At 67.7% G+C, this 113,626-nt stretch carries 97 protein-coding genes and 1 tRNA gene (2 of these 98 running past the window's edge); 52 read left to right on the top strand and 46 right to left on the bottom strand.

Going from position 1 to position 113,626, the window contains the following annotated elements; translation table 11 throughout:
* The 3 genes from I7X39_RS06610 to I7X39_RS06600 form a co-directional block, all read right to left on the bottom strand.
* Positions 1–1,196: the 5' portion of a C39 family peptidase gene (locus I7X39_RS06610; protein WP_198110177.1), read on the bottom strand. It extends 1,084 nt beyond the left edge of the window; the window shows 1,196 of its 2,280 coding nt (coding positions 1–1,196); its start codon is at positions 1,194–1,196; its stop codon lies beyond the left edge, outside the window.
* Between the two features lie 294 nt (positions 1,197–1,490).
* Positions 1,491–2,552, bottom strand: coding sequence for a DegT/DnrJ/EryC1/StrS family aminotransferase (locus tag I7X39_RS06605; RefSeq protein WP_198110250.1), 1,062 nt, complete (start codon positions 2,550–2,552; stop codon positions 1,491–1,493).
* A 49-nt stretch (positions 2,553–2,601) separates the two neighbouring features.
* Positions 2,602–4,176: an O-linked N-acetylglucosamine transferase, SPINDLY family protein gene (locus tag I7X39_RS06600; RefSeq protein ID WP_375140749.1), complete on the bottom strand. Its 1,575-nt coding sequence runs from the start codon at positions 4,174–4,176 to the stop codon at positions 2,602–2,604.
* 328 nt (positions 4,177–4,504) lie between these two features.
* Here I7X39_RS06600 and I7X39_RS06595 point away from each other — a divergent pair, with 328 nt between their 5' ends.
* The 3 genes from I7X39_RS06595 to I7X39_RS06585 are packed head-to-tail and all read left to right on the top strand — an operon-like array spanning position 4,505 to position 8,639.
* The gene (locus tag I7X39_RS06595; protein WP_198110175.1) at positions 4,505–5,710 is read left to right on the top strand and encodes a cytochrome P450; all 1,206 of its coding nucleotides are present in this window, start codon (positions 4,505–4,507) and stop codon (positions 5,708–5,710) included.
* A gap of 11 nt (positions 5,711–5,721) precedes the next feature.
* Positions 5,722–7,974, top strand: coding sequence for an amino acid adenylation domain-containing protein (locus I7X39_RS06590; RefSeq protein ID WP_198110174.1), 2,253 nt, complete (start codon positions 5,722–5,724; stop codon positions 7,972–7,974).
* Entirely contained in the window at positions 7,971–8,639 is a 669-nt protein-coding gene (locus I7X39_RS06585) for an acetyltransferase (RefSeq protein WP_198110173.1), read from the top strand. Before I7X39_RS06590 ends, I7X39_RS06585 begins: the two co-directional genes overlap by 4 nt.
* Here the strand turns inward: I7X39_RS06585 and I7X39_RS06580 are convergent.
* Genes I7X39_RS06580 through murQ form a run of 11 tightly spaced genes read right to left on the bottom strand, consistent with a single transcriptional unit; the run spans position 8,636 to position 20,070 of the window.
* Positions 8,636–9,730: an ATP-grasp domain-containing protein gene (locus tag I7X39_RS06580; protein WP_198110172.1), complete on the bottom strand. Its 1,095-nt coding sequence runs from the start codon at positions 9,728–9,730 to the stop codon at positions 8,636–8,638. The genes I7X39_RS06585 and I7X39_RS06580 overlap by 4 nt on opposite strands.
* Before the next feature lie 45 nt (positions 9,731–9,775).
* The gene (locus I7X39_RS06575; RefSeq protein ID WP_198110171.1) at positions 9,776–10,735 is read right to left on the bottom strand and encodes a dipeptide ABC transporter ATP-binding protein; all 960 of its coding nucleotides are present in this window, start codon (positions 10,733–10,735) and stop codon (positions 9,776–9,778) included.
* A complete protein-coding gene (locus I7X39_RS06570; RefSeq protein ID WP_198110170.1) occupies positions 10,732–11,670 on the bottom strand; it encodes an ABC transporter ATP-binding protein in 939 nt (312 codons plus the stop codon). The genes I7X39_RS06575 and I7X39_RS06570 overlap by 4 nt, the downstream gene beginning before the upstream one ends.
* Positions 11,667–12,533 carry an ABC transporter permease subunit gene (locus I7X39_RS06565; RefSeq protein ID WP_198110169.1) on the bottom strand — a complete coding sequence of 289 codons (867 nt, stop codon included), beginning with the start codon at positions 12,531–12,533 and terminating at the stop codon, positions 11,667–11,669. Before I7X39_RS06565 ends, I7X39_RS06570 begins: the two co-directional genes overlap by 4 nt.
* Positions 12,530–13,540, bottom strand: a complete 1,011-nt coding sequence (locus tag I7X39_RS06560) for an ABC transporter permease subunit (RefSeq protein WP_198110249.1) — start codon at positions 13,538–13,540, stop codon at positions 12,530–12,532. Before I7X39_RS06560 ends, I7X39_RS06565 begins: the two co-directional genes overlap by 4 nt.
* Positions 13,537–14,361, bottom strand: coding sequence for an N-acetylmuramoyl-L-alanine amidase (locus tag I7X39_RS06555; protein ID WP_232351753.1), 825 nt, complete (start codon positions 14,359–14,361; stop codon positions 13,537–13,539). The genes I7X39_RS06560 and I7X39_RS06555 overlap by 4 nt, the downstream gene beginning before the upstream one ends.
* Positions 14,362–14,381: 20 nt before the next feature.
* Positions 14,382–15,299 (bottom strand): N-acetylglucosamine kinase, encoded by a 918-nt coding sequence (locus I7X39_RS06550; RefSeq protein WP_198110167.1) that lies wholly within the window; start codon positions 15,297–15,299, stop codon positions 14,382–14,384.
* The gene (locus I7X39_RS06545; protein WP_198110166.1) at positions 15,296–16,792 is read right to left on the bottom strand and encodes a glycoside hydrolase family 10-like protein; all 1,497 of its coding nucleotides are present in this window, start codon (positions 16,790–16,792) and stop codon (positions 15,296–15,298) included. The genes I7X39_RS06550 and I7X39_RS06545 overlap by 4 nt, the downstream gene beginning before the upstream one ends.
* Positions 16,789–17,931 carry an acyltransferase family protein gene (locus tag I7X39_RS06540; RefSeq protein WP_198110165.1) on the bottom strand — a complete coding sequence of 381 codons (1,143 nt, stop codon included), beginning with the start codon at positions 17,929–17,931 and terminating at the stop codon, positions 16,789–16,791. Before I7X39_RS06540 ends, I7X39_RS06545 begins: the two co-directional genes overlap by 4 nt.
* Complete coding sequence (locus tag I7X39_RS06535; RefSeq protein ID WP_232351752.1) at positions 17,928–19,184, bottom strand: MFS transporter; 1,257 nt, start codon at positions 19,182–19,184, stop codon at positions 17,928–17,930. Before I7X39_RS06535 ends, I7X39_RS06540 begins: the two co-directional genes overlap by 4 nt.
* A gap of 1 nt (position 19,185) precedes the next feature.
* Entirely contained in the window at positions 19,186–20,070 is an 885-nt protein-coding gene (gene murQ, locus I7X39_RS06530; protein WP_198110248.1) for an N-acetylmuramic acid 6-phosphate etherase, read from the bottom strand.
* A gap of 157 nt (positions 20,071–20,227) precedes the next feature.
* Here murQ and I7X39_RS06525 point away from each other — a divergent pair, with 157 nt between their 5' ends.
* Positions 20,228–20,992 carry a hypothetical protein gene (locus tag I7X39_RS06525; protein ID WP_198110163.1) on the top strand — a complete coding sequence of 255 codons (765 nt, stop codon included), beginning with the start codon at positions 20,228–20,230 and terminating at the stop codon, positions 20,990–20,992.
* Here I7X39_RS06525 and I7X39_RS06520 read toward each other — a convergent pair.
* Positions 20,989–23,892, bottom strand: coding sequence for a TonB-dependent receptor domain-containing protein (locus I7X39_RS06520; RefSeq protein WP_198110162.1), 2,904 nt, complete (start codon positions 23,890–23,892; stop codon positions 20,989–20,991). The two genes, I7X39_RS06525 and I7X39_RS06520, sit on opposite strands and share 4 nt — an antisense overlap.
* A 292-nt stretch (positions 23,893–24,184) precedes the next feature.
* Between I7X39_RS06520 and dacB the strand changes: the two genes are divergently transcribed.
* Complete coding sequence (gene dacB / locus I7X39_RS06515) at positions 24,185–25,564, top strand: D-alanyl-D-alanine carboxypeptidase/D-alanyl-D-alanine endopeptidase (RefSeq protein WP_198110161.1); 1,380 nt, start codon at positions 24,185–24,187, stop codon at positions 25,562–25,564.
* Position 25,565: 1 nt separating this feature from the next.
* Here dacB and I7X39_RS06510 read toward each other — a convergent pair whose 3' ends face one another.
* Both I7X39_RS06510 and I7X39_RS06505 read right to left on the bottom strand, forming a co-directional pair.
* A complete protein-coding gene (locus I7X39_RS06510) occupies positions 25,566–25,739 on the bottom strand; it encodes a hypothetical protein (RefSeq protein WP_198110160.1) in 174 nt (57 codons plus the stop codon).
* A 13-nt stretch (positions 25,740–25,752) separates the two neighbouring features.
* On the bottom strand, positions 25,753–27,126 hold the full coding sequence (locus I7X39_RS06505) for an NAD(P)/FAD-dependent oxidoreductase (protein ID WP_198110159.1): 1,374 nt from the start codon (positions 27,124–27,126) through the stop codon (positions 25,753–25,755).
* Positions 27,127–27,301: 175 nt separating this feature from the next.
* On the opposite strand from I7X39_RS06505, the gene I7X39_RS06500 reads away from it, so the two are divergent.
* Positions 27,302–27,682: a hypothetical protein gene (locus I7X39_RS06500; RefSeq protein ID WP_198110158.1), complete on the top strand. Its 381-nt coding sequence runs from the start codon at positions 27,302–27,304 to the stop codon at positions 27,680–27,682.
* A 55-nt stretch (positions 27,683–27,737) separates the two neighbouring features.
* Here I7X39_RS06500 and I7X39_RS06495 read toward each other — a convergent pair.
* From I7X39_RS06495 to I7X39_RS06485, 3 genes are all read right to left on the bottom strand, one after another.
* A tRNA-Ser gene (locus I7X39_RS06495) sits at positions 27,738–27,828 on the bottom strand.
* 26 nt (positions 27,829–27,854) lie between these two features.
* Positions 27,855–28,766 (bottom strand): SPFH domain-containing protein, encoded by a 912-nt coding sequence (locus I7X39_RS06490; RefSeq protein WP_198110157.1) that lies wholly within the window; start codon positions 28,764–28,766, stop codon positions 27,855–27,857.
* A 9-nt stretch (positions 28,767–28,775) separates the two neighbouring features.
* The gene (locus tag I7X39_RS06485; RefSeq protein WP_198110156.1) at positions 28,776–29,204 is read right to left on the bottom strand and encodes an NfeD family protein; all 429 of its coding nucleotides are present in this window, start codon (positions 29,202–29,204) and stop codon (positions 28,776–28,778) included.
* Positions 29,205–29,325: 121 nt separating this feature from the next.
* Here I7X39_RS06485 and I7X39_RS06480 point away from each other — a divergent pair, with 121 nt between their 5' ends.
* Positions 29,326–31,587 carry an arginine/lysine/ornithine decarboxylase gene (locus I7X39_RS06480; RefSeq protein WP_198110155.1) on the top strand — a complete coding sequence of 754 codons (2,262 nt, stop codon included), beginning with the start codon at positions 29,326–29,328 and terminating at the stop codon, positions 31,585–31,587.
* A 54-nt stretch (positions 31,588–31,641) separates the two neighbouring features.
* Here the strand turns inward: I7X39_RS06480 and fabI are convergent, their stop codons facing one another.
* On the bottom strand, positions 31,642–32,424 hold the full coding sequence (fabI, locus tag I7X39_RS06475) for an enoyl-ACP reductase FabI (RefSeq protein ID WP_198110154.1): 783 nt from the start codon (positions 32,422–32,424) through the stop codon (positions 31,642–31,644).
* Positions 32,425–32,604: 180 nt separating this feature from the next.
* On the opposite strand from fabI, the gene rimP reads away from it, so the two are divergent.
* From rimP to I7X39_RS06435, 8 genes are all read left to right on the top strand, one after another.
* Positions 32,605–33,156, top strand: a complete 552-nt coding sequence (gene rimP / locus I7X39_RS06470) for a ribosome maturation factor RimP (RefSeq protein ID WP_198110153.1) — start codon at positions 32,605–32,607, stop codon at positions 33,154–33,156.
* Complete coding sequence (gene nusA, locus I7X39_RS06465) at positions 33,153–34,628, top strand: transcription termination factor NusA (protein ID WP_198110152.1); 1,476 nt, start codon at positions 33,153–33,155, stop codon at positions 34,626–34,628. The genes rimP and nusA overlap by 4 nt, the downstream gene beginning before the upstream one ends.
* 59 nt (positions 34,629–34,687) lie before the next feature.
* Positions 34,688–37,606, top strand: a complete 2,919-nt coding sequence (infB, locus tag I7X39_RS06460) for a translation initiation factor IF-2 (protein ID WP_198110151.1) — start codon at positions 34,688–34,690, stop codon at positions 37,604–37,606.
* A gap of 74 nt (positions 37,607–37,680) precedes the next feature.
* A complete protein-coding gene (gene rbfA, locus I7X39_RS06455) occupies positions 37,681–38,064 on the top strand; it encodes a 30S ribosome-binding factor RbfA (protein ID WP_198110150.1) in 384 nt (127 codons plus the stop codon).
* A complete protein-coding gene (gene truB, locus I7X39_RS06450) occupies positions 38,064–39,014 on the top strand; it encodes a tRNA pseudouridine(55) synthase TruB (protein WP_198110149.1) in 951 nt (316 codons plus the stop codon). The genes rbfA and truB overlap by 1 nt, the downstream gene beginning before the upstream one ends.
* An 8-nt stretch (positions 39,015–39,022) precedes the next feature.
* Positions 39,023–40,861 carry a translational GTPase TypA gene (gene typA, locus I7X39_RS06445; RefSeq protein ID WP_198110148.1) on the top strand — a complete coding sequence of 613 codons (1,839 nt, stop codon included), beginning with the start codon at positions 39,023–39,025 and terminating at the stop codon, positions 40,859–40,861.
* An 11-nt stretch (positions 40,862–40,872) separates the two neighbouring features.
* The gene (locus tag I7X39_RS06440; RefSeq protein ID WP_198110147.1) at positions 40,873–41,742 is read left to right on the top strand and encodes a DMT family transporter; all 870 of its coding nucleotides are present in this window, start codon (positions 40,873–40,875) and stop codon (positions 41,740–41,742) included.
* Positions 41,739–42,866, top strand: coding sequence for an enoyl-CoA hydratase/isomerase family protein (locus tag I7X39_RS06435; RefSeq protein WP_198110146.1), 1,128 nt, complete (start codon positions 41,739–41,741; stop codon positions 42,864–42,866). Before I7X39_RS06440 ends, I7X39_RS06435 begins: the two co-directional genes overlap by 4 nt.
* Before the next feature lie 9 nt (positions 42,867–42,875).
* On the opposite strand, the gene I7X39_RS06430 is transcribed toward I7X39_RS06435, so the two are convergent.
* The 4 genes from I7X39_RS06430 to I7X39_RS06415 form a co-directional block, all read right to left on the bottom strand.
* The gene (locus I7X39_RS06430; protein ID WP_198110145.1) at positions 42,876–43,751 is read right to left on the bottom strand and encodes a ThiF family adenylyltransferase; all 876 of its coding nucleotides are present in this window, start codon (positions 43,749–43,751) and stop codon (positions 42,876–42,878) included.
* A gap of 161 nt (positions 43,752–43,912) precedes the next feature.
* On the bottom strand, positions 43,913–44,797 hold the full coding sequence (locus tag I7X39_RS06425; RefSeq protein ID WP_198110144.1) for a PEP-CTERM sorting domain-containing protein: 885 nt from the start codon (positions 44,795–44,797) through the stop codon (positions 43,913–43,915).
* Positions 44,798–44,961: 164 nt separating this feature from the next.
* Complete coding sequence (prsT, locus tag I7X39_RS06420) at positions 44,962–47,742, bottom strand: XrtA/PEP-CTERM system TPR-repeat protein PrsT (protein WP_198110143.1); 2,781 nt, start codon at positions 47,740–47,742, stop codon at positions 44,962–44,964.
* A gap of 30 nt (positions 47,743–47,772) precedes the next feature.
* Positions 47,773–48,843: a hypothetical protein gene (locus I7X39_RS06415; RefSeq protein ID WP_198110142.1), complete on the bottom strand. Its 1,071-nt coding sequence runs from the start codon at positions 48,841–48,843 to the stop codon at positions 47,773–47,775.
* 274 nt (positions 48,844–49,117) lie between these two features.
* Here I7X39_RS06415 and I7X39_RS06410 point away from each other — a divergent pair, with 274 nt between their 5' ends.
* The 18 genes from I7X39_RS06410 to I7X39_RS06325 all read left to right on the top strand — a co-directional run bounded on the left by I7X39_RS06410 (position 49,118) and on the right by I7X39_RS06325 (position 71,370).
* Positions 49,118–49,741 carry an XrtA/PEP-CTERM system exopolysaccharide export protein gene (locus I7X39_RS06410; protein WP_198110141.1) on the top strand — a complete coding sequence of 208 codons (624 nt, stop codon included), beginning with the start codon at positions 49,118–49,120 and terminating at the stop codon, positions 49,739–49,741.
* Between the two features lie 18 nt (positions 49,742–49,759).
* Complete coding sequence (locus I7X39_RS06405; protein ID WP_198110140.1) at positions 49,760–51,343, top strand: XrtA system polysaccharide chain length determinant; 1,584 nt, start codon at positions 49,760–49,762, stop codon at positions 51,341–51,343.
* Positions 51,344–51,358: 15 nt separating this feature from the next.
* Complete coding sequence (locus I7X39_RS06400) at positions 51,359–52,321, top strand: XrtA-associated tyrosine autokinase (protein WP_198110139.1); 963 nt, start codon at positions 51,359–51,361, stop codon at positions 52,319–52,321.
* Entirely contained in the window at positions 52,293–53,837 is a 1,545-nt protein-coding gene (locus I7X39_RS06395) for a TIGR03016 family PEP-CTERM system-associated outer membrane protein (RefSeq protein WP_198110138.1), read from the top strand. Before I7X39_RS06400 ends, I7X39_RS06395 begins: the two co-directional genes overlap by 29 nt.
* A 77-nt stretch (positions 53,838–53,914) precedes the next feature.
* On the top strand, positions 53,915–55,021 hold the full coding sequence (locus I7X39_RS06390) for an XrtA/PEP-CTERM system-associated ATPase (protein ID WP_198110137.1): 1,107 nt from the start codon (positions 53,915–53,917) through the stop codon (positions 55,019–55,021).
* Between the two features lie 11 nt (positions 55,022–55,032).
* Positions 55,033–55,845 carry an XrtA system polysaccharide deacetylase gene (locus I7X39_RS06385; protein WP_310739881.1) on the top strand — a complete coding sequence of 271 codons (813 nt, stop codon included), beginning with the start codon at positions 55,033–55,035 and terminating at the stop codon, positions 55,843–55,845.
* Positions 55,846–55,847: 2 nt separating this feature from the next.
* Positions 55,848–56,903: a FemAB family XrtA/PEP-CTERM system-associated protein gene (locus I7X39_RS06380; protein WP_198110135.1), complete on the top strand. Its 1,056-nt coding sequence runs from the start codon at positions 55,848–55,850 to the stop codon at positions 56,901–56,903.
* Positions 56,900–58,096 (top strand): TIGR03087 family PEP-CTERM/XrtA system glycosyltransferase, encoded by a 1,197-nt coding sequence (locus I7X39_RS06375; RefSeq protein ID WP_198110134.1) that lies wholly within the window; start codon positions 56,900–56,902, stop codon positions 58,094–58,096. The genes I7X39_RS06380 and I7X39_RS06375 overlap by 4 nt, the downstream gene beginning before the upstream one ends.
* A complete protein-coding gene (xrtA, locus tag I7X39_RS06370; RefSeq protein ID WP_198110133.1) occupies positions 58,093–59,571 on the top strand; it encodes an exosortase A in 1,479 nt (492 codons plus the stop codon). Before I7X39_RS06375 ends, xrtA begins: the two co-directional genes overlap by 4 nt.
* Before the next feature lie 55 nt (positions 59,572–59,626).
* The gene (locus I7X39_RS06365; protein ID WP_198110132.1) at positions 59,627–60,907 is read left to right on the top strand and encodes a nucleotide sugar dehydrogenase; all 1,281 of its coding nucleotides are present in this window, start codon (positions 59,627–59,629) and stop codon (positions 60,905–60,907) included.
* Between the two features lie 70 nt (positions 60,908–60,977).
* Positions 60,978–62,111 carry a TIGR03088 family PEP-CTERM/XrtA system glycosyltransferase gene (locus tag I7X39_RS06360; protein ID WP_198110131.1) on the top strand — a complete coding sequence of 378 codons (1,134 nt, stop codon included), beginning with the start codon at positions 60,978–60,980 and terminating at the stop codon, positions 62,109–62,111.
* 8 nt (positions 62,112–62,119) lie between these two features.
* Entirely contained in the window at positions 62,120–64,066 is a 1,947-nt protein-coding gene (locus tag I7X39_RS06355; protein WP_198110130.1) for an XrtA/PEP-CTERM system amidotransferase, read from the top strand.
* On the top strand, positions 64,063–65,283 hold the full coding sequence (locus I7X39_RS06350) for a TIGR04063 family PEP-CTERM/XrtA system glycosyltransferase (protein ID WP_198110129.1): 1,221 nt from the start codon (positions 64,063–64,065) through the stop codon (positions 65,281–65,283). Before I7X39_RS06355 ends, I7X39_RS06350 begins: the two co-directional genes overlap by 4 nt.
* Entirely contained in the window at positions 65,283–66,356 is a 1,074-nt protein-coding gene (locus tag I7X39_RS06345; protein WP_198110247.1) for a glycosyltransferase family 4 protein, read from the top strand. The genes I7X39_RS06350 and I7X39_RS06345 overlap by 1 nt, the downstream gene beginning before the upstream one ends.
* Before the next feature lie 62 nt (positions 66,357–66,418).
* Positions 66,419–67,765 (top strand): UDP-glucose dehydrogenase family protein, encoded by a 1,347-nt coding sequence (locus I7X39_RS06340; RefSeq protein WP_198110246.1) that lies wholly within the window; start codon positions 66,419–66,421, stop codon positions 67,763–67,765.
* Entirely contained in the window at positions 67,765–69,120 is a 1,356-nt protein-coding gene (locus I7X39_RS06335) for a phenylacetate--CoA ligase family protein (RefSeq protein ID WP_198110128.1), read from the top strand. Before I7X39_RS06340 ends, I7X39_RS06335 begins: the two co-directional genes overlap by 1 nt.
* Positions 69,113–70,405 carry a putative O-glycosylation ligase, exosortase A system-associated gene (locus I7X39_RS06330; protein WP_198110127.1) on the top strand — a complete coding sequence of 431 codons (1,293 nt, stop codon included), beginning with the start codon at positions 69,113–69,115 and terminating at the stop codon, positions 70,403–70,405. Before I7X39_RS06335 ends, I7X39_RS06330 begins: the two co-directional genes overlap by 8 nt.
* An 8-nt stretch (positions 70,406–70,413) precedes the next feature.
* Positions 70,414–71,370, top strand: a complete 957-nt coding sequence (locus I7X39_RS06325) for a polysaccharide deacetylase family protein (RefSeq protein ID WP_232351751.1) — start codon at positions 70,414–70,416, stop codon at positions 71,368–71,370.
* Positions 71,371–71,384: 14 nt separating this feature from the next.
* Here the strand turns inward: I7X39_RS06325 and I7X39_RS06320 are convergent, their stop codons facing one another.
* The 14 genes from I7X39_RS06320 to I7X39_RS06255 form a co-directional block, all read right to left on the bottom strand.
* A complete protein-coding gene (locus tag I7X39_RS06320; protein WP_198110125.1) occupies positions 71,385–72,230 on the bottom strand; it encodes a hypothetical protein in 846 nt (281 codons plus the stop codon).
* 103 nt (positions 72,231–72,333) lie between these two features.
* Entirely contained in the window at positions 72,334–72,657 is a 324-nt protein-coding gene (locus tag I7X39_RS06315; RefSeq protein ID WP_198110124.1) for a hypothetical protein, read from the bottom strand.
* A gap of 72 nt (positions 72,658–72,729) precedes the next feature.
* Entirely contained in the window at positions 72,730–74,391 is a 1,662-nt protein-coding gene (locus tag I7X39_RS06310) for an asparagine synthetase B family protein (protein ID WP_198110123.1), read from the bottom strand.
* Positions 74,388–76,550, bottom strand: a complete 2,163-nt coding sequence (locus I7X39_RS06305) for a GNAT family N-acetyltransferase (RefSeq protein WP_198110122.1) — start codon at positions 76,548–76,550, stop codon at positions 74,388–74,390. The genes I7X39_RS06310 and I7X39_RS06305 overlap by 4 nt, the downstream gene beginning before the upstream one ends.
* On the bottom strand, positions 76,547–77,980 hold the full coding sequence (locus I7X39_RS06300; protein WP_198110121.1) for an oligosaccharide flippase family protein: 1,434 nt from the start codon (positions 77,978–77,980) through the stop codon (positions 76,547–76,549). The genes I7X39_RS06305 and I7X39_RS06300 overlap by 4 nt, the downstream gene beginning before the upstream one ends.
* Positions 77,980–79,224, bottom strand: a complete 1,245-nt coding sequence (locus I7X39_RS06295; RefSeq protein WP_198110120.1) for a glycosyltransferase — start codon at positions 79,222–79,224, stop codon at positions 77,980–77,982. Before I7X39_RS06295 ends, I7X39_RS06300 begins: the two co-directional genes overlap by 1 nt.
* Complete coding sequence (locus I7X39_RS06290; protein ID WP_198110119.1) at positions 79,221–79,889, bottom strand: tetratricopeptide repeat protein; 669 nt, start codon at positions 79,887–79,889, stop codon at positions 79,221–79,223. Before I7X39_RS06290 ends, I7X39_RS06295 begins: the two co-directional genes overlap by 4 nt.
* Positions 79,890–79,923: 34 nt before the next feature.
* A complete protein-coding gene (locus tag I7X39_RS06285; RefSeq protein ID WP_198110118.1) occupies positions 79,924–80,922 on the bottom strand; it encodes a glycosyltransferase in 999 nt (332 codons plus the stop codon).
* Positions 80,922–81,869, bottom strand: coding sequence for a glycosyltransferase family 2 protein (locus I7X39_RS06280; RefSeq protein WP_198110117.1), 948 nt, complete (start codon positions 81,867–81,869; stop codon positions 80,922–80,924). Before I7X39_RS06280 ends, I7X39_RS06285 begins: the two co-directional genes overlap by 1 nt.
* Positions 81,866–82,999, bottom strand: coding sequence for a GNAT family N-acetyltransferase (locus I7X39_RS06275; protein WP_198110116.1), 1,134 nt, complete (start codon positions 82,997–82,999; stop codon positions 81,866–81,868). Before I7X39_RS06275 ends, I7X39_RS06280 begins: the two co-directional genes overlap by 4 nt.
* Entirely contained in the window at positions 82,996–84,165 is a 1,170-nt protein-coding gene (locus I7X39_RS06270; RefSeq protein ID WP_198110115.1) for a DegT/DnrJ/EryC1/StrS family aminotransferase, read from the bottom strand. The genes I7X39_RS06275 and I7X39_RS06270 overlap by 4 nt, the downstream gene beginning before the upstream one ends.
* Before the next feature lie 13 nt (positions 84,166–84,178).
* Positions 84,179–85,054, bottom strand: a complete 876-nt coding sequence (locus I7X39_RS06265) for a hydrolase 1, exosortase A system-associated (protein ID WP_198110114.1) — start codon at positions 85,052–85,054, stop codon at positions 84,179–84,181.
* Positions 85,051–85,848 carry a hydrolase 2, exosortase A system-associated gene (locus tag I7X39_RS06260; protein WP_198110113.1) on the bottom strand — a complete coding sequence of 266 codons (798 nt, stop codon included), beginning with the start codon at positions 85,846–85,848 and terminating at the stop codon, positions 85,051–85,053. Before I7X39_RS06260 ends, I7X39_RS06265 begins: the two co-directional genes overlap by 4 nt.
* A 6-nt stretch (positions 85,849–85,854) precedes the next feature.
* Positions 85,855–86,109, bottom strand: a complete 255-nt coding sequence (locus I7X39_RS06255) for a phosphopantetheine-binding protein (protein WP_198110112.1) — start codon at positions 86,107–86,109, stop codon at positions 85,855–85,857.
* Positions 86,110–86,266: 157 nt separating this feature from the next.
* On the opposite strand from I7X39_RS06255, the gene I7X39_RS06250 reads away from it, so the two are divergent.
* On the top strand, positions 86,267–87,871 hold the full coding sequence (locus I7X39_RS06250; RefSeq protein ID WP_198110111.1) for an acyl-CoA ligase (AMP-forming), exosortase A system-associated: 1,605 nt from the start codon (positions 86,267–86,269) through the stop codon (positions 87,869–87,871).
* Positions 87,868–89,097, top strand: coding sequence for a pyridoxal-dependent decarboxylase, exosortase A system-associated (locus I7X39_RS06245; RefSeq protein ID WP_232351750.1), 1,230 nt, complete (start codon positions 87,868–87,870; stop codon positions 89,095–89,097). The genes I7X39_RS06250 and I7X39_RS06245 overlap by 4 nt, the downstream gene beginning before the upstream one ends.
* Here I7X39_RS06245 and I7X39_RS06240 read toward each other — a convergent pair.
* Positions 89,094–90,893: a putative bifunctional diguanylate cyclase/phosphodiesterase gene (locus tag I7X39_RS06240; protein WP_198110110.1), complete on the bottom strand. Its 1,800-nt coding sequence runs from the start codon at positions 90,891–90,893 to the stop codon at positions 89,094–89,096. The genes I7X39_RS06245 and I7X39_RS06240 overlap by 4 nt on opposite strands.
* Positions 90,890–94,741, bottom strand: a complete 3,852-nt coding sequence (locus I7X39_RS06235; RefSeq protein WP_198110109.1) for an ATP-binding protein — start codon at positions 94,739–94,741, stop codon at positions 90,890–90,892. Before I7X39_RS06235 ends, I7X39_RS06240 begins: the two co-directional genes overlap by 4 nt.
* 173 nt (positions 94,742–94,914) lie before the next feature.
* Between I7X39_RS06235 and I7X39_RS06230 the strand changes: the two genes are divergently transcribed.
* The 13 genes from I7X39_RS06230 to dut are packed head-to-tail and all read left to right on the top strand — an operon-like array spanning position 94,915 to position 106,704.
* A complete protein-coding gene (locus I7X39_RS06230; RefSeq protein WP_375140746.1) occupies positions 94,915–95,892 on the top strand; it encodes a BMP family lipoprotein in 978 nt (325 codons plus the stop codon).
* 12 nt (positions 95,893–95,904) lie between these two features.
* Entirely contained in the window at positions 95,905–97,434 is a 1,530-nt protein-coding gene (locus I7X39_RS06225; protein ID WP_198110108.1) for an ABC transporter ATP-binding protein, read from the top strand.
* A 3-nt stretch (positions 97,435–97,437) separates the two neighbouring features.
* Entirely contained in the window at positions 97,438–98,550 is a 1,113-nt protein-coding gene (locus I7X39_RS06220; protein WP_198110107.1) for an ABC transporter permease, read from the top strand.
* Complete coding sequence (locus I7X39_RS06215; RefSeq protein ID WP_198110106.1) at positions 98,543–99,526, top strand: ABC transporter permease; 984 nt, start codon at positions 98,543–98,545, stop codon at positions 99,524–99,526. The genes I7X39_RS06220 and I7X39_RS06215 overlap by 8 nt, the downstream gene beginning before the upstream one ends.
* A complete protein-coding gene (gene cdd, locus I7X39_RS06210) occupies positions 99,526–99,936 on the top strand; it encodes a cytidine deaminase (protein WP_198110105.1) in 411 nt (136 codons plus the stop codon). The genes I7X39_RS06215 and cdd overlap by 1 nt, the downstream gene beginning before the upstream one ends.
* Before the next feature lie 10 nt (positions 99,937–99,946).
* A complete protein-coding gene (locus I7X39_RS06205) occupies positions 99,947–100,804 on the top strand; it encodes a purine-nucleoside phosphorylase (protein WP_232351749.1) in 858 nt (285 codons plus the stop codon).
* Complete coding sequence (gene deoC, locus I7X39_RS06200; protein WP_198110104.1) at positions 100,801–101,559, top strand: deoxyribose-phosphate aldolase; 759 nt, start codon at positions 100,801–100,803, stop codon at positions 101,557–101,559. Before I7X39_RS06205 ends, deoC begins: the two co-directional genes overlap by 4 nt.
* 1 nt (position 101,560) lies before the next feature.
* Entirely contained in the window at positions 101,561–102,871 is a 1,311-nt protein-coding gene (gene deoA, locus I7X39_RS06195; RefSeq protein WP_198110103.1) for a thymidine phosphorylase, read from the top strand.
* Positions 102,811–103,563 (top strand): tRNA (guanosine(46)-N7)-methyltransferase TrmB, encoded by a 753-nt coding sequence (trmB, locus tag I7X39_RS06190; RefSeq protein ID WP_232351787.1) that lies wholly within the window; start codon positions 102,811–102,813, stop codon positions 103,561–103,563. Before deoA ends, trmB begins: the two co-directional genes overlap by 61 nt.
* 30 nt (positions 103,564–103,593) lie before the next feature.
* Positions 103,594–104,643 carry a histone deacetylase family protein gene (locus tag I7X39_RS06185; protein ID WP_198110101.1) on the top strand — a complete coding sequence of 350 codons (1,050 nt, stop codon included), beginning with the start codon at positions 103,594–103,596 and terminating at the stop codon, positions 104,641–104,643.
* Positions 104,644–104,645: 2 nt separating this feature from the next.
* Positions 104,646–105,044, top strand: coding sequence for a hypothetical protein (locus I7X39_RS06180; protein WP_198110100.1), 399 nt, complete (start codon positions 104,646–104,648; stop codon positions 105,042–105,044).
* Entirely contained in the window at positions 105,041–106,255 is a 1,215-nt protein-coding gene (gene coaBC / locus I7X39_RS06175) for a bifunctional phosphopantothenoylcysteine decarboxylase/phosphopantothenate--cysteine ligase CoaBC (protein WP_198110099.1), read from the top strand. The genes I7X39_RS06180 and coaBC overlap by 4 nt, the downstream gene beginning before the upstream one ends.
* Entirely contained in the window at positions 106,255–106,704 is a 450-nt protein-coding gene (dut, locus tag I7X39_RS06170) for a dUTP diphosphatase (protein WP_198110098.1), read from the top strand. The genes coaBC and dut overlap by 1 nt, the downstream gene beginning before the upstream one ends.
* On the opposite strand, the gene I7X39_RS06165 is transcribed toward dut, so the two are convergent.
* Positions 106,701–107,267 (bottom strand): FKBP-type peptidyl-prolyl cis-trans isomerase, encoded by a 567-nt coding sequence (locus tag I7X39_RS06165; protein WP_375140744.1) that lies wholly within the window; start codon positions 107,265–107,267, stop codon positions 106,701–106,703. The two genes, dut and I7X39_RS06165, sit on opposite strands and share 4 nt — an antisense overlap.
* Here I7X39_RS06165 and I7X39_RS06160 point away from each other — a divergent pair.
* From I7X39_RS06160 to I7X39_RS23130, 3 genes are all read left to right on the top strand, one after another.
* Entirely contained in the window at positions 107,262–108,395 is a 1,134-nt protein-coding gene (locus I7X39_RS06160) for a JmjC domain-containing protein (protein ID WP_198110097.1), read from the top strand. The genes I7X39_RS06165 and I7X39_RS06160 overlap by 6 nt on opposite strands.
* On the top strand, positions 108,395–108,904 hold the full coding sequence (locus tag I7X39_RS06155) for a hypothetical protein (RefSeq protein ID WP_198110096.1): 510 nt from the start codon (positions 108,395–108,397) through the stop codon (positions 108,902–108,904). The genes I7X39_RS06160 and I7X39_RS06155 overlap by 1 nt, the downstream gene beginning before the upstream one ends.
* Before the next feature lie 177 nt (positions 108,905–109,081).
* A complete protein-coding gene (locus I7X39_RS23130; protein ID WP_232351748.1) occupies positions 109,082–109,288 on the top strand; it encodes a hypothetical protein in 207 nt (68 codons plus the stop codon).
* A 139-nt stretch (positions 109,289–109,427) separates the two neighbouring features.
* Here the strand turns inward: I7X39_RS23130 and bamC are convergent, their stop codons facing one another.
* The 4 genes from bamC to I7X39_RS06135 all read right to left on the bottom strand — a co-directional run bounded on the left by bamC (position 109,428) and on the right by I7X39_RS06135 (position 113,326).
* Positions 109,428–110,552: an NlpB/DapX family lipoprotein gene (bamC, locus tag I7X39_RS06150; protein ID WP_198110095.1), complete on the bottom strand. Its 1,125-nt coding sequence runs from the start codon at positions 110,550–110,552 to the stop codon at positions 109,428–109,430.
* A gap of 33 nt (positions 110,553–110,585) precedes the next feature.
* Complete coding sequence (gene dapA, locus I7X39_RS06145; protein WP_198110094.1) at positions 110,586–111,467, bottom strand: 4-hydroxy-tetrahydrodipicolinate synthase; 882 nt, start codon at positions 111,465–111,467, stop codon at positions 110,586–110,588.
* On the bottom strand, positions 111,464–111,967 hold the full coding sequence (locus tag I7X39_RS06140) for a class I SAM-dependent methyltransferase (protein ID WP_198110093.1): 504 nt from the start codon (positions 111,965–111,967) through the stop codon (positions 111,464–111,466). The genes dapA and I7X39_RS06140 overlap by 4 nt, the downstream gene beginning before the upstream one ends.
* Before the next feature lie 156 nt (positions 111,968–112,123).
* Positions 112,124–113,326 carry an MFS transporter gene (locus I7X39_RS06135; RefSeq protein ID WP_198110092.1) on the bottom strand — a complete coding sequence of 401 codons (1,203 nt, stop codon included), beginning with the start codon at positions 113,324–113,326 and terminating at the stop codon, positions 112,124–112,126.
* Between the two features lie 53 nt (positions 113,327–113,379).
* Here I7X39_RS06135 and I7X39_RS06130 point away from each other — a divergent pair, with 53 nt between their 5' ends.
* On the top strand, positions 113,380–113,626 hold the 5' portion of the coding sequence (locus tag I7X39_RS06130) for a DNA topoisomerase IV subunit B (protein WP_198110091.1). The gene runs 1,709 nt beyond the window's last position; the window shows 247 of its 1,956 coding nt (coding positions 1–247); the start codon lies at positions 113,380–113,382; its stop codon lies off the right edge, out of view.

Below are 113,626 nucleotides of genomic sequence, written 5' to 3'. Positions count from 1 at the left end.
GAGAGCGGCACTTCGCCCCCAGGCACCACCCAGAGCGAGGCGTGCGGCCCGGCGATCTTGAAGAACTCGTTCTGCTGCGCGGCGGTGGTGAAGGCCTTTTCGTTCGAGGCGATGTGCCAGATCGGCTTCTTCGCGCCCAGCGCCCGGTACTCGCAGTTGCCGGTCTCGATCCAGCGCTTGGTCTCGGCCACATAGCTCGGGCCCCAGACGTCCAGGTAGGTCTGCGGCATGTGGGCGTCGACGTATTTGTCGATGATGTCCACGCGCATGCCGCGGTCCTTGGGGTTGCCCCAGGTGGTGGCGGTCAGGTACCAGTCGCCCTTGATCGTGCCGGCGGCGCGCGCCTCGGCCTGGGCGCTGCTGAAGGCCTTCAGCAGGTTCTCCAGCGGCGTCGTGGTGCCGTCGAACTCCTTCTCCAGGTCCAGCACATAGCCCTGGTAGCCGAAGCTGGCGGCCTGCTTCAGCGCATTGGCCTGCGCGGCCTCGTTGCCCGGGTAGTTGTAGGACCAGGCCCAGGGCTCGATGCCGCGCGCTTTGTAGATGTCGGTGGTGGTGCGCGAGCAGGCATCCGGGAACCAGTTGCAGCTGTTGGCGCCGTCGGCAAGCTTGATGAAGATGCGCTTCACGCCCACGCTCTTGAGCTTGTCGGCCAGCTGCGCATGCGTCATGCCGGTGTTGCCGATGAGGAAGAGCCAGGCGCCGAACTTGTTCTTGGGCGTGCCGGCGCTGGCCAGGCCGGCGTAGAAGCCGGCGTTCCAGCGGTTCGTGTAGCAGGCCGGGCCGCCCGAAGCCGCCACGCATTGCGCGATCAGGCTGTCCGCAAACGGGCCGTAGACGCTCTTCACCCCGCCCACGGTTTCGCTGCAGCGGTTGCCGTACGCCGGGTCGGGCACGCTGCCGTTCGGGCAGGCGCCGGTGCCGCGCAGGCCCTGGGTGAAGGCCTTGCTCCAGCGCGGCAGCTGCACCGTGGTGCTGCCCACCAGGTAGGGCTTCGTATCCGTGCAGGCCGGGCCACCGCCCAGCGCGCTGCACTGGCTCGTCATGGCCTGGGTGAAGGGGCCGTAGGCGTTGGCGCTGTCGGCGCAAAAGCCCAGGTTGCTGTCAAAGCTGCTGCCATTGGGGCAGGCCGCTTGCGCGCCCGCGGCGCCGGCCAGCCAGGCCAGCAAGGTGGCGGCAGGCCACTGTCGGAAATTCATCGCGTCTCCTTGGTGTGAGGGGCCGCTGAACGGCCCGCCCGAAGAGACGCTGCCTGTCAGCGGGGGCGCACGTTAGGAGGGGGCGGGCGGTGCGAACAGGGGGCGGCGCCGCGGGCGCCATCACCGCCGGGCATGAGCTTGCGCAGGCGCATCAGGACTTGCCCGTAGCGCGGTTGCAGTTGCATGCATCGGCCCAGGAGGGCCGGTCGATGGATGTAACGGCAGGCCGCCGCGGCGGACAGGCCAGATTGCCGATATGGCAAGGTGGATCTGTCGCTTTTTCAGCGCAATTGCTCAGCCTGAGCGGGTCACTGCTTGGATGGCGTCGATCACCCGCGCGCTGTCCGCCACGCTCATGCCCGCAAACAGCGGCAAGCACAGCACCTCCTGCGCCGCCTGGGTGGCCATCGGCAGATGGTCCGGCTGGGCGCTGGGCAGCTCGGCATACATCGGGAAGCGGCTGATCAGCGGGTGGAAGTAGCGCCGCGTCAGGATGCCCTGCAGCTTGAGTCGCTCGTACAGCGCATCGCGGCTGCAGGCGAAGCCGGCCTGGATGCGTACCGGGAAGTAGCTGTGGTTGTGGCTGAGCGGGTCGGTGCCGGGCGGCAGGGCCAGGCCGGGCAGAGCCGCCAGGCCGGCGCGGTAGGCGGCGTCCACGGCGGCGCGCTGCTGGTTGTTGGCGTCATAGCGCGGCAGCTGCAGCAGTCCGATGGCGGCCTGCAGCTCGTTGAGCTTGCCATTGATGCCCACGCTGTCCACCGTCAGCTCGTCCACGAAGCCGAAGTTGCGGATCTGCTGCAGGCGCCGCTTCATCGCGGCGTCGCGGCAGATCACCGCACCCCCTTCGAAGGTGTGGAAGACCTTGGTGGCGTGCAGGGAGAGGACCGACAGATCGCCGGCACGCAGCAGCCCCGGCGTGCGCACGCCAAAGGCGTGGGCGGCGTCGTACAGCACCTTCAGGCCATGGCGCGCGGCCAGGGCGTCCAGCGCGGCGGTGTCGCAGGGCCGGCCGTACACATGCACGGGCAGCAGAGCGCGCGTGCGCGGCGTGATCGCCGCGGCCACGCGCTCCGGGTCCAGGTTCAGGGTGACGGGGTCGATGTCCGCAAACACCGGTGTCAGCCCGGCCCAGCGCAACGCATGCGTCGTCGCCACGAAGGAGAAGGGCGTGGTGATGACCTCGCCCTCCTCCAGATCCAGCGCGCGCAGTGCGGCCAGCAGGGCGATGGTGCCGTTGCAGAACAGCGCGAGCTCCGGCACGTCCAGAAACTGGCACAGCGCCTGCTCCAGCTGCTGGTGGAAGGGACCGTTGTTGGTGAGCTGGCGGCTTTCCCAAAGGGCTTCCAGCGCGGGCATCAGGTCGGCCAGCGGCGGCAGGTCCGGCCGGGTGACGGTGAGCTTGTGGTCAGGGCTCAAGTCGCACCTCGAAGGATGCGGCCGGCAGGCCGGCGCACCAGCGGCGCCACATTTCGCGCAGCGCGGCCTGGATGCCGGCGGCGACGGTGGCGGGTTGCACCAGGGGGTGGGTGCCGATGCGGGCGCGCAAGCTGGCACGCAGCTGGCCAAGCGAACGCAGTTGCTGGCTCCAGGTCTTGGCCATGGCAACAAACGTGGCGTCATCGTGCGCAATGAAGGCCTGCAGGCCCAGACGGCCCAGGATGCCGGCGCACTGCCAGGAGACGAAGGAATCGCCCGTGCGGGTCAGGGTGGGCACGCCCATCCACAGCCCATGGTGCGCGGTGGTGCCGGCCGGGTAGGGCACGGTGTCGAGCAGCAAGTCGATTTGTGCGTGCAAGGCCAGGTACTGCGGCAGGGGCTGTACGCCATGAAAAGCCAGGCGTTGACGCGCGATGCCTCGCACTTCCAGCGCCTCCTGGAGCCGCTGGCGGGCCTCGGCGCCATCGATGGCACCCAAGAGCATGCGGCTCTGGGGCACGGCGTGCAGCACGGCGGCCCACAAATCGAGGCTGGCCGGGCCGATCTTGTTGGGTCGCTGGAAGCTGCCGAAGGTGAAAGGGTGGCCGAGTGACGCCGGCAGCGGCGCCACCTCCGGCGCTTCCCCATGCTCGAAGGTACTTGAGCTGGGTATCCGCACGAGATGCTCCACGCATTGAGAGGCGAGCTGGGGCGGGGTGCGGAAGGTGTCGGTGATGCGGTAGTCCACCGCCTCCAGGCCTGTGCTGTGCGGGTAGCCGATGGCGGTGATCTGGACCGGCGCGGGTTTGCGGGCAAAGCACATCAGACGGTTGTGGGCGGTGTGGCCAGACAAGTCGAACAGGATGTCAATGCCATCGGCCTGGATGCGGGCCGCCAGCTCGGTGTCACTCAATGCGGCCACTTTCACCCATTGATCGCACAGGGCCTGCAACTCGTCCGTATAGGTGTCACGGCGCCAATGCGCCTGGTAGGCCACCAATTCCAGTTGGCTGCGATCGAAGGCGCGCCAAATGGGTGCGATGAAGCGGGCCACCGCGTGATTGCGCAGATCAGCCGATACAAAACCGACTCGCAGACGCTTGCCCGGGTCGCGCAGATTGGCATGCTGAGGCCACTGGCTGCGCAGGGGTGAGCCATGCATGGCGCCGAATCTCAGGTGCGCGTCGCGCAACTCGGCTGGGCTCAAGCTGCCTTCGTGGGTGAGCATGAAGAGCAGATTGCTGTGCGCCTGCACGAAATTCGGATCGCATCTGAGCGCGGCCTCGAAGCTCTGTTGCGCCGGTTCAATGTGACCTTGGCGTTGCTGCACCAAGCCAAGCAGGTTGTGCGCCGCCGCGTCGCCCGGTTTCAGGCGCAAGGCCAGTTGGAGGCAGGCGCATGCCTCCTCCAGCTCTCCCTGTTGCCGCAGGGTGTTGGCCAGATTGATGTGCACATCGGGCCGATGTGGCAGCAGCTGCGCGGCCTTGCGCTTTGCCGTCAGCGCCAGGTTCGGCTGGCCCTCCCTTTGGGCCGCCACGCCAAGCAGGTTCCAGGCCTCACCCATCTCCGGGTGCTCAGCCGTCAGTGCCTGACCCAGCAGCAGAGCCTGACGGTCCTGGCCATGCAGTAAATGGTCCCGCAGCCGGCGCAGGGTGGGGCCGGGTGGGCTGGAATCAGAGTCAGGCATGGCCAAGAGAAGCGTGCAAACAGGGGCTGAAGGGCGCGCGCAGGCGACGGCTGCGCGTGGGGGGCGCGATGCTCTCACGCCTGCCGCACGCCCAGGAGCGCACTACTTGGGGGATGTCCCCGATGGTAGAGTCCGCGCCCTCCCGGGCCGACGGCCCCGGCCCTGCGAAAAGATCGCTCTGGTAGACGCCGCCGGAGCACCGCCCATGCCACGCGCGCCCCTGTTTGACCCCCGCGACGTCCAAGCGCAGCTGCAACCCTATGCGCTGTACGCCCGGCTGCGCGAGGAAGACCCGGTGCACCGTAGTCCGTTCGGCATGTGGGTGCTGTCCCGCGATGCCGATGTGCGGGTCGCGCTGCGCGACCCCCGCTTCAGTTCGCGGCCCTCGCGCTTTTCGGTGCATGCACGTCAGGAACTGCAGGGCCTGCCGGCTTCGCGCATGGTGCGCGACATGGTGATGTTCCAGGACGCTCCGGAGCACACCCGTTTGCGCCGCCTGCTGGCCCGGGTGATCACGGACAACCTGGCCAGCAATCTGCGCGAGCGCATCCTGCACTGCGTGGACGAGCTGCTGGCGCCGCATGCGGCGCGTGGCGAAATGGACCTGCTGCACGACTTCGCGATCCCCCTGCCCGTGCAGGTGATTTCCGAGCTGCTGGGCATTCCGCCGCAGGACCGGCATTTGCTCAAGCGCTGGGCCGGTAGCGTGTTCCAGGTGTTTTCCCCCATCACCGACGCGAGCGCCTACCGCGAGCTCAACGGCGCGGTGCAAGAGTTTCGTGACTACCTTGGGCCCCTGGTGCAACGGCGGCGCCGTGAGCCGCAGCGCGATGTCATCAGCCAGCTGATCCAGCTGCGCGACGAGGCCGACGCACTCAGCGACGACGAGCTGATCACCTCCTGCATCCTGCTGTTCGCCAACGGCGAGGAGTCCTTCGCCCATGCGCTGTGCAACGGTTTGCACGCGCTGCTGAACGACGCCGGGCAGCTGCAGCAACTGCGCGCCGACCCCAGCCTGGTGCGTCCGGCCTTTGAGGAGTTCATCCGCTACGACAGCCCAGCCCAGGTGGTCGGTCGAACCCTGCTCGAACCGATCGAGTTGCATGGCCGGGTGATTCCGAAGGGCGTGCCCGTCTACCTGCTGCTCGGCTCGGCCAACCGGGACCCAGCGCGCTGGGCTGAGCCCGATCGCTTCGACATCCGCCGCGCGGACGCCGATCACCTGGGCTTCGGCCATGGTCGGCACAGCTGCCTGGGTGCCGGCATCGCGCGGTTGGAAGCCCAGGTGGCGCTGACGCGCCTGCTGGAGCGTCTGCAGGGCCTGGCCGTGGCTGAAGCCGATCCGCCCTGGCGCGCCGACTTCTTTCTGCGCGGGCTGCAGCGTCTGCCCGTGCGCTTCCGTCCCTTCTGATCCGCCACACCATGCACCCGCTGCTGCCCCAGCTGTTCGAGCGCCATGCGGCGCACTGCCCGCAGGCGCCTGCCCTGGTCGACCAGGGCGAGTGCTGGAGCTATGCCGAGCTGAACCGCAGAGCGGATCACCTGGCGGCGGCGCTGGCGGCGCGCGGCATCGGCGCCGGCGATCGGGTGGTGCTCGCCTACGAGCGTTCGGCTCAGGCTCTGGCGGCGCTATTGGGCATCTTGAAGAGCGGCGCGGCTTACGTGCCGATCGATCCGGCGCACCCGGCGGAATGGCAGGCGCAGATCGTGGCGGACTGCGAGCCGGCCGCCGTTCTGGGGGCGCTGCGCAGCCCCCACGGTGCCACGCTGGACGATGCATGGTGGCACGCACCAGGCCCGGCGGCCTGGGTGCCCGGCCGTGCGCTGGCCGGTGAGGATCTGATGTACCTGATCTACACCTCGGGCTCCACCGGCCAGCCCAAGGGGGTGCGGGTGTCGCATGCCAATGTCGCCCGCCTGTTCCCGGCGCTGTCCGGCCCCATGCCCTTCGGCGCGCAGGACCGCTGGACGCTTTGCCATTCGCTGTCCTTCGGCTTTTCCGTCTGGGAAGTCTGGGGCGCCTGGGCACATGGCGGCTGCCTGGTGCTGGTGCCGCCAGCGCTCAGCCAGTCGCCGCAGCGGCTGCTGGACCTGCTGGCGGCCGAACGGGTGACCGTCTTGAGCCAGACGCCCACCGCTTTCCGGCAGCTGGCGCGCGGCCTGGGGCCGCAGACGCCAGCCCTGCCCGATCTGCGCTGGGTGGCCTTCAGCGGCGAGGCCCTGGAGCCGCACACCCTCGCCCCCTGGCTCGCCCACTTCGGCGCGGAACGGCCCCGCCTGGCCAATCTGTATGCGCTGACGGAGACCAGCGGCGAGGTGGCCTTCCACCGGGTGACGGACGCGGACCTTGCGCCGGGCCAGGGCGCCTGCATCGGCCAGGCCTTGCCGGATGTGCGCCTGCGCCTGGTGGACGAGCAAGGGGCCGACGTGGCGCCGGGTGAATTGGGGGAACTGGTGGTGGGTGGGCCCAGCGTGGCGCTGGGCTACTGGCGCCGGCCCGAGCTGGAGGCGCAGCGCTTTGGCTGGCATGACGGCCAGCGCGAGTACCGCACGGGGGATCTGGCACGGCAGGGGCCGGACGGTGCCCTGCGCTTCGAGGGGCGGGCCGATCGCCAGGTCAAGCTGCGGGGCTACCGGGTCGAGCTGGGGGCGGTCGAGGCCGCACTGGTCAGCCACCCCGCGCTGCGCGACGCCGTGGTGGACGCCGAACTCCAGGGCGATGGCGGTCGCTGCCTCGTCGCCTATGTGCAGCCGATCGGGGGCGGGGTGCTGCCCGCCGGGCTGGCGGCCTTCGTGGCCGAACGCCTGCCGCATTACGCCGTGCCCGAACGCTGGGTGGCCATCGACCACCTGCCGATGACGCCCAACGGCAAGCTGGACTGGGCGGCCCTGCGTGCCCAGGCCGGCGCGCCAGCCGACCCGCCGCCCGCGCGCGTGCAGCCGGGTGCCGGCCTGCAGCAGGCGGTGGCAGCGCTCTGGTGTCGCGTGCTGCAGCGCAGTGAAGTGGCGCCCGGTGACGACTTCTTCGACCTGGGTGGGTATTCGCTGCTCGCCCTGGAACTGACGCTGGCCTTGGAGCAGGAGCTCGGCTTGCAGGTCACGATGACCGATCTGTTCGAGGCCCCGACCCTGGCGGCGCTCTGCGCCTTGCTGGAGCGGCGCCAGAGCCTGGGCCAGGACCCGGAGGCCCAGGCCGCGGAAGCCGGCATGGATGGGGTCTACATGCGCCAAGCCATTGCCAAGGCACGTGAAGCGATGCTGGTGGGCCAGCCGCCCTATGCGGCCTGCATCGTGGGCCCCGACGGCGCCGTGCTGGCCGTGGCCCACAACGCCATCTGGCAGAACCATGATGCGACCGCCCATGCCGAGGTCGAGGCCATTCGCGCCGCCTGCCGCAACCTGGGGGCCTCCGAGCTCAAGGATTGCGTGCTGTACTCCACCGCCGAGCCCTGCAGCATGTGCCTGAGCGCCAGCGTCTGGGCCGGCCTGCGGCGCATCGTGTATGCCATCGACATGCAGGACGAACCCCGCTTCGGCCTGGCCGAACCCACCGTGCCCTGCCGCACCCTGCTGCAGATGCTGGGCAAGCCCGTGCCGGTGCAGGGCGGGGTGATGCGGGCCGAGATGCATGCCTTGCTGGAGGACTGGCTGCGCCTGCAGTCTGTTCGCATATGAACACGCCTCAGCGGGTGGTCATCGTGGGCAATGGTCAGGTGGCCGAACTGGCCCTGGCGCGGCTGCGGCGTGACACCGCGCTGCAGGTGGCCGGCTTTGTCGTCGATCGCGCCTACATCCGCAGCCCTGAACTCCTGGGCCTGCCGGTGCACGCGTTTGAAGACATCACGAGCCATTTCCCGCCCGATACCCACCTGGCGGTGGTGGCCATCGGCCCCACCGCGGTGAACCGCATCCGGGCCGAACGCTTCGACCAGGCGCGCGCGCTGGGCTACCGCTTCGTCAACTTGATCAGCCCGCGCGCCAGCGTTTGGCCCGGCGTGGTGATGGGCGAGAACTGCACCATCGGCGATGGCTGCGTGATCCAGCCCTACACGCGCCTGGGCGACAACGTGCATGTGGGCAGTGGCAGCGTGGTGGGCCACCACGTGGTGCTGGAGGACCACTGCTACCTGGCGGCCAGCGTGGCACTGGCGGGTAGCGTGACCATCGGCCGTGCGGCTCTGCTGGGAGTGGGCGCAGTGGTGCGGGACCGCGTGCGGGTCGGCGCCGAGGCCGTGCTCGGGGCAGGGGTGGTGCTCAGCGGGCATGCCCAGGCGCGCGCGGTTTATGCGGCGCCGCAACCGGTGCTGCTGCCGGTCAGCAGCGACAAGTTGCCGCTTTAGAGATTGCGCGGGGGCCACACCCCGGCTTGCTTCAGCATGGCCAGATCATGGCGCTCCACGCGGTAGCTGCCGTCGACATGGCTGGCGGCGTGGCGGGGCGGGTCCAGCGTGATGGCGGTGTCGCCCAGCCATTGGCGCAGGCACAGGCCGAGCTCATCCAGACCCAGCAGCCGGCGGGCCAGCGATGCCCCGGTGAAGCGTCCGTTGACCTCGATGACCTGCCAGCCCCACTCGGGATCGCGCTTGCCCTGCACATTGCAAGGGCCACGCCAGCCCGCCTGCGCCAGGGCCCGAACATGGGCCAGGGCCAAGTCCGCCCAAGGCGCTTCAGCGCACGGCTCCAGCCAGGTGGGTCGACCCGAGCTCTGCACCGCGCGGTAGCCGAGCGAGCCCTCGATCCGCCCCCGGGGGTCGATCAGGGCATGCAAGCCGAAGAGCGAGGTCTCAGGGACTTCCGACCAGAGCGGCCAGCCCAGGGGCGCGGCCTCCGCCTGTCCGTGCCAATCGGGGTGAGGGTCGAAATAGGGCTGGAGCACATAGCCCGGCGTTATCGCCGCAGCCAGCACTTGGGCCTCGGTGTGGATGATGCGTACGCCCCGAGAGCCATTGCCGGCTGCGGGCTTCGCAATCAAGGTGCGATGGACCTGCCACAGCGCCAGAGCCGTGTCCGGTGGCGAATCTGGGCCGCAGACCACGGTGGCGGCAAAGGGCAGGCCCTGTGCGGCCGCGAACGCCGCGTACCGCGCCTTGTCATGCAGCGCCTGGGCCGCTTCCAGCGCACCCACCAGCAAGCGCCGCGCGAGCTGAGGGTCACGAGCGCGCCAGCGCGCCAGGGCCAGCACATCGTCGTCGCGCGCCGGAATCGCCAGGTCGATGGCCTCGCGCACCAGGAGCTCGGTGTGGCAGGCGTCCCAGGCCGCCGCATCGGCCGCAGGCGGTGCGAGGTAGACGCGATCACAGCGGAAGTTGGCCGCTGCACCGGCTTCGGAGTTGCTGCCAATCACCCGCAGGCCGTCTCGTCGGCCCTCCAGGCAATCCAGCAGGTTGTGGCCCACGCCGGAGCCGACGCTGGTGATGAGAAGGTTGGGCATGGCAAGGTCTTGAGCGGGCCGCGATTCTCTGCGCGGCGAGGACGCTCAGACCAGATGACAAGCCACCCGGCGCCTCCCCACCTCCCGCAGCGCCGGCCGCTCCTGCCCACAGCGTGCCTGCGCCATCGGGCAGCGCGGGTGGAAGGCGCAGCCGCTGGGTGGGTTCAGGGGGCTGGGCAGTTCGCCTTGCAGGCGGATGCGCTGGGCCCGTTCCTTGGGCTTGAGCGAGGGCGTGGCGCTCATCAGGGCCTGGGTGTAGGGGTGCAGGGGTTGGGCGAACAGGCTGGTCTTGGGGCCGATCTCGACTGTGCGGCCGAGGTACATCACCATCACCTCGTCGGCCATGTGCTCCACCACCGCCAGGTTGTGGGAGATGAACACATAGGCGGTGCCGGTCTGCTCCTGCAGGTCCATGAAGAGGTTGAGGATCTGCGCCTGGATCGAGACGTCCAGGGCCGAGACGGGTTCATCCGCCACCACCAGGGCAGGCTTGAGCATCATGGCGCGGGCGATGGCCACGCGCTGACGCTGGCCGCCGCTGAACATGTGCGGATAGCGGGCCGCGTGTTCTGGCCGTAGGCCCACGGCGGCCAGGCTTTGCGCCACGCGCTCCTGGCGTTCGGGTTTGCTCAGCTGGGTGTGCAGCAGCAGGGGCTCGGCCAGGCTTCGGCCGATGCTGTGGCGCGGGTTCAGGCTGGCGAAGGGGTTCTGGAACACCATCTGCACGCGCGGGCGCAGGGTGTGGCGCTGGGCAGGCTTCATGGCGGCCAGGTCCTGGCCTTCGATGCACAGGCTGCCGCCGCTGGGCGATTCGATCAGCGTGAGTTGGCGCGCCAGCGTGCTCTTGCCGCAGCCGGATTCGCCCACCACGGCCAGGGTGCGGCCGGGCTGCAAGCTGAAGCTGACGCCGGCCAGCGCCTGCACGCGGGCCTTGGGGGCGAACCAGCCGCGCCGCAGGTCGTAATGCCGCGCCAGGTCCTGGGCTTCGATGAGGGCTTGGGTCATGACGGGAAAAAGCAGCGCACGCCCTGTTCCAGCACCGGTCGCTCGGTCTGGCAGCGCGCCTGGGCCTTGGGGCAACGGGGTTCGAGCAGGCAGCCGGCCGGGCGGTCGTGCGCGCCGGGCACGATGCCGGGCAGGGCGCTGAGCCGGCGCGTGCCGCGGTTGTGCTCGGGCAGCGCGGCCAGCAGGGCTTGGGTGTAGGGGTGGCGCGGGCGCTCGAAGAGATCGGGCAGGGGCGCGGTTTCCACCAGCTGGCCGGCGTACATCACGGCGGCGCGCTGGGCCAGTTCGGCGACGACCGCGAGGTCGTGCGTGATCATCACCAGCGCCATGCCCTGCTCGCGCTGCAGGCGCGCCAGCAGGTCGAGGATCTGCGCCTGGATGGTCACGTCCAGCGCGGTGGTGGGCTCGTCGGCAATCAAGAGCTTGGGGCCGCAGGCGATGGCCATCGCGATCATCACGCGCTGGTTCATGCCGCCGCTCAGCTCGTGCGGGTAGGCGTTCAGGCGGTTCCTGGCGTCGGGGATCTCGACCTGCTGCAGCAGCTCCAGCGCCCGCGTGCGCGCCGCGCCGCCGCGCAGGCCCAGGTGCACGCGCAGCATCTCCTCGATCTGGAAGCCCACGCGGTAGGCCGGGTTCAGGGCCGAGAGGGCGTCCTGGAACACCATCGCCACCTCGCGGCCCACCAGCCGCCGGCGCGCGCGCTCGTCCAGGCTCAGCAAATCCTGCCCGGCGAAGCGCAGGGTCTGCGCGCTGACCTCGCCGGGTGCGGGGATCAGGCCCATCAGCGCCATCATGCTGACGGACTTGCCCGAGCCCGATTCGCCCACGATGCCCAGCACCTCGCCGGGGCTCACGCTCAAAGAGACGGAGTCCACGGCCTGGAAGGCGCCGAAGCGCACCGAGAGGCGGTCGATTTCCAGCAGCGGCGCGCTCATTGCAGCTTCTTCAGTTTGGGGTCGAGCGCGTCGCGCAGGCCGTCGCCCATCAGGTTCACGGCCAGCACGGCGATGAGGATGGTCAGCCCCGGCAGGGTGACGACCCAGCCGGCGCGCTGGATGTAGTCGCGCGCGCTGCTCAGCATGCTGCCCCACTCGGGGGTGGGGGCCTGCACGCCCAGACCCAGGAAGCCCAGGCCCGCCGCGGCCAGCAGCGCGGTGGAAAAGCCCAGCGAGGCATTGACGATCAGCGGCGCCATGCAGTTGGGCAGCACGTTGACGAACATCTGCCTGAGGGTGCCCGCGCCGGCCACGCGGCTGGCGGTCACGTAGTCCTTGGGCAGTTCGGCCAGGGCGCTGGCGCGGGTCAGGCGCACGAAGCCGGGCAGGGCGCCAATGGCGATGGCCAGCGCGGTGTTGGCCAGGCCCGGGCCCAGGATGGTGATGACGCAGATGGCCAGCAGCAGGCCCGGCAGGGCCAGCAAGATGTCCATGGCGCGCATGATCAGCGAGCCGGCTGCGCCGGCATAGAAGGCCGCCAGCAGGCCCAGCAGCACGCCGGGAATGAGCGAGAGCAGCACCGCGGCGGCGGCGAGCCCCAGTGAGGCACGACCGCCGTGCAGCAGGCGCGAGAGGATGTCGCGCCCCAGTTCGTCCGTGCCCAGCAGGAAGCGGCTGCTGCCGCCTTCGGCCCAGGCCGGCGGCGTGAGCATGTGGGCGCGGTACTGCTCGATCGGGTCGTGCGGGGCCAGCCAGGGCGCGGCCAGCGCGGCCGCCACCAGCAGGCAGAAGACGATCAGCGCGGCCAGCGCGCCGCGGTTGGCGGCAAAGCCGTCCCAAAACTCGCGCAGCGGAGACTTCATGCGGCCCCCCGCAGGCGTGGGTTGGCCCAGCTGTTGAGGAGGTCCACCAACAGGTTCACGGCAATGAAGGTGAGGGCCGTGACGAGGATGCCGGCCTGCACCACCGGGTAGTCGCGCCGGGCGATGGCGTCGATCAGCCATTTGCCGATGCCGGGCCAGGAAAAGATGGTTTCCGTGAGCACCGCGCCGGCCAGCAGGCTGCCGGTCTGCAGGCCCACCACCGTCAGCACCGGAATCAGCGCATTGCGCAGCGCATGCACGGCCAGCACGCGCGCCGGGGAAAGGCCCTTGGCGCGGGCGGTGCGGATGTAGTCCTCGCGCAGCACCTCCAGCATGCTGGAGCGCGTCATGCGCGCCACCACGGCCAGGCTGGCGGTGCCCAGCACGATGGCGGGCAGCAGCAGGTGGCGCAGGGCGCTCTGGAAGGCGCCGGCCTCGCCGCTGAGCAGGCTGTCCACCAGCATGAAGCCGGTGACGCGCTCGACCTCGTACTCCACCGCGATGCGGCCCGACACCGGCGTCAGGCCCAGGTCCACCGAGAAGAACATGATCAGGATCAGCCCCCACCAGAACACCGGCATCGAATAGCCCACGGTGGCCAGGCCCATCACGCCCTGGTCCAGCCAGGAGCCGCGCTTCAGCGCCGCGGCCATGCCCAGCAGCAGGCCGCCCACCACGGCCAGCAGCAGCGCGCACAGGGCCAGCTCCAGCGTGGCGGGGAAGAGGGCAGCGAACTCCTGGCTCACCGGCGTGCGGCTCACCAGGCTCTGGCCCAGATCGCCCTGCAGCAGCTGGCCCAGGTAGTGCAGGTACTGGTTCCACAGCGGCTGGTCCAGGCCGAGCTGCTTCATCAGTGCCGCGTGCGTGGCGGGGTCAAGCTGGCGCTCGCCCACCATGATTTCGATCGGATCGCCGGGCACCAGGCGGATCAGCCCGAAGGCCACGGCGGTGATGCCGAGCAGCGTGGGCAACAGCAGGGCCAGCTTGTGCAGGAACGCTTTCATCAGTAGCGGCTGGTGTAGGGCACGCGCTCGGCCGGCTTGAGCAGCTTCAGCCCGCCGGGCCGCGTGCAGGCGTCCAGCAGGGCGGCGGTTTCGGCGTCGGGCACGCCGTCGTAGCGGGCCGGGCGGTAGCGCATCTGGAAGGCGATGAGCTGGTCGCGCGTGTAGGCGTCGAGCGTCTCTTCCAGGTCGGCGCTGTGGGCGGGCGCAAAGCCGTGTTCCCCCAGCTTGGCCTGGAACCAGGCCAGATCGGGCAGCTGCTGTTCGTACTGGGCCTTGAGCTGGGCCACCAGGGCTTCGTCGGGCCAGGGGATCAGGCCCTCCTCGGCCAGGCGCTTCCAGGGGAAGAGCGGGCCGGGGTCCTGCTTGCTGCGCGGCTGGATCTCGCCGTGGCCGACGATGCGTTCGGGGCGGATCTTGTGGCGCGCCACGATGTCCTTGGTCAGCGCCACCACGGCCTCGATCTGCTCGGGCGGGAAGGGTTTGAAGTCCCAGCCGCCGTCCGGCCGGCGCGTGCCGCCGGTGTTGACGATCTCGATGCCGATGGAACTCGCGTTCAGGCCCGCATGGCCCTTCCAGTAGCTGGGGCCGGCATGCCAGGCGCGGCGGCTTTCGTCCACCAGGCGGTAGATGCGCACCGGGTCCTCGCTCACCAGGTAGTGGCTGCTGACGGGCGCGCTGCTCGGCTCGGTCAGGGTCTTGAGCGAGGACTCGAAATTGCCCACCGTGTAGTGCATCACCAGGAAGAGCACGCGGCTGTCCTGGTTCTGGGAGCGGTGGCTGTCGTCGATGCGCAGTCCGGCGCAGCCGGTCAGCAGCAAGGCCATCAAGAGGGCAGGTAGTCGCTTCATCGGGTTCGCAACAAGGTATGGGCCAGCTGCGCCGCGGTGGTGTGCGGGGCCAGTTGGCCGCTGGTGAGCGGCAGGCTGGGCGGCAGGGCCTCGCGCAGGCCGTCCAGCACCAGGGGGTGCAGCAGCAGCGCGCGGCCGGCGGCCAGCACGGGTTTTGCGCCAAAGCGGCGGCTTAAGGAGAGAGGCAGGCGCGCCAGCTCGGTGCCGGCGCGGCGCAGCAGGGCGCGGGCTTGCGGGTCGGTGCTGGCCGCCTCGGCCACGGCCAGGGCCAGGCGGCCGATGCTGCCGCGGTCGCCCCCGTACATGAACTGGCGGCTGCGCGCCCAGTCGGCGCCGCCCAGGCGTTCGAACAGGGCGCAGGCCAGGGGGGATTCGCGCCAGCTCTCAGGCGCTTCGTCCTCGCGCCGCCACACGGTGGCCAGGGCCTCGCGGGCAATCCAGTAGCCACCGCCTTCGTCGCCCAGCAGGTAGCCGCGGCCGCCGGCGCGGTGCAGCTGGCCGGCGGCGTCCAGGTGCACAGCAATGGCGCCCGTGCCGGCGTAGACGAGGTAGCCCGCGCCCGGCGCAAAGGCGGCGCGGTAGGCGATGTCCATGTCGCTGTGGCAAGCCACGCGCGCGGGCTCGATCTGCAGCGCCTCGGCCAGGCGGCGGTTCAGCTCCTGCGCCACCGGGCCTTCGGGCTCGGCCACGCCGGTGATGCCGCCGTACAGCGCCACCGCCCGGCCCAGCGGGGCCAGGGCTTCGGCCAGCTCGCTCAGGGCCTGCTGCAGCTGCTGGCGCTTGGCGGGGTCGGCCAGCAGCAGGCCGCTGATGGGCGCCACCTCGCCTTCGGCGCACAGGCTGCCCTGCGCGTTCACTGCCGCCCAGCGGGTTTGCGTGCCGCCGGCGTCCAGGCCGATGGAGAGCAGCTTCATGCGCGGCTCCAGCTGCCGCGCGGGCCTTCGAGGCCGGTGACGCTGAGGGCGCAGGCCACCAGGGCGTCGGCCTGCGCCGGCCAATCGAAGGGGCCGGGCCCGCGCAGCTCGCCGCGCCAGGCGCCGGCTTCGCGCCACCACAGCCAGCGGCGCAGCGGCGCTTCGTCCGGCCCGCGCAGCTGCCACTGCGGCGCGCCGCCTACGGGGCGCACGCGCTCCAGTTGCAGCGGGCCAGGCACCGCATCTGCCAGCCAGGGGGTGGCCGGGGGCAGGGCGGCCTGGGCGTAGGCCTGGGTGCGCAGGCGCTCGCTCATGCCGCGCCGGTTCTGCCCCAGCGCCACCCAGCTGAAGTGCACATGGCCGCCGGCCTGGGCCTGGCGGGTCAGTGCAATCTGCGCCTCGATCTCCTCCACCGGCCAGCTGTCGTCCTTCTCCGTCACCTTGCTGGTGAAGAGGCCGGGCCACAGGTGCCGGCCCTTGGGGTTCAGTTGCTGCCAGCTGCGCAGCAGCGGCTCGAAGGCCTGGGCGGTTTGTGCGCGCGGCCAGTAGAGCTGGGGCACCAGGTAGTCCAGCCAGCCCTCACTCAGCCAGCGCTCCACATCGGCGTAGAGCTGGTCAAACTGGCTGAAGCCCTGGATGCCGGCCGGCCGCAGCGCCGGCTTCATCAGGCCGAAGGGGCTGATGCCGAAGCGCGCCGTGGGGCGCAGCTCGTGCACGCTGGCGTGCAGGCGCTGCACCAGGGCGTCCACCTGGGCGCGGCGCCAGTCGGCGCGGCGCATGAGGCCGCCACTCGCTTGGTAGCGCGCCCAGGCGGCTTCGTCGGGGAAGTCCACCCACTGGCCCGCGGCGTCCTTCACCGGGTAGGGGTAGAAGTAGTCGTCGATGTGCAGGCCGTCCAGCGGGTAGCGGGCCAGCAGGTCGCGCGCCACGGCCAGGGTCTGGGCGGCGGCGCCTTCCTCGGCCGGGTCCAGCCAGAGCTGGTCGCCATAGCGGCGCACCCACTCGGGGCGGGCCTGGCTGACATGCGTGGCGCTGCGCGGGCCCTTGGCGGCGCTGGGTTGGGCGCGGTAGGGGTTGAGCCAGGCGTGCAGCTCCAACCCGGCGGCATGGGCTTCGCGCAGCCAGAAGGCCAGCGGGTCCCAGGCGGGTTCGGGCGCCTGGCCCTGGGTGCCGCTCAGCCACTCGGCCCAGGGCTCCAGCGCACTGGGGTAGAGCGCATCCGCCGCGGTGCGCACCTGCAGGATCAAGGCGTTCAGCCCCAGGCGCGCGGCCTGCTGCACGGCGCGGCGGGCTTCTTCCTGCTGCGCCGCCGTGGGCAGGCCGGGGCGGCTGGGCCAGTCGATGTTGGCCACCGTGGCCACCCAGGCGGCGCGGAACTCGCGTGGGATGGCCGGCGCCTGCAGGGCCGGGGCGGGCTGCACGCCGCTCAGGTCCAGCACGGCGCAGCCGCCCAGCAGGGCAGGGGTGGCCAGCAGCAACTCGCGGCGCTTCATACGGTGATGAACCAGCGGCGCTGGTGCATGAACTGGGCAAGGCCCCAAAACGCGGCCACGAACAGCAAGGCGAAGGCCAGCGAGGCGTTGATGGGCGCCAGGCCCAGGCCCTGCAGGCCCTCGAAGGCGTGCGCCTTCAGGCTCTGGCCGCCGGGGGCCCAGAAGGCCAGCAGCTTGGCCAGCAGGCTGCTGGCCACGAAGAGGAAGAGCGCGTTCATGCCGAACGCCACCAGCGGGTGCAGGCGGCGCGCCCAGGCGCTGCGTGCGGCGGCGTCGGGCTGGCTGTCCAGCAGCCAATGGCACACGCCAAACACCAGGCAGGCCCAGCCGCCGGTGCTGGCCACATAGGCGGGCGTCCAGAGCGATTTGTTGATCGGCATCGTCCAGGCCGCCAGCACCTCGGCCGCCCAGAGCTCTGCCAGCCCGGCCACGAAGAGCCAGGCAGTCTTTTCCATGGCGCTGCGCGGTGTGGCCAACCAGTGCCCCACCAGCAGGCCGGCAATCTGGCTGGCCAGCGCGGGCAGGGTGCTGAGCAGGCCTTCGGGGTCCCAAGTCTTGGCCTGGGCCCACAGATGGCCGTCCATCAGGGCCCGGTCCACGTAGGACGCGAGGTCCTGGCCCTTTTCGAGCGAGCCCACACGCACCACGCCGTCGGCGCCCGGCACGGGCACGCAGAGCATGAGCAGGGTGTAGAGGCCCAGCAGGCCCAAGCCCACCGCGGCCTGCGCGCGCCAGCCCAAGTAAATGGCCAGCGGTGCCGCCAGCATCGTGCACAGGCCCAGGCGCTGCAGCACGCCGGGCCAGCGCAGGGTCTCCCAGTCGAACTGCGGCACGGCGTTGAGCAGCAGGCCGATCAGCACGATGACCGCCCCGCGCCGCAGCGTGCTGCGCAGCAGCTGCGCGCGGTCGGCACCGGCCTGGGCGCGGCGCGTCAGGCTCAGCGTCATGGCCACGCCGCTGATGAAGACGAAGAAGGGGAAGACCCAGTCGGTGAAGGTCCAGCCATGCCAGGGTGCATGCAGCAGCGGGCCGTACACATGGCTCCAGCTGCCCGGGTTGTTGACCAGCAGCATGGCGGCGATGGTGAAGCCGCGGAAGGCGTCGAGGGAGAGCAGGCGCGGGGTAGGGGCGTGCGTCATGCCTTCTTCCCGAAGCCCGCCGGCACCTGGATCAGCGCCGTCATCGCAAACGAGGGCAGGGTGGCCAGCAGCACCCAGGCGAAGAACCAGAGGTAGCCGATCTGGTCCTGCAGCCAGCCGCTCCACATGCCGGGCAGCATCATCCCCAGCGCCATGAAGCCGGTGCACAGCGCGTAATGCGCGGTCTTGTGCGGGCCTTCGGACACCAGGATCATCACCATCAGGTAGGCCGTGAACCCTAGCCCATAACCAAACTGCTCCACCGCCAGCGCGGCGCTGATCCACCACAGGCTCTGCGGCTGGGCCCAGGCCATGAGCAGGAAGACGATGTTGGGCACATGCATGGCCAGGATCAACGGCCACAGCGCCGCCTTCAGGCCCACGCGCGCAATCACCCAACCGCCCAGCAGACCGCCCAGGGTCAGCGCACTCAGGCCCACGGTGCCGTAGGCGATGCCGACCTGCTGCGTCGTCAGGCCCAGGCCGCCCTGCTCAGTGGGGTCCAGCAGGAAGGGCGTGGCCAGTTTGAGCAGCTGCGCCTCGGGGAAGCGGTAGAGCAGCAGAAAGCCCACGATCACCCAGATGGCGGGCTTCCTGAAGAACTCGGCAAACACCTGCAGCGATTCGCGCCAGAAGCCCTGCTGGCGCGGGGCGGGCCGGTCGGCGGCGGGCTTGGGCAGGGCCCACAGGTGGTAGAGCGCCACCAGCACGAACAGCCCGGCCAGCAGCGCCATCACCACCTGCCAGGCGGAGCGGGCATTGCCCCAGCGCTCCGTCAGGAACCCGGCCAGGTAGACCAGCCCACCCTGGCCGGCGATGTTGGCCAGCCGGTAGAAGGCCGAGCGCACGCCCACGAAGGCGGCTTGCTCGTGGGTTTGCAGCGCCAGCAGGTAGAAGCCATCGGCGGCGATGTCATGCGAGGCCGAGGCAAAGGCCATCAGCCACAGCACCGCCAGCGACATCTGGAAGAAGCTCTCCAGCGGCAGCGTGAGCGCCACGCCGGCCAGCGCCGCGCCCACCAAGAACTGCAGGCCGACGATCCAGTGCCGCTTGGTGCCCAGCAGCTCCACCAGCGGGCTCCACAGCGGCTTGATGACCCAGGGCAGGTAGAGCCAGCTGGTGTAGAGCGCGATCTCGGTGTTGCTCAGGCCCAGGTTCTTGTACATGACGACCGAGAGGGTCATCACCGTCACATAAGGCAGGGCCTGCAGCAGGTAAAGGCTGGGGATCCAGGCCCAGGGTGAGCGCGGCATCTCAGGCGGCATCCAGGGCGGCGCGCAGATGGCCGGCGTGTCGCTCCAGCAGGGTCTTGGCTGCGGGTGCAGTGAGCTGCCGGCGCAACATCAGGATGGCCAGCTTTACCTGTCCGCCAGCCTGGGCCAGGGCCAACTCGGCGGCCTCGGGGGCGGCACCGCTGGCGCGCTGCGTCAGGGCCAGCGCGCGGCGGCGCAGCTTGGCGTTGGTGGCCTGCAGGTCCACCATCAAATTGCCGTGCACCTTGTGCAGCTTCACCATCAGGCTGCTGGAGAAGGTGTTGAGCGCGATCTTCTGTGCCGTGCCGGCCTTGAGGCGCGTGCTGCCCGAGATGATCTCCGGCCCGCTGTCCAGTACCACGCCGATCTCGGCCTGGGTGCACACCGGCGCGCCCGGGTTGTTGGCCATGCCGATGGTGAGACAGCCCGCCGCGCGCGCCGCCTGCAGTGCGCCCAGCACATAGGGTGTGGCGCCACTGGCGGCCAGGCCGATCACCACGTCCTGCGCACGCGGCTGCAGCTGCTGCAGATCGGCCGCGCCCTGGCTGGCGTTGTCCTCCGCGCCTTCCACCGCCTTCATCAGCGCACCGGGGCCGCCCGCGATCAGCGCGCAGGCGCGCTCCGGCGGCCAGGAAAAGGTGGGCGTCAGCTCCACGCCATCCAGCAGGCCCAGCCGGCCGGAGGTGCCGGCCCCGACGTAGATCAGCCGGCCACCGGCCTGCAGACGCGGCAGCGCGGCCTCCACCGCGCGCGCCAAAGCGGGTGCGGCGGCCTGCACGGCGCGCAGCGCGTCGAGCTGGTCGTCCACAAAGGCCTGCACCAGTTGGCCGGTGGGGTAGCTGTCCAGATCGGGGTGGCGGGGGCTCGGCGTCTCGGTATTGAGCATGGGCAAGGGTCAGCGAGGAGCGGTCACTCTAGGCAGGCTGTGGCGGCGGAACCAATGAATGCTGGGCCTCGGCGCATAACTGCAGGTAATCGTCGCATCGTGTGCATGGGGCGGGAGTAGGCTAGGGCCCATCGACAGCCCGCTGCAGAGGTTTGACATGCTGATGGACGAGCTCGAACCCCGAACACCCGATGCGATCCCGCTGCGTCACCTGCTCTGGGGCCTGCTCGGCATCGGTGCTGTGCTCAGCGTGCTGCAACTGCTGCTCTATGTGCGTGGCGGCGGGGTCTGGATCGAGGCCCTGCTGGCGTGGACGGATGGCTCCCGGGTGGCCAACCAGATGGTGCGCTGGCAGCTGGCGCTGAACGGCTGGGGCTTTGCCGGTTTCGTGGCCTACCTGGTGATCGACACGGCGCTGTTCCTGCCGCTGTACTGGCTGGTCATGTGGCGGGCGTGGGCGCTGTGGCTGCCGCCGCGCACACCCGAGGGCGGGCACCTGAAGCTGGCCACCTGGCGCGGTGTCGGTTTCACCCTGCCGCTGCTGCTGGTGGCGGCCGATCTGGTGGAGAACGCCGCCGCCCTGCATCACCAGGAACTGGACCTGCTGCTGGGCATGGCGCTGTGCGCGACCCTGACCTTCGGCCTGTGGGTGCGCGTGCCCCTGCTGGGCACCTGGGCCGAAGCGGCACATGAGTCGCCGCTGTGGTTGCAGGTGGGGCTGTTGGGTGCCTGCGTGCTGCTGGCGGGCGCGCTGGCCGCGCTTTGGTGGCCGCATGCGCCGGAAGCCGACTCGCTCAGCCTGCAGTTGGCCAGCGCCGCCCACGCTCTCAAGTTCGCCCTGCTGGCCCTGTGGCTGCTGGCTACGGCGGGCTTGGCGGTGCACCGGCGGCACCTGGCCGCCGGTTACGCCGTGCCGGCTTAGAAGAACTTGTACTCCAGGCGCAGCGTGAAGCTGCGGCCGCGCGGGTCGGCCACGCGGGGCTCCCAGCTGCTGCCGGCACCGGTGTTGGTGTCGTAGGTCACGCTGAAGGGCGGGTCGTCGCCCAGCAGGTTCTTGATGCCGGCGGTCAGCGTCAGGTTCTTGAAGCCGGTGTAGCCCACGCTGAGGTTGAACACCGAGTAGCTCTCCACGTTCGGCTGCCAGTTGGCGGGCTTGACCGTGCCGTTGGCCACGCCAGGCAGGGTGTAGTCCTTGTAGCCGTCGCGGAAGGTCTGACTGATGGTGGCGGTCCAGTCGCCGGCCGTGCGCGTCAGCGAGGCGGTGTGCTTCCAGCGGATGCCCAGATCGCCCGAGCGCGTGAACACGCCGATCTCGCTCGGGCCCATGGGGGCGGACTTGAGCGGGCGCGAGCGCTTTTCCAGCAAGTAGGAGACATCGAAGCCTGCCGTCCAGCGTGCATCGGCCCACATGGTGCTGCCGCGCAGGCTCAGGTCCAGGCCTTCGGTGATGGATTCACCGGCATTGACCCAGCGCGTGTCCACCGCCACCAGGTTGCCGGAGGCATCGCGGCGCAGGTTGTCCGGGAAGTACTGGTAGTTGTTCAGGATGGTGGTGATGCCGTAGCTCAGGATCGTGCCCTCGCGGCGCACCTTCCACCAGTCCAGGCTGGCCACCAGGTCCTTGCTGGGCTGGATGACCACGCCGGCGCTGGTCATCTTAGCCTCCTCGGGCTCCAGCTCGGGCTTGCCGCCGAACAACACCAGCGGGCGGATGGCTTCGCAGCCCGGCGTGGTGGAGACGGCGCGGCTTGGGCATTTGGCCGGGTCGGTCAGGTCAGCACCGGTGTACTGGCTTTCGGTGATCGGGTCTTGCGCCTGCTTGAAGGTGGGCACCCGGAAACCCGTGCTGTAGGAGCCGCGCAGCAGCAGCTCCTCAAACGGGGTGTAGCGCAGAGTCAGCTTCGGATTGGTGCTCTTGCCGAAGCCGGTGTAGTCGTCCTGGCGCACGGCGCCCACGGCCTCGAAACCCTTGAAGACCGGCAGGGCGATTTCACCGTACACCGCCTTGATGTCGCGCTTGAGCGTGCCGGCGGTGGCCAGGGCGTTGTCGAAGGGCACGTTGAAGATCAGCGCGTCCACGGTGTTCGCGTTGGGGCGCTGGTCACCGTCGAACTTGTATTCCTCGGTGCGCTTGTCCAGGCCGAAGGCCGCCATGGCCATGCCGCCGGGCAGCTTGAACAGCGGGCCGGAGACCGACGCATCGGCCTGCGTCATCGTGTACTTGCCGCCGTAGAGCGTGACGCCCTTGGCCGAGATGGCGTCCAGCGCCTGCAGGGCCTGCGGCGTCTGCGTCAGCGAGAAGGGGTTGAGCGTGCCGTTGTTCAGCAGGTCGGCGAACTTCTGGTGGTAGTGGTAGCCGGTGCCCACGACCGAGCTGCTCTTGCTGGTGGCGCGGTTCAGGCCCACGCGGTACTCCCACTCGGGCAAGAAGGGCAGCGGGCCATCGGCGCCCAGCAGGAAGCGTGCGGTGTCGGTCTCGGTCTCAATCTCGCGCGGGCCGCAGGGCATGCAGCGCCAGCGGAAGGCGATCGGCTGCCCGCGGTTGGCCTCCAGCGCCGGGAAGGCGGCCACCAGCTTGTTGAAGACTTCGTTGTAGGAGCTGCCGCTGCTCGGGTAGGCCAAGTTGTAGAAGGGGTTGGGCACGCGCGTGCCATTGGGCAGCGTGGTGGTCGTCACCGTGCTGCTGCTGATCTGGTTGTTCGAGAAGCTCTTGGCCGACTCGCTCTTGCCCAGCACCGCCTCGGCGGCGATCTGGTGTTCACCGGCGCGGAAGGTCAGGCGCGAGACCAGGTTGGTGTTCTTCACCGGCTGCTGGATCACCGCGGCACGGCCGGTGTCCCAGGCGCAGCCGTACTTGCTGGCGGCGGTGGCCCAGAGCTTTTCCTCGTAGGGGCTCATGCCGTCCACCGAGCCGCAGCCCGCCTGGCCGGGTAGGTCCAGCACGTTGATGCCGTTCACGCGCAGCGTGGGGTCGGCAAAGTCGGCCGGGCCGGTGCCGCGGCCGGTGTTGTTGAGGTTGTCGCGGCTCAGCGCGCTGTACAGGGTGCTGATGGCGAAGGCGGTGGCGATGGGCGTGCCGCGCGTGTCCGGCGCCACACCGCGGTCGGGCTGGTAGGTGTTGACGAAGTCGCGCTGGTCACCGCGCAGGATCTTGTGGTCCCGCACCGAGAGCGAGGCCAGGAAGTTGAAGCCTTGACGGTCGAGGTCGCCAAATCCGGTGGTGATATCGGCTCCGTAGATCTCGCCGCCCTTGTCCTGCGGAATGTCGACCATGGCATTCATCACCAGGCCTTCAAAGCGCGTGCGCAGGATGAAGTTGATGACGCCGCCGATGGCATCGGTGCCGTAGATGGCCGAGGCGCCGTCCTTCAGCACCTCCACGCGCTCGATGGCCGCGAAGGGGATCTGGTTCAGGTCCACCGTGCCGCCATTCAGGCCGTGCGAGGCCACGCGGCGGCCGTTCAGCAGCACCAGGGTGGCGTTGCTGCCCTGGCCGCGCAGGTTGGCGCTGGTGGCGCCGTTGTTGCCGCGCGCCGCGCCGTCCACCACGTCGGCATTGCCGGCCAGGTTGTCCAGGCCGTTGCCGTTGATGTTCAGGCTGGCGATCAGCTGCTCGGTGGAGGCGATGCCCTGGCGCTCCATCTCGCTGCGGCTGATGATCTGCACCGGCAGCGCCCCTTCGTCCTTCAGGCGCTTGATGCTCGAACCCGTGATCACCACTTTCTCGAGCTTGGCTTCGCCGGTGGGCGGGGTGGTCTGCGCGAGGCTGGGGCTGACCAGGCCCACCAGGGCCAGGGCTTGGGCGATGCGGGTGCGTTTCATCAGGGACTCCGACTGCAGGTTGTGGTTGGAAGCGTGGCCGCGATCTTCACCATGCAGACCCCCACTCGCACAGAGGGCGCGCCCCGGTTTGTGGTGCAAATGGTGATCACGACTTGTGAGCAAACCATAACTCGTGGGAATGCGCGCGCTCTCAACCGGTATTGCCTGTTTGGGAAAGAAGCAACTGCCGCCCGGTGCAGGCTGGCAGCATGGCGGGGCCATGTACCTGCTTCGCCGATTCGCCCTCCTTTGTGCCGCCCCCCTCCTGTTGGCGGCCTGCGCCCACCGCCCCTTGCCGGACCCGCTGCAGACCGCGTTGCAGGCCCAGGGACTGCCCGCGGACAGCCTGGCCTTGCTGCTGGAGCCGGTCGGCCAGGCGGCGCCGGTGCTGGCGCTGCAGGCCCAGCGCGCCATGGCGCCTGGTTCCACCATGAAGCTCGTGACGGCCGCCGTAGCGCTGGAACGCCTGGGCCCCAATGCCCGCGCCGCCACCGAGCTGCGCGCCACCACCCCGCCCGATGCCGACGGCGTGCTGCACGGCCCGCTGTACGTGCGCGGCGGGGGCGAGGCCGATCTGGGCTATGCCGAGCTGCACCAGCTGCTGCGCGAACTGCGCGAACAGGGCGTGCGCGAGCTGCGCGGCGGCGTGGTGCTGGACCGCAGCCTGTTCCAGCCCGAGCGCCCCGATCAAGGCCTGCCCCCCTTCGACGACACGCCCGAGTTCCCCTACAACGTCATCCCCGACGCGCTGCAGCTCGCCGGCAGCCTGCAGCGCCTGGAGCTGCAGAGCAGCGCCCAGGGCGTGATGCAGGGGCGGCTCAGCCCCGTGCTGCCCGGCATCGAGCTGGATCTCTCCGGCCTGCGGCCGGCCGCGCGTGCCTGTGCCGACTGGGAGGACGGCTGGCAGGCGCCCCAGGTGGTGCGTGAGGCGGATGACCGGCAGCGCGTGCGCCTGCAGGGCGAATTCCCGCCGAAATGCCGCGTCAGCCAGGCCCTGCAGCTGGTGGATAGGCAGGTGCTGTGGGAGCGGGCGCTGCGCCAGTTTTGGGCCGAACTGGGCGGGCAATGGGGCGCGCACGCCGAGGTGCAAGCAGGGCGCACCCCGCCCGACAGCCTGCTGCTGGCCCGCCACCTGGAGCGGCCGCTGGCCGAACTGCTGCGTGGCCTGATGAAGCGCAGCGACAACGCCCAGACCCGTCTGCTGTACCAGCGCCTGGGCGCCGCCGTGGCCCGCCCGGGCGAGCCCACGCTGTCGGCCGCCGGGCGCGCCGTGCAGACCTGGTTCGCGGAGCGCGGCATCCCGGTCGAGGGCCTGGTGATGGACAACGGCTCCGGCCTTTCACGCAGCGAGCGCATCAGCGCGCGCCAGATGGCCGATCTGCTGCAAACCGTCTGGCGCGAGCAGCGCCATCTCCCCGAGTTTCTGAACACCCTGCCCGTGGCGGGCGAGGACGGCACCCTGAGCCGCCGCCTGAAACACGGCCCCGCGCAGGGCCGCGCCCGGCTTAAGACCGGCACCTTGCGCGACGTCGTTGGCCTCGCGGGCTATCTATGGGACCGCGCCGGCCGACCCTGGGTGCTGGTGGCCTGGATCAACCACGACAGCCCGGATCTGCCGCAACGGGGCCGCGCCGTGCTGGATGCCGTGGCGGAGTGGGCCGCCAGCCGCTGACTTAGAGCCCGACCTTGGCAGGCTCCGTCGCCAGCGGCAGGCGCGGCTGCTTGCGGCGCTCGCCCCCGGCGGCCAGCCAGTCCTGGATGGCGGTCTCCGACACCTCCAGCCCGGCCAGGCTGGCACGCGCTTCGGCGCTGCGCAGCGGTTTGGCGGGTTCTTCGAGGTGGAGCACGGGGGTCAGGGGGCTACGGTTCGGTCGCATGCGGGGACTGTGCGGGCCGATCGCGTGCCGCTCCATCCCCCATTGGTGGGAACTGACGCGACCCCAGATCGCTGATGACGCGGGCATGGCGCTCGTGGGTCCAGTAGGCCCAGGCCCAGTCCATCAGCACCACCAGGCGGCTGCGGAAGTCGATGAGGAAGTAGACGTGCGCAAACAGCCAGAACAGCCAGGCCAGATAGCCGGAGAAGCGCAAGGGCCCCAGCGGTGTGCCGAGATCGACCACCGCGCTGTGGCGCCCGATGGTGGCGAGGTTGCCGTAGTCGCGGTAGCGGAAGGGCAGGGTGGGGCGGCCCGCCAGGCGTCGCAGCAGATTGGCGGCGGCCCAGCGGCCCATCTGCTTGGCGGCGGGTGAGACCCCGGGCACCGGCCGCCCCTCCGGCCCGCCGCTGCGTGCGGCGGCCAGGTCGCCGATGACGCTGATGTGCGGGTGCCCGGGCAGGCTCAGATCCGCCTCCACCTGCACGCGCCCAGCGCGGTCGAGCAGGGCGCCACAGGCCTCGGCGAGCTGCCGGCCCAGCGGCGAGGCCGCCACGCCGGCCGCCCAGATCACGCAGTGGCTGTGCAGGCGTTGCGCGCCGTCCTGCCCCTGCAGGGTGACGCCCTCGCCATCGATGGCCGTGACGCGCTGGTTCAGCAGCACGTCCACGCCCAGTTGCTGCAGTTGCCGGCGCGCGCTCTCGCTCAGCGTGGGCGGCATGGTCTGCAGCACGCGCTCCGCCCCTTCCACCAGCACCACGCGCGCGCTCGCCGGATTAATCTGGCGGAACTCACCAACCAGGGTACGGCGGGCGATCTCGGCCAGGGTGCCCGCCATCTCCACGCCGGTGGGGCCGGCACCGATCACCACGAACTGCAGCCAGCCGGCGCGGCGCGCGGGGTCCGGCTCGCGCTCGGCTGCCTCGAAGGCACGCAGCACGCGGCGGCGGATCTCGAAGGCGTCCGCCAGTGTCTTCAGGCCGGGCGCGTGCGGCGCCCAGGCGTCGTTGCCGAAATAGCTGTGCGTGGCGCCGGCGGCGACGATCAGATGGTCCCAGTGCAGCTCCTGGCCGTCCTCGAGGGTCACCGTACGCGCCTGGGGGTCAATGCGCTGCACATCGCCCAGCAGCGTGCGCACATTGGCCTGGGCGCGCAGCACATGGCGGATCGGGGCGGCGATGGATGGGGCCGACAAGCCGGCCGTGGCCACCTGGTAAAGCAGGGGCTGGAAGAGGTGGTGGTTGGTGCGGTCGACGACGGTGATGTCGAGCGGCGCGCGGCGCAGGGCGCGGATGGCTTCAAGACCGCCAAAGCCGCAACCGATCACCAGCACATGAGGGCGGGGAGAAAGGGTTGGCATCCCGCCATCCTAGTCTTCATGTTGCAGCGCAGCATCGGAAGCGCCGATGGCCTCGGCTTGGCCTGGGTCTTGCGGCCGGGTGCTAAGCGTTTCCCCGCTGGTGGGGTGTGCGGTTCTGCACGAAAAGTGTCGTCGTGGGACCTCCTTCGGGGTGCCCTGCAAAGGAGGGTCCCCGATGGAAAACATGGCAGTGATGGTGGTGGTGGCGTTGGTGGCCGCACTGGCCGGTGCGGCCGGCGCCTGGGTGGCGCTGCAGAGCAAGCTCAAGCAGGCGCAGACGCGCATGCACAAGTACGAGCAACTGCGCAAGCAGCTGGAGCAGCAGAAGGCCCAGGCCTTCAAGCAGATCGAGCAGTTGCAGGCCGATCTGACCGACCTGCGCCGCGAACAGGCCTTGCACGATGCGCCGCGCGGCAAGTCGGCGAAGTCCGGTCAGGATTCGGTGGGTGGCGCGGCTCTGTTGGCCAGCGAACCCTATTTCGACAGCGACTCGGCGGCGCCGGAAGGCTTTGCCCAGACACAGATCACGCTGACGCCGCATTCCAAGGGCGTTTGAGCGAGTTCGATGACCAAGAAAAACGGGCCACGAAGGCCCGTTTTTGCTTTCTGTCTGGCGGAGAGAGCGGGATTCGAACCCGCGGTGGGCTGTTAACCCACACACGCTTTCCAGGCGTGCGACTTAAACCACTCATCCATCTCTCCGGAACCCGGCATTCTAACCAGAACAATCAGGCCTTCTGGCCGCCCTTGAGCAGGGCCATCGCGGTGCCGATCAGGCCGCCCACCTCGCTCATGTTGCCGGGCACGATCATCGTGTTGTTCTTCTGGGCCAGCTGGGCGTAGGCGTCCACCGCCTTTTCGGCCACCTTGAGCTGCACGGCCTGCTCGCCGCCGGGGGAGCGGATGGCCTCGGCAATCTTGCGGATGGCGTCGGCCGTGGCATCGGCCACCGCGGTGATGGCGGCCGCCTCACCCTGGGCCTTGTTGATCTCGGCCTGCTTCTCGCCTTCGGAGCGGGCAATGGCCGCCTCGCGCTCGCCGGTGGCGATGTTGATCTGCTCCTGGCGGCGGCCCTCGGAGGCGGCGATGAGCGCGCGCTTCTCGCGCTCGGCGGTGATCTGCGCCTGCATCGAGCGCAGGATCTCGGCCGGCGGCGTCAGGTCCTTGATCTCGTAGCGCAGCACTTTCACGCCCCAGTTCAGCGCGGCCTCGTCCAGCGCCGAGACGACCGAGGCGTTGATGGCGTCGCGTTCCTCGAAGGTCTTGTCCAGCTCCATGCGGCCGATCACCGAGCGCAGCGTGGTCTGGGCCAGCTGCGTGATGGCGACGATGAAGTTGCTGCTGCCGTAGCTGGCGCGCATGGCGTCGGTGACCTGGAAGTACAGGATGCCGTCGACCGTCAGCTGGGTGTTGTCCTTGGTGATGCAGACCTGGCTGGGCACATCGAGCGGAATCTCCTTCAGCGAATGCTTGTAGGAGACGCGATCGACGAAAGGCACCAGCACGCGCAGGCCGGGTGCCAGCGTGCGGTCGTAGCGGCCCAGGCGCTCCACCACCCAGGCATGCTGCTGCGGCACGATCTTGATCGCCCGGCTGATGAACAGGATGGCGATGACGGCGACGATGAGTGCGATTTCCATGGGGGTCTTTCAGCAGGGTTCGAGTTCAAGGGTGTTGCCGCGCAGGGCGACGATGCGGTGCATGCCGGGGGCGGGGCTGCCTGGACCCGCGAACTGCGCATGCCAGGTGGCGCCGCGGTAGCTGACCTGCGTCTGCCCCAGCGAATCCCATTGGCCGACCTGCACGGTCTGGCCGATGTCCAGGTTCACATCACGGTTGCTCTCGATCGCCGTCGATTCGGCGCCCCTGGCGCGGCGGTACCGATACCAGGCGAAGGTGCTGAGCGCTCCGGCAGCGGCGGCCGCCACGATCTGCAGCTGCGTGCCCAAGCCCAGGTGGGCGCAGAGGGCGCCCGTGGCCGCGCCCAGGGCGAGCATGAGCAGATAGAAGCTGCCGGTCAGCAGCTCGGCGGCGACCAGCGCACCGGCCAGCAACCACCAGGTGGTGGCGTCATTCATACAGGTCCTCCCGGACGTCTTGGCTGTCGGGCCAGTTTAGGCGGCTGACCTTCATACGATTGACCGGTCCGCGCCCTAAACTGCGCGCCCTTTTTCCTGACCGGCCCCTCGGAGCCCTGCCATGCTGCGTTTCCACTTCCCCATCGTCATCATTGATGAGGACTACCGCTCCGAGAACGCCTCGGGTCTGGGCATTCGCGCGCTGGCGGACGCCATCAAACGCGAGGGCATGGACGTGCTGGGCGTGACCAGCTACGGTGACCTCTCGCAGTTCGCCCAGCAGCAAAGCCGCGCCTCGGCCTTCATCCTGTCGATCGACGACGAGGAGTTCACCCCCGGCCCCGAGCTCGACCCGGCGGTGCTGAATTTGCGCAAGTTCATCGAGGAGATCCGCTTCCGCAACCCGGACATCCCGATCTACATCTACGGCGAGACGCGCACCAGCCAGCACCTGCCCAACGATGTGCTGCGGGAACTGCACGGCTTCATCCACATGTTCGAGGACACGCCGGAGTTCGTGGCGCGCCACATCATCCGCGAGGCCAAGAGCTACCTGGATGGCCTGGCTCCGCCCTTCTTCAAGGCGCTGATGGACTACGCCCAGGACGGCTCCTACAGCTGGCACTGCCCAGGCCACAGCGGCGGCGTCGCCTTCCTGAAGAGCCCGGTGGGCCAGATGTTCCACCAGTTCTTCGGCGAGAACATGCTGCGCGCCGACGTCTGCAATGCGGTGGAAGAACTCGGCCAGCTGCTCGACCACACCGGTCCGGTCGCCGCCAGCGAAAAGAACGCCGCGCGCATCTTCAATGCCGACCACTGCTTCTTCGTCACCAACGGCACCAGCACCTCGAACAAGATGGTCTGGCACCACACCGTGGCGCCCGGCGACGTGGTCGTGATCGACCGCAACTGCCACAAGAGCAATCTGCACGCCATCATCATGTGTGGCGCGATCCCCGTCTTCCTGACCCCGACGCGCAACCACCACGGCATCATCGGCCCGATCCCCGAAAGCGAGTTCTCGCCCGAGACCATCCGCGCCAAGATCGCCGCCAACCCGCTGCTGGCGCATGTCGACCCGGCGACCGTCAAGCCCTCGATCCTGACGCTGACGCAGAGCACTTACGACGGCGTGCTCTACAACACCGAGACCATCAAGCACAAGCTGGACGGCTTCATCCCGACCCTGCACTTCGACGAGGCCTGGCTGCCGCATGCCGCCTTCCACGACTTCTACGGTCAATTCCACGCGATGGGCAAGAACCGCCCGCGCCCCAAGCAGGCCATGGTCTACGCGACGCAGTCGACTCACAAGCTGCTCGCCGGCATCTCGCAGGCCTCGCAGGTGCTGGTGCAGGACTCGCAACAGGTCAAGCTGGATAAGCACCTGTTCAACGAGGCCTACCTGATGCATACCAGCACCAGCCCGCAGTACTCGATCATCGCCAGCTGCGATGTGGCCGCGGCCATGATGGAGCCCCCGGGCGGCACGGCGCTGGTCGAGGAAAGCATCCGTGAGTCGCTGGACTTCCGCCGCGCCATGCGCAAGGTCGACGAGGACTACGGCGACGACTGGTGGTTCAAGGTCTGGGGCCCGGACCATCTAGCCGAGACCAGCGACCCCAAGTCGGCCGACTGGATGCTGCACGCCAACGAGGAGTGGCATGGCTTCGGCGCGCTGGCCGAGGGCTTCAACATGCTGGACCCGATCAAGTCCACCGTCATCACGCCGGGCATGGACATGGAAGGGCGCTTCGCCAAGACTGGCATTCCGGCCTCGGTCGTCACCAAGTTCCTGGTCGAGCACGGCGTGGTGGTCGAGAAGACTGGCCTGTACTCCTTCTTCATCATGTTCACCATCGGCATCACCAAAGGCCGCTGGAACACCCTGCTCACCGCACTGCAGCAGTTCAAGGACGACTACGACAAGAACGCGCCGCTGTGGCGCATCCTGCCGGAGTTCTGCGCCGCGCACCCGAAGTACGAGCGCATGGGCCTGCGCGATCTTTGCCAGAGCATCCACGAGGCCTATGCCGAGGGCGACATCGCCCGGCTGACGACCGACATGTACCTGTCGAACCTGCAGCCGGCGATGACCCCGACCGACGCCTACGCGCACATCGCGCAGCGCCGCACCGAGCGCGTCGGCATTGATGAGCTCGAAGGTCGCATCACCACCAGCCTGCTGACGCCTTACCCGCCGGGTATTCCGCTGCTGATTCCGGGTGAGCGCTTCAATAAGAAGATCTGCGACTACCTGAAGTTCACGCGCGCCTTCAACGCCAAGTTCCCGGGTTTTGCCACCGATGTGCATGGCTTGGTGCACGAGATCGATGAGGAAACTGGCAAGGGCCGCTACTACGTGGACTGCGTGAAGCAGTAAGCCGAATGAACAAGGGGCGCCGCGGCGCCCCTTGTTGTTTGCGCCCGGCGGGGCTTACTCCTCGTTGGCCAGCGCCACGTGGCTGAAGCCGCCGTCCACGTACAGGATTTCCGCGCTCACGCCGGCGGCCAGATCGGACAGCAGGAAAGCGGCGGCATTGCCGACGTCGTCGATCGTCACGTTGCGACGGATCGGCGTGGTGGCGGCAAAGGCCGAGAGCAGCTTGCCGAAGTCCTTGATGCCCGAAGCAGCCAGCGTCTTGATGGGGCCGGCCGAGATGCCATTCACACGCACGCCCTTGTCACCCAGGGCATGGGCCAGGTAGCGCACGCTGGCCTCCAGGCTGGCCTTGGCCAGGCCCATGGTGTTGTAGTTGGGCACATAGCGCAGCGCGCCCAAATAGGACAGGGTCAGCAGCGCGGCGCCTGGGCGCAGGCGCGGAGCGGCTGCCTTGGCCATGGCCGGGAAGCTGTAGGCGCTGATGTCATGCGCAATGCGGAACGATTCGCGCGACAGGCCATCAAGGAAGTTGCCGGCGATCGCCTCGCGCGGTGCAAAGCCGATGGAGTGCACAAAACCGTCGAATTCCGGCCAGACCTCGCCCAGTTCGGCAAAGGTGCGTTCGATCTGCTCATCGCTGCCGACATCGCAGTCGTACACAAGGCTGGAGCCGAATTCGGCGGCGAATTCGGTGATGCGCTCCTTGAAGCGCTCGCCCACGTAGGAAAAGGCCAGTTCGGCGCCTTCACGATGGCAAGCCTTGGCAATGCCATAGGCAATGGAGCGGTTGGAAAGCACGCCGCTGATCAAAAAGCGCTTGCCGGCCAGAAATCCCATGGTTCAACCTGTTGCAAAAGTGGGGCGCGGATTCTGTCACGCGCAACAAGGGCTACGGGGAAGCCCGCGCTTTCGGATTAGAATGCGAGCTTCGCTGAAGTAGTGAAGCGTTGGGCGGATTCTTCCAGCCCATTTTTTTTGGCTTTTCGCTTTTAGAGCGGTACGGAGTGGTTGGCGCGGATGAACTGGCAGGCAGTGGTTGAAAAGGCCGTCACAGGTTTGGACCTGGAACTGGTGGAGTGTGAGCGCTCCGCCGGCGGATTGCTGCGTGTGTTCATTGACAAATTGCCCGCCCCCGAAGGCCAGGAGCAGCCCTTCGTTACCGTGGACGACTGCGAGCGCGTGACGCGCCAGCTGCAGTATGTGCTGGAAGTGGAAGGCTGCGATTACAGCCGCCTGGAAGTCAGTTCGCCCGGCCTGGACCGACCCCTGCATACCCCCGTGCACTACCGCCGCTTCTGCGGTGAGCAGATCGACCTGACCCTGCGCCTGCCGTTCCAGGGCCGCAAGAAGTACCGCGGCCTGCTGCAGACCGGCGAGGGCGAAGGCTGGCAGCTGGTGTTCGGTGAGCCCGGCCAGGAGCAGGTTCTCAGCTTTCAGCTGGACGAGGTGCGCGAGGCGCGCCTGGTGCCGGTGATCGATTTCAAGGGGCGGAAGAACAAGCCGGCCCCCGGCGGCAAAACCGCCCAGACCCCGAATCAGAAGAAGACCGACGGAGATCAGACCCCATGAACCGCGAACTGTTGCTGCTGGTGGACGCCATTTCCCGCGAAAAGAGCGTGGAACGTGAAGTGGTGTTCGGTGCCGTGGAATCGGCGCTGGCCCAGGCCACCAAGAAGTTTGTCGGCGGCGAGGTCGACATCCGTGTCTCGATCGACCGCGAATCGGGCGAATACGAGAGCTTCCGCCGCTGGCTGGTGGTGCCCGACAGCGCCGGCCTGCAGAACCCGGATGCCGAGGAGCTGCTGACCGACGCCCGTGATCGCATTGCCGACATCGAAGAGGGCGACTACATCGAGGAATCGATCGAGTCGGTGCCCATCGGTCGCATCGGCGCCCAGGCCGCCAAGCAGGTCATCCTGCAGAAGATCCGCGACGCCGAGCGTGAGCAGCTGCTGAACGATTTCCTCGCCCGCGGCGAGAAGATCTTCGTCGGCACCGTCAAGCGCCTGGACAAGGGCGACATCATTGTCGAATCGGGCCGCGTGGAAGGCCGCCTGAAGCGCAGCGAGATGATCCCGAAGGAAAACCTGCGCAGCGGTGACCGCGTGCGTGCCGTGCTGCTGGGCATCGACCCGACCGCGCGCGGCCCGCAGATCATGCTGTCGCGCGCCCATGGCGACTTCATGAAGGAACTGTTCGCTCAGGAAGTTCCCGAAATCGAGCAGGGTCTGCTGGAGATCAAGAGCTGCGCCCGCGATGCCGGCAGCCGCGCCAAGATCGCGGTCGTTTCGCATGACCGCCGCGTCGATCCGATCGGCACCTGCGTGGGCGTGCGGGGTTCACGCGTCACTGCCGTGACCAATGAGCTGGCGGGCGAGCGTGTCGACATCGTGCTGTGGAGCGAGGATCCGGCGCAGTTCGTCATCGGTGCCCTGGCGCCGGCGAATGTCTCGTCCATCGTGGTGGACGAGGAGCGTCACGCGATGGATGTGGTGGTTGATGAGGAAAACCTCGCCATCGCCATCGGCCGCGGCGGCCAGAACGTGCGTCTGGCTTCAGAGCTGACCGGCTGGCGCATCAACATCATGACGGCCGAGGAATCGGCTGCGCGCAAGGCCGAGGAAGACGGCGGTGCGCGCAAGTTGTTCATCGAAAAGCTGGATGTCGACGAGGAAGTCGCCGACATCCTGATCGCCGAAGGGTTCACCAGCCTGGAGGAGGTGGCCTATGTGCCGCTGGCCGAAATGCTGGAGATTGAGAGCTTCGACGAAGACACCGTGCACGAGCTGCGCGCACGTGCAAAGGATGCGCTGCTGACGATGGAAATCGCGCGCGAGGAATCGGTCGAGGAGGTTTCGCAGGATTTGCGTGACCTCGAGGGCATCACCCCCGATCTGCTGGCCAAGCTGGCGGGCGGCGGTGTGCATACCCGCGATGAATTGGCCGATCTGGCGGTGGACGAGTTGGTCGAGATGACCGGCATGGCCGAGGAGAGCGCGAAGGCGCTGATCCTGAAGGCACGTGAACACTGGTTTGCGTAATCCAAGCCCTGCACCCGACCTAACTGCTACCGCACCAAGACACCCCAAGGATTCCCCAGATGGCTGTGACCACCGTCGCTCAATTTGCCGCCGAGCTGAACCGCCCGGCCAGCACGCTGCTTGAGCAGCTGCAGGCTGCCGGCGTACCCAAGGCCTCGGCGGCCGATGCGCTGACCGAAGGCGACAAGGAACGCCTGCTTGAACACCTGCGCCAGTCCCACGGCACGGCCGGTGCGGACCGCAAGAAGATCACCCTGGTCAAGAAGTCGACCACCGAGATCAAGCAGGCCGATGCCAGCGGCAAGGCGCGCACCATCACGGTCGAGACGCGCAAGAAGCGGGTGTTCGTGAAGCGTGACGACGGCCCGGCCTCTGACGAGACTGCTGCGCTGGAAGCCGCCGAACTGGCGCGCCGCGAAGAAGAAGCGCGGGCCCAGGCCGAAGCGCTGGCGCGCGAGCAGGCGGAGCTGGAGCGTCAGGCCCGTGAGCGTGCCGAGGCGGAAGCCCGTGCGCGTGAAGAGGCCGAGCGCAAGGCGGCTGAAGAGCGTGCCGCTGCGGAAGCCGCTGCCAAGGCTGCGGCAGAGGCCGCTCTGGCGGCCGCGCAGGCGGAGGCCGAAGCCGCCAAGAATGCCAAGAGCGCCAAGGCCAAGCCCGAAACCACGGCGGAAACCAAGCCTGAAGCCAAGGTCGAGGCCAAGCCCGAAGCCAAGGTGGAAGCGGCAGCCCCGGCGCCGGCTCCGGTTGAGGCGCCCAAGCCCGCACTGCGCGTGGTCAAGGCAGCCGACATCACGGCCGAGACGGCCGCCAAGGCGGCCGAGCTGGATCGTCGCCGCAAGGCGGCGGAAGCCGAGGCTGCGGCCATTCGCGCCATGATGAATGCACCCAAGAAGGTGCTGGTGGCGAAGAAGCCGGAAGAACCCAAGCCGGTCGAAGCCCCGGGAATCAAGGGCACCCTGCACAAGAAGCCGGGCGTGACCGGTGCGCCGGCCCCGGCAGCCAATGCAGGCGCCGCCAAGCCGGGCGACAAGAAGTCCGTCAAGAGCGAGAAGCTCAGCAGCAGCTGGGCCGACGATGCGGCCAAGAAGCGCGGCCTCAAGACCCGCGGCGACACCACGGCCGGAGCCGGCCGCGGCACGCCGGGCTGGAAGGCGCCTAAGGGCGGCCGTCGTGGCGACCGTGGCGAAGGCCAGTCGAACTTCGTGGCGCCGACCGAGCCGGTGATCCAGGAAGTGCACATTCCCGAGACCATCACGGTGGCCGACCTGGCGCACAAGATGTCGGTCAAGGCCGCCGAGGTCATCAAGAAGCTGATGCAACTGGGCCAGATGGTCACCATCAACCAGGCGCTGGACCAGGAAACGGCCATGATCGTGGTCGAGGAAATGGGCCACAAGGCCTTCGCGGCCAAGCTGGACGACCCGGACGCCTTCCTGGAAGAGGAAGACGGCGCCGAGAAGGCCTTCGAGGCCCTGCCGCGCCCGCCGGTTGTCACCGTCATGGGTCACGTCGACCACGGCAAGACCTCGCTGCTGGACAAGATCCGCAGCGCGCGCGTGGCCTCGGGCGAAGCAGGCGGCATCACGCAGCACATCGGCGCGTATCACGTCGAAACCCCGCGTGGCGTCATCACCTTCCTGGACACCCCGGGTCACGAGGCCTTCACGGCCATGCGTGCCCGCGGCGCCAAGGCCACCGACTTGGTGATCCTGGTCGTGGCGGCGGACGACGGCGTCATGCCGCAGACGAAGGAAGCCATCCACCACGCCAAGGCCGCCAATGTGCCGCTGGTGGTGGCGATCAACAAGATCGACAAGCCCGGCGCCAACCTGGACCGCGTCAAGCAGGAACTGGTCGGTGAAGAAGTCGTGCCGGAAGAGTACGGCGGCGATTCGCCCTTCGTGCCGGTGTCGGCCAAGACGGGCGAGGGCATCGACAGCCTGCTCGAACAGGTGCTGCTGCAGGCCGAGGTGCTGGAGCTGACCGCTCCGGTCGAATCCATGGCCAAGGGCCTGGTCATCGAAGCCAAGCTGGACAAGGGCCGCGGCCCGGTGGCCACGGTGCTGGTGCAGAGCGGCACGCTCAAGCGGGGCGACGTGGTGCTGGCCGGTTCGACCTTCGGCCGCGTGCGCGCCATGCTGGACGAGGACGGTAGGGCTGCCAACGAGGCAGGCCCGTCGATCCCGGTGGAGATCCAAGGCCTTTCGGACGTGCCGCGTGCCGGTGATGAGTTCATGGTGCTGGGCGACGAGCGCCGCGCCCGTGAAATCGCTACCTTCCGCGCCGGCAAGTACCGCGACGTGAAGTTGGCCAAGCAGCAGGCCGCCAAGCTCGAGAACATGTTCGAGAACATGGGCAAGGGCGAGGCCCAGACCCTGGCGCTGATCGTCAAGGCGGACGTGCAGGGTTCGCAGGAAGCGCTGGCCGCTTCGCTGCTCAAGCTCAGCACCGAAGAAGTGCGCGTGCAGATCGTCCACTCGGCGGTCGGCGGCATCAGCGAAACCGACATCAACCTGGCGATCGCCTCCAAGGCGGTGGTCATCGGTTTCAACACCCGTGCCGACGCCGGCGCGCGCAAGCTGGCCGAGAGCAATGGCGTGGACCTGCGCTACTACAACGTCATCTACGACGCGGTGGACGATGTCAAGGCGGCCATGGGCGGCATGCTGGCGCCCGAGCAGCGTGAGGAGATCCTCGGCACGGCCGAGATCCGCAACGTCATCGTGGCGACCAAGATCGGCACCATTGCGGGCTGTATGGTCACCAATGGCACGGTCAAGCGCGACGCGCGCTTCCGCCTGCTGCGCGACAACGTGGTGATCTACACCGGCGAGCTGGATTCGCTCAAGCGCTTCAAGGATGACGTCAAGGAAGTCAAGGAAGGCTTCGAGTGCGGTGTGAAGCTGAAGAACTACACCGACATCCACGAAGGCGACCAGCTCGAATTCTTCGAAGTCAAGGAAGTCGCCCGAACCCTGTAAGCCGGTAGCAGGATTCGTGACAAGCCCCGACCGGCAGTGCCGGTCGGGGCTTTGTCCATCCAGGAGAACCGCTCATGCGCCACAAGAAGTCCACCCCCAACCGCAGCTTCCGCGTCGCCGACCAGATCCAGCGCGATCTGGCCGAGCTGATCCGCGAGCTCAAGGATCCGCGCATCGGCATGCTGACGATCTCGGCTGTCGAGGTCACGCCCGATTACGCCCATGCCAAGGTGTTCTTCACCTTGCTGGTGGGCTCGCCCGACGCCACGGCGGAGGCGCTGAACGAGGCCGCCGGCTTCCTGCGCAACGGCCTGTTCAAGCGGCTGCAGATCCACACCGTGCCGACCCTGCATTTCCACTTCGACCACAGCACCGAGCGTGCGGCGGAGATGAACGCGCTGATCCAGCAGGCCAACCGCACGCGAGCACTTGATGCCGACGAGGACCGCGAGGACTGATGCAAGCCACCCCCCGCCCGCGCCTGCCGCGCCGTGCTTTGCATGGCGTGCTGCTGCTTGACAAGCCGCTGGGCCTGTCGAGCAACGACGCGCTGCAGAAGGTGAAGCGCCTGCTGCGGGCGGAGAAGGCCGGCCATACCGGCACCCTGGACCCGCTGGCCACCGGCCTGCTGCCGCTGTGCTTCGGCGCGGCCACCAAGTTCAGCCAGCTCAATCTGGAGGCCGACAAGGCCTATGTCGCGACGCTGCGCCTGGGGCAGACCACGGCCACCGGCGACCGCGAGGGCGAGGTGCTGCGCGAGCGTGCGATCAGCTTCACACCGGAGCAACTGCAGGCGGCCTTGCAGCAGTTGCGGGGAGAGATCGAGCAAGTGCCCCCCATGCACTCGGCGCTCAAGCACGAGGGCAAGGCGCTGTACGAGCTGGCGCGTCAGGGCAAGACGGTGGAGCGGGAATCGCGCCGCGTCACCATCCATGCGCTCGAACTGCTGTCACAGGACGGCGAGACGATGCAGCTTGCCGTGCGCTGCTCCAAGGGCACCTACATCCGCACCCTGGCCGATGATCTTGGCGAGCTGCTGGGCTGCGGCGCGCACCTGAGCGCGCTGCGCCGCACCCAAAGTGGCCCGCTGCATCTGGCCCAGACCGTGACCATTGAGCAGCTCGAAGCGGAAGATGACACGGCCCGGCTGAGTCATCTGCTGCCGCCCGATCTGCTGCTGGACGACTGCCCCCTGGTGCGCCTCGACGCCGAGAACGCCGGCAAGCTGCTGGCCGGCATCCGCCGCCGCACGGGGCTCGCGCCCTCGGCGCGGGTGCGTGCCTTCGGCCCTGAACCCAAGGCCTTCCTTGGCTCCGCCCGCATTGCCGGCGGCGAATTGATTCCTGAGCGACTGCTCAGCCCCATCGAGCTGCAGACCCTGCTCGCTGGCCCCGTATCACTGACCTGAGAACTGCCATGAGCAACAAGCAAATCCGCAACATCGCCATCATTGCCCACGTGGACCATGGCAAGACCACCCTCGTCGACCAGCTGCTGCGCCAGTCCGGCACCTTCGCTGCTCACGAGCAGGTCGAGGAATGCGTGATGGACAGCAACGCGATCGAAAAGGAACGCGGCATCACCATCCTGGCCAAGAACTGCGCGGTGAGCTGGGAAGGCACGCACATCAACATCGTCGACACCCCGGGCCACGCGGACTTTGGTGGTGAGGTTGAGCGTGCGCTCTCGATGGTGGACGGTGTGGTGCTGCTGATCGACGCCCAGGAAGGCCCGATGCCGCAGACTCGCTTCGTGACCAAGAAGGCCCTGGCCCTGGGCCTGCGCCCGATCGTGGTCGTCAACAAGGTCGACAAGCCGGGCGCCAAGCCGGATGCCGTCATCAACGCCGCCTTTGATCTGTTCGACAAGCTCGGCGCCACCGACGAGCAGCTCGACTTCCCAGTCGTCTACGCCTCGGGCATCAACGGCTGGTCCTCGCTCGAAGAGGGCGAGCCGGGCGAGAAGTGGGGCGATTCGATGGCCCCGCTGTTCGAGACCATCCTGCGCCATGTGCAGCCGCACGAGGGCGAGGAAAGCGCTCCGTTGCAGATGCAGATCAGCTCGCTGGACTATTCGTCATACGTCGGCCGCATCGGCGTGGGCCGCATCAACCAGGGCACCATCAAGCCGGGCATGGACGTGCTGGTGATGGAAGGCCCGGACGGCAAGACTGCCAAGGGCCGCATCAACCAGGTGCTGAAGTTCAAGGGCCTGGACCGCATGATGGTGCAGGAAGCCGGCCCCGGCGACATCGTGCTCATCAATGGCATCGAGGACATCGGCATGGGCGTGACCATCACCGACCCGGCCAACCCGCAACCGCTGCCGATGCTCAAGGTCGACGAGCCGACGCTGACGATGAATTTCTGCGTCAACACCTCGCCCCTGGCCGGCCGTGAAGGCAAGTTCGTCACCAGCCGCCAGATCTGGGACCGCCTGCAGAAGGAGCTGCAGAGCAACGTCGCGCTGCGCGTCAAGGAGACGGACGAGGACGGCGTGTTCGAAGTGATGGGCCGCGGCGAACTGCACCTGACCATCCTGATCGAGAACATGCGCCGCGAAGGCTTTGAGCTGGCCGTTGGCAAGCCGCGCGTGGTGTTCAAGGAAATCGACGGCGTGCGCTGCGAGCCGATCGAGCTGGTGACCGCCGACATCGAGGAGGCCCATCAGGGCGGCGTGATGCAGGCCCTGGGCGAGCGCAAGGGCGAACTGGTCAACATGGAGCCGGACGGCCGTGGTCGCGTCCGCCTGGAGTACCGCATCCCGGCGCGCGGCCTGATCGGCTTCAGTAACGAATTCCTCAACCTGACGCGCGGCTCGGGCCTGATCTCGAACATCTTCGACGGTTACGAGCCGCACAAGGGCGACATCGGCAGCCGCAAGAATGGCGTGCTGATCTCGATGGACGCCGGCGAGATCTTCACCTACGCCCTGGGCAAGCTCGACGACCGTGGTCGCATGTTCGTCAAGGCCGGCGACCCGGTGTACGAGGGCATGATCGTCGGCATCCACAACCGCGACAACGACCTGGTCGTCAACGCCACGCGCACCAAGCAGCTGACCAACTTCCGCGTCAGCGGCAAGGAAGACGCGATCAAGATCACGCCCCCGATCGACCTGACCCTGGAATACGGCGTTGAGTTTTGCGAGGACGACGAACTGGTCGAGATCACGCCCAAGAGCGTGCGCCTGCGCAAGCGCTATCTGGTCGAGCACGAGCGCAAGCGCATGGCGCGCGAAAACGCTGCAGGCTGAAGCGCCGGCGCATGAGCCACCGCCGCGCGCTGCTGCTGATGGTGCTGGTGACCCTGCTGTGGAGTAGCGCGGGCATCGTCAGCCGTCAGCTGGAGAGCGCCCGTCCCTTTGAGGTGACCTTCTGGCGCTCTGCCTTCACCGCACTCACGCTGCTGCTGTGGTGGGGCTTGCGCGAGGGCAGGGCGGGGCTGGCGCCCTTGCTGCACCCGAGCAAGGCACTCTGGGCTTCGAGCGCCTGCTGGGCGGTGATGTTCACGGCCTTCATGGTTGCCGTCAGCATCAGCCCTGTGGCCCAGGTGCTGGTGGTCATGTCGCTCGGCCCCTTGATGACAGCGGTGCTGGCCTGGGTGGTGCTGAAGCAGCCCATGGCGCTGCGCACCGGGCTGGCCGTCTTGTTGGCCTGTGCGGGCGTGGCGTGGATGTTTGGCGGCGATGCGAAGCCGGGATGGGGCGCCCTGGTGGCGCTCGCGGTGCCGATTGCCGCTTCCACCAATTGGATCGTCCTGCAGCGCTTCGGCCGTAGCAGTGGCACGGTGTCGCTCCCGCATGCCGTGGCACTCGGCGGACTGGCCTCGGCACTGCTGACCCTGCCCTTGGCCTGGCCCTTCCATGCATCGGGTGCCGACATGGCCTGGCTGGGCTTTCTGGGCATGTTCCAACTCGCGCTGCCTTGTGTGCTCGTCGTCCATCTGGCGCGCGTGCTCAGCGCCACCGAACTCTCCCTGTTGGGGCAACTGGAGCTGCTGTTCGGCGTCGCCTGGGTCTGGTGGCTGGCAGGCGAAGCGCCGGGCCCAAATACCCTGGCCGGGGGCAGCCTGGTGCTCACGGCCCTGTTTCTGAACGAACTGCGCCGCCGCCCGGCGCTGGAGCCTCTGGCATGAGTGACACCCCATCCTTGATCCCTCTCCTGGGCAGCGACGGCCAGATCCTGGCCGAGGTCAACGGCGTGCTGGGCATCATCACCTTGAACCGGCCCCAGGCACTGAATGCGCTCTCGCTGGCCATGATCCGCGACCTGCGCACCCTGCTGAGCGCCTGGGCCCAGGATCCGCGCATCGAAGCCGTCGCCGTGCTGGGCGCCAGCCGCGAGGGCAAACCACCGGCCTTCTGTGCGGGTGGCGACATCCGCTTTTTTCACACGGCGGCCAAGGCTAAGGACAAGGCACTCGGTGACTTCTTCACCGAGGAGTACGCGCTGAACTACGAGATCCACAACTATCCCAAGCCTTACATCGCGCTGATGGATGGCATCGTGATGGGCGGTGGCATGGGCATCAGCCAGGGGGCCCGGCTGCGCGTGCTGACGGAACGCAGCAAGCTCGCCATGCCCGAAGCCCATATCGGTCTCTTTCCTGATGTCGGGGGCGGCTGGTTCCTGGCGCAGTGCCCCGGCCATGTGGGTGAGTGGCTGGCGCTGACGGGCCAGGCCTTGGGGGCGGGTGATGCCATCGCGCTAGGCTTAGGGGATGTGTTCGTGCGCGGCGCCGAACTCCCGGGGCTCATTGAGGCGCTCCGCAGCCGCCCGCAGCCCAATGCCGAACGGGTAGTGGCCACTGTGATGGACTGTGCGGAGGTGGCACCCGACGCCCTGCATCAAGGAGAGCGCGAGCGCATCGACCGCCACTTCAGTGCGGCTGGGCTGCTGCCCTTGCTCGCTTCTCTGCACGCCGAGAACAGTGATTGGTCACGCCACGTGCTGGCGCAACTGAGCAAGAACTCGCCGCTGGCCATGACCATCAGCCTGGAGCTGGTGCGCCGCGGTCGCGGGCTGAGCCTGGCTGAAGACCTGCGACTAGAGCGCAATCTGGTGCATTGGTGTTTTGAGCCGGCTTGGCATGACCAGCACTGCGATACCGTGGAAGGCATCCGGGCCCTGGCGATCGATAAAGACCATCAGCCCCGCTGGCAGCCCAGTCAAGCCGATGCGATCGAGCCTGCCCTGGTTGAGCGGATGTTCAGTTCACCGTGGCCGGTCGACAGCCACCCCTTGGCGGGACTTGCCTGAAGTTGGTAGTCAGACCTTTTTGCGCCCTTGGAAGATGGGTCGCATGAAGTGAAGCAGCAGGCGCTGCATGGGATGTGCATTGCCGCCTGGGCGCCAGCAGCGCTTGAACTTGAGCTGATAGGCGTCAAAGTGCAGCGACCAGGGCGCGGCGGGCAATTCGCCTCGGCCCAGCAGCAGCTTGAGTACAGCCGTGCCCAAAAAGCCCGCGCAGAGCTTGATGGCCATTGGCGTTGAAGGCCCGCGTTTTTCCTGCAGGTTCACCGCCTGAGGTGCCACCAGATAGTGGCGATTCAGCATCGCGGGGCTGAGGCCAACAGCAAAACGCGCGTACTGTTCGTACTCGGGCTGCCCCTCCATGCGGAAGTACTGCTCGAAGCTCATGCCCTTGGGGTCAAAGTACAGAAACGACATCCCCATGCCCAATGGCGCAGCGGTAATGGCGGGGATGCCCTTGGCCTGGCAGGCCGCAAAGACTTTGCGGCGGATGGCGAGGGCAAAGAAGTCCAGCCCGTCGATGTAGAGGTCCACTCCTTCCAGGAAGCGATCGATGTCTTCCTCTTGCACGCCCCGGGGAAACAGTTCGAGTTCGACTTCTGGGTTGATGTCGCGAGCCTGTTCGGCCACCACCTCAAGCTTGGCTCGCCCCATCGTTGACATGAAAGCACCGGCCTGGCGGTTCATGTTGTGAACGTCGAATTCGTCGAAGTCTGCGATGTGGAAGTGCGCTACGCCCAGTCGAGCCAAGGTGTGGACATGCTCTCCGCCAACCCCGCCCAACCCTGCCACGGCAACACGCGCGCGGCGCAATTGCTGCTGCTCTTCGGCGCTTACCCACCCGAAATTGCGGGAGAACGCGCGCGCATAGTCGAAGCTATAAGTTGCCACGCTGCTGATCGGAAGTTGGAGGGGTGACTAGGCTAGCCGAAAGTGCGGGTGAGTGCAGACTGATGCCGCGCGGTAAGGCTGCGGGCCCATGGCACAAATGAAAACGGCACCCGGAGGTGCCGTTTTCAAGCCTTAAGGCCGACTACGCAGTAACGCAGTGATTACTGCTTCTTGCTGCGGCGGGCTGCAGCGCCCAGGCCCAGCAGGGCCATGCCAGTCAGCACCAAGCTCGTGGGTTCCGGCACGCGGTTGGCGGTGAAGTCGACGTTGTCGAACAGCTCGTAAGGCGTGTTGGTCGACTGCATGCCCGGCAAACCGGGATTGTTGTCGGCGTTACGACCCGAGGCCAAGATGCCGCCCTGGCCGCAGAAGTCCACTTGATACATCGTGAACGTGGTGGTGTCGAAGCAGTTCACCTTGTTCCACTGATAACCGGTGTTGTTCACAACGAAGTTCATGCCGATGCCGAAGGTGCCCAGCGGCGTACCCAGAGGCAGCACGGCACCCAGGCCCGGGTTGGCGGCAGCGCCAGCAGCGGTCCAGAAGCCGCCGCTCAGGCCGAAGGATGCCCACAGCGCACCACCGGTGGCGGTGGCTTCACAAGCACCGTAAGTGCCACAGCCTTCACGTGCGAAGTTGTTGGCGCTGTCATCAAAGAAGGCGCCAACAGTGCCGGCGGCCAGACCAAACTCAGCAGCGAAGGCGGCGTCAGCTGCAAAGGTGTAGTCAAACTTCCCGGTACCGGCGGCAACCATGTTGGTCACCACGGTCTGGAAAATGCCGGTCAGTTCATTGTTTCCGGTATTGCCGCCGATCAGCGTGGCAGGGCCACCACCGGAAATCTGATTGATAGTCAGGATGCCGCGCAGCTTGTCGCCGATATCCAGAACACCGTTGTCGTTGACATCAATCCAGCGCTCAGCACTGTCGTCCGAGAACAGAACGGCGCCGCTGGGAACATTGTTAGAGACCGAATTGCCGGCCAGAGCGCCGGTCGACAGGGCCAGCAAGCTGGCGAGGGCGATTGCGCGCTTCACGAGTTTCATCATGGGCTCCTTCGTTGCTCAGGATCTGAGCCAGATTTAGGTTAGACGCTCTGGTTTTAGCAGGCTCCGTGCCAGTGAAAAAAAATCCTTTTAAAACAACTGGTTGGGATCTTGTTTGGGCCGGTGAGTTGTGTGGCTGTAAAGAAAACCGACTAACTTCGCCGTCACAGCTTTCGAAGCAGTTCCAGAGCTTCCGCTTTGCCTTCAAAATCTTGTGCCAGATCGCTCAGGGCTTTCAACTCGCGCCTGGCGGCCTCCTTGTCACCGGTAGCGGCATACAGTCGCGCCACGGTTAGGCGGAAGGCGGGGTTGTTCCCGCCGGACGCCTTCACGGCTCGCTGTGCAGCCTCCAGCGCAGGGGCCCACTGGCGGTCCGCTTCGAGCACTTGAGCCAGGCTATGGTGAAGTGCTGGCTCCTGTGGGGCGAGTTGGACGGCCTTACGCGCATCGTCGATTGCACCTGGATGCCCGAGTTTCATCTTTGCGAAGGCCAGATTGGCCCACGCAGTCGCCCTGCCGGGGCTGAGCTTCAGAACCGCTTGTAGCAAGGCCTCGGCTTCGTCATATCGCCCTTGTTGCAGCGCAATCCCGCTCAGGTGCGATAGAAACTGGGAGTCATCCGGGTGGTCGTTGCGCCACTGCGCAGCGAACTGGCCGGCGACTTTGCTGTCGCCGGCGGACTGAAGGGTGGTGTGGAGTTTGGCAGCCGCTTCTCCGCTGGGTGACTTTGCCAGGGCACGGCGGTAGGCGGCGATCCCTGCTGCCCATCGTTTGCGACCGGCTTCAATGTCGCCTTCCAGGAGGTGCCCGAAGTCGGACTCCGGCCGTTTGCTCTGAATGCTGCGGGCGATCTTCAGGGCGCCGTTCGAATCGCCGCTGCGAACGAGAATGGACGCCAAGGCCCTTTGCGCCGGCAGAAAATCCGGCCGTGTCTCCAAGATTCGGCGCAGGGTCGCCACGGATTCGGCTTGCCGTCCGTTTGTCAGCAAGGCTTCGGCCACGCGGTACTGAACTTGCACATTGCCAGGGTCGGCGCTGGCCACCTTGCGAAAAGTATTGACGGCCTCTTCGCCCTTCTTGGCCTGCAATTGCGCAGTCCCCAAGGCGACCATGATCCCTAGGTCGTCCGGAAGCACGCTCAGTGCGGACTGGGCCTCGTCAAGTGCGGCTGCAGAAAGTCCCTGAGACAACAATTCCTGCACCAGTGCAAGTCTGGCTTCCGGTTCCTTGCGGTGCTTTTGGGCAATCTGGCGCAATGCCTCCAGGGCCTGCTCGGGTGTCTGGCCGGCGCGTCGCTGCCTGGCGGCGAGCGCCAGTTCAGCCTGGATTGAGCCGGCGTCGGCCAATGATTTCAAGCGTTCGACTGCTTTTTCGGGTTGACCCAGGTGGGTGTCGTAATCCGTCAATCGCAGAACGGCCCGCAGGTTCCTGGGTTCGAGTTCGACCGCCTTCTCCAGGGCGGCTTTGGCGTTGATACCGTCGTCCATCAACTCGTACACGCCCGCCTTCATGATCCAGGGCGTGGCCTGTTTGGGTTGCTTGGCGATCAACTGCTCGGCGCTCTTCAAGGCGCCGGGGAAGTCGCGCTTTCGCATGTGCGCATTGAACAATGCCAAGTCTGCGTAGATGTCCTGCGGCTTGGCAGATCGGCTCAGCATTTCCAACTCACGCAGACCGCTCTCTCCGTCACCCTGAGTGGCTCTCAACGATGCGAGCGCTACGCTACTACGGGAATCTGCTGGAGCCAGTTTGGCGGCCTCTGCGTAGAGTGCTTCAGCCTTCTCGCGCTCGCCTCTGCGAAGGTAGGCGTCTGCCGCCAGCGCCAGGGCCAAAGGCTGCGGCGGCCGAGCATTGAGTAGGGGTTCCACAGTTGCCAGTGCGCGCGCTTCCTGACCCTTGCGCAGAAACAGGTTTGCGAGCAGGACACGTGGCTGCGCCTCGCCTGGAGCAAGGTTGATCGCCTTGCCCAAGTGGGCTTCGGCCTGCAACAGACTGCCGCCGTGCTCCTCTATGAGAGCGGCCAAGACCAGCACTTGCGGGTTATTGCCAGAAGCCTTGAGTAAGGGTTCCGCCAGCGCACGGGCTTGCTTGAAGTCTCGCTGCGCATAGGCCATGAAAGCCGATAGGTAGCTGGTGACTGAATGCTTGGGGGCAACCGCGCGCAAGCGATCAAGGCGCCGCTCAGTCAGGGCCATGTCGCCCGACTGAAGCGCTTGAAATACGAGGGCTTTGTGCGCGTCGATGAATTTGGGCTCCACGACAAGCGCGCGTTCAAGGGTTGCGGTCGCTGCTGGCTGATCGCCCTTGCCCATGCCCTGAAGGGCGGCGAGCAGCAGCAGGGCCTGGAGGTCTTTCTCGTTGTGCTTGAGCGTAAGTTGAGTCAACTCCAGCGCCCGATCGAAGTCACCGTCGGCGGCCGCAATTTGAGCCTTCAGCAAGGTGGCCATGCCGAAGTTCGGCTGCGCCGCCAGCGCGCGGTCCAGGGCGGCTTGCGCCTTGGAGCGGTCCTCGCGCTGCCAGTGCGCTACTGCCAATGTGGTTTGCAGGGACGCCGTGGCAGCCGGATCGGTCAGGCTGGTATTGCCGAAGCGATCAAAGAGCGCTTGATGCTTCCCTTGGCGCAGCAGGGCTGAAGCCAGGCTGGGCACAACGACTTCGCGGGAGTAGCCCCCTTCAAGTGCCTTTTCCAATTCGATTGCGGCGCCATTCACGTCTCCTACACGAAGCAGCGATTGACCCAGCAGTGCCCGGGCTTCCCAGCGTTGTGGGTCTTGCTGGAGCGCGCTCTTGAAGTGAATGATGGCCGCTGGAGTATTGGCTTCCGCCAGGCTTTGTTTGCCGAGCGCGACCCCGTCGCCGTTCGAGGTGTTGCAGGCGCTCAGGGCGAACGCGCAAAAGAGGAGAGCGCTCACCCGTGTTCGATTGCGAGAGGATGGTTGATGCATGGAGGGTGATGGTTTTGAAGTGCGCCAAGCTCAGGCAACTACGGAAGCGGCAGAGGGGCGTCCGGCGCGAACGGCGGGCGCAGCGGCATGACCCAGACGGAGGACGATGAACGGCGTCGATGCAGGCGTGAGTGAGTGCCAGCCTGCGGCCAACTTCGCCTGAAGCTTTTCAGGAACTGCTGTAGCACCCGCCAACGCGTAGAGCGGTGAGGCGGCCAGCACCTGGGCGGCGAGCCCCATGGCATTCGCGCGGGTCCAGATTCGCAACAGCGCCCGCCCTGCTGAGAGGGCCGCTTCGTGTTCCGGGCCAGTACCGCCAAGCACCACGAGGTGGGGTGCGGTGCGCGCCGGAATCGCGGCAGATCGCAGTCCCAGGACGTGGTGGACGCCGAGCAGGTTGAAAGCTCGCTGGACGCTCCAGTGGCGCATGAGCTTGAATCCTGGCCTCTCCAATAGGCCTACGGCGAGGGAGCCGGGGGGTAAGCCTTCCTCACATGTTTCCGTCCAGCCCAGGTCAAAGCGCACTGCGGAAAACAGCTCCTCATGCAGTTCCTTGTTGCGGAAACGTTCGACTTCAGCTGCTCGGATGAGCGAAGTGGCCTGGGCGCGCAACTCGGCAGCATCCATCCAGGAGAGGGAGGCGCCACTGATCGGTCTGAGTTCGTTTGCCAGGTCCGTCTGCTGAGTGGCGGTGAGCTTGGGTCCGCGGTAAAAGGGAGTCCGGTTGCTGTGCCGCCCGGCAAGGTACGCCCCCAGCGGGTCAGGGGCCTGGTGAGGGGTTCTGGTAAAGGTCAGCGACAGGGGCTCGGTGCCGCGGTCTTCGTGCCATTGAAACTGCATCAGAAGGCCCAACTCCGCACTGCGAGCCCGCAAGCTTTCGACGACGCAACCCAGTGAAATTAAGTCAAGCCGCCTGCGCGTGGCGGCAAGCTGGCCAAGGTCAGGGGTCCGAATCGCAGCCTGCAAGCCACTGAAATGGAGCCGCCAGCGAATCGAGTTGTCTGCCGATGGCGACGACGCGGCAGCTTGGGCCAGCGCCATGACTTCGGCCGGGGACAGGCTATCGGCTGGGTTGGAGTTGGGGGCGGGGAGCTCCGACATCGGTGTGGTCTAAGACAGGGTCGACAAGGATACGAGCAAGACTTGCGTGAGCCTGCTGCTCGCAAGTACTGAGGCCAACTTTCTGGGGGGGCCACTTGCGGTCGAGATGCCGCTTGGGGCCAGTTGAATTGCAGGGCTCACCCCTTGCATGGGTGGTCTCTCGAAGGCAAGGGGCGACAGACCGCGTGGTTCGCTATGGCATGATCCTCGGGCTCGTTCGAGGTGCCCCAGAGCGGGCGCCTCCGCCTCAAATCCCGCAAAGAAGGCACCTCAAATGAAGGCATGGATCAAGAGCCGACTCGGCTCTGCTGTCGTTGGTCTTGCGCTGGTCGTCATGACTGGCTGCTCCAGCACTGGCGCGCACCCGCCTGCACCGGTGCAGGCTGCTGTAGAGGATTACAGCTATGTCATTGGGCCTGGCGACAGTCTGAACATCGTTGTTTGGCGCAATCCAGAGCTTTCCATGGCGGTGCCCGTCCGCCCAGACGGCAAGATTTCTGCACCCTTGGTGGATGAGTTGCTGGTGCAGGGCAAGAACTCCAAGGAAGTGGCGCGCGAAGTAGAGAAGCTTCTTGGCAAATATGTGCGGGATCCGGTGGTGACCGTGATGGTGACGAGCTTCGTCGGGCCGTACAGCGAGCAGATCCGCGTGGTGGGAGAAGCGGCGCGCCCGCAGTTCCTGCCCTACAAGCAGAAGATGACGCTGCTCGACGTGATGATCGCCGTGGGTGGCTTGACCGACTTTGCGGATGGCAATGGCGCCACCATCCTGCGCACGAGCGATGCCGGCAAACAGTATTCGGTCCGCCTGAAGGACCTGATCAAGCGCGGTGATGTCAGTGCAAATGTGGAAATGCGGCCGGGCGACATCCTGATCATTCCGCAAAGCTTTTTCTAACTCGGACGCTGGTTAAGCATGGACCTCCTGTTGGCCCAGTTGTTTGGGGTGTTGCGGCGCGTATGGAAGTACCGCTGGATCGGTCTGAGCCTGTCTTGGCTGCTGGGCGTGATCGCGCTGGTGGTCGCCTTTGTCGTGCCCAATCGCTACGAGTCGAGCGCGCGGATCTATGTGGACACGCAGTCCATCCTCAAGCCGCTGATGTCCGGGATGGCGGTGCAGCCCAACGTCGAGCAGCAGGTCACGATGCTCAGCCGCACGCTGATTACGCGACCCAATGTCGAGAAGTTGGTGCGGATGGCGGACCTGGATCTGAAGAAGCAGACCAAAGTTCAGGCCGAGGCGCAGATCGAGCACTTGATGAAGACCCTGTCGATCTCCACGACCGGGCGCGACAACTTGTACACGCTGGCCTACAACGATCCGAATCCGGAAGTTGCCAAGCGGGTGGTGCAGTCGCTGGTGTCCATTTTTGTCGAGAGCTCTTTGGGTGCCACGCGCAAAGACACGGCCTCGGCCACCACCTTCATCAATGAGCAGATCAAGGCCTATGAGGCCAAGCTGGAAGAGGCCGAACAGCGCCTGAAAGAGTTCCGCTTGCGCAACCTCGAGATGGTCGCCGGTGATGGGAAGGATGCCACTTCCCGCCTTGCCGAGATGAATGCGCAGCTCGAACGAGCAAAGTTGGAGCTGCGCGAAGCTGAGAATGCCCGGGATGCCGCGCGTCGCCAGCTCGAAGGGGAGCGTGGACGCGGCAATGACCTCACGACGGCATCCATCCTGCAGGAGTCCAGCATCGCCGTGTCGACTCCAGAAATTGACGCGCGTCTGGCTGAGTTGCGGCGCAGCTTGGATGGCTTGCTGCAGCGGTACACCGAGCAGCACCCCGATGTCGCCTCTGTCCGGCGCTTGATCAAGGAGCTTGAAGAGCAGAAGCGTCGGGAAATGGCGGAGCTGCGCAAGCAGGCGCTCAACAATCCCGTTGGTGCTGCCAATGTCGGAAACCCTGTGCAGCAGGAGCTGAGTCGCATGCTCGCGACCGCAGAAGTCCAGGTGGCTTCACTGAAAGCTAGGGTGGGTGAGTACCAGTCGCGCTACTCGGCCGCGATGTCGGCGATGCGCACCGCGCCGCAAATCGAGGCGGAGGCTGCTCAGCTCAATCGCGACTATGCGATCCACAAGAAGAATTACGAAGACTTGGTGGCGCGCAGAGAGTCGGCCGCGATCTCTGGTGAGCTTGATGTGGCAGCGGGTGTGGCGGACTTCCGCTTGATTGAGCCGCCACGGGTGTCGCCGCGACCGGTTGCGCCCAACCGATTCCTGCTGTTGGGGGCGGGTCTTCTGGTAACGCTGGTGGGCGGAGTGTTTGCAGCCTTTGCTGCCAGTCAGCTGCGTCCGGTGTTCTTTGAGCCCAGTGAGCTGCGCAACAAGACCGAGCTGCCGATTCTTGGAGTGGTGTCGCGCTTGGTCAGTGATGCGGAGATCCGGCGTCTTCGGGTGGATCGGATTCGTTTCATCGGGGGGTCGATTGGATTGTTCGGCATGTTCGGTCTCGCCATGCTGGCGCTGGTGGTGCTGAATGCCCGGCAGGCCGTGGTTTGAGGGAAGGGGCAAAACATGGCCAGTCTGATTGAGCAGGCAGCGCAGCGACTAGAGCAGTTGCGCCAAGCGGGCGTCGTGCTTCCTGAAGCAACGCCAGTTCCGAGCCCGGCGGTTGCCGTGGCTCCGGCAGCCGGCACCGGCGGCGCGGCGGCGTCTGAGAGCGTCAAGGCGGCTGCCGTACCCCTGGCGGAACTGCCGCAACGTTCCAAACAGGTCGAATTGGATCTGGCCGCTCTTGGGGCCATGGGTCTGCTGACCCCCGGGGCGCCGCGCAGCTTGATGGCGGATCAGTACCGGGTCATCAAGCGGCCGCTGATCAAGAACGCGGTGGGGCAGGGGGCAGCCACGCTGAACCACGCCAATCTCATCATGGTGACCAGTGCGTTGGCGGGAGAGGGGAAGAGCTTCACCTCGCTGAACCTGGCGATGAGCATTGCGGCTGAGTTGGACCACACGGTGATGCTGGTGGATGCCGACGTGGCGCGCCCCTCGCTCCTGCGCATGCTGGGCCTGCCGCCCGGCCCGGGCTTGCTGGACGTGCTCGAGGATCGGGCGCAACTGTCCGATGTGTTGTTGCGCACGAATGTGGACAAGCTGACGCTCCTCCCGAGCGGCACACCCCATCCGCGCGCCACTGAATTGCTGGCGAGTGAATCCATGCGCGATTTGCTCAACGACATGGCGCAACGCTATCCCGATCGAATCATCATTTTCGATTCGCCGCCGCTGCTGTTGACGACTGAAGCTCGCGTGCTGGCCTCGCAGATGGGTCAAATCGTCATGGTCGTGGCGGCGGAAGCCACGCCGCAATCGGCGGTTCAGCAGGCACTCGCGACGATTGAGGCCCATCCCCTGAAGATGCTGGTGCTGAACCAGGTTCGCACCGATGCGCAGGGGGGCTACGGCTACGGCTACGGCTACGGCTACGGTTACGGCTACGGCTACGAGCATGAGGACCGTGGTGCTCAAGCGAGCTGAGCTGCTGTACTGGCTTGCGCCCCTAAGTCTTGTGGCTATGCCGGTCTGGGCACAAGAGGTAAACAGCACAGGGGCGGGCGGCAGCAGGTTGCAGATGCAGCTCGGCGCCAGTCTGCTGGTCAGCGACCAACTGGCCCGCAGTGAGAAGCAGTCGGCCAAGGATCGTGGCGCGCTTTTGATGGTGTCGCCCGGCGTCGTGTGGCGCTCCAACCGGGGTGCCGTGCAAGGGGCAGTCGACTACAGCCTCAACACCATCAAGAAGATCAAGACCGATACCGACATGCGGCAGATCCAGCACCAGCTGAAGGCCAGTGTGCGGGCATCGCTGCTGCCAGAGCATCTCAGCCTGGATGTGAACGGGAATATCGGGCAGCAGGCCCTGTCTGCGTTCGCTACGCAGAGCGTGGGTTCGCAGCCGGCAGCTGGAGCCAATCGTTCCGAAGTGGGCAGCCTTTCCGTGACACCGCAGATGCGAGTCCGCCTGGCCGGTGTGGCGCAGCTTCAACTGCGCCACACGCAGTCCGTCCAGCGGGTGCGCGGCACCTTGGCGGGCGATGTCAACGGACGCATCACGGCGCTCACGCTGAGTCCGGTACGGGATCGCGTGCTGAACTGGTCCTTTGATCTCAGCGACCAGCGCAGCACTCCGCGGCTGGGGCGGAGCACGCGGACCGAATTGGCTCTGATCGGTTTGAACTGGCGACCCGACGTTGATTGGCGGCTGGGGGCTCGCGCCGGACAGGAGCGCAGCAACCTGCTGGAGGGCCTCACTCGCACCGCCGATACCTACGGTGGCTCGGCGAATTGGCAACCCAGTGCTCGCACGGCTGTCGCCTTCAATTGGGATCGTCGCCTCGCGGCGGATCAATACAGCCTCAGCGCCAATCACCGCCTGCCGCGCTCGACGCTCGGGCTGAGCTACAACCGCAGCGTCAATTTGCCGGGCAGCTATTTGCTTGGAGAAGCGCAGACACGATACGACCAACTCTTCGCCCTGTACGCCTCGCGTGAGCCCGATGCAGCGCGCCGTGATCTGCTGGTGCGGCAGGAACTGGCTCGCCTTGGACTGGGTGTGGATGCTCCGGTCTCTGCGGGCTTCCTGAGCAGCAGCAGTTCCCTGAGCCATGCCCTGCAATTCAACTGGGCCTGGGCGCTGCAACGCTCGGTGTTCACTTTTGGGCTGAGTCAGCGCCGCACCGAGCGACTGGGATCGGCACCGGTTGCCACGCAGGACGATCTCGCCATCAGCTCCATGGTGAAGCAGCAGGGCATCAACCTGGCCTGGACGTACCGACTTGCGCCGACCCAGAGTCTTACCGCGCAATGGGTTCGGCAGCACAACCAAGGTGAGCGCGCCAGCTTGGATTCAACCCTGGACAGCGCCAACCTGATGTGGACCTTGCAATTGGGCCTGCAGACCCAGTTCAGTGCCAGCTATCGCCACAGCCGCTTTGAAGCCACTCAGCGTCCGTACGACGAAAACGCGCTGATGCTGACCTTGACGCAACAGTTCTGACATGAACCGCCCCTGGAACTTGCTGCTGCACGCCAACGCGGGCGCCTTTAGGCCACGAGCGCCCGGGTGCTATTGAGATGTACGAAGCCTTCTATGGCCTGAGCGCCAAACCCTTTCAGCTGAGCCCGGATCCGAGCTTCTATTTCGGCTCCAAGCAGCATCGCCGCGCCAAGGCTTATCTGGACTATGGGGTGCTGCGCAATGACGGCTTCATCGTCATCACCGGCGAGATTGGGGCCGGCAAGACCACCCTGCTGCGGGGCCTGCTGGACGGTCTGAACCGCGAGCAGGTGGTGATCGGCAACCTGGTCACCACCCAGCTGGATGCCGAAGACACGCTGCGCATGGTGGCCGCGGCATTTGGCGTCCGTGCCAAAGACCTGCCCAAGGCCGAACTGCTGATGACCCTGGAGGCCTTCTTCGTGGCGCAGGCCAGCCAGGGCAAGCGCTGTTTGCTTGTGGTGGACGAGGCCCAGAACCTCGCGGCTCGTGCGGTCGAGGAACTGCGCATGCTGTCGAACTTCCAGTTTGGCAATCAATCGCTGCTGCAGACTTTCGTGGTCGGCCAGCCAGAGTTCCGCCAGATCCTGCAGCGCCCGGAGATGGAGCAGTTCCGCCAGCGTGTGGCGGCCACCTGCCACATTGGTCCGTTGGACGAAGAGGAAACCCAGCGCTACATCGAGCACCGCCTGAAGTGCGCGGGAGCGACCGACAAGCCGACCTTCGATCCCGAGGCCTTCTTGGTCATCCACCGTGCCACCAAGGGCATTCCGCGGCGCATCAACACACTGTGCGACCGCCTGCTCCTGCTGGGTTTCATGCAGGGCCGCGTGCATCTGGCACTGGGCGACGTGGACGAAGTCCTGAAGGACCTCGCGAAAGAGTCCGAGCTGCCGCCGCCCTCGCGCCCCGTGCCGCTGGATGGCAGTAGCGAAGCCGCGCGTGCAGGCCTGGATTCGCAGAGCGGCGTCGATTTGGACCTCAGCCGTCTGAGTGCGCTTCCTGGGGCTCAGGGCGCGCAATTGCAGCAGGGCCTGGGTCAGCTGGTGCTGGACCAGCAGAACGATCGTCTGCAGAGGCTCGAACGCAGCCTGATGCGTCTGGAGCGCATCAACCTGCAGACGCTGCAGCTGCTGCAGAAGATGGTGGCGGCGATGACGGCGCCCGGAGGGCCCAGCTCTTGATGCGCAATGCGATGACCATTGACGTCGAGGACTACTTTCAGGTCTCGGCGATGGCCCCCTACATCCCGCGTTCGGACTGGGAGCGTATCCGCTGCCGCGCCGAAGACAACGTGATGCGCATCCTTTCCCTGCTGGAGGAGGCCGACGTCAAGGCTACCTTCTTCACGCTGGGATGGATCGCCGAACGCCATCCGGGGCTGGTGCGGGCCATTGTGGCCGGCGGGCACGAGTTGGCCAGTCATGGCTATGGGCACGAACGCGCCAGCGACATGAGCCCGGTGGCCTTTGCGGACGATGTGCGGCGCGCCAAGGCCCTGCTGGAAGACCTGGGCGGCGTGGCGGTCCAGGGCTATCGGGCGCCGAGCTTCTCCATCGGCGAGGGCAATCAGTGGGCGTTTGACGTGTTGGCCGAGGTGGGTTATCGCTATTCGAGCAGCGTGTACCCGATCGAGCACGACCACTACGGCATGCCCGATTCGCCGCGCTTCGCCTACTTGGTGCGCAACGGTCTGATCGAAGTACCCGTCACCACCTGCCGCATCGGAGCCCGCAACATGCCCTCCAGTGGCGGCGGGTATTTCCGTCTGCTGCCCTACCGCCTGTCGCGCTGGTTGATCCGCCGCGTCAACGAGCAAGAGCAGCAGGCGGCCGTGTTCTATTTCCACCCCTGGGAAATCGACCCGGATCAGCCCCGTGTCCGGGGCATCGATGCCAAGACACGTTTCCGTCACTACGTGAACCTGGGCCGGACCGAGGCCCGCATCCGTCGTCTGCTGGGAGACTTCTCCTGGGGACGGATGGACGAGATCTTCCTTCCCCATTGACCATGAGCGCCGTGCTGCAGGTGCGCCCGCTGGCGCTGGATCAGCCTGCCCAGGTCCGCGCCTGGGACCACTATGTGCGTGCACAGCCCCAAGCCACGTTCTTCCACCTGAGTGGGTGGGCGCGCGTGGTGCAGCGCGTCTGGGGGCACCGCTGCACCTTGCTGGCGGCGTGGCGCGACGACCAGTTGGTCGGCGTGCTGCCGCTGGGCGAAATCGACAGCCTGCTGTTTGGTCACAGCATCAGTTCCATGCCCTTTGCCGTCTACGGCGGCGCCGTGGGCGACGATGAGTCAGTCGTACAGGCCCTGGAAGCGGCCGCAGATGCCCTGGCCCAGCGTCTGGGCGCTGACCATTTGGAGCTTCGCCACTTGCAGCCCCAGCCTCGCCACCGTGACTCGCCGCAGCAGGATCTGTATGTCACGTTCCGCAAGGCGCTGAGCGCAGACCATGAGGCCAACCTACTCGCCATCCCCCGCAAGCAGCGCGCCATGGTGCGCAAGGGCATGGCCAATGGACTGCGAGCCGAGATCGATGCCGACGCCGGCCGCTTCTTCGAGCTGTTTGCCGACAACGTGCACCGCCACGGCACGCCCGCGATGCCGCGAGCCTGGTTCGAGGGCCTGCTGCAGGAGTTCGGCCGGGATGCCGAGGTGATGACGGTGCTGGCCCCCGATGGCCGGCCGGTTTCCAGCGTGCTCAGCTTCTACTTCCGCGACGAAGTGCTGCCGTACTACGCGGGCGACGACCTGGCGGCGCGCGAATTGGCGGCGAATGACTTCAAGTACTGGGCGCTGATGCAGCATGCCGTCGACCGCGGCGCGCGCCTGTTCGACTACGGTCGCAGCAAGCTCGGCACCGGCCCCTACAGCTTCAAGAAGAACTGGGGTTTCGAGCCGCAGGCGCTGAGCTATGCGTTCCGCCTGTACCGAGGGCAGGACGGCGTGCCGCAGCAGAACCCCAACAACCCCAAGTACCAGGCATTGATCCGGACCTGGCGGCGCCTGCCGCGCGCCGTGGTCGACCGGCTCGGCCCCTGGGTGGTGCGCAGCCTCGGATGAAGATCCTCTACTTGGTCCATCGCCTGCCTTACCCACCCAACAAGGGGGACAAGGTGCGCTCTTATCACTTGCTGCGGCATCTGGTGCAGCAAGGGCATCAGGTGCTGTTGGGTAGCTTCATCGATGACCCCGAAGACTGGCAGCACTTGCCCACCCTGCGCGCTCTATGCGCCGACCTCCATGTCGAGGGGCTGAGCCCCCGCTGGTCCAAGCTGATGAGTCTGACCGGCCTGTTGCGCGGCGAAGCGCTGGGCCTGAGCTACTACCGCAATCCCAGGTTGCAGCGGTGGGTCGATGCGCAGGTTCAGAGCGGCGTGGACGCGATCCTCGTGTTCTCCTCGACCATGGCGCAGTACGCGTTGCCGTACAACCGGCTGCCACTGCTGGTGGACTTCGTCGACATGGACAGCGCCAAGTGGCGCGACTACGCGCCTCGCCACGCCTGGCCCCTTTCTTGGCTCTATGCCCGCGAGGGGCGCGAATTGCTGCGTTTCGAGCGTCTGGTGGCCAAACGTGCACGCGCCAGCTATTTCGTTACGGATGCCGAATGCGCGCTGTTCCGTGCCGCCGCCCCTGAGTCGAACGAGCGGGTGCAGACCCTGTGCAACGGCGTCGATGCCGAGTTCTTCGATCCGGCGTTGGACTTGCCCAACCCTTATCAGCCCGACGAACTGCCGATCGTGTTCACCGGGGCGATGGACTACTGGCCGAATGTGGACGCGGTGCAGTGGTTTGTGGCGGAGATGCTGCCGCAGCTGCGGCAGCGGCATGCGGGCCTGCGCTTCCATATCGTCGGCCGCGCTCCCACCGCGGCGGTGCAGGCTCTGGCAGGCGAGGCGGTCCATGTCTCGGGCACCGTACCCGACGTGAGGCCCTATCTGCGTCATGCCGCCGCCGTCGTGGCGCCCTTGCGACTGGCGCGAGGTATCCAGAACAAGGTGCTGGAAGCCATGGCGATGGCGCGGCCCGTGGTGGCAGCGACCAGCTGTGTGGCCGCGATTGATGCGGTGGCGGGGCAGGAGCTCGCGCCAGCCGAGCGGGCGGAGGACTACGTTACCCAGTTGCTCGCCTGGCTGGACGCCCCGGGCCGGGCCGCCGAGGTGGGACGGGCGGCGCGTGAGCGGGTCCTGGCGCGCTATGCCTGGGGCGCACAGCTGGCGCGGCTGGACCGCGAGTTGGAGGCCTTGGCATGACGACGTGGAAGCGCTCGACGCTGGAGTGGCTGGTGCTGGTCGGCTTGATGCTGGCCCTGTGGTTTCCGGCCGCGTCCGGCATGGCGATGATTTGGTGGCGCAGCGACACCTACGCCCATGGATTGCTGGTGCTGCCGATCGCCGGCTGGCTGGTGTGGCGAGATCGCTCTCGCTGGCTGACCCTGACGCCGCGGCGCTGGGCCTGGGGCTTGCTGCCCCTGGCGGCCGCTGCCCTGCTGGCCCTGGCTGGCGAACTGGCGCAGGTGGCGGCGGCCAGCCAGTTCGCCGTCGTGCTGGCCCTGCAAGGCCTGACCCTGCTCGTGCTGGGCCCTGAATTGGGGCGGGTACTGGCCTTCCCCTTGGCCTTCCTGTTCTTCGGCGTACCGATTGGCGACTTTCTGCTGCCCTGGATGATGGGTTGGACGGCCGATTTCACGGTGGCAGCCTTGCGGCTGGTCGGCGTGCCGGTGTATCGCGAAGGGCTGCAGTTCGTCATCCCGTCAGGACATTGGTCCGTGGTGGAGGCCTGCTCGGGGGTGCGCTACCTGATGGCCTCGCTGATGGTGGGCACCCTGTTTGCCTACCTGAACTACGAGAGCCTGAGGAAGCGGCTGATCTTCATCGGGTTTGCGATCGTCACGCCTCTGCTGGCCAACTGGCTGCGGGCGTTCGGCATCGTGATGCTCGGGCACCTTTCGAACAACCAGTTGGCGACCGGGGTAGATCATCTGGTCTATGGCTGGGTGTTTTTTGGCCTTGTGATGGCGCTGATGTTTGTGCTGGGCGCGCGCTTTGCGGACCCGGAAGCGCAGCGGCCGAATGCGGTGAGGCAGGCGCAGGGTGTCGCCCGCCTGCCGATTGCGGGGCTAGGACTGATCCTGCTGGCCTTGCCGCCCGCACTGGCGCTGGCAATGCGGCATCCTGGGCCGCCGCTGAGCGAATCGCGGTGGACTCCGCAAGTGCCGGGCTGGCAAGCCGCCCCTGCCGCGGAGGACTGGCATCCGGCGATCGAGATGCCGCAAGCCCTGCTGCGCCGAGGCTTCGCGGGCGAAGCGGGCTTGGTCTGGGTCGACCTGGCCTACTACCCGAGCCAGAAGTTCGGCTCCAAGGCGGTCAGTGGCGAAAACGTGCTGGTGCGGGCCGACGACCGCGAATGGCAGGTGCTGAGCCGTGGCACGGAAGGCTGGCAGATGCGTCGCAAGGGCGCGGGCGAGGAGCAATTCCTGCTCCGACGCCTGCACTGGGTGGATGGTCGCTTCATCGAGAGCCCCGCCGCTGCCAAGCTCGCCCATGCCTGGGCCCTGCTGAAAGGGCAGGGCGATGCCGCCGCGCTCGTGCTGATTCGCACCGCCTCGGAGCCACAGGCTGCGCAGCGACTGGACGCCTTCTGGACGCAGGCGCAGGCCCCCTTGAATGCATGTCTGCAGACGACGGTCCGAGGCCCGCAGGGTCACAATGCCGGCCGCTGCCGGTAGCCCATGTTCTTCGGGCTCAGCCGGCCCCGTGTAATCAGCGCTTTGGAGCACAAGAATGACGACCCTGGCAGTGATCGGCCTTGGCTATGTAGGCCTGCCCCTGGTGGTGGAGTTCGGCAAGCAGATCCGCACCATCGGCTTTGACATCGCACAGTCCAAGGTTGACGCCTGCCTGCGGGGCACCGACCCATCGCGTGAACTTAGCGACGAGCAGATGGCGCTCGCCACGCACGCTGTCTACACCTCTGACGGCAAGCTGCTGGCCGAAGCCGACATCATCATCGTGGCGGTTCCCACCCCGGTGGATGAGGCGCACATTCCGGACTTCCGCCCCTTGATCGGCGCCAGCACCAGCGTGGGCCGGCACATGAAGAAGGGTGCCATCGTGGTGTACGAGAGCACCGTCTACCCGGGCGCCACCGAAGAAGTCTGCATTCCGGTGTTGGAAAAGGAATCGGGCCTGAAGTGGAAGCAGGACTTCTTTGTTGGCTATTCGCCCGAGCGCATCAACCCGGGCGACAAGGAGCACACGCTGACCAAGATCCTCAAGATCGTCAGCGGGGACACGCCGGAAACCTTGGACGCCGTGGCCAAGCTCTACGAGCGCATCGTTGAGCCCGGCGTGCACCGCGCCAGCAGCATCAAGGCGGCGGAAGCCGCCAAGGTGATCGAGAACACCCAGCGCGATCTGAACATCGCGCTGATGAACGAGTTGGCCATCATCTTCGACAAGATCGGCATCGACACCTCCGAGGTGCTGGAGGCCGCCGGCACGAAGTGGAACTTCCTCAAGTTCAAGCCGGGCCTGGTGGGTGGTCACTGCATCGGCGTGGATCCGTATTACCTGACCCACAAGGCCGAAATGTTGGGCTACCACCCCCAGGTGATCCTGGCCGGGCGCCGCATCAATGACGGCATGGCCAAGTTCATTGCCGAGCAGACCATCAAGCAGATGATCGCCGCCGGCAGCCATGTCAAGGGCGCGCGCGTCAACGTGCTCGGGTTGACCTTCAAGGAGAACTGCGGCGATCTGCGCAACTCCAAGGTCATCGACATCATCCGGGAACTGGAAAGCTACGGCGTGGATGTCTTCGTCGCTGACCCGCAGGCCGAGGCCGAGGAGGCCATGCACGAGTACGGTGTGCGTCTCACGCCCTGGGCGGACCTGCCCAAGGCCGACGCCGTCGTGGCAGCCGTCTCGCACCGCGAATTCCTGTCCTTGGCGATCGACGAAGTCGCGACCAAGTTGCTGCCCGAGGGTGTGTTCGTGGATGTCAAAGCCGCATTCGACGCCACCGCGTTGCGCGCGGCGGGGCTGCGTGTCTGGCGTCTGTGACGCGGGTGCGACTGCCACCGCAATCAGGGCCGGTTGGCCCTGATTTCGTTTTCGCGCACGGAGCCACGCGATGAAGCCGCTCGTGCTGCATCTGCTCTACCGCTTTGATACCGGGGGGCTGGAGAACGGCGTCGTCAATCTGATCAACCGCCTGGACGGCTACCGGCATGCGGTGCTGGCGATCGACCACTGCGCGCCAGCCTTTTGCGAGCGGGTGCAGCGAGCCGATACGGAGTTCATCAGCCTGAGGAAGCCGCCGGGTCAGACGGTGAAGCTGTTGCCGCGCGTCGTCCGTGAACTGCGGCGGCTGCAGCCTGCTGTGGTGCACAGTCGCAACCTGGCCGCCCTGGAACTTCAACCCGCTGCTTGGTGGGCCGGGGTGCCTGTGCGCCTGCATGGTGAGCATGGGCGGGACACCGAAGATCTCCACGGCCTGTCACGCCGCCATCAGTGGATGCGGCGTGTCAATCGGCCCTTCGTGCAGCATTGGGTGGCGCTGTCGGGTGAGTTGGAGAGCTACCTCGGCGAACGCGTGGGCGTTCCGCCGGAGCGCATCACGCGCATCTGTAATGGTGTGGATACCCAGCGCTTTCAGGCGCCGGGGCGGCGTCAGCCTATTGAGGGCTCTCCGTTCAACGACTCGGCCCTGTTCCTCTTTGGCACCGTCGGCCGCATGCAGCCGGTCAAGGCGCAGACCCTGCTGGTGCAGGCCTTTATCAAGGCGCTGCAGTCCCAGCCGGCGCTGCGTGAACGGGCTCGCCTGGTGCTGATTGGCGACGGCCCCCTGCGGGCGCAATGCGCCGAATTGCTGCAAAGCGCCGATATGGCCCATCTGGCTTGGCTGCCGGGTGAGCGTCGCGACGTGCCGCAGTTGCTGCAGGGCCTGGACGCCTTCGTGCTGCCTTCCTTGGGCGAGGGCATTTCCAACACCATCCTGGAGGCCATGGCCACAGGCTTGCCTGTACTGGCGGCTGCCGTGGGGGGGAACCCAGAACTGGTGCAGACTGACCACACGGGGGCCTTGGTGCCGGCGGGCGATGTGGCAGCCTTCGCCCGCGTGATGGCTGCCTGGGCGCGCGAGCCGCAGACGGCTCAGGCGCTGGGCGTGGCGGCACGCCTCCGGGCCGAGCAGCAGTTCAGCCTGGACACCATGGTCCAGACCTACGATGCGCTCTACGCGCGCGCGCTGAATCCGAGCAACTGAGAGACCTTATGTGCGGCATCACCGGACTCTTCGATACCCAGGGCCGACGCGAAGTGGATCGCGCGCGGCTGGCCCGCATGAACGACTCGCAGTGGCACCGCGGCCCCGACGAAGGTGCGCTCCACCTGGAGCCCGGGCTGGGCTTCGGCCACCGGCGTCTGTCCATCATCGACATTGCCACGGGCCAGCAGCCGATCTTCAATGACGACCAGAGCGTTGCGCTGGTCTTCAACGGCGAGATCTACAACTATTTGGAGCTGATGCAGCAGCTGCGCGGGCTGGGCTATCACTTCCGCACCAAGAGCGACAGCGAGACCATCGTGCGCGCCTGGGAGCATTGGGGTGAGGACTGCGTGCAGCACCTGCGGGGCATGTTCGCCTTCGTCATCCATGATCGGCGCCGTCAGGCGCTCTTCATGGCGCGCGATCGCATGGGCGTCAAACCGCTGCATTACGCGCTGTTGCCCGATGGCTGGCTGCTGTTTGGCTCCGAGCTCAAATCGGTGCTGGCGCACGGCGGCCTGAGCCGCGAGCTCGACCCGCTGGCCCTCGAAGAGTATTTCGCGCTCGGTTACACGGCCGAACCCCGTACCGCGTTCAAGGGTGCGAAGAAGCTCTCGCCCGGCCATTGCGTGCTGTGGAAGGTCGGCCAGGCCAGCGAGCCGCAACCCCGCCCCTACTGGGATGTCCGCTTCACGCTAGACAGCAAGATCTCCCAGGCTGACGCCGAGGTCGAGCTGCGCGAGCGTCTGAACGAATCCGTCAAACTGCGCTTGCAGAGCGAGCGGACGCTGGGCGCCTTCCTATCCGGTGGTGTCGATTCGAGCGCTGTGGTGGCCAGCATGGCCGGGCTGATGAACGAGCCAGTCAATACCTGCTCGATCGCTTTCGACGACCCGAAGTTCAACGAGAGCGAGTTTGCGCAATTGGTGGCCGATCGCTACAAGACCAACCACCGCGTCGAGATGGTCAAGAGCGATGACTTCGACCTCATCGACACCCTGGCGCGTCTGTATGACGAACCCTATGCCGACAGCTCGGCGATCCCGACCTACCGCGTCTGCCAGCTGGCGCGTCAGCATGTCACGGTGGCGCTCAGCGGAGACGGCGGCGACGAGACCTTTGGGGGCTATCGCCGCTACCGCCTGCACCTGATGGAGGAGCGCCTGCGGCAGGCCTTGCCCTATGGATTGCGCAAGCCCCTCTTCGGCACCCTGGGCCAGCTCTATCCGAAGATGGACTGGGCACCGCGCTTCCTGCGTGCCAAGACCACCTTCGAGGGGCTGGCGCGCAATGCCGTGCAGGCCTACTTCCACTCGGTATCCATCTTGCGCGGGCCGATGCGTGAGCAGCTCTTTTCTGCCAGCTTCAAGCGCGAACTGGCCGGCTACAACGCCTTCGAGGTGTTCGAGCGCCATGGCAGCGCCGCCGGGACGGAAGACCCTTTGGCCCTGATCCAGTACCTGGACTACAAGACCTATCTGGTGGGGGACATCAACACCAAGGTCGACCGCGCATCGATGGCGCACTCGCTCGAAGTTCGTGAACCCTTGATGGACCACCCCCTCATCGAGTGGCTGGCCACTCTGCCTTCCAGCCTCAAGATCCAGGGCCAGGAAGGCAAGTACATCTTCAAGAAGGCCATGGAGCCCTGGCTTCCGAACGAAGTGCTGTACCGCCCCAAGATGGGCTTTGCCGTGCCCCTGGCGCGCTGGTTCCGCGGCCCGCTGAAGCAGCGGGTTCGCCAGGCGATTCTGGGCGAACGTCTGGCTTCGACCGGCTGGTTCAATCGGGACTACCTGCTCCGCCTGGTGGAAGACCATCAGTCCGGCAAGAGCGACTACAGCGCGCCGTTGTGGACCCTGCTGATGTTTGAGGCCTTCCTGCGCCAAGTGGTGGACCGTGCCGATACCGACGGCCTGCAAGGCCTGCAAACCGAGAGGATGAGCGCATGACGACGCGGGTCCTGCATGTCTTTGATCACTCCATCCCGCTGCACAGCGGCTACACCTTTCGCAGCCTGGCGCTTCTCAAGGGGCAGCGCGCGCTGGGGTTCGAAACCTTTCATCTGACCAGCCCCAAGCACACCGCCGGCTTGGGCGACAAGGCGGATGGTGCGCTGGAGAACGAGGTTGACGGCTGGCACTTCTTTCGCACGCCGACGCTGCCACGCTCCAGCTTGCCGGGTGTCGGTGAGTACCAGCTGATGCGCAGCCTGGAGGAGCGCATCGAACAGGTGGCCCGTCAGGTCAAGGCCACGGTGCTGCACGCGCACTCGCCCGTGCTGAATGCCTTGCCTGCACTCAAGGTGGGCAAGCGCCTCGGCATCCCGGTGGTCTACGAAGTGCGCGCCTTCTGGGAGGATGCCGCCGTCGACCACGGCTCGACCCAGGAAGGCAGCCTGCGCTACAAGCTGACGCGCCAGATGGAGAGCCACGCCCTGAAGAAGGCCGATCATGTGTTCACGATCTGCGAGGGACTGCGCAGCGACATCGTGGCGCGTGGCATTGACGCCGCGCGCGTCACCGTGATTCCGAACGCGGTCGACATCGCAGCCTTTGAACCGGGGGGCGAAGCGGATGTCGCGCTCAAGGAACGCTTGGGACTGGCGGGCTGCACGGTGCTGGGTTTCATCGGCTCCTTCTATGCCTACGAGGGGCTGGACCTGCTGATCGCCGCCTTGCCCGATCTGCTCGCGAAGTGCCCCGATTTGCGGGTGCTTCTCGTCGGGGGGGGGCCGCAGGACGCCGCCCTGAAGGCGCAGGCCGCCGCGCTCGGGGTGGCCGACAAGGTGTTCTTTACCGGGCGTGTACCTCATGCGGAAGTCGGCCGCTACTACGACCTGGTGGATCTGCTCTGCTACCCGCGCCACTCGATGCGGTTGACCGAGCTCGTCACGCCGCTCAAGCCGCTTGAGGCGATGGCACAGGGGCGCGTACTGCTCGCTTCGGATGTGGGTGGACACCGCGAACTCATTCGCGACGGCCAGACGGGTTACCTGTTCAAGGCCGACGATGTGGCGCATCTGGTTGCCAAGGTCGAGGAGGCACTCCAGGAACGCGCGCGCTGGCCCGAACTGCGTCAGCAGGGCCGGCAGTTCGTCGAGACCGAGCGCAATTGGAGCGTGTCGACGGCGCGCTACCGCCAGGTGTTCGAAGCCCTGTGTCGCTGATGCAACTGGAGGGGCTGCGCCTGCTGTTGGTGGGGCCGCTGCCGCCGCCCGCAGGTGGCATGGCCACCCAGACTGCCCAGCTCAAGCGCCTGCTGGAAGGCGAGGGCGTGCAGGTGGAGCTGGTGCAGACCAACGCCGCCTACCGGCCGGCCTGGCTGGCGTCCGTGCCCGTGCTGCGGGCATTTGCGCGCCTGTTGCCCTACCTTTGGGCCCTATGGCGCGCCTGTGGCCGTGCACAACTCCTGCACCTGATGGCGAATTCCGGCTGGTCCTGGCACTTGTTCGCTGCACCGGCGATTGCCATTGCCCGTCTGCGTGGCGTTCCGGTGCTGGTGAACTACCGGGGCGGCGAGGCCGAAGGCTTTCTGGCGCGCTCACGGCGTGTCGTGGCGTGGACCTTGAACCGAGTCCAAGGATTGGTTGTGCCTTCGGGCTTCCTGGTGCAGGTGTTCGAGCGTTTCGGCTGGCGGGCGCAGATCGTGCCGAACGTCGTCGATCTTGCGCTGTTCCAACCCGGGCCGGCGCGCCCGCCGGGGCAGCACCTGGTCGTGACCCGCAACCTGGAAGCTCTGTACGACAACGCCAGCGCCATTCGCGCGCTGGCCGAGCTGCACCGCACCCATCCGGAGTGCCGCCTGACCCTGGCCGGCAGCGGACCGCAGCGCGCCGAACTGGAGGCGCTGGTGGCCGAGCTCGGTCTCCAGGCGGTGGTGCGCTTTGCCGGTCGGCTGGAGCGGCGAGAACTGGCGGCCTTGCTGCACAGTGCCGACGTTCTGCTCAACCCCAGCCTGGCGGACAACATGCCCAATTCCTTGCTGGAGGCCATGGCCAGCGGAGTTCCGGTGGTGTCCACCCGGGTCGGCGGCGTGCCCTTCATGGTCGAGCACGGGCGCACAGCCCTGCTGGTGCCCCCTAAAGACCCGGGCGCGCTGGCGGCCGCGGTGCGCGAGCTGCTCGACAATCCCGCCCGCGCCGCAGGTCTTCGCGAAGCCGGCTTGCAGGAGGCCCTGCGCTACACCTGGCAGCAGGTCGCGCCTTGTCTGGCGCAGGCTTACCGTCGCTGCATGCCTTGACGCAGGCGTTGTCGAATGCCTGTCACGCGAGCTTTATAGGGTCAGGCTTTTTTGGGGTCTTCATGCGAGTCACGATATTTGGCGCAGGGTATGTCGGACTGGTCACCGGAGCTTGCCTGGCGCAGATGGGCAATCAGGTGGTCTGCCTGGACGTGGATACCGGCAAGGTGGCCCGTCTGCAGGCCGGCGACGTGCCCATCCACGAGCCGGGCTTGGACAAGCTGATTCGGGCCAACGCCGCCGCCAAGCGTCTGAGTTTCACCACCGACGCGGCTGCGGCCGTGGCGCATGGCAAGCTGATTTTCATCGGCGTGGGTACCCCGCCTGAGGAGGACGGCTCGGCCGACCTGCAGCATGTGCTCGCCGCGGCGCGCACCATTGGCCAGCACATGCAGGATTTCAAAGTCGTGGTGGACAAGAGCACGGTGCCGGTGGGGACGGCGGATCGGGTGCGCGATGCGATTGCGCAGAGCCTGCGCGAGCGGGGCCTTGCGCTGGAATTCGCGGTCGCCAGCAACCCGGAGTTCCTGAAGGAGGGCGCCGCGGTGGCGGACTTCATGAAGCCGGACCGCATCGTCATCGGCGCCGAGGACGAGCGAGCCATCCTGCTGCTGCGCAACCTCTATGCACCGTTCAATCGCAACCACGAGCGCGTGCAACTGATGGACACGCGCAGCGCCGAACTGACCAAGTACGCGGCCAATGCCATGCTGGCGACCCGCATCAGCTTCATGAACGAGATGGCCCTGTTGGCCGAGCGGGTCGGCGCGGACATCGAGATGGTGCGGCGCGGCATTGGCAGCGATCCGCGCATCGGCACGCACTTCCTCTATGCCGGAGCTGGCTACGGCGGCTCCTGCTTCCCCAAGGATGTCAAAGCACTGATCCACAGCGGCGCGCTGCAAGGGGTCGATCTTGGTGTGCTGCGTGCGGTGGAAGCGGCCAATGAACGCCAGAAGCTGGTGCTGGTCGACAAGGTGCTCGCGCGCCTCGGAGCCGACCTGACGGGCCGCCACCTGGCCGTCTGGGGCCTGGCGTTCAAACCCAACACCGACGATATGCGCGAGGCGCCGGCTCGGGTGGTCGTACGGGAGTTGCTGGCGCGCGGTGCGACGCTGTGCGCGCACGATCCAGTGGCGATGGACGAAGCCCGCCGCGTCTTCGGAGCGCAAGCCGGGCTCAGTTATGCCGCCAGCCCAGAAGCCGCGCTGGAGGGCGCCGACGCCTTGCTGATCCTGACGGAGTGGGCGACTTTTCGGAGCCCCGATTTCGACCTCTTCAAGACTGCGCTCCGACAGGCCCTGGTGTTTGATGGCCGCAATCTCTTTGACCCCAGGCTGTTGCATCTGCTCGGCATCGAGTACCACGCGATTGGTCGCGCCGCGCCAGCCCCACTCACGGTCTCCTGATGTCTCTTTACACCCGTCTGGTCAGCGGCGTCCTGTTTCCGCTGCACGAAGGTCTGAAGCGCCACGACAGTGTGCGCATCCGCCGTGCAATGGAGCGCAGCCAATGGTGGTCGCCCGAGCAGTTGCAGGCCTTGCAGTGGCAACGCCTGCGGGCTTTGCTGCAGGAGGCCGAACGGGTGCCTTATTACCTCGAACGCTTCGCGCAAGCGGGACTGCGGTGGCAGGACTTGAAAAGCCTGGCGGATCTCCCCCGGCTGCCTTTGCTGACCAAGGCGGACATCCGTGCGCATAGCGATGCACTGCGCCACCCCGAGGCGCGCGGACTCGCGCGTTTCAACACGGGCGGCAGTTCGGGCGAGCCTTTGGTGTTTTTCATCGGCAAGGAACGCGTCAGCCACGATGTGGCGGCCAAATGGCGTGCCACTCGCTGGTGGGGCGTGGACATCGGGGACCGCGAGCTGGTGGTCTGGGGCTCACCCATCGAGCTCGGCCGTCAGGATCGCATCAAGGCGGTGCGCGACAAGATCTTGCGTACCGCCTTGCTGCCCGCGTTCGAGATGAGCGAGGCGCGGCTGGACGGCTTCGTGGCGGAGATCCGGCGCCAGCGCCCGGCGATGCTGTTCGGCTATCCGTCCGCGCTGTCCTTGATCGCACGGCACGCGATGGCGCGGGGCGAGCGCTTGAATGACCTGGGCGTCAAGGTCGTGTTCGTGACCTCGGAGCGCCTGTACGACGACCAGCGCAAGGACATTGAACAGGGCTTCGGCGCTCCTGTTGCCAATGGTTATGGCGGGCGCGACGCGGGCTTCATCGCCCACCAGTGTCCGAGCGGGGGCATGCACCTGACGGCCGAGGACATCATCGTTGAGACGGTCGATGCGAACGGGCAGCCGGTGCCGCAAGGTGAGGCGGGCGAAATTGTCGTCACCCATTTGGCTACGCGTGACTACCCCTTCATCCGTTACCGGACCGGCGATGTGGCGGTGCTGGACCATCACAGCCGCTGCGCGTGTGGGCGTGGACTGCCGATGCTCAAAGAAATCCAGGGGCGCACAACGGACTTCGTCGTGACGTCAGATGGCACCGTGATGCACGGGCTGGCGCTGATTTACATCATTCGGGACCTACCCGGCGTGCGCCGTTTCAAGATCATCCAGCACAGTCTGCTCGATACGGAGGTGCAATTGGTACTCGAACCAGGCTTCGATCGCCGCGCGTTCCAGGATATTGAGCGAGGCTTCAAGCGCCGCTTGGGCGCAGCGGTGGCGGTGCGCATCCAGGAGCTCGACGACATTCCGGCTGAAGCGTCCGGCAAGTTCCGCTATGTGGTTAGCAAGGTGAACCCACGTGCGTGATCTGCTCATCTTGGCCATCATCGGTGGCGGGTCTTTGTACGCCTTGCGCCAGCCCTGGTTTGGCGCCGTGTTGTGGACCTGGGTCAGCATCCTGAATCCGCATCGCGAATTCGGATACGTGTCCGCCTACCAGCCGGTAGCCGCCGTGGTGGCCGGCTGCACTCTTCTGGGCTTGCTGGTGACGCCTCAACGTCAGCATCCCTTCAAGGCTCCAGCCGTGGGCTGGATGCTCGCCTTCATGGCCTGGACCTGGATCACGCTGCCCTCCTCGCTTTACTTCGAGCAGAGCCTGGACATGTGGGACAAGACCTCGAAGATCTTCCTGATGCTGTTCGTGACGCTCGCGCTGCTGCGGGACGAGAAGCAGCTGCACTGGTTCATCTATGCGGTGGTCCTTTCGCTGGGCTTCTACGGTGTCAAAGGCGGGGTGTTCACGGCCACCAGCGGCGGCGTTTACCGGGTGTGGGGGCCGCCTGGTACCTTCATCGAAGGCAATAACGAAATCGGGCTGGCACTGATCATGGCCATCCCGTTGATGCACTACTTGCAGATGCGAACGCCACGCCGCTGGGAGTATTGGGCCTGGTACCCCGCGATGGGCCTGACGGCGCTCACGGTGCTTGGTACCCATTCGCGCGGGGCGCTGTTGAGCCTGGCCGCCATGGCGCTGTTCTTCTGGTGGCGTAGCGAGAAGAAGGGCATCGGACTGATCGTCCTGTTGGCGATCGGCCTGGTCGGCCTGAGCTTCATGCCCGAGCACTGGTGGAGCCGCATGGAAACCATCCAGACCTATGAGCAGGATGAATCGGCCATGGGTCGATTGAACGCCTGGCAAATGGCTTTCAACCTTGCCAATGACCGGTTCTTCGGCGGCGGCTTCTCAATCTATTGGGCCGACATCTTTCAGCGTTATGCGCCAAATCCCAAAGATATTCACGCGGCGCACAGCATCTATTTCCAGGTGCTGGGTGAGCACGGCTGGGTCGGGTTGCTGCTGTTCATGGCGCTTTGGATTTCCACCTGGCGTAGCGCGAGCCAGTTGCGTAGTCTCACCAAAGGCAACGAGGCGCTGCGCTGGGCCGGCCACCTCGGAAGCATGGTCCAGGTGGGACTGATCGGTTACGCCACCGGTGGGGCTTTCTTGAGCTTGGCTTATTTCGATCTGCCCTACAACATGATGGCAATGGTCGCCATCGCCGTGCCCCTGGTGAAAGAGCATCTCAAGGCAACGGCGCCTGTACCTGGGCGCTTGCGGCCCGGCAGCCTGCGGGGTGTGGCTGCATGATCCGGACGATGTTTCGGGCCCTGAGCCCTGCCGGACGGTCGGCGCCGCTCTCCATCCTGATCTTTCACCGTGTGCATGAGCGGACCGACCCAATGTTCCCGGGCGAGGGCGACGCCGCCCGGTTCGATGGCCTGATGGCGGGGCTGCGGCACTGGTGCCAGGTGCTGCCCCTGGATGAGGCACTGCAGATGCAGCGCGAAGGTCGACTGCCGGCCCGCGCGGCGGCCATCACTTTCGACGATGGCTACCGTGACAATCACGATGTGGCTCTGCCCATCCTGCAGCGCCACCGCTTGAATGCTTGCTTCTTCATCAGCACCGGGTTTCTGGATGGTGGGCGGATGTGGAACGACACCGTCATCGAGGTGTTGCGCCGGCATCCCGGCCCGCAATTGGCCCTGAACGGCACCCGCCTGGAAGCTCTGGGTCCCCTGGACCTCTCCGGATGGCCTGCCCGGCGTGCCGCCATGGAGCGTCTGCTCGGACATATCAAGTACCTGCCCTTGCCGGAACGTCAGTTGTGCGTGGACGAATTGTTCGCGCACAGTGGGGTGAAAGCCCCTTCCGATCTGATGATGGACAGCGAGCAAGTGCTGGCGATGCGCCGCGCCGGCATGGTGCTGGGCGGCCACACCGTGAACCATCCCATCCTGGCGCGGCTGGAGGAGCGTGAGGCGCGTCACGAGATGGCCGAGGGCAAGCGGCAGCTGGAGAGCCTACTGGGGGAAGCGGTGCAGCTGTTTGCCTACCCCAATGGCAAGCCGGGGCGCGACTACACCGCGCTCCATGCCCGCCTGGCGCGTGAAGTGGGCTTTGCTGCAGCGGTCACCACGGCACCCGGCGCGGCACGTATTGACGACGACCCGTTTCAGGTGCCGCGCTTCACGCCCTGGGACTTTCCGCGCTGGCGCTTCGGGCTGCGCATGGTGCAGAACCTGCGTCAGCGTGGTGAGCGGGCGCTCTAGGAACGCTCGTACGCCTACAGCGAGGTGCGCAGGAAGAGCGCATTGCCCGTGTAGCTGTTGGTCAGGACCACGCCACGCAACTCGGGCACGTACTGCGGTGCATTGAGCAGGCCGTTGGGGCGGGCCATGGGTTCGGAGCCCTGCAGTTCGATCTTGCTGACCTCCCAGGTTTGCGGGTGCACGCTGAGCAGCTTGATGCGGCCATCTGGACCATTGAACAGGCACAGGAAGCGATCGAGTACATCGTCGTACACCACGGCCGGGTAGCCGCTTACCGTTAGAGCTTCGGCGCCGAGCCCGCCAAAGCGCACCCCCAGGTTGACCCCCTCCAGGCTCAGTACCTGGGGGGCGGTCGGGCTGTAGCCGCCGACGGTGAGCATGCGGTTGCGCACGGGGTCGATCGCGGCACCGCAGTACCAGGGGCTGCGCGAGGCCGACGACAGCCGATCCCAGCGGCGCGTGGCCGCCGTCCAGCGGTACCAGCCTTCGGCGTAGTTGCGGCTGTAGTAGAGGTCGTCCGTGACCGGATGCTTGACGCACAGGCAGGCCGTGAAGTCGCCCTGGCCCGGGTAGGGCGCAACGTGGTCGGGGTCATCCCAGTCGCCGGTGGCGAGGTTGAAACTGAAGCTGCGCGCACTGCCGGTGTACGCAAAGTTGGGCGGTGCGGGCGGGAATAGGGCGCCGCTGATGCCCGGACTGGCCACCACCATCAGCCGATCCTGCGATTCGATGAATTGGGTGGCGTAATAGGTATGCGTGGCCGAAGGCCGCTTGTCCAGGTAGAACTGGGTGCCATTGATGATGGCCTCGTTGGCCGAAGGCGCGCGCAACTGCTCCCAGCGCGGCGCGTCAACATTCAACTTCAGCGCATTGACCTCATTGCCTGCGTAATCGCCGTGCCCGCCGGCCGCGCCCAGCAGGTAGACGCTGCCACGCCGCTTTAATGCAGCTCCGCACCACGCCTCAATCTTGGCGCGCGGCCCAAGGATGCCCAGGGGGCGCGGGCTGGGCTCCACGCTCGACAGCGCCGTACCTGGAATTTCCAACCAGCGCCATAGCGGCTGCCCACTCAGCCACGCCGGCACGCTGGCGGGTGGCGGAGGTGGTGGTGGCGGCGGCGGTGGCGGTGGCGGTGGCGGCGGCGGCGGTGGCGGTGGCGGCGGCGGCGGCGGTGGCGGTGGCGGCGGCGGCGGCGGTGGCGGCGGCGGCGGTGGAGGTGGCGGGGCAGGCGGGGCAGGCGGGGCAGGGGATGGCGCGGGCGGGGCCGCGTCGCCGCCTCCACCGCATGCGCTCAGCGAGCTCAGCGCGCCCGAGCGCGCCAGAAAGTCGCGACGCTTCATGCTGGCCATGCTCCGCTACTCACTGTGGCAGGCGGAAGCTCGGTGCATGAGCCTGAAGCCACAACTCCAGGCTCAGTGCAATCCACACCATCTCGCCGTAGTAACCCGGGTGCTGCGGCAGGTAATCCTTCAGCAGCCGGTCGATGAAGTCAGCTCGCAGCAGCCCGCGACTGGCGAGCGAATGCATCAGCTCGCGCGACATGGCCTGCAGGGCCGGCTCGTGCGCCAGCCAGGGGCCGAACGGCAGGCCGAAGCCGTGCTTGGTCTTGGTGATGACCGCCGGGGGCAGGAAGTCGGCGAGCGCTTCCTTGAAGAACCAGCGCAGCCGCTCACCACGCAGCTTGTAATCCAGCGGCAGGCGTTGCGAAAGCGCCAGCACGGCGTCGTCCAGCAAGGGGAATGCAACCTCAATCTCGGCCAGCGCACAAGCACCACGCACCTTGACGAGGTCGTTGTCCGCCAGGGTGAAGCGCCAGTCGAAGGCCAGATGGGTGTTGAGCTCGTCGGCGGCCAGGCCCTGCTGCCAGACCGCCTGCTGCAGCGCAGCCGGGGCCTGGGCATCGACCTGCCCAAGCATGGCCGGTGTGAGCACCTGCTGCAGTCCGAGTTGGTGGATCAGGTTGTAGCGCTCCAGGCGTGCCGGCATGCCCGCCTTGGCCTGGCTGATGTAGCTGCTGCCCTTCTTCAGGCCGGGGGTCTGGCGAATCAAGGCGCTCTCGAACAGCGGTTCCAGCAGGCCGCGGCGCAACCAGTGCGGCACGCGCGCGTAGTGCGCGAACACGCGCCCCTGCGCATAGCGGGAGTTGCCGCCGAACAGCTCGTCGCCGCCATCTCCGGCCAGCACGCGCCGGGCACCGGCCCGGCGGGCCATGCGGGCGCAGAAGAAGCTCGGCAGCGCCGAGCTGTTGCCGAAGGGTTGATCGAAGCTGGCGGCCACCTGGGGCAGCGCGTCGAGCAGGTCCTTGGGCGTCACGTAGTAAGCGTGGTGGCGCAGGCCGAAATGCTCGGCGGCCACTTTTGCGTAGGCCATCTCGTCATAGCCTTCGGACTCGAAGCCGATCGAGAAAGCTTCGCCCCGCCCGCTGACCCGCTGCACCATCCCCGCCACGGTCGAGCTGTCGGTGCCGCCGCTGAGAAAGCAAGCGGGCACGCCGCCGTCGAGGGCGCGCTGAACGGATTGCTCGAGCGCGCCGCGGAAGGCCTGTTTTAGCGACCCGAAGTCGGGCTGGGCTTCGGGATGGAACTCGGGCCGCCAGAACGGCTCGACACGGGCTTGGCGGCCATCCCAGTGCAGCGCATGGCCGGCAGGCAGGCGCTGGATGGCGCGATACACCGTGCGCGGGGCCGGAATGCAGTGGAAATAGAGGTAGTCGAACAAGGCCTGGGGATCGAGCTCCCCGCTTTGCCCCAGGGTGGCAGCTTGTTCAGCGCTCACCAACTGACCGTCTCGCACGCGCCAGCACAGGGTTTCGCGTGCAAAGCGGTCCACGGCCAGCAGCTGCGCGCCACTGGCCGGGTCACGCAGACCGAGCGCGAAGCTGCCACCCAGTTGGTTCAGCAGAGTGGTCGCACCGTCGCGCAGCCAGCGTTGGCGCAGGGTGACGAGGTCGGGGACTTCGGGTTGGGTGCCGTCCAGCCACCGAGGATGGCCACGCAGGAATTCGACAGCGAGGTCGTTCATAAGGTTTGGGGAGACTTGGGGTCGGACGGAGGCGGGGCGGACCGAAGGCGCAGGGCCTGGTGCAGGGTGCGTCGCCAGGGACGGGTGACCAATGCCAGACCCTCGCGCACCGCGCCCAGCAGGCCGGACAGGCGCCTCGGATTGTAGGAAAGCAGGCCCCAGCGGGCCTCGCAATGGTCCATCCAGTTGGCCTTGTAGGCGTCGTCGCCGGTCAGGAAGTCGACCAACTGGACGCCGTCCTGCTCGAACACATGTTGCAGCAGATGGGCGGTGAGAAGGCTGCCGGGCGAGTAGGCCGCCGCCGCTTCGTCGTGCGCCAGCTTGTGAATCTCGGCACGGTCCTTGTGCACCAGCCAAAGCTGGGCCGCAATGGCTTGCCGGTCCAGATAGACCAGCCCCAGACGCAGCTCGCCGCGTGCGGCGGCAGCGCGCATCAGACTGGGGATGAATTCCGGATACGGCTCGGGGCGCTTCCAGCTCCGGGCGTAGATGGACAAATAGTCCTGCAGCGCGGGCTCCAGCTCCTGCTCCGTCTGCACCACCTGAAGGTGGCCTCCGGCCACCTTCAGCTTGGCCGCCTTGCGCCGCAGCGTGGAGCGCAGGGCGCCACTGCGCGACGCCAGGTAATGCTCCCAGTCGGGCGGTGCCACCAGCGTCCAATTGCTGGCACAGGCGAACTGAAAGCTCGGCCACTTCAGAAGGCGCAGTGCCGAGCGCAGCTGCGCGGCGCCCAGGCTGTCGATGGCGAGCGGCTCGAAGCGCAGGGCCCCGGCACGCGGGAGCGATTGCAGGGTCTGCTCCAGCAGATGGGCCAGCTGGCTGGGCTGCAGCTCCGGGTGCACGGCCGGGGCGTACAAGCTGGAGTAGTAGTTCGCCAGCCCCTGGATCTGCACAGCGCCCCAGCGCGGCCGGTGCAGCAGCAGGGGAAGCACGGCCAGCACGGTGTCATTGCGCTCCAGCCAGGCGTAACGCGTGGTGTCGGGCGCACTGAATACCTTCGATTCCAGCAGGCCGAACCAGGGGCTGCCCAGGCAGCTACCGGCGCTGCTTTGGGCATCCAGCAGGCTGCGCGCGGCGGCGGGCAGATCGTCCAGGCGGCTGACTTGGTGAACCTGCAGGTCGTCGCTCGGGGGGCGCCAGCGGCCGCGGCGCAGCTGGGCCAGACCGTCGAACAGCAAGCTGGGGGTGGCCCCGCGCAGCAGGCTCAGGTGGCGGATCCAGCGCGTGCCGGTGCACCAGGCGGCGGTGTCTGCCGTGGCGTTGGTATAGAGCTCGATACGCTTGAACTGCTGCGCGGTGAACTCCTCCTGCAGCAGACGCAGCAGGTGCAGCCGCCCCGGTGCCAGCCGGCCCAGCGACTCTTCGTAGGAAGTTTTCAGCACCACCAGCGTGTCGCGATTGGTGATCGTCAGCCGCGAAGCCGCCAGCTGATCGCCCAGGTACAGCTCGTAGACGCGGGCCTGTCCGCGCGCCGCCGCGTGCTCGAGCAGGCTGGTGTAGAAGGCCAGCTGGGCGTCGAAGGAGCCCAGCGCCGTGCCGGCGGCCGCCTTCCAGCCGCGGCCTTCCAGCTCGGCGTAGCGAAGCACGCCGTCGCGCACATCCGAGGCCTCGGTGTGGCAGACGAAACGCGCCGGCAGGCCCTCGGCTTCCAGCCGGTGTTCGTAGCGGCGCAGATTGGCGCGCAGGTTCTTGGAGCGCCCGGCGAGGTACTGCTCCCAGCTGCCTTCCAGATCGATCCAGGCCGTGCGGGCATGGTTCTGGACATGACCCAGCGGCTCCAGCAGGCCCTCGTTGTCGGTGAGCAGCGGGTCCTGGCAGAGCAGGTCGATCTGCGCGACCGCCCAGGGCAGCGCCTTGAACAGGGCCTGCGCATCGGCTGCGTGGCGCACCAGGTTCAGGCCGATCTGCGACTGGCTGGGTTGAAAGCTCGTCCAGGTCAGTCGGCCCTTGGGGCGCAGGATGGCCATCGCGACGGGGCTGCCGTCTTCGACGCATTCGCACAGGTGTTCGTTCCCCTCTCCGAACCGGCGCAGCAATTCGTCGACCAGATCGGCCTGGAGCAGGGGGTGGTTGCTGAACGCGCGCTCGTTCAGCGCCTGCCAGCGCGCGGCATGGGTGCCTAGCGTGCGATCCAGCGGATAGACGTTCCAGCGCTTCACGGGCGCAGCTTCTTGGTCATCTTGCGAATCTCTTCGACAAAGGGATGGCGCAGCAACACGCACCCCGCCACAAATCCAAAGGCCGCCAGCGCGCCGCCCAAGGCCAGGGCCAGCAGGGGCTGGGCAGGTTGCTCTCCCAGTGCCCACAGCACCAGCAGGGGGCCGCTGGCACTGCACAGGGCGACACCGGCGCTGGGCAGCAAGGCGGCCGCCAGAGCGCGCAGGCTAAGGCCCAGATGGGCGCGCACCTGCATCAGCCAGCCGACGAGCCCGAAGGCGGCGGATAGCACCAGGGCTTGGGTCAAGACCTGCACGCCCCAGTGCGCCGTGGTCACCGCCGCCAGCACGAGGCAGCCGGACTGCCAGGCCGTGGCGCGGAGCACGCGCTGGGCCGCACCCGTGCTGGTCAGCGCGATCTGGCAGTTGCTGATGGGCACCTGGAACAGCAGGGCCAGCGCCAGCCAGCGCGCCAAGGGCACCGCCTCGTCCCATTGCGGACCGTAGAGCACCCGCATCAGAGGGTGCGCCAGCAGCAGCACGCCGAGCGCGAAGGACCACCCCAGGGCGCACAGATAGCTCTGCACCCGGGTGAAGGCCTGGGGCAGGTCGCGCTGCTCGCGCGCCGCCTGCGCGAAGTAGGGCAGGGTGACGGCATTGACGGCATCCGACACCAGGCTGCGAAACATTGACACCAGACCGTTGGCGCGCGAATAAAAGCCCGCCGCGGTCAGCGATTGCAGCCGCGCCAGCAAGAACTCCGGCGCGCTGTTCGACAGCGTGCCCAGCACCGAGGCGCCGGTCATGCGCGAGCCGAACTTCAGCACCTCGCGGACATGCGTCAGGCCGGGCAGCCAGGGGAACTGGCCGGGTCGGAACAGGCTCAGCACCAGCGCGTTTGCCACCGTGCTGGCCAAGCTGCCCCAGGCCAGACTGATTGGGCCATGCCCGCTCCAGGCCAGGCCGATGCTGACCAGCGCCCCGGCCAATGCGGCCGAGAAGCGCCCCCAGGCCAAGGCGCCGAAGCGCATTTCGCGCATCAGCCAGGCATAGGTGATCGAACCGATCGGGTTCAGCAGGAAGTTGAGCGCCAGCACCGCCATCATGGGCTGCATGCGCGGTTCACGATAGAACGAAGCCACCGGCCAGCTGGCCAGCAGGCACAGCAGCGCGAGCAGGCTGCCCAGCGCAAGTTGCACCGTCCAGACGGCGCGGATCTGCGCCGGGCCGACCTCGGGCGTCTGCACGATGTACTGGCCGGCACCGAGGTCGCGGACCGTCATCAGCAGCATCAGCAGCGCCATCACGACCGAGAAGGTGCCCACCTCGGCGGGCGTGAGCAAGCGGGCGATGGCCATCGACGAAGCGATGGACAAGGCCAGACCGGCGTACCGGTCCATGAACGAGAAGGCCAGCGAGCGACGAACCGACATCAGATCGGCAGGCTGTCCAGCAGCTCGGCCAGGGCTCGGCTGCGCGCCAGGCGCGAAGCGGAAAGCACTGCGGCTTCGTCCGCGCACAGGGCCTGCGGGTTCTCGTGCAGGCCCTGCAGCAGGACACTGGTTTGCGCGGCGATGGCCGCCGGGTCTTCCAGGTGGGCGATGGTGCGCACCCCGCTGCGGCGCAGCACGGCAGCGGTGTCACCGGCCGGATCGGTCAGGGCCAGGATGGGACGGCGCGCGCGCAGGTACTCGTAAAGCTTGGCTGGCACCTGGTCATTGCAGTTGCTGTTCTGCATGACCAACAACGCGTCGGCGCGCAGCATCTCGGCCAACGCCTGCTGGTAAGGCAGAGGGGGCTGGACCTCGACGAATTCCTGCACCCCCTGCGCGGTGGCCAGTTGCAGGATCAGGTCGCCATGCACCGGCGCGCGAAAGCGCAGGCGCAACTGGCCAGGGCGGATACGTCCCTGATCCAGCAGTTGACGCAGCGCCGCCATCAGCTGGGTGGGGTCGCGCTCGCTCGGATAGACGATGCCGCTGTGCAGCAGGGTCAGGCAGCCCGGGATCAGGGGGCCACGCTCGCCGGGTGCAGCCTCGGCGCGCGCGAAGCTGTCCTCGTCGTAGCCGTTCTCGATGGTCAGCAGCCGGGCGCGGGTGTTCGGGTAGCGCTCACGGTACAGGCGCTCGGCACCCGCCGTGGTGAAGATGCAGGCGGCCGCGCGCTCGAACGCCAGTGCCTCGATGGCGCGGAAGCTCTCCCAGGTGCGCGGATCGGCCGGGTAGCCGTCCTGAGCCATGGGGTCGCGAAAGTCGGCAATCCAGGGCAGGCCGCTGCGCTGCGCCAGTTCGGCGCCGATCCGCTGGGCCGTGGCGATCGGGTAGGTGGACCAGATGGCGCGGGGGCGCTCACGACGGATCCAGGCCATGCCCTGCCGTACCGCGTCGAAGCGCCAGCTGGCCCAGCGGTCGGGGCGTGCCCAGGCGCCCAGGTAACGGCCGCCCAGGGCGAGGTGGCGTGCGGTGTCCCAGGCCTGTGCGCGCAGCACTGGCACGTCGGCGGGCACATCCGCCAGCAGCGAGACATCGCAGCGCTCGTAGGCGCGAGGGTGCGCGGTCAAGACCTGGGGCTGCCAGCCGAACTGCGGCAGCTGCTGCACGAAGCGCAAGGTGCGCTGAATGCCGCTGCTGCCGGCCAGCGGCGGGAAGTGGTACGCCACCATCAGCAATTTGTTCATGGGCGATCCGAGGCGGCAGGTGCTACAGCGCTGGCGGCTTCTGGTGCCCGCAGGGGAAAGCCTTCGGCGGCCAGGCGGGCGGTGAGGGGTTCGCGCTCGATACCGAGCGCGCGCGCTCGCTCGGCACAGTTGCGCGCCTCCTCGAACCGGCCCAGTTCGGCGTACAGCAGGGCCAGGTTGATCCAGGTCAGCGCCTCGGGGGGCTGCAGGGCTTCCAGCCCCTGCAACTGCTTGAGGGCATCGGCAGGCCGCTTCACGCGCATCAGGTGCTGGGCGTACAGCAGGCGCACGACCGGGTCGTCGGCCGCAAAGCGAATGCCGCGCAGGAACCAGCAGTCCGCCGAGTAGCGCATGTTCCTCGGCTGGATGCCATCACCGCGTTCCGTCAGCCGCGCCATGGCCGCCAGGGCGCGGTGGTGATTGGGGGAGGCACGCAAGGTGTAGTCGATGTCCCCGCCCGGATGCACGGCGGTGTGGCCGCGGATCAGGGTCTCCACCTCCGGGGTGAAGTGGGCACCGTCGACGATCGGCAGCTTGCCCGTGCGTTCCTTGCGGTAGTCGTAGGGGCCGTAACCGTTCTCCAGCGGGCCGCAGTTCCAGCTGACTTGGGCCGCGGCCAGCGACAGCTGGACACTCAGCAAGACGAATACAAGTGCAGGCTTCATGGCAAGGGCACTCCGGGCAATCAGGGGCAGGGGGTCAAGCGGCAAGGCGGTCGAGCCAATGTGCCGCCCGGTAGGGCGCGGCTTTGAGCACAGCCCCGAACCAGGCCGGATGCCGCAGGTCGGCGGGTGGAGGGCCGCTGCGCCCGCGCAGGCCGTCCCACAGGCCGGCCAGGAACGCCGCTTCGCGTTCCGCGCCCGCCTGGTTCTTGCGCAGCAGGCCGAAATCTTCCAGCGCGCGCGCCAGCAGATGGCGCTGCAGGCCCCGCGCGCTGGTGGCGGGGGTGTGCTGGCGCCAGAACAGCCAGGCGTTGCGTGTCAGCAGGTACAGGGCCAGCGTACTGAACTGCTGGAGCGGCTTGTATTCATGCAGGCACAGCGCCCCGGGTACATAGGCGGCGCGCCAGCCGGCCGCGTGCAGGCGAGCGCTCAGCTCGTTGTCCTCGTAGTAGGCGAAGTAGCGATCGTCCAGCAGCCCGATCTGGCGCAGGGCGCTGCAGCGTAGCGCCAGTGCAGTGCCCATCAACAGGGTGGGGCTACCCGGGGGCTGCAGGGCCTGCGGATCATTGGGCCGGATGCTGCGGTGCTGCGCCCAGTCAATGTGACCGGCCACCATCATCGGGATGGCAGGCTGCTGGCGGCGATAGATCAAGGCCGATGCGGCGCCCAGGCCCGGGTCGGCATCCAGGGCGCGCAGTAGGGCCAGCAGGGAAGCCGCGCTGATCTGGCAGTCGTTGTTGAGCAGCAGCACCGCCTCATAGCCTTGCTCCAGCGCCAGCTGCATGACGCGGTTGTGGCCACCGGTGAAGCCGAGGTTGACGGGCACCCGCAGGCAGTCGACCTGCGCAAAGCGCGCCGCGACCTGCGGGCGTGGATCGACGCGGGAGCCGTTGTCGAGCACGACAAAGCGAAGCTCGGGCGTGTCTGACGCACAGGCGTCCGCCAAGCAGGTCAGGGTTTCCTCCACGTGGTCCCAGTTCAGGATGCTGACCAGCATCCGGGCCGGGCCGCGGGGCTTGAGTTGACCTTCCAGCATCAATGCACCGGAAGCAGCGCAAGGGGCAGGAGCAGCAGGCTGCCTGCATCCTCGCGCCATTGAGCGGCCAGCAGGCCGCTGGGCAGGCGGGGGCCCTTGCGCAGGCGGCTGAGCAGCGCGAGGGCGAAATCCCGGCGCAGTTGGCGGATGCAGCGCCGCACATGGGCCTGCTGCTCTGGGTTCAGTGCATAGAGGCGGCGCGTGGCCTTGCGGTAGCTGAGCTCATTGCGCACGCGTACGAAGAAGGCGTCCGTAGCCCATTCCACGCCTGAGTAGACATTGACGCCGCGGCCGCAGACTGCTTCTATTTGAGTGGAGAACGCGAACCGGGCACCTGCATGTGCCATCGCCATCCAGAACAAGTAGTCTTCGCCAGCACGTGCGAGGTCGTTCCTGAAGCGCAAGTTTTCAAATCTGGCGCGGCGATAGACGATGGTGGGTGTCCCGATGACGTTGCCACGCAATACTTGGTCAAACATGTCCCCGGTGTACTGATGCAAACCGGGCGCGCCATCGATCGTTGGGTGCCTATTGGCCACGAGCCGTCCCGCACGTTCAAACGCGCCGACTGTTTGGCCCAGCTGATAGAAGTTGGAGAAGTACACATTCGCCCCGGATGCCAGGGCGAGCATGGCCCGCGCCAAGTGGTCTGGCGCCCATTCATCGTCGGAATCTAAGAACGCCACGAATTCGCACGAGGAAGGGAGGCTATCCAGCCCTCGGTTGCGAGCCGCTCCCGGACCGCCGTTTGGCTGAACGACAACATTCACGTCGACGCCCCCTGACTCAAGCCCAGCCAATTCCTGGTGTGCCGGAAGGGGCGAACTGTCATCCACGATGCACAGATGCACGGGCAGCTGCACATCGCGCTGAGCAATCACGCTGGCCACGGCCCGTCGCAGCACGCCGGGCTCGCGTTGAAAGTAGGGGATGACGACGCCAATCACGTCGGGCTCCGGCTGTTGATTCGGCTGTCGGGCTCGTTCGTGCTGGCCAGCGCCGTGCTGTCTTCCTGCGGAGCTTGCGCGTCTGCCTGACGTTGCCGACGCGACTCCACCAGCCGCTTCAGCCAGGACCAGCGGTAGCGCGTGTGGTGGTAGAGCGTGCGCTGGTTGTCGGTCAGCTTGGTGTGCCAGTCCATGAGCTTGCCGTAGTACTCGATGCGCTGCACCGGGCTGCCCGGCGCGAAGAACTGCTGGAGCTCCTCCTCGCGCAACAGGAAGGCGGGCGAGAGGGTGCGGATCGACTCGTCGTAGGCGGTCTTCAGCACGATCAGTTCACCGGCGCGCAGCAAGCACAGATTCATCGCCACGGTGCGCTCGTCGAAGCGGTACTCGAAGACCACCGCCTCGCTGCGCGCCGCCGCGGCTTCGAACAGCTCCAGATAGAAGCGCCCCTGGGCGTTGTCCGGGTGGATGGCGGTGCCTTCCTGGCCCTTCCAGCCGGTGCTCTCGAGGGCACCGTATCGTTCCAGCAGGGCGCGCATTTCGCCTCGTTCGCGTAGCACACGCATCTGAGTCTGCACGCCTTCGGCTGCCAGCTTGTTGCGCTGCTTGCGCAGGTTCTGGCGCAGGTTCTTGCCGCGCGCCGCCCAGTAGCTGTCAAAGTCGCCGGCCACCTCGATCCAGCCGGTGGCGATGTAGTCCAGTGCCTGCGAGCCCGAGCTGTCGGGTTCGCGCGGCGCCAGGCGGGGGTCGATCTGGGTGAGTGACAGGGCCAGACACAGCGAGCTGGGCGCGCGGCGCACCAGGCTGCGGCTGAGTTGGGACACACCGATCTCCGGATCCGCCACCCAGGCGCCCAGGGGCAGCTGCGAGGGCTGGAAACTGGACCAGCGGCTCTTGCCCGCACGGCCGAGTACCACCATGGCGCGCAGCTGGCCCGCCAGGTCACGCGCGACGGACAGCACCTCGTCTCCCTTGCCGAAGTGCTTCAGCGCCAGGGCCACCGCTTGGGCGTCCAAGAAGGGCAGGTTGCCGCGCGCGCGGTTCAGGCGGTCCCAATCGGCGGCCAGTTCCGCCCGGCCCAGACTGGCGGCGGCGGGCTGGTGAGTCCAGCGCAAGGGTTGTGGATTCATGGGTTCTCCCTGGGGGGCTGGATCAGCCGCCGCAGCAGCGCAATCAAGCGCTCCACTTCGGCGTCGTCCAGATCTTGGTGGCAAAGCAGTTGCAGGACATGGCGGCTCCACAGCGGCCCTTGGTCCCCGGGCAGGTCGGCCGGCGTGCCGGGCCAAAGCTGATCCCAGCGGAACACGGGTGCATTGAGCGCATGCAAGGCGCGGTAGACGGGTTCGGGTTCGTCCACCCAGAGCGGGAACACATAAGGCGCCAGCGGCGTCCCTGCATCCGCGAACAAGGGGCGCGCACCTTGGAGCCCCTGTAGGCCTTGCCCGTAGCGCCGGAACAGCGCCTGTCGGCGCTGCAACAGCCGTCCCTGCGGCAGTTCCACCAGCGCGGCACTGAGCCGCAGGGGAGCGCTGTCCACGCGTGCCATGTCGCAGCCGCGCATCAGCTGTTCGGCCGATGGGGCTGGCGGTGCCGTGCGGGCCCGCGGCGCCGAAACCGACCGGCCGCGGTTCTTCAACGCAAACAGCGCGTTCAACACCGTGTTGAGGCCGCGCAGGCGGCGGAAGCGGCTGGCCAGCTCCAGGGTGTCCAGCGCGGCCTTGCATTCCGCCAGGGCGCCGCGCCCTGCCGGTTGCCATGCCTGCAGAGAGTGCGCCGCCGAGGCGAGCAGGCCGGCCTCCGGCACCGGCATGAACTTGGTGAGGCTGGCCGTGGCCCAGTCGCCCCAGGCGCCCACGGGGCGCTCGCCGGCTTGCCCGAACAGGCAATGCGCGCAGTCCTCGATCAGGCTCACGCCGTGGCGGTCGCACCAGGCCCGTACCGGGGCCAGCGAACGCGCGATACCGAACAGCTGCGGCACCAGCACCGCGCGCACCTCAGCCCCGGGGCTTTCTGGAAGCAGGGGCAAGCCCTGGGCATCAAGCCCGTAGTAGCGCGGCTCCAAGCCCGCCACCAGCACCGGCGCCACCATCGTGGGACAGTGGTAACTGGGCAGCAGCACGGCGCTGCCGGTGGGCAGTTTCATCTGGCGCAGTGCCTGCAGGATGGCGGCGCGCCCGCTGGTGGTGAGCCGGCGCTGCGGCAGCTGTTGGACGCCCGGCGCGTGGGCCGTAGCGCCGCCCAGGCTGGCCCAGCCGAACACCGGGCTCTTGGGTTGGGTGAAGGGGGCGTCAAGCATGGCGTGCATGCACTCAGGCCGGAAAGTGGCGCTGCAGCCAGGCCAGGGTGTCGGCCAGCGCAGCCTGCAAGGCTTCGGGCTGCGAGAAGGTGTGATCCGCCCCCGCGTAGTCGCGCCGCTCCAGCTGGTTGCGGCCATCCCAACCCTGCCAGCTCGGGCGGTGGGCGGCGGTGTGCAGGAACTCCTGCGCCGTCAAGTCGGCGGAGCACAGCTGCAGCAGCAGCGGGCCGTGGCCCGCACGCCAGCCTTTTGCCATGGCGTCCTGAAACGCCATCGGGCCGGCGGCGGCTTGCGGCCGCTGAGCGGCCAAGCGGCGCGCCTGCCACCAGCCCCGCAGGGCTCCCAGCCCGACCCCGCCGCTGAGCAGCTTGCGCCAGAAGGCCGGGTTGCGCAGGCGCTCCCAGTAGTAGTGCTTGACGCGTGCCGCCGCCTCGCTTTGCGGCGAGCGCGTCCAAGGGTTGGCCAGCACCCAGCCGCGGACGAAGTCCTGCGGCCGGCGAGCGGCGTGCAGCAGGGCTGCCGAGGCGCCGTCGCAAAGGCCCCAAAGCACCACGCCCTGCAAGTCCGGGCGGGCCTGGCGCAGTGCGCCGATGGCGCCATCAATGTCGTCGTCCAGGACTTCGAAGCTGCGCAGCGCGTCCACGCAATCCCCGAGACCGCGGTGGTCGAAGCGCAGCACGGCATAGCCGCCAGCGGCCAGGGCACGGGCCATCTTCACGAACTGGCGGTGTGCGCCCACGCGGTACTGCGGGCCCCCAACGATTACCAACACGGCCACCGTCGCCAGCGGTGCCTGCGCCGGTTCGCTCAGCAGCGCCACGCTCCGGCGGCCCTGCAGGCTCAGGGGCAACAGGGTCTCGCGCACGCCCTGGTGTTCGATCGTGTTCATGCGCGCTGCCCTCTCTGCTGTTGCAGCCAGCTCAGGCTGGTCTGGGCGAGTGCAGGGCAGTCCTCCAGTTCGGTGGTGGCCCAGGGTTGCGGGCCCTGTACCGCTTGGGCGCTGATGCGCTCGGGGCGCGCCCATTGCTGCAACAGTCGCTCCGAGGCGGGCAGCAGCTGTGGAGCATCCTGCGTTTGGACCTCCAGCCACAGCGTGCTCTGGTCCGGGGCGTTCAGCTGGGCGCTGGCCAGCCCATCGCTGAGGCCCTGCCGCAGCCCGTAGCCCGCCACGCAGACGGTGGCGCCACTGGCCAGGTCTGCCAGCAGGGCTGCCGTGTTGCCTCGCTGCCCTTGGCCCAATTCCGCCGCCAGGCGCAGCCGCAGAAACTGCTGGAGCACCGTCTTGCCTTGCAGGGCCGGTTGCCACCACAGCCGGGCGTCCCAGGCGAGGTCCTGGCCCAGCAGGCAGCCCGCACGCACGCCCCAGGCGATCAGCGGCACCTCGGGGTGCTGCTCGCGCAGCCATTCCTGGCCGAGGCGGATGTCCTGCTGCCAGGCATCCCAGCTTGCATCCGCGAAGTCGCCGCTGCTGTCACCGCAGCCCAGCAGATCCAGCTGCAGCACCGCAAATCCGGCCTGCGCAAAAGCCTGTGCCGCGTGGGCCAGCACCCGCCGCATCTTGTTCAGCTCTTCAGCCCAGGGCGGCAGCAGCAACAGGGCCGCACGCACCGGTGTGTCCGGCCGGTGATGCAGCGCGAAGCGGTAGCCCGGCGTTCCGGCCAGAAAGAAGGCGGTGCGTGTCATCCAGCGTCAGCCAAGCTTGGCCGAGACGAAATCCACCAGACTCCCCACGGTTGCAAACACATCGCCGTCGATCTCGTCGTCTTCGACACTGATTCCCAGTCGCTCCTCCATGCCGGTGATCAGAGACACCACGGCCATGGAGTCCAGTTCCGGTACGGCCCCCAGCAGCGGCGTGCTGGCTTGAAATTGCTGCGCACGGCCGCCCAGGCTCAAGACGTCATCAAGCAGGCTCAGGACCTGCGACTGCAAATCAGCGGACATGGGAGGGCTTTCAAAGGGCGGCGCCAGCGCCTGGCCCGGGTTGGGAGAGGGGGCGAAATCTTAAGCGGCGGGGCCCCCGTGGACCTGGGGGAACCCCCGGTCCCCGGGGGAGCGCTGCGCTACATTGCCCGGCACCTTGCCGCCCTGCCGGTTCTCCATGTCCACCGAAGCCCACCTCCTGCACGAATTGATCGAGCGCAGCGCCGCCCGATCGCCCGACGCCCCTGCGCTGAGCTACCGCGCCGCCGAGCTCAGCTATGCCGAACTCTGGTCTCAGGTCCGGGGCTTTGCCCATGCCTTGCTGGAGCTGGGTTTGCAGCGCGGCGAACGGGTCGGTATCTACCTGGAAAAACGCTTCGAGACGGTCGTGGCGAGCTTCGGTGCGCCGGCCGCTGGCGGGGTCTTCGTGCCGATCAATCCGCTGCTCAAACCCGAGCAACTCGGTTTCATCGCCCGTGACTGCGGCGTGCGGGTGCTGGTGACTTCGGCCGATCGCTACCTGCAGTTGCTGCCGGTGCTGGCCGAGTGCCCGGACTTGCGCGCGGTGATCCTGACGGAAGGTGCCGCGCAGCAGTCCGCCCAGCCCTGGGCCGTGCTGGACTGGGCTGAAGCCCTGCAGTCCGCGGCGCGCAGGCCGCACCGTGTCGTGGACAGCGATGTGCTGTCCATCCTCTACACCAGCGGCAGCACCGGCCGGCCCAAGGGTGTGGTGCTGAGCCATCGCAATATGGTGGCGGGAGCCAAATCGGTGGCCAGCTACCTGGGCAATCACGCGGACGACAGCCTGCTGGCAGCCTTGCCCCTGTCCTTCGATGCCGGTTTCAGCCAGCTCACCACCGCCTTCCACGCCGGCGCGCGCGTGGTGCTCTTGAACTACCTGCTGCCGCGCGACGTGCTGCGGGCGCTGGAGAAGGAGCGCATCACCGGCCTGACCGCCGTGCCGCCGCTCTACATCCAGCTGACTCAACTGGAGTGGCCCGCGGCGGTCAACGAGCACCTGCGCTACTTCGCCAACACCGGCGGACGCATGCCGCACGACACCCTGCAGGCACTGCGCCAGCGAGTTCCGTCTGCCAAGCCGTTCTTGATGTATGGCCTCACCGAGGCCTTCCGTTCCACCTACCTGCCGCCCGAGGAAGTGGATCGCCGGCCCGATTCGATCGGCAAGGCGATTCCGAACGCCGAGATTCTCGTGCTCCGCGAGGACGGCAGCGAGTGCGGCCCGGATGAGCCGGGCGAGCTGGTGCACCGTGGTGCCCTGGTGGGCATGGGCTACTGGGGCGACCCCGAGAAGACCGCCGAGCGCTACAAGCTGCTGCCGCCCTCGACAGCGGCACGGCTGTCCGGTCTGCAGTTGCCGGAGTACGCGGTGTTCAGCGGCGACACCGTGCGCAAGGATGCCGACGGCTTCCTGTACTTCATCGGCCGGCGCGACGAGATGATCAAAACCAGCGGCTACCGCGTCAGCCCGACCGAGGTCGAGGAGGTGCTGTACGCGACCCAGCTGGTGGGCGAATGCGCGGCCTTCGGCGTGGATCACCCGCAGCTGGGCCAGGCGATCTATGTGATCGCCACGCCCCCGGCGGGGCAGGAGCACATCGACCAGGCGGCGCTGCTGGCGCAGTGCCGGCAGCAGATGCCGGCCTATATGGTGCCCGCCACCATCGAGGAGCGCGCAGGCCCGCTGCCTCGCAACCCGAACGGCAAGATTGACCGGAGCAGCCTGGCCAAGGCGCTCCATGAGCCCAAGGGCAACGCATGAGTCAGGTACCCCAACATGTGGCGATGGACCAGTTCGCCGTCGCCGGCAGTGAGCTGCTGATCAATGGCCAGCCGCTGAGCCGCATTGCCGCGCGCGTCGGCAGTACGCCCTTCTATGCCGTGGACCGCAGCCTGCTGGACCGCCGTGTGGCCGAGCTGCGCGCCGCGCTGCCGCAGGGCCTCAAGCTGCACTACGCCATGAAGGCCAACCCCATGCCCGCCGTGGTGGCCCATATGGCGCGGCTGTTGGATGGCATCGACGTGGCCTCGGCCGGTGAGCTCAAGGTGGCGCTGGACGCGGGCGCCGACCCGCATGAGGTCAGCTTTGCCGGCCCTGGCAAGCGCGACCCCGAGCTGCTGCAGGCGGTGGCGGCCGGCGTGCTGGTGAATGTGGAATCGGCACGCGAACTGGCCGTGCTGCAGCGCGCGGCCGAGCAGCTGGGTCTGCCGGCCCGGGTGGCCCTGCGTGTCAACCCGGACTTCGAGCTCAAGGGCTCGGGCATGAAGATGGGCGGCGGGCCCAAGCAGTTCGGTGTGGATGTGGAGCAGGTGCCGGCGGTGCTGGACGAGATGCGCGCGCGCGGCCTGCAGTTCGAAGGCTTCCACTTGTTCGCGGGCTCGCAGAACCTGAAGCCGGAATCGATCTGCGAGGCGCAGCAGAAGAGCTACGAGTTGGCCCTGCGCCTGTCGGCGCAGACGCCGCAGCCGATCCGCTTCCTCAATCTGGGTGGTGGCTTTGGCATCCCCTACTTCCCGGGCGAGCAGCGCCTGGATCTGGGCCCGATCGGGGCGAACCTGGCCGCGCTGCAGGAGCGCGCGCGCCGCGAGCTGCCCGAGGCCGAGTTGGTCATCGAACTCGGCCGTTATCTGGTGGGAGAGGCGGGTGTCTACGTCACCCGTGTCGTCGACAAGAAGGTCTCGCGCGGACAAACCTATCTGGTGTGTGACGGCGGCCTGAACCACCATTTGAGCGTGTCCGGCAATTTCGGCCAGGTGATCCGCAAGAACTACCCGGTCACGATCGGCAACCGCCAGGGCGGTCCGGCCGAACTGGTGTCGGCCGTCGGTCCGCTGTGCACGCCGCTCGATCTGCTGGCCGACAAGATGGCGCTGCCGCAGGCCGAGATCGGCGATCTGGTGGTGATCTTTCAGAGCGGTGCCTATGGCGCCAGCGCCAGCCCCGCGGCCTTTCTCGGTCACCCCGCGGTGACCGAGGTGCTGGTTTAAACAGCGCTGCGCAGCGCCGCTTCGCTCAGCCCCTCGGGCTGATGGAAGTGGTAGCCCTGCGCGTACTGCACGCCAAGCTCGCGTAGCGCGGCGGCGATGCGCGCCGATTCCACGAACTCCGCCACCACGGGCAGGCCCAGGGCCTGGGCCATCTGCACCATCGAACGCACCATGGTGGCGTTGGCCTCGTCGTGGTCCATGTCGCGCACGAAGGCGCCGTCGATCTTCAGGCTGTCGAAAGGCAGGCGCTTGAGGTAGGCGAAGCTGGCGAAGCCGGTGCCGAAGTCGTCGAGCGAGAAGCGCAGGCCGGCGGCCTTGAGGCGGTGCATGAAGGCCTGTGCGACCTCCAGGTTGACGATCGCCTCGGTCTCGGTGATTTCGAAGCAGAGCTTGCTGGGCGCGCAGGGGTGGTCGGCCAGCAGGCCGAGGATGTAGTCGGCCAGGCCGGCGTCGCGCAGCGAATAGGCCGACAGGTTGATGCTGACCAGCTCGACGCGCTGAAGCAGCTCGGCAGGCAGGGCGGCCAGCTGGCCCAGCACCGCGCGCAGCATCCATCGGTCCACCTGGTCGATGATCTGGTAGCGCTCGGCCGGGCCGATGAAGGCGGCGGGGCTGATGACGCGTTGCTGCTCGGGGTCCCAGAGCCGGATCAGCGTTTCGAAACGCAGGCCGTTCGGCAGGCCGTCCTGCAGTGGCACGATGCGCTGGTAGAAGACGCGGAAGTGGTCGGACTTGAGGGCGTCGAGCAGGCGGTAGGCCCAGTTGACGGCCTCGCGCGGGTCGGCCTCGCGGGGCGAGGGCTGGTGCAGGCGCACGCCGGGCCCACCTTCGCGGCGCGCCAGGTAGCTGGCCTCGTCGGCTTTGGCCATGACCTGCTCGAAGGAGTAGTACTCGGTGCCGATCGGCACCACCGCCACGCGCGCGTCCACCGAGTAGGGGCGGCCGTCCCAATAAAACACGAAGCCTTCGAAGGCGCGCTTGATGCGCTGGCCCAGGGCCAGCACGGTGTCGGTGCTGCGCGGGCAGATGATGGCGAAGCGGTCGCCGCCCAGTCGGGCGATGAAGTCGTCGCCCGCGGCCAGCGCAGCCAGCAGGTCGGCCACCTGACGCAGCAACTCGTCGCCGGCGATGTAGCCGCAGGCGTCGTTGACGATGGAGAAGCGTGCCAGTTCGACGAGCACGATGCAGGCGCTGTCGTCGCCCCGGCTGGCCTGGCCCAGCAGGCTCTGCACATGGGTTTCGAGCGCGTCGCGGTTGTAGAGCCGGGTGACGAAGTCGTGCGTGGCCAGATAGGAGAGCCGGTCCTGCATGAAGCGGCGCTCGTTGATCTCCTCGCGCAGCTGGCGGTTGGCCTGCACCAGCTCCTGGGTGCGCTCGCGCACCCGGGTTTCGAGCTGGGCATTGAGCTGCTGCAGGTCTCGCAGCAGGCGGCGCTTTTCCAGGTGGTGGTGCACGCGCGCGCGCACCTCGTCGGCGCGCACCGGCTTGGCGATGTAGTCCACGCCGCCGGCGGCAAAGCCCTGGCTGGTGTCCTCGGCGCGGGCGGTGACGAAGATCACCGGCAGATCCTGGCCGCCGGGCAGGGCACGCAGGCGGCGGCAGGTTTCGAAGCCGTCGATGCCCGGCATCATCACGTCCAGCAGCACCAGGTCCGGCTGCGTGCGCGGCACGAGCTCCAGGGCCCGTTCGCCGCTGTTGGCGGCCAGGATGTCGAGTTCGGCGCCGGCCAGGATGGACACCAGCAGATCGATGTTCTCCGGCGTGTCGTCAACGATCAGCAGCTTGGCTTTGCTCATGCAGGGGTCTCGGGCTCTGCGGCGGCGCCGCCGCAATGGGTTTGCAGCAGGGCCTCTGCCGCTTGCAGATCGTAGCGGGCCAGGGCGGCCAGCAGCTCCCGGCGCAGCGGGGATTCCGGCTGCGCCTGCACCCATTCGCGCAGCTCCACGGCGCGGCCGGCCTGGGCCCAGGCCAGGGCCTGCGGCCAGTCGGCCGGCGGCGGGCTGGGCGCGGTTTCTGGCGCGGCCTCCGGCGTTGTGCGGCTACCCGTGTCGGGCGCGTCGGCTGGCACCAGTTCGGCGCCGGCGTGAGTCCGCAGCATCAGCTGGATCTGGCTGAAGTCGAAGGGCTTGGCGATGAAGTCGGCGAAGCCCATGGCGATGAAGGCCTCGCGTTCGTGCAGCAGGCTGGAGGCGGTGACGGCCACCATCGGGATGCGGCTCCACTCCGGGTGCGCGGCCAGGTGCTGGCGCAGGGCCACGCCGTCCATCACGGGCATGCGCATGTCGGTCAGGATGAGCTCCACCGGTTCCTCGCGCAGGCGCTCCAGGGCTTGCGCGCCATGTTCGGCGGCACGCACCTGGCAGCCCATCTGCAGCAGCAGGGCCACGAGCAGTTCGCGGCTGTCGGGGTCGTCCTCCACTACCAGCACGCGGCAGTGGCTGCCTGGGCGCAGGCGCAGCCGGCTGTGGGCGGCGCTGCTGGCCTCGCCCTGGGCCTCGGCGGCGCTGCAGCGCTGCAGCGGCAGCAGGATGCGTGCGCAGCTGCCTTCGCCCTTGCGGCTGCTCAGGCTGAGCTCGCCGCCCATGGCGCGCACCAGGCTGCGCGAGAGGCTCAGGCCCAGGCCGGTGCCGCCACGCAGCTGGCCGGCCTGGCCTTGCACGAAGGGGCTGAAGAGCTGGTTCAGCTCCGCTTCGTCCATGCCGGCGCCGCTGTCCTGCACGCGCAGGTCCAGGGCACCGGCGTCATCCAGCCGGGCGCTGACGCTCACGCCGCCCTGCACGGTGAACTTCAGCGCATTGCCCAGCAGGTTCAGCAGCACCTGGCCGAACTTGCCGCGGTCGATCAGCACGTGCAGGGGGCGTGGCAGCTCCAGGCTCAGCGTCAGGCCGAGCCCGCTGGAGCGCGCGCGCTCCTGCAGCAGGCGCACGGATTCCTCGATCTCGCGGCACAGGTCGACGCGCTCGGCGTTCAGCTGCAGGGCGCCGGCCTCGATCTTGGAAAGATCCAGCACGTCGTTGATCAGGCGCAGCAGGCGCGCGCCGGCGTTGTAGATGCTCTCCACGCGCTCGCGCACGCCGCTGCCCAGGCTGGCGTCCTCGCGCAGCAGCTGCGCGTAGCCCAGCACCGCATTCAGCGGGGTGCGGATCTCATGGCTCATGTTCGCCAGGAAGGCCGACTTGGCGCGGTTGGCGCTTTCGGCGCGCTGGCGCGCTTCGTCCAGGTCGCGTTCCAGGCGCAGGCGCTCGCTCAGGTCGGTCATCACCAGGGCCACGTAGCGGGCCTGGCCCTGCTCGTCGCGCATCAGGAACAGGCTGGAGTGCAGCTCGGGCGGCTGGGCGCCGGGGCGGCCGCGCAGCGGCAGCAGGCCGTTCCAGTGGCCCTGGGTCTGCACCTGGGGCCAGATCTCTTCGCGCAGGCGCTGGCGGGCGTCCTCGCCCAGGTAGTCGCGTGCGTGGCGCGACTGGCCTTCCTGCCAGTCCTCGTCGTTCAGCCAGCGCCGCGCGGTGTGGTTCAGGTAGACCAGCTGGCCTTGCAGGTCGGCAAAGGCAAAGCCCTGGGCGGCGCTGTCGGCCAGCCAGCGGAAGCGCTGCAGCAGGGCCTCGCGTTCGCGCCGCTGGGTGATGTCCCGTGCCACCCCGAGCAGGCCGATGCGCTGGCCCTGGGCGTCCCGAATGGCCACGCGGGTGACGCTGTGGATGCGCGCCCGGCCCTTGGCGTCCACCAGCTCCACCTCGGTCTCCAGCGGCGTGCTCAGCAGGGCGGCGCTGGCATCGAGCTCGGCGGCGTGGTCGAGGATGCTGCTGTCCAGGAACTCCTGGGCGGCATGCCCCAGCAGTTCGTCGGCGCTGCGGCCCAGGAAGCGCTCGAGCGCCGGGTTGACCAGGGTGTAGCGCCCGTTGACATCCTTCAGCCACGCCAGGTCGGGCAGGAACTTCAGCAGGGTGTGCAGCTGCGCGGTCTGATGCATCAGCTGCTCGCTGGACTGGCGCAGCTGGTCGGCCATGCGCTGGCGCTCCACCACCTCTTCGCGCAGCTGCGCGTTGGCTTGCTCCAGGTCGCGTGTGCGCTCGCCCACCTGCAGCTCCAGTTCGGCCTGCCAGCGTGCCAGGGATTCGTCGCGCCGCGTGCGTGCGGCCAGGAAGGCCGAGAGCAGGCCGCTGAAGGCCAGGCCGGCCGCGAGCGTCAGCAGCTGCAGGGCGCTGGGGCGCAGGTTCAGCTCGGGCGGCTGGGTGCGCAGCAGCCATTGGTGGTCGCCAAAGCGCACCGCCTGCTGCAGATGGCTTTCGCGCAGCCAGGTCTGCAGGGCGGCCTGCGCCTCCTCGCCATGCAGCTCCTGCACCTGGCCGCGCTGGCGCTGCAAGCCGGCGGGGGCGGCGTCGTCGCTCAGCAGCAGCAGCGGGTCGTGCCACTCTGGGAACTGGGCCAGGGCGGCCTGCAGCAGGGGCACCAGGGGCAGGCCGGCTTCCACCAGGCCGGTCGGCGGGGCCTCGTAGCCTTGCTCGAAGGTCGGGACGGCCAGCAGCACGGCCAGCTCCTCGTTTTCGGCGTAGTGCAGATTGCGAAGCACCGGGCTCAGCGCCGGCCGGCGCGTGGCCAGCGCCCGGTCGATCACGGCCCGGCGCGGTGGGTCGCTGCCTTCGTCGAGCCCCAGTCGGGCTTCCTGTCCGCCGTGCGGGTTCAGGCGCACCACCACCCAGTAGCTGGACTGTTCGGGGGCCACTGCCAGCCGCCCGTCGGCACCCGGGCTGGCGATGTGCTGGCCCAGTTCGGCCTCCAGCGCCGCGCGCTCGCTGTGCGGGATGCGGCGCAGATAGGCCAGATTGCGGATCCAGTGCTGCGAGTTGCGCAGCTCGGTGCCGGCGGTCTGGAACTCGGCCGGGCTGAGCGCCACGCGGAAATGCAGATCGGCCAGGCGCGCCACGCCCACCTCGGCTAGCTTCATCTGCGTCTGCAGGGTTTGCGCCAGTAGGCGCAGATCGGCGCGCTTGCCGGCCAACGCGCTCTCGCGCTCCAGCTGGCCCACCGTGAAGCTGCCGGTGAGGCTCAGGCCGATGCCCAGCGCCAGCACCGGAAAAGCCTGATTGGCCACGCAGTGCGCGCGCACGCCGCGGTGCAGCAGCATCAGGAGCAAGGGGCTGACCACCAGGATGCCGGCGCAGTCGCCCACCCACCAGGTCAGCCAGGCCTGCGCCAGGTCGCCCGCCGCCAGCCGGCCCTGAGCCAGCAGGGCGGCATTGCCCAGGCTGGTGGCCAGCACGCAGCCCAGCGACACCAGCACCACAAAGCGCAGCGCCCAGCGCCCGCCGCCGGCCTGCATGCGGGCCCACCAATCGCCCAGCAGCAGCTTCAGCAAGGCCCACTGGGCCAGGGACGCGCCGCTCAGCAGGCTGGCGGCCAGCAGCGCACCGGCGCTGCCGCGTGCCACCCACCAGTCATTCGCCAGGCTGGCCAGCAGCAGGCCGGGCAGCACCGGCCAGCCCCAGAGCAGCAGCGCCGCCACGGCCACGCCGGCGGCCGGCCAGAGGGTGGTGGTTTGCGCCGGCCCGATGGCCAGCGCGAGGCCCAGGCGCGCCGCCAAGCCGAACAGCAGGGCCAGCGCCAGGTTCAGCAGCAGCCACTGCACCGGCGTACGCGGACGCAGCATCAGCGGGTCGCCAGAGGCCGGAGGGCTCGTCAAAGGCATGAGCCATGCTAGACGAGGGGTCCATGCCCATGCGATTGGAGTGCATCCTCCAAGGCCCTTAAGGGCTTGCCCTAGGCGGTCCGGGCAGGGGGGCTCGTCCTTAGAATGGCGCCCTTTTGTATACAGTTTTCGCCATGGCTCTCTCGATGCGTCCCCTGTTCGCCGTGCTCGCCCTGCTGGTTTCGGGCAGCACCCTGGCCGCACCGGCCGTCATCTTTGACATGGGCGGCAAGTTCGACAAGAGCTTCAACGAGTCGGGCTACCGCGGCGTCGAGAAGTGGAAGGCCGAGACCGGCAAGAACTACCTCGAGTTCGAGATCAGCAACGAGACCCAGCGCGTGCAGGCCCTGCGCCGCATGGCCGAGCGCGGCGCCTCGCCCATCATCTCGATCGGCTTCGCCCAGGCCTCGGCGCTGGAGCAGGTGGCCAAGGAATTCCCGAAGATCCAGTTCGCCATCATTGACGGCGTGGTCAACCTGCCCAATGTGGCCTCGATCACCTTCAAGGAACACGAGGGCAGCTACCTGGTGGGCGTGGCCGCGGCGCTGAAGAGCAAGAGCGGCAAGGTCGGCTTCGTGGGCGGCATGGACATCCCGCTGATCCGCAAGTTCCAGTGCGGCTACGAGCAGGGCGTCAAGGCCACCAACCCGAAGGCCGAGGTGCTGGCCAATATGACCGGCACCACGGCCACGGCATGGAATGACCCCACGCGGGGCGCGGAACTGGCCAAGGCCCAGTTCGCCAAGGGCGTGGACGTGGTCTTTGCCGCCGCCGGCGGCACCGGCAATGGCGTCTACCAGGCCGCCAAGGACGCCGGCAAGCTGGCCATCGGCGTGGACAGCAACCAGAACCATCTGCAGCCCGGCACGATGCTGACCTCGATGCTCAAGCGCGTCGACGTCGCCGTCTACGGCGTGCTGAAGGACTTCAAGCCCGGCGTGCGCGCCCTCGGCCTGAAGGAAGAGGGCGTGGCCCCGGCGATGGATGAGCACAACGCCAAGCTGATCGACGCTGCGCTCAAAGCCAAGCTGGACGCCGCACGGGCCGACATCGTGGCTGGCAAGATCAAGGTCAATGACGCCATGGCCGATCCGGCCGCCTGCAAGAAGTAAAGCGTTTCCTCAATGTCTGCAGTCGCCCTGAAGGGCATCAAGAAGCGCTTCGGTGCGGTGCAGGCCAATGACGGTGTCGACCTCACGGTCGAGGCCGGCACGGTGCATGCGCTGATCGGCGAGAACGGCGCCGGCAAGTCCACGCTGATGGCCATCCTCTACGGCTACTACCAGGCCGATGAGGGCAGCATCGAAGTGAACGGCCAGGCCGTGCAGATCCGCAACTCGCACGAGGCGATCGCCCTGGGCATCGGCATGGTGCATCAGCACTTCATGCTGGTGGACACACTGACCGCCCTGGACAACGTGCTGCTCGGCGCCGAGCCGCATGCCTATCTGCCCAAGGCGCAGGCAGAAGTGCGCGCCGGGCTGGACCAGCTGATGGCCGAGACCGGCCTGCAGGTGCACCTGGATGCCCGTGTGGACAGCCTGCCGGTGGGCGAACTGCAGCGCCTGGAGATCCTCAAGGCCCTGTACCGCGGCGCCAAGATCTTGATCCTGGACGAGCCCACCGCGGTGCTCACGCCGCAGGAAACCCAGCAGCTCTTTGAGGTGCTGCGCGGCCTGCGGGCACGCGGCACCACCATCATCTTGATCACCCACAAGCTCAAGGAAGTGATGGCGCTCTCGGACGCCATCACCGTGATGCGCACCGGCCGCGTGGTGCACCGCTGCGCCACCGCCGAGACCGACGAAGCCCAGTTGGCCGAGGCCATGGTGGGCCGCAAGGTGGTGCTGGGCCGCGACGGCTCGGCCGCCCACCACCCGGACAGCGAACCCCTGCTCGAAGCCGAGGGCCTGGCCCTGCGCAATGGCCAGGGCGTGCCGGTGCTGAACTCGGTCAGCCTGCGCCTGCGCGCCGGCGAGATCGTCGGCGTGGCCGGTGTGTCGGGCAATGGTCAGACCGAGCTGCTGGAAGTGCTGTCGGGTCTGCACACGCCCGACGCCGGCCGCCTGAGCCTCGGCGGCAAGAGCTTCGGCCCCGCCGCCTGGCTGCACCCGAAGGAGGCGCGCGAGCGCGGCCTGGCCCATGTGCCCGAAGATCGCCACGCCTGCGGCCTGGTGCTGGGCTTCCCGGCCTGGGAATCGGCCGGCCTGGGCTACCAGAACCTGCCCAAGTACCGCCAGGGCCTGTTCGGCCTGAACCGCAAGGCCCTGCGCGCCGCCACCGCAGCCATGATGGAGCGCTTCGACGTGCGCCCGCGCAACCCTGAGCTGGGTTCGAGCAAGTTCAGCGGCGGCAACCAGCAGAAGCTCATCCTGGCGCGCGAGATCGGCGAGAACCCGAAGGTGCTGCTGGTCGGCCAGCCCACGCGCGGCGTGGACATCGGCGCCATCGAGTTCATCCACAACCAGCTGCGCGCGTTGCGCGATGCGGGTTGCGCGGTGCTGGTGGTGTCGAGCGAACTCGACGAGATCCTGGCCCTGGCCGACCGCGTGCTGGTCATGAACTGCGGCCGCATCACCGGCGAACTGCCGATCGAAGACTGTGACGAACGCAAGCTGGGCCTGCTGATGGCGGCCCAAGCGGAAGCGGCTTAAGCGATGAGTGCACCTGTCAACATGCCGCGCTGGATCGAGCTCGGCGTCCTGCCCCTTTGGAACCTGCTGGTGGCCCTTGCCGTCGCGGCCCTGGTGGTCAAGGTCATCGGCCACAGCCCGCTGCAGGCCTTTGACGTGCTGGTGAACGGCGCGCTGGGCAGCCCGCGCGGCCTGGGCTACACGCTGTACTACGCCACCACCTTCATCTTCACCGGCCTGGCGGTGGCGGTGGCCATCCATGGCGGGCTGTTCAACATCGGTGCCGAGGGCCAGGCCACCTTTGCCGGCTTGGGTGTGGCGCTGGCGGCGCTCTATCTGGGCGCCAGCCTGCCGGCCTGGTTGCTGCTGCCCCTGGTGGTGCTGGGGGCGGGCCTGTTCGGCGCGGCCTGGGGCCTGGTGCCGGGCTATCTGCAGGCCTGGCGCGGCAGCCACATCGTCATCACGACGATCATGTTCAACTTCATTGCGGCTAGTTTGAACGTGTACTTGCTGGTGAACGCGCTGCGCGTGGGCGGCGGTTCGATGGTGGTGGAGAGCGAGCCCTTCCCGGAGGCCGCCCGCATGCCGGCGCTGCACGAATGGGCGGCCAAGCTGGGCTACGAGCTGCCCAGCTCGCCGCTGAACGCGGCCTCGCTGCTGGCGGTGGCGGCCTGCTTCTTCGTCGCCTGGTTCCTGTGGCGCAGCCGCGCCGGTTACGCGTTGCGGGCGGTGGGCAGCGCGCCCCGCGCGGCGCAGTTCGCCGGCCTGAACCCCAAGGCCCAGGTTCTGGTGGGCATGGGCCTTTCCGGCGCCCTGGCGGGCCTGGTGGCGGTGAATGAACTGTCGGGCGTGCAGGGCAAGCTCACGTTGGACTTCGTGGCCGGCGCCGGCTTCACCGGCATCGCGGTCAGCCTGATGGGCCGCAACCACCCCTTCGGCATCGTGCTGGCGGCGCTGCTGTTTGGCGTGCTCTACCAGGGCGGGGTGGAAGTGGCCTTCGAGCTGCCGGGCTTCTCGCGCGAGATGGTGGTGACGGTGCAGGGCCTGATCGTGCTCTTTGCCGGCGCCATGGCCACGGTGAGTGCGCCGCTGTTCGCCAAACTCTATGGGATGGTCAAGGGGGCGAACCGTGGATGAGTTGGTCCTGATCGGCTCGGTGCTGGGCTCGACCCTGCGCCTGACCGCCCCCCTGCTGCTGGTGGCCCTGGCGGGCCTGATCAGCGAGCGCGCCGGCGTCATCGACCTCGGGCTCGAGGGCAAGATGCTGGCGGCCGCCTTTGCGGCCGCGGCTGCGGCTGCGGCCAGCCAGTCGGTGCTGGTCGGCCTGGCTGCGGCCATCGGCGTGGCGGCGGCAATGGCGCTGATCCATGGCTTCGCCTGCATCAGCCACCGCGGCGACCAGGTGGTTTCCGGCGTGGCCCTGAACATGGTGGCAGCGGGCCTGACGGTGGTGCTGGGCATCGCCTGGTTCAAGACCGGCGGCCAGACGCCCACGCTGCCGGCCGAGCTGCGCATCACGGCCCTGGCGCCCGCGCTGGCCGAGCCGGCCGCCGCCGCGCAGGCCCATGGAGGCTTGCTCGGTGGTCTGCTGGGCCATGCCTTCTTCAGCCACAACCTGCTCGTCTACGCCGCCTTCGGCGCCGTGTTGGCGGTCTGGTTCCTGCTGGAACGCACGCGCCTGGGCCTGAGATTGCGCGCCGTGGGCGAGAACCCCGCCATGGTGGATGCCGCCGGGGTCTCGGTGCCGATGCTGCGCTACACCGCGCTGATGATCGGCGCCCTGCTGTGCGGCCTGGCCGGGGCCTACCTCTCGATGGCACAGAACGCCAACTTCAGCCCCAACATGACGGCCGGGCGCGGCTACATCGCGCTGGCCGCGATGATCTTTGGTCGCTGGAAGCCCATCCCCACGCTGTTCGCCTGCCTGCTGTTCGGCCTGCTGGACGCGCTGGCCATCCAGCTGCAGGGTGTGGCCTTGCCTGGCATCGGCGAGATCCCGGTGCAGGCCATCCAGGCCTTGCCCTATGTGCTGACGGTGGTGCTGCTGGCCGGCTTCATTGGCCAGGCCATCGCGCCGAAGGCGCTGGGCCGGCCTTACATCAAGGAGCGCTGATGCTGAGCGCTGCTCTGAAGACCGAAATGCTCGCCGTCGCCCGCGCCGCGCGCGCGGCGGCCTACGCGCCGTATTCGAACTACTTCGTCGGCGCCGCGGTCCTGGGCGATGACGGGCGGATCTTTGGCGGCTGCAATGTCGAGAACGCCGCCTTCCCCGAGGGCGTGTGCGCCGAGGCCGGCGCGCTGTCGGCCATGGTGCTGGCGGGCGTGCGCAAGGCCCAGGCCGTGCTGGTGGTGGGGGCGGGCAGCCACCTCATCACCCCCTGCGGCGGCTGCCGCCAGAAGCTGCGCGAGTTTGCGCAGCCCGATTCCTTCCAGGTCCTGGCCGTCAACGAGGACGGCCAAGAACAGCAATGGACCCTGGCCGAGCTGTTGCCGCACAGCTTCGGCCCCGAACATTTTTCCTAAGGACAAGACCATGAGCAGTCCCTATCTCCAGGGCGAAGCCCTGGCTTCCGCCATTGCGCAATCCGCCGCCAAGCTGAAGGCGGTGTTCGGCGAGGCGCCGGCGATCGCCGTCGTGCTGGGCTCGGGCTGGTCCGGTGCCAGCGAGCAATTGCAGAACCCCCAGCGCCTCAGCTACGCCGATCTGCCCGGCTGGCCCCTGCCCAAGGTGGAAGGCCATGTGAACGAGGTGGTGGTCGGCACGACGGCCGGTGGCCAGCGCGTGGCCATGCTGCGTGGCCGCGCGCATACCTACGAGAGCGGCGACTGCACCGGCATGGCCGCGCCCATCCGCAGCCTCAAAGCCTGGGGCGTGCAGGTGCTGCTCTCCACCAATGCCTCGGGCTCGCTGCGCCAGCACCAGCCGCCGGGCAGCCTGATGCTGATTGCCGACCACATCAACGCGCCGCAGCGCTCGCCGCTGGTGGGCCTGAGTGGCAGCGACCGCTTTTGCGACATGAGTACCGCCTACGACCTGGAACTGCGCCAGGCGGCCAAGGCCTTGGCCCAGGAAGTGGACCAGCGCCTGTGCGAGGGCGTGTACTGCTGGGCCCTGGGCCCGCAGTTCGAGACCCCGGCCGAGATCCGCATGTTTGCCGCCTGGGGGGCGGACGCGGTCGGCATGTCCACCGTGCCCGACACCATCCTGGCCCGCCACGCCGGCCTGCGCGTGATGGGCCTGGCGCTCATCACCAACATGGCCGCCGGCCTCTCGGCCGAGGCGCTGACGCATGAGCTGACCCTGCGCGAAGCCAAGGAAAGTGGCGAGCGTGCCTCGAAGTTCCTGGGCCAGTTGCTGGACCGCTTGATGAAGCTGAGTTCCTTGCAATGAGCGCCAAAGACACGGCACGCACCCTGCTGCGCTGCCTGGACCTGACCAGCCTGAACGACGGCGACACGGCCGAGAGCACCGCGGCCCTGTGCGCCAAGGCCCAGACCGCCCATGGCCCGGTGGCCGCGGTGTGCGTGTGGCCGCGCTTCGTCACGCAGGCGCGCGCCGCGCTGCCGCCCGCCATCCGCGTCGCCGCGGTGGCCAACTTCCCCGAGGGTGCGCTTGATCTGCCGCGCGCCCTGGCCGACATCGAGGCCATCGCCCAGGCCGGCGCGCAGGAAATCGATGTGGTGCTGCCCTGGCGTGCGCTCAAGGCCGGCCAGGTGCAAGAAGTGGCCGAGTTCCTGGCCGAAGTGCGCCACGCCAGCCGGCCGCTGACGCTCAAGGTCATCATCGAGTCGGGCGAGCTGAAGGACGAGGCGCTGATCCGCCGCGCCACCCAGCTGAGCCTGAATGCTGGGGCGGACTTCATCAAGACCAGCACCGGCAAGACCGCGGTCTCGGCCACGCCCGAGGCAGCGCGCGCGATGCTGGACGAGATCGCCCACAGCGGCTTCTCGGCCGCCGGCTTCAAGGCCTCGGGCGGCATCCGCACCGTGGCGCAGGGGGCTGACTACCTGGAGCTGGTGCGCGCCAGCCTGGGGGAGGGCGGGCTGAACCCGCAGCGCCTGCGCTTCGGCGCGTCCGGCCTGCTGGACGACATCCTGGCCGTGCTGGATGGCAAGGTGGGCACGGCCTTGAAAGAAGGGTATTGAGATGCTGGCCCAGGAAATCATCCGCACCAAGCGCAACGGCGGCACGCTGAGCACCGCGCAGATCCAATCCTTCGTCAAGGGTTTGACCGACGAGAGCTGGAGCGAAGGCCAGGTGGCCGCGCTCGGCATGGCCGTGTTCCTGAAGGGCATGAACCGCGACGAGGCGGTGGCGCTGACGCTGGCGATGCGCGACTCCGGCCGAGTGATGCACTGGCCCGACATGCCCGGCCCGGTGGTCGACAAGCATTCCACCGGCGGCGTGGGCGACAAGATCAGCCTGATGCTGGCGCCGATGGTGGCCGCCTGCGGCGGCTATGTGCCCATGATTGCCGGGCGGGGCCTCGGCCACACCGGCGGCACGGTGGACAAGCTCGAGGCCATCCCCGGCTACCAGACTCGGCCCGATGCCGCGCTGTTCGACGCCACGGTGCGCCGTCTCGGCTGCGCCATCATTGGCCAGACGGCCGACCTCGCGCCGGCCGACAAGCGCTTCTATGCCACGCGGGACGTGACCGCCACGGTCGAGTCGGTGCCGCTGATCACCGCTTCCATCCTGAGCAAGAAGCTCGCCGCCGGCCTGCAGGGCCTGGCCATGGACGTGAAGTACGGCAGCGGCGCCTTCTGCGATTCCCTGGGCATGGCGCGCGAACTGGCCGAAAGCATCGTCGCCGTGGGCAATGGCGCCGGCATGAAGACTCGCGCGCTCATCACCGACATGAACGAAGTGCTGGGTCTTTCTGCCGGCAATGCCGTCGAGGTGCTGGAGGCGGTCAACTACTTGCGCGGCCTGAACGTCGAGCCGCGCCAGCACGAGATCACCCTGGCCCTGTGCAGCCAGATGCTCCTGCTGGGTGGCCTGGCCCGCACCGAGGCGGAGGCGCGCACCAAGCTGCAGGCTGCGCTGGACAGCGGCGCCGCCGCCGAGCGCTTCGGCCAGATGGTCGCCGCCCTGGGCGGCCCCACCGACCTGATGGAGCACCCCGAGAAGCATCTGCAGCTGGCGCCCGTCAAGAAGCCCGTGCCTTGCCCGCGCGCCGGCGTGCTGGCCGCACAGGACACCCGGGCCATCGGCATCGCCGTCATCGAGCTGGGCGGCGGCCGCCGCCTGGCCAGCGATGCCATCAACCACCGCGTCGGCTTCTCGGCCGTGCGCCCGCTGGCGCGCCTGATCGACGAGTTCGAGCCCCTGGCCTACGTGCACGCGATGGACGAGGCCTCGGCCGACCGCGCCATTGCCGCCTACCAGGCCGCCTGTGTCATCCACGAGCGCCCCGAACCCGCCACGCCCTTGATCGCCGAGGTCATCGGATGAGCGAGGAGCAGAACAACAAGCCGGTGCACGAGCGCCGCATCAAGAGCTTCGTCAAGCGCGGCGGCCGCATGGGCACGGGCCAGATCAAGGCCCTGCAGGAGCTGGCGCCCAAGTACGTGCTGCCCTACAGCCCGCAGGCGCCCGACTGGGACGCGGTGTTCGGCCGCCAGGCCCCGCGCGTGCTGGAGATCGGCTTCGGCATGGGCGACGCAACCGCCAAGATTGCCGCCACCCTGCCGCAGTTCGATTTCATCGGCTGCGAGGTGCACGAGGCCGGTGTGGGGGCGCTGCTGCAACGCATCGAAGAGGGCCAGCTGACCAATCTGCGCATCGTCCAGCACGACGCCGTGGAGGTGCTGGCCACGATGATCCCGAAGGCCAGCCTGCAGGGCGTGCACCTGTTCTTCCCCGACCCCTGGCACAAGAAGCGCCACCACAAGCGTCGCCTGGTGCAGCCGGCCTTCATGGCCGAGCTGGTGCAGTACATCCAGCCCGGTGGCTACTTCCACGCCGCGACCGACTGGGAACCCTATGCCCAGCAGATGCTCGAGGTGCTGAGCGCCGAACCGGCGCTGCAGAACTCGGCCCTGGGCTTTGCGCCCAAGCCCGCGTACCGGCCGCTGACCAAGTTCGAGGCGCGCGGCCTGCGCCTCGGTCATGGCGTGTGGGATCTGGTGTTCCAGCGGCGTTGACGGGGTGAGGCCCCGCACAATGCGCGGGCCATGCTGAGCTTCTTCTCCCTCACCCACGCCGAGCACGCACCCAGCCACGAGTTCTTCCGTGGCCAGTTGGTGCCCTGCCACGAAACCCCGGCGCGCGCCGAGCAGGTGCACCAGGCCCTGCAGGCCGCCGGGCACCGCATCGAAACCACAGGCTTCCCGGACAGCCGCGCGCTGCTCGGCCAGGTGCATGCCGAGCGCTACCTGCGTTTTTTGCAAGGCGCCTGGGCCGATTGGCTGGCCCGCGACCCTGCCAACGCTGCGCGCCAACCCTGGCCCTCGACCTGGCCGGTGCGCACCCTGCGCAGCGACCTCGAACCGCGCGAGTTCAGTGCCCGCCTCGGGCTCTACAGCTTTGACAACGGCACGCCGCTGAGCGCCGGCAGCTGGGCCGCCGCCAAGGCCGGTTGTGACGCCGCGCTGGCCGGTGCGCAGGCCCTGGCCGGTGGCGCGCGCGCCGCCTTCGTGGCCAGCCGCCCGCCCGGTCACCATGCCGGGCCGGATTTCATGGGCGGCTACTGCTTCCTCAATCAGGCCGCCGTGGCTGCCCAGGCCTTGCGCGCCCAGGGCCACGCGCGCGTGGCGGTGCTGGACGTGGACTACCACCACGGCAATGGCACGCAGGCGATCTTCTACGCGCGCTCCGATGTGTTCTTCGCCAGCCTGCATGGCGACCCCAGCACCGAGTACCCCTTCTTTCTCGGCCACGCTGATGAAGAAGGCGAGGGCGAGGGCCGGGGCTTCAACCTGAACCTGCCCCTGCCGGCCGGCACCCCCGCCGAGCGCTGGTTCGCCGCGCTGGAGCAGGCCTGCGCCCGCTTGCAGGCCTTGAATGCGAGCGCGCTGGTGGTGTCGCTGGGCTTGGATACCTTCGAGGGCGACCCCATCTCCAAGTTCAAGCTGGCACGCGCCGATTTCGGCCGCCTGGGCGCGCGCCTGGCCGGCTTGGGCCTGCCCACGCTGTTCGTGCTGGAAGGCGGCTATGCCACGGCCGATCTGGGCTTGAACGCGGTGGCCGTGCTGGACGGCTTCGAGCGCGAAGGAGGGCGTTGACGATGGGATGGCATCTGCTGGTCTGGATTCCGCTGGCCCTGCTGGGTCTGTTCTGGTCCCTGCTGTGCTGGGCCGCCAAGGGCCTGATCCACTGGGAAGGCTGGCGCAAGGGGGTGGAGATCACCCAGGAAGTGCCGCTGTTCGAGTTCCCCGAATGGCTGAAAGACCTGCTCGGCATCGGCTGGATCGAGGAGATCCAGGCCGCGCTGGTGAGCTTCTGGCCGCAGCTGCATGAGTGGCTGCTCAGCTGGCCCGATCTGGGTTCCTGGTTCACCGTGCTGCTGTGGTTCGTCTGGGGCGTGGGTGTCTTGCTGCTGCTGGGCGCGGGCGGCTTGCTGAGCCTGTTGATTGCGCTGGCCCGGCGCGCGCAGCCGCAGCGGACGGCGGGAGTGAGCGCATGAGCGATGTCTTGCAAGGCCGCCGCATCCTGCTGGCGCTTTCCGGCGGCATTGCCGGCTACAAGGTGGCGGAGCTGACGCGTCTGCTCGTCAAGGCCGGTGCGCAGGTGCAAGTCATGATGAGTGCGGCCGCCACGCAGTTCATTACCCCGGTGACGATGCAGGCGCTCTCGGGCCGACCGGTGATCCTGGACCAGTGGGACGGCGCCGCACCCAACAACATGCATCACATTAACGCCGGCCGCGAGGCCGACCTGATGCTGATCGCCCCGGCCAGTGCCGACCTGATTGCCAAGCTGGCGCAGGGCCGGGCGGATGAAATCGTCTCGCTGACCGCGCTGGCGCGGCCGATTGAGCGCTGCCCGCTGCTGGTGGCGCCGGCCATGAACCGCGAGATGTGGGCCCACCCGGCCACGCAGCGCAATGTCGACCAGATCGAAGCCGATGGCGCGCTGATCCTCGGCCCCGCGGCGGGCGATCAAGCCTGTGGCGAGATCGGCGACGGCCGCATGCTCGAACCCGAGGAGCTGTTCGAGGCCCTGGTCAACCACTTCACGCCCAAGGTGCTGGCCGGGCGCTCGGTGCTGATCACCGCCGGCCCGACCTTCGAGGCCATCGACCCGGTGCGCGGCATCACCAACCGCAGCAGCGGCAAGATGGGTTTTGCCATCGCCCAGGCCTGCGAGCGCGCCGGTGCCCGCGTGACCCTGGTGGCCGGGCCGGTGGCCCTGCCCACGCCGGCCGGGGTGGAGCGCATCGACGTGCAGTCCGCCCAAGCCATGCTGGACGCGGTGCTGCCGCGCGCCACCGGCCATGAGGTTTTCATCGCCACCGCGGCGGTGGCCGATTGGCGGCCCGCGCACTGCGCCGAGCACAAGATCAAGAAGGACGGCAGTGGCCAGACGCCGACGTTGGCCTTCACCGAGAACCCCGACATCCTGGCCACCGTGGCGGCGCTGCCCAATCCGCCTTATTGCGTGGGCTTCGCGGCCGAAAGCGAAAAGCTGCTCGAGCATGCCCAGGCCAAGCGAGCGCGCAAGCGCATCCCGCTGATCGTGGCCAACCTCGGCCCCGCCACCTTCGGCCAGGACGACAACGCCCTGCTGCTGGTGGACGCCGAAGGCGCGCGCGAACTGCCGCGCGCCCCCAAGACCGAACTGGCCACCCAATTGGTGGCCGAACTCGCCCTGCGACTGAACGCAAGAACGACCTGATGCATACCGTTGACCTGAAGATCCTCGACCCGCGCATGGCCGAAAGCCTGCCGGCCTACGCCACCCCCGGCAGCGCCGGCCTGGACCTGCGCGCCGCTCTGGCCGAGCCGCTGACGCTGCAACCCGGGCAGACTGAGCTGATTCCCACCGGCATCGCCATCCACCTGGGCGACCCGAATCTGGCCGCGCTGATCCTGCCGCGCTCGGGCCTGGGCCACAAGCACGGCATCGTGCTGGGCAACTTGGTGGGGCTGATCGATTCCGACTACCAGGGCCCGCTGATGGTCAGCGCCTGGAACCGCGGCAGTCAGGCCTTCACGATCCAGCCGATGGACCGGCTCGCGCAGTTGGTCATCGTGCCGGTGCTGCAGGCGCAGTTCCGCGTGGTGGATGACTTTGACGCCAGCCACCGCGGCGCGGGTGGCTTCGGTTCAACCGGCCACGCTTAGTGGATCGGTTCGTCCGGGGAGGCGCCCTCCAGCACCTGGACGAAACCCTCGCCCACACTGCGGGCGGCAATCTCTTCGTCGCTGGCCTCGCGCAGCGCCTGGATCTTCAGATGCAGGCGCAGGCCGATGCCAGCCAGCGGGTGGTTGCCGTCCAGCACCACATGCTCGGGGTAGAGCTCGGTGACGGTGTAGATCGCGTCGGCCGGCATGTCGGGCGTCTGTGCGCCTTCGGGCAGGCCTTCGAAGCGCATGCCGATCTCGATGTCACCAGGGAACAGATGGCGGGGCTCGAAGCAGACCAGTTCTGCCTCGTAGTCACCAAAGGCATCGGCCGGCTCCAGGGCCAGGCTGAGCTCGGCGCCGATGTACTGGCCCAGCAGGGCCTGTTCGACCTTGGGCAGCAGGTCTTCGCCGCCGACCAGGAATTCGGTCGGCTCTTCGAGGGTATCGATCAGTTCGCCTTGGGCGTCTTCGAGGCGCCAGGTCAGGCTGACGACGCAGGGGGATAGCACTTCTTCCATCGCGGCATGTTCGCACAGGGCCTTGACAATGCCCGCATGCATGCACCCTTTGACAAGCCCTGGCCCCTGCTGGGCGGCCTGAGTCCCGACCAATTCATGCGCCGCCATTGGCAGCGCAAACCCGCTGTCTTGCGCCAGGCCGCGCTGCCCTGGCTGGGCCGGCTGGACCGCCCGGAGCTGTTCGCGCTGGCCGAGCGCGAGGATGTGGAGTCCCGCCTGATCCAGGGCAATGAGACCCAGACTTGGAAGCTCTCGCATGGCCCCTTCCCGCGCCGGCGGCTGCCGGCGGTCAGCAAGCCAGGCTGGACCCTGCTGGTGCAGGGCGTGGAGGCCCTGCACCCGGCGGCACGCGAGCTGATCGACGCCTTCCGCTTCCTGCCCGAGGCGCGGCTGGACGATGTGATGGTTTCCTGGGCCAGCGACCAGGGCGGCGTGGGGCCGCACACCGACGCCTACGACGTCTTCCTCTGCCAGCTCAGCGGCCGGCGGCGCTGGCGTGTCTCGAGCCAGAAGCAGCGCGAATTGGTGGAGGGCCTGCCGGTCAAGATCCTGCGCCAGTTCGAGCCCGAGTTCGAATGGGTACTGGAGCCGGGCGACATCCTCTACCTGCCGCCCAACTGGGCGCATGACGGTGTGGCGCTGGGGGCGGACTGCGTGACCGCCTCCGTGGGCCTGCGCACGCCCTCGCGCTGGGAGCTGGCCGATGCGCTGCTGGCGCGCCTGCTCGACCCCGAGGACGAACCTGACAAGCCGCTGCAACAGCACTACACCGACGCCGGCACCGCACCGACACCGCATCCGGCCCAGATTCCCGCCGGCCTGCAGGACTTCGCGCAGGATGCCCTGCAGCGCGTGATGCAGGACCCGCAACGCCTGGCGCGTGCGCTGGGCGAGTACCTGAGCGAGCCTAAGCCCCAGCAGGTCTTTGAGCCGGGAGCGGTGGCTGCTGGGGCAGTGCGCCTGGCGCCGGCCAGTCGCATGCTTTACGACCGCTGGCATGTGTTTCTCAATGGCGAGGCCTATCGTGCGGCCGGTCAGGATTTCCGCCTGATGCGCGTCCTGGCCGACCGGCGCACACTGGCGGCCGCCGAGCGTGCGCGCCTGAGCGAGGGCGCGCAGGCCCTGGTCAATGACTGGATGGAATGGGGGTGGCTGTGCCCGACATCGTGATGAACCTTGAAGGCGAGAGTGGCCGGCTGGAAGGCTGGGTGGCAATTGAGGCCGGCCTCAAGGTCTTGCTGCTGGAGGCCTTGAACGAGGGCAACCGGCGCCTGGTCGTGCTGGACCCGGACTTCGTGCATTGGCCTTGGTCCGACGCCGCGGTGCTGGAGGCCCTGGGCCACTGGGGTCGGGGTGGGCGGCATCTGGAGATGCTGGCACCCGACTACCAGGCCTGCGCGCGTCGGCATCCGCGCTTCATGCAGTGGCGCGCCCATTACGACCATGTGCTGCGCGTTGCCGACTTCGACCCCGGCGAGGTAGGGCCGGACTGGCCCACCGGCCTGCTGGCCACCGACCATGGCCCGGTGCTGCGCCTGCTGGAGTTGGAACATGGCCGGGCGCGCTGGACGCGTGCCGGCCCCCATCTGGCGGCGGATCGGCACGCGGCGTTCGAACTGTTTGATGCAATTGCACAACGCTCTTCGCCGGCCTGGCCATTCACCCAACTCGGCCTTTAAGAAGCGGTGTTTTCCCTTCCTATAATGGCGGGCTAGGCAGCAGAGGCGCTCGAGGTTTCTGATGTCTTGCTTAGCCGGTGGGGACACCGGCTGGGTTTGGACCCCACGCCGGTTGGTGCGGGTTCCGCGAAATTACCGGTGATTTTGTTTTTCCATCCTGTCTTCTAGAGGACCCCAATGAAAAAGTCGATCCTGATGGCTTCCCTGCTGGCCGCCGTCGCCCTCGCCGCTTGCAGCAAGAAGGAAGAAGCTCCGGCTCCGGCTGCTGAGCCCGCTCCGGTTGCCGCCCCGGCTCCCGCTGCTTCGGAAATGGCTTCGGCCCCCGCAGCTGACGCTTCGGCTCCCGCCGCTGCTGAAGCTGCCTCGGCTCCCGCCAGCAACTAAGAAGCACGAGATCGCGGACCCGGCGCTTGTCGCCGGGTCGCATCAAGACAAGGGCCACCGCAAGGTGGCCTTTGTCTTTCTGGCGATTCGCAATGAAAAAGGCCGGCCCTGTCACCAGGGCCGGCCTTTGCTTGAAGCTTCAGCGCAGGTCTTGCAGCAGCAGGGCCAGGATGCGCTTGGCGTTGTCGTTGGTCTGCTGCACGCCCTGGCTGTCCTGCACGCTGACGACCGAGCCCTTGGCATCGCTCTTCACGGCCACGCGGTAGCGGCCGGTGGTCGGGCCCTTGTCGGACGAGAACAGGCGCTGCAGGAAATTGGGCTCGTCTTTGCCGGCCTGGCTCGGGTCGGCATAGCGCAGGAAGAAGAGGCCGGCGCGGCGGTCGCGGTCTTCCACGGTGAAGCCATGGCGATCAAGCGACTGGCCGACACGGCGCCAGGCCTTCTCGAAGTCGTCACCCAGCTTGATTTCGTTGGGCACCTCGCTCAGCGCCAGCTTGGCCGGATCGACGGCCGGTGCGCTGGGGGGGGTGGCTGCCGGGGCCTTGCCGGCTTCGGCCAGGGCCACCGGGGCCTTGCCGCCCAGGCGCAGCAGCAAGCGGCTGAGCATCTCGGCTTCCAGTTCGGTGTCAGCCGGGCGCGGCGTCCACACCACCTGGTCGCGCTGCGCGTTGGTGTAGACCTCGTGCATGCCGCGGTGCGTCACGGTGATCTCGGTCTTGCCGTCCACGCGCTCCAGGCGGGTGCGGAACTGGTCGCGCTCGCCGGTGGAATACAGGCCTTCCAGCACCGTGCCGATGGTGCGGCGGATGAAGTCCTTCGGCAGCTTGGCGCGGTTTTCTTTCCAGTCGGTTTCCAGCACCCCCACATCGGCCTGGTCCTTGGGCAGGTCAAAGCCCAGCTCGGTCCAGAAGGCGCGGGTCACGGGCCAGACTTCCTCGGGGCTCATGCTGGTGCGGATCAGGCGCACCGCACCAACCCGCACGATCTCGGCGCCCGGCACGCTGTTCAGCGCCACCTGGTTGGTGTTCACGGCCACGGCCGTGGGCTGGGTGGCCAGGGCGGCGGCGCTGACGCTGCCGGCCGCGCCCAGCGGGGCCTGGCGCTGCAGCTGGCTCAGATCGGGCGGAACCTCCAGGCCAGGGGTCTGCTTGGACTGGGTGCGGTAATCGACCTTGTCGTTGTTGAACAGGGGGTCGAACGAGCTGCAGCCGCCCAGCGCGGCGGCAAGGGCAAGACTCAGGGCACGGAGGGGAAAACGCGTCACGGCAGGGCAGTCCTGACTTGGGAAAGAGGCGGATTAGAGCAAATGCGCGTCGCGCATCGCCGCTTCGACGGCACTCTGGCCGGCGGGGGTGAGCGGGAGCAGGGGCAGACGCAGATTGTTCTCGATGTGGCCCAGGCGGCTCAGCGCCCATTTCGTGGGGGCCGGGCTGGGTTCACAGAAGAGCTGCTTGTGCAGGGCCAGCAACTGGAAGTGCAGCGCGGTGGCCTTGGCCACTTCACCGGCGCGGGCGACGGCACACATCTGGGCCATCAGCTTCGGCGCAACGTTGCTGGTCACGCTGACCACGCCGGCGCCGCCCATCAACATCAGGGCCAGGGCGGTCCCGTCGTCGCCGCTGTAGATGGCGAAGCCCTCGGGGGCGTGCTTGATCAGCCAGGCCGCGCGCTCGATGTTGCCGGTGGCTTCTTTGATGCCGAACACGCCCGGCAGCGCGGCGCAGCGCAGTGCAGTCTCGGGAGCCATATCGGCCACGGTGCGGCCGGGCACGTTGTAGAGCATCAGCGGCAGGTCGACGGCCTCGGTGATGGCCTTGAAGTGGGCGTAGATGCCGTCCTGGCTGGGTTTGTTGTAGTAGGGCACCACGCTCAGGTGTGCGCTGGCGCCCACCTGCTTGGCGTAGCGGGCCAGCTCGATGGCCTCGCGTGTGGCGTTGGCGCCGGTTCCGGCCAGGATGGGCACGCGGCCGGCCGCATGCTCCACCGCCACACGGATGACCTCGCAGTTTTCCTCCATGCTCACCGTGGGCGACTCGCCCGTGGTGCCGACCACGCCGATCACGTTCGTGCCTTCGGCGATGTGCCAGTCGATCAGGGAGCGCAGCTTGGCGTAATCGATCGCGCCATCGGCGTGCATGGGGGTGACGAGGGCGACGATGCTGCCGTGGATGGATTTCATGGGGCGGATTCCTGGGGAGCCGGAGATTCTAGGAGCGGCCAGACGGGCGGTGACTCATGCGGCCGCAGGTGGCGCGCGGCAACGCGCTGGATCCGGGCGCCGTTGACGATGCCGTCTTCGTAGGCCAGCACATGGAGCTTGCCCTGGCACGCAGCCAACAACTCCCCAGGCTGCAGCAGGAAATCGGGGTTGCGCGGCCGGCCCAGTAGTTCCTGGCCGACTGCGAAGGTCTCGTAGACCAGCCAGCCGCCCTCGGCCACGCTGTCGACGATGCGCGGCAGCAGCGGGCGCCAGAGGTAGTTCGTCACCAGCACGAGATCGAACTGCTCGCCATCAAGCGGCCAGGGGCCGCTTTCCAGGTCGGCGCACAGCACCCGGGCGGGTTCGGGAACCAGCAGCAGGGCCTCGGCGTCGCGGTCCACCGCAGTGACATGAAGCCCGTGCTCCAGCAACAGCCGGCTGTGGCGCCCGCCGCCGCAGGCCAGGTCCAGCGCCCTCATGCCGGCGTGCCACTGCGGCGCCCAGCGTCTTACCCAGTCAGAAGCAGCCACGAACACCCTCCGCCAGGGCCTGCATCAAGGCCGGGTCGATCCAGGCCAGCAGCACGGCGCCCAGCACCAGCAGGGCGAGCAGGCCAAACATCAGCTTGCGCAGCATCAGGCCGCCACGGGTTGGCGCTGCAGCGCCTGCTCGCGCACGGGCAGGTTGGCGAGCGCGGCGAACACGCCCAGCGCAATGGCAATCCACCAAACGACCTGGTAGCTGCCCGTCTGCTCGTACAGCAAGCCGCCCAGCCACACGCCCAGGAAGCTGCCGATCTGGTGGCTGAAGAACACCATGCCGCCCAGCATCGACAAGTGGGCCACGCCAAAGATCTGCGCCACCGTGGCATTGGTGGGCGGGATGGTGGAGAGCCACAGCAGCCCCATCACCGCCGAAAACACGTACACCGTGGCCGGGCTGATGGGCAGGGTGATGAAAGTGACGATGGCCACCGAGCGCGCGGCGTAGATGAAGGACAGGATGAAGCGCTTCGGGAAACGCTGGCCCAGCGCGCCCGCAGCGTAGGTGCCGAACACATTGAAGAGCCCGATCAGCGCCAGCGCCCAGGTGGCCACGCCGGCCGAAAGCCCCTGGTCCTTCAGATAGGCCGGCAGGTGCACGCCGATGAACACGACCTGGAAGCCGCAGACGAAGTAGCCGGCCGTCAGCCACAGGAAGCTCGGGGTGGCCACGGCCTCCTTCAGCGCAGCCAGCGCGCCTTGGCGCGGTCCGCCGGCCTGCAAGCGGGGCTCACGCAGGCCCAAGGCCAGGGGCAAGATCAAGAGCACCGCGCCGGCCAGCAGGAACAGGCTGGGCTGCCAGCCGAAGGCCTCGATCAGCCGGTGCTCGATCGGCAGCATCAGGAACTGGCCGAAGCTGCCGGCGCTGGCCGTCACGCCCATGGCCCAGCTGCGCTTGGCAGGGTCCAGCTGGCGGCCGATGACGCCGTACACCACGGCATAGGTGGTGCCCGACTGCGCCACCCCGATGAGCAGCCCCGCGGCCAGGGCGAACAGGGCGGGTGTGTTCGCCAGGCCCATGCCGGCCAAGCCCAGGGCATACAGCAGGGCCCCCGCCAGCAAGGGCTTCAGGGCCCCGACCCGGTCGGCCCAGATCCCGACCAGTGGGCCAATGGCGCCCCAGACCAGGTTCTGCAGCGCCAGGGCGAGGGCGAAGTCCTCCCGCGTCCAGCCGCGCTCCAGGGTGATGGGCTGGAGCCACAGGCCGAAGCCGTGCCGGATGCCCATCGAGAGGGTGACGATGGCGGCGCCACAGGCCAGGATCTGGGTGGCAGAAGGGTGCTTCGGGTGCGACATAGGGGGGCGATTCTGGGCGCTTCCTAGAATCCGCGCCCTTCACTGGGACAGTCATGGCAGTCACCCCTCAATACGGAGAAGCCTCGATCCGCGTGCTCAAGGGCCTGGAGCCCGTCAAGCAGCGGCCGGGCATGTACACCCGCACCGACAACCCGCTGCACATCGTGCAGGAGGTGCTGGACAACGCGGCCGACGAGGCCCTGGCGGGCTTCGGCAAGCGCATTGCGCTCACGCTTCACACCGACGGCTCGGTCACCGTGGAGGACGACGGCCGCGGCATTCCCTTCGGCCTGCACCCGG

Source organism: Inhella proteolytica (assembly GCF_016093275.1).
In the GTDB taxonomy this organism is placed as follows: domain Bacteria; phylum Pseudomonadota; class Gammaproteobacteria; order Burkholderiales; family Burkholderiaceae_C; genus Inhella; species Inhella proteolytica.
The sequence above is the reverse complement of the archived record's forward strand: the minus strand, read 5'-3'. Positions and strand labels throughout refer to the sequence as shown.

Coding starts and splice junctions, on each gene's coding strand:
- I7X39_RS06490 (WP_198110157.1), bottom strand. CDS start 28,766: ATGGAAATCGCACTCATCGTCGCCGTCATCGCCATCCTGTTCATCAGC.
- nusA (WP_198110152.1), top strand. CDS start 33,153: ATGAACCGCGAACTGTTGCTGCTGGTGGACGCCATTTCCCGCGAAAAG.
- truB (WP_198110149.1), top strand. CDS start 38,064: ATGCAAGCCACCCCCCGCCCGCGCCTGCCGCGCCGTGCTTTGCATGGC.
- I7X39_RS06585 (WP_198110173.1), top strand. CDS start 7,971: ATGAACACGCCTCAGCGGGTGGTCATCGTGGGCAATGGTCAGGTGGCC.
- I7X39_RS06165 (WP_375140744.1), bottom strand. CDS start 107,267: ATGCATGCGGGCATTGTCAAGGCCCTGTGCGAACATGCCGCGATGGAA.
- I7X39_RS06365 (WP_198110132.1), top strand. CDS start 59,627: ATGACGACCCTGGCAGTGATCGGCCTTGGCTATGTAGGCCTGCCCCTG.
- I7X39_RS06600 (WP_375140749.1), bottom strand. CDS start 4,176: ATGGGTGAGGCCTGGAACCTGCTTGGCGTGGCGGCCCAAAGGGAGGGC.
- I7X39_RS06230 (WP_375140746.1), top strand. CDS start 94,915: ATGGCTCTCTCGATGCGTCCCCTGTTCGCCGTGCTCGCCCTGCTGGTT.
- I7X39_RS06535 (WP_232351752.1), bottom strand. CDS start 19,184: ATGCCGCGCTCACCCTGGGCCTGGATCCCCAGCCTTTACCTGCTGCAG.
- I7X39_RS06575 (WP_198110171.1), bottom strand. CDS start 10,735: ATGACCCAAGCCCTCATCGAAGCCCAGGACCTGGCGCGGCATTACGAC.
- I7X39_RS06350 (WP_198110129.1), top strand. CDS start 64,063: ATGACGACGCGGGTCCTGCATGTCTTTGATCACTCCATCCCGCTGCAC.
- I7X39_RS06415 (WP_198110142.1), bottom strand. CDS start 48,843: ATGTCGGAGCTCCCCGCCCCCAACTCCAACCCAGCCGATAGCCTGTCC.
- I7X39_RS06390 (WP_198110137.1), top strand. CDS start 53,915: ATGTACGAAGCCTTCTATGGCCTGAGCGCCAAACCCTTTCAGCTGAGC.
- I7X39_RS06160 (WP_198110097.1), top strand. CDS start 107,262: ATGCATGCACCCTTTGACAAGCCCTGGCCCCTGCTGGGCGGCCTGAGT.
- rbfA (WP_198110150.1), top strand. CDS start 37,681: ATGCGCCACAAGAAGTCCACCCCCAACCGCAGCTTCCGCGTCGCCGAC.
- I7X39_RS06375 (WP_198110134.1), top strand. CDS start 56,900: ATGAAGATCCTCTACTTGGTCCATCGCCTGCCTTACCCACCCAACAAG.
- I7X39_RS06275 (WP_198110116.1), bottom strand. CDS start 82,999: ATGAATCCACAACCCTTGCGCTGGACTCACCAGCCCGCCGCCGCCAGT.
- I7X39_RS06240 (WP_198110110.1), bottom strand. CDS start 90,893: ATGAGCAAAGCCAAGCTGCTGATCGTTGACGACACGCCGGAGAACATC.
- I7X39_RS06205 (WP_232351749.1), top strand. CDS start 99,947: ATGAGCAGTCCCTATCTCCAGGGCGAAGCCCTGGCTTCCGCCATTGCG.
- I7X39_RS06525 (WP_198110163.1), top strand. CDS start 20,228: ATGCTGATGGACGAGCTCGAACCCCGAACACCCGATGCGATCCCGCTG.
- fabI (WP_198110154.1), bottom strand. CDS start 32,424: ATGGGATTTCTGGCCGGCAAGCGCTTTTTGATCAGCGGCGTGCTTTCC.
- prsT (WP_198110143.1), bottom strand. CDS start 47,742: ATGCATCAACCATCCTCTCGCAATCGAACACGGGTGAGCGCTCTCCTC.
- I7X39_RS06285 (WP_198110118.1), bottom strand. CDS start 80,922: ATGCTGGAAGGTCAACTCAAGCCCCGCGGCCCGGCCCGGATGCTGGTC.
- I7X39_RS06355 (WP_198110130.1), top strand. CDS start 62,120: ATGTGCGGCATCACCGGACTCTTCGATACCCAGGGCCGACGCGAAGTG.
- I7X39_RS06520 (WP_198110162.1), bottom strand. CDS start 23,892: ATGAAACGCACCCGCATCGCCCAAGCCCTGGCCCTGGTGGGCCTGGTC.
- I7X39_RS06380 (WP_198110135.1), top strand. CDS start 55,848: ATGAGCGCCGTGCTGCAGGTGCGCCCGCTGGCGCTGGATCAGCCTGCC.
- I7X39_RS06250 (WP_198110111.1), top strand. CDS start 86,267: ATGTCCACCGAAGCCCACCTCCTGCACGAATTGATCGAGCGCAGCGCC.
- I7X39_RS06225 (WP_198110108.1), top strand. CDS start 95,905: ATGTCTGCAGTCGCCCTGAAGGGCATCAAGAAGCGCTTCGGTGCGGTG.
- I7X39_RS06485 (WP_198110156.1), bottom strand. CDS start 29,204: ATGAATGACGCCACCACCTGGTGGTTGCTGGCCGGTGCGCTGGTCGCC.
- I7X39_RS06605 (WP_198110250.1), bottom strand. CDS start 2,552: ATGCCCGCGCTGGAAGCCCTTTGGGAAAGCCGCCAGCTCACCAACAAC.
- I7X39_RS06265 (WP_198110114.1), bottom strand. CDS start 85,054: ATGAACACGATCGAACACCAGGGCGTGCGCGAGACCCTGTTGCCCCTG.
- dapA (WP_198110094.1), bottom strand. CDS start 111,467: ATGAAATCCATCCACGGCAGCATCGTCGCCCTCGTCACCCCCATGCAC.
- I7X39_RS06270 (WP_198110115.1), bottom strand. CDS start 84,165: ATGCTTGACGCCCCCTTCACCCAACCCAAGAGCCCGGTGTTCGGCTGG.
- I7X39_RS06590 (WP_198110174.1), top strand. CDS start 5,722: ATGCACCCGCTGCTGCCCCAGCTGTTCGAGCGCCATGCGGCGCACTGC.
- I7X39_RS06315 (WP_198110124.1), bottom strand. CDS start 72,657: ATGCGGTGGAGGCGGCGACGCGGCCCCGCCCGCGCCATCCCCTGCCCC.
- I7X39_RS06360 (WP_198110131.1), top strand. CDS start 60,978: ATGAAGCCGCTCGTGCTGCATCTGCTCTACCGCTTTGATACCGGGGGG.
- deoC (WP_198110104.1), top strand. CDS start 100,801: ATGAGCGCCAAAGACACGGCACGCACCCTGCTGCGCTGCCTGGACCTG.
- murQ (WP_198110248.1), bottom strand. CDS start 20,070: ATGCTCAATACCGAGACGCCGAGCCCCCGCCACCCCGATCTGGACAGC.
- I7X39_RS06220 (WP_198110107.1), top strand. CDS start 97,438: ATGAGTGCACCTGTCAACATGCCGCGCTGGATCGAGCTCGGCGTCCTG.
- infB (WP_198110151.1), top strand. CDS start 34,688: ATGGCTGTGACCACCGTCGCTCAATTTGCCGCCGAGCTGAACCGCCCG.
- I7X39_RS06140 (WP_198110093.1), bottom strand. CDS start 111,967: ATGAGGGCGCTGGACCTGGCCTGCGGCGGCGGGCGCCACAGCCGGCTG.
- I7X39_RS06565 (WP_198110169.1), bottom strand. CDS start 12,533: ATGAAGTCTCCGCTGCGCGAGTTTTGGGACGGCTTTGCCGCCAACCGC.
- I7X39_RS06595 (WP_198110175.1), top strand. CDS start 4,505: ATGCCACGCGCGCCCCTGTTTGACCCCCGCGACGTCCAAGCGCAGCTG.
- I7X39_RS06235 (WP_198110109.1), bottom strand. CDS start 94,741: ATGCTGCGTCCGCGTACGCCGGTGCAGTGGCTGCTGCTGAACCTGGCG.
- I7X39_RS06300 (WP_198110121.1), bottom strand. CDS start 77,980: ATGTCGGTTCGTCGCTCGCTGGCCTTCTCGTTCATGGACCGGTACGCC.
- I7X39_RS06400 (WP_198110139.1), top strand. CDS start 51,359: ATGGCCAGTCTGATTGAGCAGGCAGCGCAGCGACTAGAGCAGTTGCGC.
- I7X39_RS06410 (WP_198110141.1), top strand. CDS start 49,118: ATGAAGGCATGGATCAAGAGCCGACTCGGCTCTGCTGTCGTTGGTCTT.
- I7X39_RS06570 (WP_198110170.1), bottom strand. CDS start 11,670: ATGAGCGCGCCGCTGCTGGAAATCGACCGCCTCTCGGTGCGCTTCGGC.
- deoA (WP_198110103.1), top strand. CDS start 101,561: ATGCTGGCCCAGGAAATCATCCGCACCAAGCGCAACGGCGGCACGCTG.
- I7X39_RS06335 (WP_198110128.1), top strand. CDS start 67,765: ATGTCTCTTTACACCCGTCTGGTCAGCGGCGTCCTGTTTCCGCTGCAC.
- I7X39_RS06185 (WP_198110101.1), top strand. CDS start 103,594: ATGCTGAGCTTCTTCTCCCTCACCCACGCCGAGCACGCACCCAGCCAC.
- I7X39_RS06500 (WP_198110158.1), top strand. CDS start 27,302: ATGGAAAACATGGCAGTGATGGTGGTGGTGGCGTTGGTGGCCGCACTG.
- I7X39_RS06290 (WP_198110119.1), bottom strand. CDS start 79,889: ATGAAGCCTGCACTTGTATTCGTCTTGCTGAGTGTCCAGCTGTCGCTG.
- I7X39_RS06155 (WP_198110096.1), top strand. CDS start 108,395: ATGAACCTTGAAGGCGAGAGTGGCCGGCTGGAAGGCTGGGTGGCAATT.
- I7X39_RS06325 (WP_232351751.1), top strand. CDS start 70,414: ATGTTTCGGGCCCTGAGCCCTGCCGGACGGTCGGCGCCGCTCTCCATC.
- I7X39_RS06405 (WP_198110140.1), top strand. CDS start 49,760: ATGGACCTCCTGTTGGCCCAGTTGTTTGGGGTGTTGCGGCGCGTATGG.
- cdd (WP_198110105.1), top strand. CDS start 99,526: ATGCTGAGCGCTGCTCTGAAGACCGAAATGCTCGCCGTCGCCCGCGCC.
- I7X39_RS06245 (WP_232351750.1), top strand. CDS start 87,868: ATGAGTCAGGTACCCCAACATGTGGCGATGGACCAGTTCGCCGTCGCC.
- I7X39_RS06480 (WP_198110155.1), top strand. CDS start 29,326: ATGCTGCGTTTCCACTTCCCCATCGTCATCATTGATGAGGACTACCGC.
- I7X39_RS06435 (WP_198110146.1), top strand. CDS start 41,739: ATGAGTGACACCCCATCCTTGATCCCTCTCCTGGGCAGCGACGGCCAG.
- I7X39_RS06440 (WP_198110147.1), top strand. CDS start 40,873: ATGAGCCACCGCCGCGCGCTGCTGCTGATGGTGCTGGTGACCCTGCTG.
- rimP (WP_198110153.1), top strand. CDS start 32,605: ATGAACTGGCAGGCAGTGGTTGAAAAGGCCGTCACAGGTTTGGACCTG.
- typA (WP_198110148.1), top strand. CDS start 39,023: ATGAGCAACAAGCAAATCCGCAACATCGCCATCATTGCCCACGTGGAC.
- I7X39_RS06550 (WP_198110167.1), bottom strand. CDS start 15,299: ATGAAGCTGCTCTCCATCGGCCTGGACGCCGGCGGCACGCAAACCCGC.
- I7X39_RS06545 (WP_198110166.1), bottom strand. CDS start 16,792: ATGAAGCGCCGCGAGTTGCTGCTGGCCACCCCTGCCCTGCTGGGCGGC.
- I7X39_RS06555 (WP_232351753.1), bottom strand. CDS start 14,361: ATGGCCTTGCTGCTGACCGGCTGCGCCGGACTGCGCATCGACGACAGC.
- I7X39_RS23130 (WP_232351748.1), top strand. CDS start 109,082: ATGAAAAAGTCGATCCTGATGGCTTCCCTGCTGGCCGCCGTCGCCCTC.
- I7X39_RS06255 (WP_198110112.1), bottom strand. CDS start 86,109: ATGTCCGCTGATTTGCAGTCGCAGGTCCTGAGCCTGCTTGATGACGTC.
- I7X39_RS06340 (WP_198110246.1), top strand. CDS start 66,419: ATGCGAGTCACGATATTTGGCGCAGGGTATGTCGGACTGGTCACCGGA.
- I7X39_RS06425 (WP_198110144.1), bottom strand. CDS start 44,797: ATGAAACTCGTGAAGCGCGCAATCGCCCTCGCCAGCTTGCTGGCCCTG.
- I7X39_RS06505 (WP_198110159.1), bottom strand. CDS start 27,126: ATGCCAACCCTTTCTCCCCGCCCTCATGTGCTGGTGATCGGTTGCGGC.
- I7X39_RS06295 (WP_198110120.1), bottom strand. CDS start 79,224: ATGAACAAATTGCTGATGGTGGCGTACCACTTCCCGCCGCTGGCCGGC.
- I7X39_RS06540 (WP_198110165.1), bottom strand. CDS start 17,931: ATGACGCACGCCCCTACCCCGCGCCTGCTCTCCCTCGACGCCTTCCGC.
- I7X39_RS06260 (WP_198110113.1), bottom strand. CDS start 85,848: ATGACACGCACCGCCTTCTTTCTGGCCGGAACGCCGGGCTACCGCTTC.
- I7X39_RS06135 (WP_198110092.1), bottom strand. CDS start 113,326: ATGTCGCACCCGAAGCACCCTTCTGCCACCCAGATCCTGGCCTGTGGC.
- I7X39_RS06310 (WP_198110123.1), bottom strand. CDS start 74,391: ATGAACGACCTCGCTGTCGAATTCCTGCGTGGCCATCCTCGGTGGCTG.
- I7X39_RS06580 (WP_198110172.1), bottom strand. CDS start 9,730: ATGCCCAACCTTCTCATCACCAGCGTCGGCTCCGGCGTGGGCCACAAC.
- I7X39_RS06395 (WP_198110138.1), top strand. CDS start 52,293: ATGAGGACCGTGGTGCTCAAGCGAGCTGAGCTGCTGTACTGGCTTGCG.
- I7X39_RS06385 (WP_310739881.1), top strand. CDS start 55,033: ATGACCATTGACGTCGAGGACTACTTTCAGGTCTCGGCGATGGCCCCC.
- I7X39_RS06180 (WP_198110100.1), top strand. CDS start 104,646: ATGGGATGGCATCTGCTGGTCTGGATTCCGCTGGCCCTGCTGGGTCTG.
- I7X39_RS06345 (WP_198110247.1), top strand. CDS start 65,283: ATGCAACTGGAGGGGCTGCGCCTGCTGTTGGTGGGGCCGCTGCCGCCG.
- dut (WP_198110098.1), top strand. CDS start 106,255: ATGCATACCGTTGACCTGAAGATCCTCGACCCGCGCATGGCCGAAAGC.
- xrtA (WP_198110133.1), top strand. CDS start 58,093: ATGACGACGTGGAAGCGCTCGACGCTGGAGTGGCTGGTGCTGGTCGGC.
- coaBC (WP_198110099.1), top strand. CDS start 105,041: ATGAGCGATGTCTTGCAAGGCCGCCGCATCCTGCTGGCGCTTTCCGGC.